This window comes from Halobellus inordinatus, from assembly GCF_024498335.1.
Classification (GTDB): Archaea; Halobacteriota; Halobacteria; order Halobacteriales; family Haloferacaceae; genus Haloquadratum; species Haloquadratum inordinatus.
In genome coordinates this window covers 1787571-1902913 of the sequence record NZ_CP101825.1, presented here as the reverse complement: position 1 = coordinate 1902913, position 115343 = coordinate 1787571, and the positions used below count along the sequence as shown (strand labels likewise).

At 64.8% G+C, this 115343-nt stretch carries 103 protein-coding genes and 1 pseudogene (2 of these 104 cut by a window edge); 52 read left to right on the top strand and 52 right to left on the bottom strand.

Annotated features, from left to right (window positions below):
- Positions 1–133, bottom strand: partial view of a tyrosine-type recombinase/integrase gene (locus NO362_RS09735; RefSeq protein WP_256545076.1) — the 5' portion only. 1214 nt of this gene lie to the left of the window's left edge; 133 of the gene's 1347 nt are visible here — the first part of the coding sequence; the start codon lies at positions 131–133; the stop codon falls past the left edge of the window.
- Between the two features lie 56 nt (positions 134–189).
- On the opposite strand from NO362_RS09735, the pseudogene NO362_RS14700 reads away from it, so the two are divergent.
- A pseudogene (locus tag NO362_RS14700) lies at positions 190–279 on the top strand (ribbon-helix-helix protein); the annotation flags it as partial.
- Between the two features lie 68 nt (positions 280–347).
- Entirely contained in the window at positions 348–620 is a 273-nt protein-coding gene (locus NO362_RS09730) for a BolA family protein (RefSeq protein WP_256545074.1), read from the top strand.
- A 45-nt stretch (positions 621–665) separates the two neighbouring features.
- Here NO362_RS09730 and NO362_RS09725 read toward each other — a convergent pair whose 3' ends face one another.
- Positions 666–2303 (bottom strand): potassium channel family protein, encoded by a 1638-nt coding sequence (locus NO362_RS09725; RefSeq protein ID WP_256545073.1) that lies wholly within the window; start codon positions 2301–2303, stop codon positions 666–668.
- Between the two features lie 215 nt (positions 2304–2518).
- Between NO362_RS09725 and NO362_RS09720 the strand changes: the two genes are divergently transcribed.
- The 6 genes from NO362_RS09720 (at position 2519) to NO362_RS09695 (ending at position 9845) form a co-directional block, all read left to right on the top strand.
- The gene (locus tag NO362_RS09720; protein ID WP_256290421.1) at positions 2519–3928 is read left to right on the top strand and encodes a class II fumarate hydratase; all 1410 of its coding nucleotides are present in this window, start codon (positions 2519–2521) and stop codon (positions 3926–3928) included.
- 92 nt (positions 3929–4020) lie between these two features.
- Positions 4021–4794 (top strand): hypothetical protein, encoded by a 774-nt coding sequence (locus tag NO362_RS09715; protein WP_256545072.1) that lies wholly within the window; start codon positions 4021–4023, stop codon positions 4792–4794.
- Positions 4791–5501 (top strand): class I SAM-dependent methyltransferase, encoded by a 711-nt coding sequence (locus tag NO362_RS09710; RefSeq protein ID WP_256545071.1) that lies wholly within the window; start codon positions 4791–4793, stop codon positions 5499–5501. The genes NO362_RS09715 and NO362_RS09710 overlap by 4 nt, the downstream gene beginning before the upstream one ends.
- Before the next feature lie 115 nt (positions 5502–5616).
- Positions 5617–5781 carry an HVO_2901 family zinc finger protein gene (locus NO362_RS09705; RefSeq protein ID WP_256545070.1) on the top strand — a complete coding sequence of 55 codons (165 nt, stop codon included), beginning with the start codon at positions 5617–5619 and terminating at the stop codon, positions 5779–5781.
- 133 nt (positions 5782–5914) lie between these two features.
- A complete protein-coding gene (gene gatE / locus NO362_RS09700; RefSeq protein ID WP_256545069.1) occupies positions 5915–7783 on the top strand; it encodes a Glu-tRNA(Gln) amidotransferase subunit GatE in 1869 nt (622 codons plus the stop codon).
- 154 nt (positions 7784–7937) lie between these two features.
- Positions 7938–9845: a methyl-accepting chemotaxis protein gene (locus NO362_RS09695; protein WP_256545068.1), complete on the top strand. Its 1908-nt coding sequence runs from the start codon at positions 7938–7940 to the stop codon at positions 9843–9845.
- Between the two features lie 39 nt (positions 9846–9884).
- On the opposite strand, the gene NO362_RS09690 is transcribed toward NO362_RS09695, so the two are convergent.
- From NO362_RS09690 to NO362_RS09680, 3 genes are read right to left on the bottom strand one after another with little or no spacing between them, the layout of a single operon-like run.
- Positions 9885–10877: a M48 family metallopeptidase gene (locus NO362_RS09690; RefSeq protein WP_256545067.1), complete on the bottom strand. Its 993-nt coding sequence runs from the start codon at positions 10875–10877 to the stop codon at positions 9885–9887.
- Positions 10878–10909: 32 nt separating this feature from the next.
- Positions 10910–11773, bottom strand: a complete 864-nt coding sequence (locus tag NO362_RS09685) for an RNA methyltransferase (protein ID WP_256545066.1) — start codon at positions 11771–11773, stop codon at positions 10910–10912.
- Positions 11774–12355, bottom strand: coding sequence for a DUF8114 family protein (locus NO362_RS09680; RefSeq protein WP_256290411.1), 582 nt, complete (start codon positions 12353–12355; stop codon positions 11774–11776). It abuts the gene before it with no gap.
- A gap of 115 nt (positions 12356–12470) precedes the next feature.
- On the opposite strand from NO362_RS09680, the gene NO362_RS09675 reads away from it, so the two are divergent.
- The 6 genes from NO362_RS09675 (at position 12471) to NO362_RS09650 (ending at position 19136) form a co-directional block, all read left to right on the top strand.
- Entirely contained in the window at positions 12471–12974 is a 504-nt protein-coding gene (locus tag NO362_RS09675; protein ID WP_256545065.1) for a hypothetical protein, read from the top strand.
- A gap of 97 nt (positions 12975–13071) precedes the next feature.
- Positions 13072–15180 (top strand): ribosome rescue protein RqcH, encoded by a 2109-nt coding sequence (gene rqcH, locus NO362_RS09670; RefSeq protein WP_256545064.1) that lies wholly within the window; start codon positions 13072–13074, stop codon positions 15178–15180.
- Between the two features lie 218 nt (positions 15181–15398).
- Positions 15399–16112, top strand: coding sequence for a DUF4013 domain-containing protein (locus NO362_RS09665; protein ID WP_256290406.1), 714 nt, complete (start codon positions 15399–15401; stop codon positions 16110–16112).
- Positions 16113–16380: 268 nt separating this feature from the next.
- On the top strand, positions 16381–17163 hold the full coding sequence (locus tag NO362_RS09660) for a high-potential iron-sulfur protein (RefSeq protein ID WP_256545063.1): 783 nt from the start codon (positions 16381–16383) through the stop codon (positions 17161–17163).
- 166 nt (positions 17164–17329) lie between these two features.
- Positions 17330–18034, top strand: a complete 705-nt coding sequence (locus tag NO362_RS09655; RefSeq protein ID WP_256545062.1) for a DUF4013 domain-containing protein — start codon at positions 17330–17332, stop codon at positions 18032–18034.
- Between the two features lie 34 nt (positions 18035–18068).
- Positions 18069–19136, top strand: a complete 1068-nt coding sequence (locus NO362_RS09650; RefSeq protein WP_256290400.1) for an mRNA surveillance protein pelota — start codon at positions 18069–18071, stop codon at positions 19134–19136.
- Between the two features lie 24 nt (positions 19137–19160).
- On the opposite strand, the gene NO362_RS09645 is transcribed toward NO362_RS09650, so the two are convergent.
- Both NO362_RS09645 and NO362_RS09640 read right to left on the bottom strand, forming a co-directional pair.
- On the bottom strand, positions 19161–20159 hold the full coding sequence (locus NO362_RS09645; protein WP_256545061.1) for an ornithine cyclodeaminase family protein: 999 nt from the start codon (positions 20157–20159) through the stop codon (positions 19161–19163).
- A 200-nt stretch (positions 20160–20359) separates the two neighbouring features.
- A complete protein-coding gene (locus NO362_RS09640; protein ID WP_256290398.1) occupies positions 20360–20596 on the bottom strand; it encodes a DUF8015 family protein in 237 nt (78 codons plus the stop codon).
- A gap of 263 nt (positions 20597–20859) precedes the next feature.
- On the opposite strand from NO362_RS09640, the gene NO362_RS09635 reads away from it, so the two are divergent.
- Positions 20860–22191 (top strand): MFS transporter, encoded by a 1332-nt coding sequence (locus NO362_RS09635; protein WP_369335086.1) that lies wholly within the window; start codon positions 20860–20862, stop codon positions 22189–22191.
- A 71-nt stretch (positions 22192–22262) separates the two neighbouring features.
- Here NO362_RS09635 and NO362_RS09630 read toward each other — a convergent pair whose 3' ends face one another.
- Positions 22263–22685 (bottom strand): DUF3054 domain-containing protein, encoded by a 423-nt coding sequence (locus NO362_RS09630; RefSeq protein WP_256545060.1) that lies wholly within the window; start codon positions 22683–22685, stop codon positions 22263–22265.
- Positions 22686–22769: 84 nt separating this feature from the next.
- Positions 22770–23363, bottom strand: a complete 594-nt coding sequence (locus NO362_RS09625) for a class I SAM-dependent methyltransferase (RefSeq protein WP_256290396.1) — start codon at positions 23361–23363, stop codon at positions 22770–22772.
- 77 nt (positions 23364–23440) lie between these two features.
- Between NO362_RS09625 and NO362_RS09620 the strand changes: the two genes are divergently transcribed.
- From NO362_RS09620 to NO362_RS09605, 4 genes are all read left to right on the top strand, one after another.
- On the top strand, positions 23441–24022 hold the full coding sequence (locus NO362_RS09620) for an N-acetyltransferase (RefSeq protein ID WP_256545059.1): 582 nt from the start codon (positions 23441–23443) through the stop codon (positions 24020–24022).
- A gap of 63 nt (positions 24023–24085) precedes the next feature.
- A complete protein-coding gene (gene fen, locus NO362_RS09615; protein WP_256545058.1) occupies positions 24086–25066 on the top strand; it encodes a flap endonuclease-1 in 981 nt (326 codons plus the stop codon).
- A 162-nt stretch (positions 25067–25228) separates the two neighbouring features.
- Positions 25229–25813 carry a hypothetical protein gene (locus tag NO362_RS09610; RefSeq protein WP_256545057.1) on the top strand — a complete coding sequence of 195 codons (585 nt, stop codon included), beginning with the start codon at positions 25229–25231 and terminating at the stop codon, positions 25811–25813.
- Between the two features lie 114 nt (positions 25814–25927).
- A complete protein-coding gene (locus NO362_RS09605) occupies positions 25928–27268 on the top strand; it encodes an AI-2E family transporter (RefSeq protein WP_256545056.1) in 1341 nt (446 codons plus the stop codon).
- 163 nt (positions 27269–27431) lie between these two features.
- Here the strand turns inward: NO362_RS09605 and NO362_RS09600 are convergent, their stop codons facing one another.
- Positions 27432–27728 (bottom strand): PadR family transcriptional regulator, encoded by a 297-nt coding sequence (locus NO362_RS09600; RefSeq protein ID WP_121570282.1) that lies wholly within the window; start codon positions 27726–27728, stop codon positions 27432–27434.
- A gap of 694 nt (positions 27729–28422) precedes the next feature.
- On the opposite strand from NO362_RS09600, the gene NO362_RS09595 reads away from it, so the two are divergent.
- A complete protein-coding gene (locus NO362_RS09595; RefSeq protein ID WP_256545055.1) occupies positions 28423–29136 on the top strand; it encodes a DUF7117 family protein in 714 nt (237 codons plus the stop codon).
- A gap of 97 nt (positions 29137–29233) precedes the next feature.
- On the top strand, positions 29234–29470 hold the full coding sequence (locus tag NO362_RS09590; protein ID WP_121570280.1) for a DUF7385 family protein: 237 nt from the start codon (positions 29234–29236) through the stop codon (positions 29468–29470).
- Between the two features lie 192 nt (positions 29471–29662).
- Here NO362_RS09590 and NO362_RS09585 read toward each other — a convergent pair whose 3' ends face one another.
- Entirely contained in the window at positions 29663–31183 is a 1521-nt protein-coding gene (locus NO362_RS09585) for an RtcB family protein (RefSeq protein ID WP_121570279.1), read from the bottom strand.
- An 85-nt stretch (positions 31184–31268) separates the two neighbouring features.
- Positions 31269–31715 carry a DUF5799 family protein gene (locus NO362_RS09580; protein ID WP_256545054.1) on the bottom strand — a complete coding sequence of 149 codons (447 nt, stop codon included), beginning with the start codon at positions 31713–31715 and terminating at the stop codon, positions 31269–31271.
- A gap of 137 nt (positions 31716–31852) precedes the next feature.
- Here NO362_RS09580 and NO362_RS09575 point away from each other — a divergent pair, with 137 nt between their 5' ends.
- Complete coding sequence (locus NO362_RS09575) at positions 31853–33136, top strand: HAD hydrolase family protein (protein WP_256545053.1); 1284 nt, start codon at positions 31853–31855, stop codon at positions 33134–33136.
- Positions 33136–33519, top strand: coding sequence for a DUF5658 family protein (locus NO362_RS09570; RefSeq protein ID WP_256545052.1), 384 nt, complete (start codon positions 33136–33138; stop codon positions 33517–33519). Before NO362_RS09575 ends, NO362_RS09570 begins: the two co-directional genes overlap by 1 nt.
- A 46-nt stretch (positions 33520–33565) precedes the next feature.
- Here the strand turns inward: NO362_RS09570 and NO362_RS09565 are convergent, their stop codons facing one another.
- From NO362_RS09565 to NO362_RS09530, 8 genes are all read right to left on the bottom strand, one after another.
- Complete coding sequence (locus NO362_RS09565; RefSeq protein WP_256545051.1) at positions 33566–34762, bottom strand: hypothetical protein; 1197 nt, start codon at positions 34760–34762, stop codon at positions 33566–33568.
- The gene (locus tag NO362_RS09560) at positions 34763–35887 is read right to left on the bottom strand and encodes a hypothetical protein (protein WP_256545050.1); all 1125 of its coding nucleotides are present in this window, start codon (positions 35885–35887) and stop codon (positions 34763–34765) included.
- Entirely contained in the window at positions 35884–36939 is a 1056-nt protein-coding gene (locus NO362_RS09555; protein ID WP_256545049.1) for a twin-arginine translocation signal domain-containing protein, read from the bottom strand. Before NO362_RS09555 ends, NO362_RS09560 begins: the two co-directional genes overlap by 4 nt.
- Positions 36932–37864, bottom strand: coding sequence for a signal peptidase I (locus NO362_RS09550; protein WP_256545048.1), 933 nt, complete (start codon positions 37862–37864; stop codon positions 36932–36934). The genes NO362_RS09555 and NO362_RS09550 overlap by 8 nt, the downstream gene beginning before the upstream one ends.
- A gap of 328 nt (positions 37865–38192) precedes the next feature.
- Positions 38193–38951 (bottom strand): hypothetical protein, encoded by a 759-nt coding sequence (locus NO362_RS09545; protein WP_256545047.1) that lies wholly within the window; start codon positions 38949–38951, stop codon positions 38193–38195.
- A 21-nt stretch (positions 38952–38972) separates the two neighbouring features.
- Positions 38973–40580 carry a SipW-dependent-type signal peptide-containing protein gene (locus NO362_RS09540; RefSeq protein ID WP_439331150.1) on the bottom strand — a complete coding sequence of 536 codons (1608 nt, stop codon included), beginning with the start codon at positions 40578–40580 and terminating at the stop codon, positions 38973–38975.
- 128 nt (positions 40581–40708) lie between these two features.
- The gene (locus NO362_RS09535) at positions 40709–42142 is read right to left on the bottom strand and encodes a SipW-dependent-type signal peptide-containing protein (protein WP_256545045.1); all 1434 of its coding nucleotides are present in this window, start codon (positions 42140–42142) and stop codon (positions 40709–40711) included.
- 135 nt (positions 42143–42277) lie between these two features.
- Positions 42278–43621, bottom strand: a complete 1344-nt coding sequence (locus NO362_RS09530) for a choice-of-anchor W domain-containing protein (protein ID WP_256545044.1) — start codon at positions 43619–43621, stop codon at positions 42278–42280.
- Positions 43622–44071: 450 nt separating this feature from the next.
- Here NO362_RS09530 and NO362_RS09525 point away from each other — a divergent pair, with 450 nt between their 5' ends.
- Complete coding sequence (locus NO362_RS09525; protein WP_121570269.1) at positions 44072–44608, top strand: DUF7344 domain-containing protein; 537 nt, start codon at positions 44072–44074, stop codon at positions 44606–44608.
- 124 nt (positions 44609–44732) lie between these two features.
- Here NO362_RS09525 and NO362_RS09520 read toward each other — a convergent pair whose 3' ends face one another.
- The 9 genes from NO362_RS09520 to NO362_RS09480 all read right to left on the bottom strand — a co-directional run bounded on the left by NO362_RS09520 (position 44733) and on the right by NO362_RS09480 (position 56173).
- Positions 44733–45557 (bottom strand): DUF8054 domain-containing protein, encoded by an 825-nt coding sequence (locus NO362_RS09520; RefSeq protein ID WP_500683703.1) that lies wholly within the window; start codon positions 45555–45557, stop codon positions 44733–44735.
- A 63-nt stretch (positions 45558–45620) separates the two neighbouring features.
- A complete protein-coding gene (locus tag NO362_RS09515) occupies positions 45621–46823 on the bottom strand; it encodes a hypothetical protein (protein ID WP_256545042.1) in 1203 nt (400 codons plus the stop codon).
- Entirely contained in the window at positions 46823–48103 is a 1281-nt protein-coding gene (locus NO362_RS09510) for a hypothetical protein (RefSeq protein ID WP_256545041.1), read from the bottom strand. Before NO362_RS09510 ends, NO362_RS09515 begins: the two co-directional genes overlap by 1 nt.
- A gap of 31 nt (positions 48104–48134) precedes the next feature.
- The gene (locus NO362_RS09505) at positions 48135–49217 is read right to left on the bottom strand and encodes a twin-arginine translocation signal domain-containing protein (RefSeq protein WP_256545040.1); all 1083 of its coding nucleotides are present in this window, start codon (positions 49215–49217) and stop codon (positions 48135–48137) included.
- 112 nt (positions 49218–49329) lie between these two features.
- On the bottom strand, positions 49330–50544 hold the full coding sequence (locus NO362_RS09500) for a signal peptidase I (RefSeq protein ID WP_256545039.1): 1215 nt from the start codon (positions 50542–50544) through the stop codon (positions 49330–49332).
- A gap of 235 nt (positions 50545–50779) precedes the next feature.
- Entirely contained in the window at positions 50780–51535 is a 756-nt protein-coding gene (locus NO362_RS09495) for a hypothetical protein (RefSeq protein ID WP_256545038.1), read from the bottom strand.
- 105 nt (positions 51536–51640) lie between these two features.
- Entirely contained in the window at positions 51641–53221 is a 1581-nt protein-coding gene (locus tag NO362_RS09490; RefSeq protein ID WP_256545037.1) for a vWA domain-containing protein, read from the bottom strand.
- 118 nt (positions 53222–53339) lie between these two features.
- On the bottom strand, positions 53340–54794 hold the full coding sequence (locus tag NO362_RS09485; RefSeq protein WP_256545036.1) for a vWA domain-containing protein: 1455 nt from the start codon (positions 54792–54794) through the stop codon (positions 53340–53342).
- Positions 54795–54925: 131 nt separating this feature from the next.
- A complete protein-coding gene (locus NO362_RS09480; protein ID WP_256545035.1) occupies positions 54926–56173 on the bottom strand; it encodes a SipW-dependent-type signal peptide-containing protein in 1248 nt (415 codons plus the stop codon).
- A 487-nt stretch (positions 56174–56660) separates the two neighbouring features.
- Here NO362_RS09480 and NO362_RS09475 point away from each other — a divergent pair, with 487 nt between their 5' ends.
- Entirely contained in the window at positions 56661–57221 is a 561-nt protein-coding gene (locus tag NO362_RS09475) for a DUF7344 domain-containing protein (protein WP_439331149.1), read from the top strand.
- A 222-nt stretch (positions 57222–57443) separates the two neighbouring features.
- On the opposite strand, the gene NO362_RS09470 is transcribed toward NO362_RS09475, so the two are convergent.
- On the bottom strand, positions 57444–58268 hold the full coding sequence (locus NO362_RS09470) for a DUF8054 domain-containing protein (RefSeq protein WP_256545033.1): 825 nt from the start codon (positions 58266–58268) through the stop codon (positions 57444–57446).
- A gap of 158 nt (positions 58269–58426) precedes the next feature.
- On the opposite strand from NO362_RS09470, the gene NO362_RS09465 reads away from it, so the two are divergent.
- Both NO362_RS09465 and NO362_RS09460 read left to right on the top strand, forming a co-directional pair.
- Positions 58427–58996: a DUF7344 domain-containing protein gene (locus NO362_RS09465; RefSeq protein WP_256545032.1), complete on the top strand. Its 570-nt coding sequence runs from the start codon at positions 58427–58429 to the stop codon at positions 58994–58996.
- A 137-nt stretch (positions 58997–59133) separates the two neighbouring features.
- Positions 59134–60372: a mandelate racemase/muconate lactonizing enzyme family protein gene (locus NO362_RS09460; protein ID WP_256290366.1), complete on the top strand. Its 1239-nt coding sequence runs from the start codon at positions 59134–59136 to the stop codon at positions 60370–60372.
- Positions 60373–60444: 72 nt separating this feature from the next.
- Here the strand turns inward: NO362_RS09460 and NO362_RS09455 are convergent, their stop codons facing one another.
- Positions 60445–61101: a rubrerythrin family protein gene (locus NO362_RS09455; RefSeq protein ID WP_256545031.1), complete on the bottom strand. Its 657-nt coding sequence runs from the start codon at positions 61099–61101 to the stop codon at positions 60445–60447.
- Between the two features lie 146 nt (positions 61102–61247).
- Between NO362_RS09455 and NO362_RS09450 the strand changes: the two genes are divergently transcribed.
- The gene (locus NO362_RS09450; RefSeq protein WP_256545030.1) at positions 61248–63137 is read left to right on the top strand and encodes a globin-coupled sensor protein; all 1890 of its coding nucleotides are present in this window, start codon (positions 61248–61250) and stop codon (positions 63135–63137) included.
- Between the two features lie 36 nt (positions 63138–63173).
- Here the strand turns inward: NO362_RS09450 and NO362_RS09445 are convergent, their stop codons facing one another.
- From NO362_RS09445 to NO362_RS09435, 3 genes are all read right to left on the bottom strand, one after another.
- Complete coding sequence (locus NO362_RS09445; protein WP_256290362.1) at positions 63174–63500, bottom strand: 2Fe-2S iron-sulfur cluster-binding protein; 327 nt, start codon at positions 63498–63500, stop codon at positions 63174–63176.
- A gap of 77 nt (positions 63501–63577) precedes the next feature.
- On the bottom strand, positions 63578–64048 hold the full coding sequence (locus NO362_RS09440) for a universal stress protein (protein ID WP_256545029.1): 471 nt from the start codon (positions 64046–64048) through the stop codon (positions 63578–63580).
- A gap of 91 nt (positions 64049–64139) precedes the next feature.
- Entirely contained in the window at positions 64140–64517 is a 378-nt protein-coding gene (locus NO362_RS09435; RefSeq protein ID WP_256545028.1) for a DUF7964 domain-containing protein, read from the bottom strand.
- A 136-nt stretch (positions 64518–64653) separates the two neighbouring features.
- On the opposite strand from NO362_RS09435, the gene NO362_RS09430 reads away from it, so the two are divergent.
- Together NO362_RS09430 and NO362_RS09425 are read left to right on the top strand one after the other, a co-directional pair.
- Complete coding sequence (locus NO362_RS09430; RefSeq protein WP_256545027.1) at positions 64654–66378, top strand: flippase activity-associated protein Agl23; 1725 nt, start codon at positions 64654–64656, stop codon at positions 66376–66378.
- Positions 66379–66437: 59 nt separating this feature from the next.
- Positions 66438–69116 carry a PAS domain S-box protein gene (locus NO362_RS09425; RefSeq protein ID WP_256545026.1) on the top strand — a complete coding sequence of 893 codons (2679 nt, stop codon included), beginning with the start codon at positions 66438–66440 and terminating at the stop codon, positions 69114–69116.
- A 33-nt stretch (positions 69117–69149) separates the two neighbouring features.
- Here NO362_RS09425 and NO362_RS09420 read toward each other — a convergent pair whose 3' ends face one another.
- On the bottom strand, positions 69150–70103 hold the full coding sequence (locus NO362_RS09420) for a transcription initiation factor IIB (RefSeq protein ID WP_121570251.1): 954 nt from the start codon (positions 70101–70103) through the stop codon (positions 69150–69152).
- Positions 70104–70203: 100 nt separating this feature from the next.
- On the opposite strand from NO362_RS09420, the gene NO362_RS09415 reads away from it, so the two are divergent.
- Together NO362_RS09415 and NO362_RS09410 are read left to right on the top strand one after the other, a co-directional pair.
- Positions 70204–71190: a lamin tail domain-containing protein gene (locus NO362_RS09415; protein ID WP_439331148.1), complete on the top strand. Its 987-nt coding sequence runs from the start codon at positions 70204–70206 to the stop codon at positions 71188–71190.
- A gap of 163 nt (positions 71191–71353) precedes the next feature.
- Positions 71354–71989: an METTL5 family protein gene (locus NO362_RS09410; RefSeq protein ID WP_256545024.1), complete on the top strand. Its 636-nt coding sequence runs from the start codon at positions 71354–71356 to the stop codon at positions 71987–71989.
- Between the two features lie 10 nt (positions 71990–71999).
- Here NO362_RS09410 and NO362_RS09405 read toward each other — a convergent pair whose 3' ends face one another.
- The 3 genes from NO362_RS09405 to NO362_RS09395 form a co-directional block, all read right to left on the bottom strand.
- Complete coding sequence (locus NO362_RS09405; RefSeq protein ID WP_256545023.1) at positions 72000–73652, bottom strand: rhomboid family intramembrane serine protease; 1653 nt, start codon at positions 73650–73652, stop codon at positions 72000–72002.
- A 183-nt stretch (positions 73653–73835) separates the two neighbouring features.
- Positions 73836–74114: a UPF0058 family protein gene (locus tag NO362_RS09400; RefSeq protein WP_121570247.1), complete on the bottom strand. Its 279-nt coding sequence runs from the start codon at positions 74112–74114 to the stop codon at positions 73836–73838.
- Between the two features lie 210 nt (positions 74115–74324).
- Entirely contained in the window at positions 74325–74534 is a 210-nt protein-coding gene (locus NO362_RS09395) for a ribbon-helix-helix domain-containing protein (RefSeq protein ID WP_121570246.1), read from the bottom strand.
- Between the two features lie 201 nt (positions 74535–74735).
- On the opposite strand from NO362_RS09395, the gene NO362_RS09390 reads away from it, so the two are divergent.
- From NO362_RS09390 to NO362_RS09365, 6 genes are all read left to right on the top strand, one after another.
- Positions 74736–75329 (top strand): sulfite oxidase-like oxidoreductase, encoded by a 594-nt coding sequence (locus NO362_RS09390; protein ID WP_256545022.1) that lies wholly within the window; start codon positions 74736–74738, stop codon positions 75327–75329.
- 84 nt (positions 75330–75413) lie between these two features.
- The gene (locus NO362_RS09385) at positions 75414–76787 is read left to right on the top strand and encodes an isochorismate synthase (RefSeq protein WP_256545021.1); all 1374 of its coding nucleotides are present in this window, start codon (positions 75414–75416) and stop codon (positions 76785–76787) included.
- 22 nt (positions 76788–76809) lie between these two features.
- Positions 76810–78594, top strand: coding sequence for a 2-succinyl-5-enolpyruvyl-6-hydroxy-3-cyclohexene-1-carboxylic-acid synthase (gene menD / locus NO362_RS09380; RefSeq protein WP_256545020.1), 1785 nt, complete (start codon positions 76810–76812; stop codon positions 78592–78594).
- 98 nt (positions 78595–78692) lie between these two features.
- A complete protein-coding gene (locus tag NO362_RS09375; protein WP_256545019.1) occupies positions 78693–79610 on the top strand; it encodes a 1,4-dihydroxy-2-naphthoyl-CoA synthase in 918 nt (305 codons plus the stop codon).
- Between the two features lie 437 nt (positions 79611–80047).
- Positions 80048–80998 (top strand): 1,4-dihydroxy-2-naphthoate polyprenyltransferase, encoded by a 951-nt coding sequence (locus NO362_RS09370; RefSeq protein WP_256545018.1) that lies wholly within the window; start codon positions 80048–80050, stop codon positions 80996–80998.
- Complete coding sequence (locus NO362_RS09365; protein ID WP_256545017.1) at positions 80998–82041, top strand: mandelate racemase/muconate lactonizing enzyme family protein; 1044 nt, start codon at positions 80998–81000, stop codon at positions 82039–82041. Before NO362_RS09370 ends, NO362_RS09365 begins: the two co-directional genes overlap by 1 nt.
- Positions 82042–82316: 275 nt before the next feature.
- On the opposite strand, the gene NO362_RS09360 is transcribed toward NO362_RS09365, so the two are convergent.
- The 4 genes from NO362_RS09360 to NO362_RS09345 all read right to left on the bottom strand — a co-directional run bounded on the left by NO362_RS09360 (position 82317) and on the right by NO362_RS09345 (position 86388).
- Entirely contained in the window at positions 82317–83159 is an 843-nt protein-coding gene (locus tag NO362_RS09360; protein WP_256545016.1) for an alpha-amylase family protein, read from the bottom strand.
- Positions 83160–83562: 403 nt separating this feature from the next.
- Entirely contained in the window at positions 83563–84033 is a 471-nt protein-coding gene (gene pyrI / locus NO362_RS09355; RefSeq protein ID WP_121570237.1) for an aspartate carbamoyltransferase regulatory subunit, read from the bottom strand.
- A complete protein-coding gene (gene pyrB / locus NO362_RS09350; RefSeq protein ID WP_256545015.1) occupies positions 84030–84959 on the bottom strand; it encodes an aspartate carbamoyltransferase in 930 nt (309 codons plus the stop codon). The genes pyrI and pyrB overlap by 4 nt, the downstream gene beginning before the upstream one ends.
- 178 nt (positions 84960–85137) lie before the next feature.
- Positions 85138–86388 (bottom strand): Glu/Leu/Phe/Val family dehydrogenase, encoded by a 1251-nt coding sequence (locus tag NO362_RS09345; RefSeq protein ID WP_256545014.1) that lies wholly within the window; start codon positions 86386–86388, stop codon positions 85138–85140.
- Positions 86389–86749: 361 nt separating this feature from the next.
- Between NO362_RS09345 and NO362_RS09340 the strand changes: the two genes are divergently transcribed.
- Together NO362_RS09340 and NO362_RS09335 are read left to right on the top strand one after the other, a co-directional pair.
- Positions 86750–87517, top strand: coding sequence for an IclR family transcriptional regulator (locus tag NO362_RS09340; RefSeq protein WP_256290343.1), 768 nt, complete (start codon positions 86750–86752; stop codon positions 87515–87517).
- A 98-nt stretch (positions 87518–87615) separates the two neighbouring features.
- Positions 87616–88593, top strand: coding sequence for an amidohydrolase family protein (locus tag NO362_RS09335; protein WP_256545013.1), 978 nt, complete (start codon positions 87616–87618; stop codon positions 88591–88593).
- Between the two features lie 198 nt (positions 88594–88791).
- Here the strand turns inward: NO362_RS09335 and NO362_RS09330 are convergent, their stop codons facing one another.
- Entirely contained in the window at positions 88792–89577 is a 786-nt protein-coding gene (locus tag NO362_RS09330; protein WP_256290340.1) for a 2-keto-4-pentenoate hydratase, read from the bottom strand.
- Between the two features lie 242 nt (positions 89578–89819).
- Between NO362_RS09330 and NO362_RS09325 the strand changes: the two genes are divergently transcribed.
- Complete coding sequence (locus tag NO362_RS09325) at positions 89820–91304, top strand: aldehyde dehydrogenase family protein (RefSeq protein ID WP_256545012.1); 1485 nt, start codon at positions 89820–89822, stop codon at positions 91302–91304.
- Between the two features lie 178 nt (positions 91305–91482).
- Here the strand turns inward: NO362_RS09325 and NO362_RS09320 are convergent, their stop codons facing one another.
- Positions 91483–92271, bottom strand: a complete 789-nt coding sequence (locus tag NO362_RS09320) for an HpcH/HpaI aldolase family protein (protein WP_256545011.1) — start codon at positions 92269–92271, stop codon at positions 91483–91485.
- 189 nt (positions 92272–92460) lie between these two features.
- On the opposite strand from NO362_RS09320, the gene NO362_RS09315 reads away from it, so the two are divergent.
- Entirely contained in the window at positions 92461–93402 is a 942-nt protein-coding gene (locus NO362_RS09315; RefSeq protein ID WP_256290337.1) for an acetaldehyde dehydrogenase (acetylating), read from the top strand.
- Positions 93395–94438 (top strand): 4-hydroxy-2-oxovalerate aldolase, encoded by a 1044-nt coding sequence (gene dmpG / locus NO362_RS09310; protein ID WP_256545010.1) that lies wholly within the window; start codon positions 93395–93397, stop codon positions 94436–94438. Before NO362_RS09315 ends, dmpG begins: the two co-directional genes overlap by 8 nt.
- A gap of 130 nt (positions 94439–94568) precedes the next feature.
- Here the strand turns inward: dmpG and NO362_RS09305 are convergent, their stop codons facing one another.
- Positions 94569–94955: a VOC family protein gene (locus NO362_RS09305; RefSeq protein WP_256545009.1), complete on the bottom strand. Its 387-nt coding sequence runs from the start codon at positions 94953–94955 to the stop codon at positions 94569–94571.
- 108 nt (positions 94956–95063) lie between these two features.
- On the opposite strand from NO362_RS09305, the gene NO362_RS09300 reads away from it, so the two are divergent.
- Entirely contained in the window at positions 95064–95846 is a 783-nt protein-coding gene (locus tag NO362_RS09300) for a 2-keto-4-pentenoate hydratase (RefSeq protein ID WP_256290333.1), read from the top strand.
- Positions 95847–95875: 29 nt separating this feature from the next.
- Here NO362_RS09300 and NO362_RS09295 read toward each other — a convergent pair whose 3' ends face one another.
- A complete protein-coding gene (locus NO362_RS09295) occupies positions 95876–96817 on the bottom strand; it encodes a VOC family protein (RefSeq protein WP_256290332.1) in 942 nt (313 codons plus the stop codon).
- Between the two features lie 200 nt (positions 96818–97017).
- Here NO362_RS09295 and NO362_RS09290 point away from each other — a divergent pair, with 200 nt between their 5' ends.
- Positions 97018–98064: a VOC family protein gene (locus NO362_RS09290; RefSeq protein WP_256545008.1), complete on the top strand. Its 1047-nt coding sequence runs from the start codon at positions 97018–97020 to the stop codon at positions 98062–98064.
- A 151-nt stretch (positions 98065–98215) separates the two neighbouring features.
- Here the strand turns inward: NO362_RS09290 and NO362_RS09285 are convergent, their stop codons facing one another.
- The 4 genes from NO362_RS09285 to NO362_RS09270 form a co-directional block, all read right to left on the bottom strand.
- Positions 98216–99886 carry an aldehyde ferredoxin oxidoreductase family protein gene (locus NO362_RS09285; RefSeq protein WP_256545007.1) on the bottom strand — a complete coding sequence of 557 codons (1671 nt, stop codon included), beginning with the start codon at positions 99884–99886 and terminating at the stop codon, positions 98216–98218.
- Between the two features lie 96 nt (positions 99887–99982).
- On the bottom strand, positions 99983–101380 hold the full coding sequence (locus tag NO362_RS09280) for an SLC13 family permease (protein WP_256545006.1): 1398 nt from the start codon (positions 101378–101380) through the stop codon (positions 99983–99985).
- Positions 101381–102242: 862 nt separating this feature from the next.
- On the bottom strand, positions 102243–102860 hold the full coding sequence (gene rdfA, locus NO362_RS09275; RefSeq protein ID WP_256290678.1) for a rod-determining factor RdfA: 618 nt from the start codon (positions 102858–102860) through the stop codon (positions 102243–102245).
- Positions 102861–102918: 58 nt separating this feature from the next.
- Positions 102919–104865, bottom strand: a complete 1947-nt coding sequence (locus tag NO362_RS09270) for an archaea-specific SMC-related protein (protein ID WP_256545005.1) — start codon at positions 104863–104865, stop codon at positions 102919–102921.
- A gap of 791 nt (positions 104866–105656) precedes the next feature.
- On the opposite strand from NO362_RS09270, the gene NO362_RS09265 reads away from it, so the two are divergent.
- The 6 genes from NO362_RS09265 to NO362_RS09240 all read left to right on the top strand — a co-directional run bounded on the left by NO362_RS09265 (position 105657) and on the right by NO362_RS09240 (position 113106).
- A complete protein-coding gene (locus tag NO362_RS09265; protein WP_256290676.1) occupies positions 105657–106418 on the top strand; it encodes an IclR family transcriptional regulator in 762 nt (253 codons plus the stop codon).
- A gap of 223 nt (positions 106419–106641) precedes the next feature.
- The gene (locus NO362_RS09260) at positions 106642–108588 is read left to right on the top strand and encodes a 3-hydroxyacyl-CoA dehydrogenase/enoyl-CoA hydratase family protein (RefSeq protein ID WP_256545004.1); all 1947 of its coding nucleotides are present in this window, start codon (positions 106642–106644) and stop codon (positions 108586–108588) included.
- A gap of 1 nt (position 108589) precedes the next feature.
- Positions 108590–109783: a thiolase C-terminal domain-containing protein gene (locus NO362_RS09255; protein WP_256545003.1), complete on the top strand. Its 1194-nt coding sequence runs from the start codon at positions 108590–108592 to the stop codon at positions 109781–109783.
- The gene (locus NO362_RS09250) at positions 109780–110280 is read left to right on the top strand and encodes a Zn-ribbon domain-containing OB-fold protein (RefSeq protein ID WP_256290674.1); all 501 of its coding nucleotides are present in this window, start codon (positions 109780–109782) and stop codon (positions 110278–110280) included. Before NO362_RS09255 ends, NO362_RS09250 begins: the two co-directional genes overlap by 4 nt.
- Positions 110277–111902 carry a long-chain fatty acid--CoA ligase gene (locus NO362_RS09245; protein ID WP_256545002.1) on the top strand — a complete coding sequence of 542 codons (1626 nt, stop codon included), beginning with the start codon at positions 110277–110279 and terminating at the stop codon, positions 111900–111902. The genes NO362_RS09250 and NO362_RS09245 overlap by 4 nt, the downstream gene beginning before the upstream one ends.
- Before the next feature lie 52 nt (positions 111903–111954).
- Positions 111955–113106, top strand: a complete 1152-nt coding sequence (locus NO362_RS09240; RefSeq protein WP_256545001.1) for an acyl-CoA dehydrogenase family protein — start codon at positions 111955–111957, stop codon at positions 113104–113106.
- Between the two features lie 162 nt (positions 113107–113268).
- Here the strand turns inward: NO362_RS09240 and NO362_RS09235 are convergent, their stop codons facing one another.
- Positions 113269–114516: an FAD-dependent monooxygenase gene (locus NO362_RS09235; protein ID WP_256545000.1), complete on the bottom strand. Its 1248-nt coding sequence runs from the start codon at positions 114514–114516 to the stop codon at positions 113269–113271.
- A 147-nt stretch (positions 114517–114663) separates the two neighbouring features.
- The gene (locus NO362_RS09230) at positions 114664–114987 is read right to left on the bottom strand and encodes a hypothetical protein (protein WP_256544999.1); all 324 of its coding nucleotides are present in this window, start codon (positions 114985–114987) and stop codon (positions 114664–114666) included.
- Positions 114988–115128: 141 nt separating this feature from the next.
- On the opposite strand from NO362_RS09230, the gene NO362_RS09225 reads away from it, so the two are divergent.
- Positions 115129–115343 carry the 5' portion of a MaoC family dehydratase gene (locus NO362_RS09225; protein ID WP_256544998.1) on the top strand. 229 nt of this gene lie beyond the right edge of the window, so 215 of the gene's 444 nt are visible here — the first part of the coding sequence; the start codon lies at positions 115129–115131; its stop codon lies beyond the right edge, outside the window.

Genomic DNA, 115343 nt, shown 5'->3' with positions numbered 1-115343 from the left:
CCAGCATTTGATCTTCGTCGTATGCCTTTGCCATATGCAGGATGGCTTCGGCGTTGTCCGGATTCACAAAGTCCTCTTTCTCTTTTTTGATCCTCTCCAACTCGCGGGCGTAGTTCCTCGACTGTTTCCCCATACTACGAATCACGGAGTGCATCTACAAAAGTATTCTTCGTACTCACCGGAAACAACGACGAGTACCTCTCCGGAATGACGTTCGAGGAGATGACCGGGCAGAACCAGTACCCGCAGCGCGACGACGAACGCCGCTATCAGATGTAGCGTCCGCCGTCGGCAGGCGGCGCTGTCGAAGCGGAGAACTTTATCCCGACTCGCCGACGAAACCCGGTATGGACACCGACGAAGTCGAACGACGGATCGAAGCGGGGATCGAAGACGCGGACGCACAGGTCACGCTCCCGCGCGTCCCCGACGAGGACCACGAGGACGCGCACTTCGCCGCCGTCGTCGTCTCGCCCGCGTTCGAGGGGAAGTCGCTCGTCGAACAGCACCAGATGGTCTACGACGTGCTCGGCGAGGCGATGACGACCGAGATCCACGCACTGGAGATGAAGACCTACACGCCCGCCGAGTACGAGGAGTTCGCGGGCGACGCGGCCTGACCGCCAGGCGATCGCGAATCGGCTCTCACGTTTGTCTCGACAGCGTCAGCCGCTGAACTGCCGCTCGAACCGCGTGATGGCGTCGTCGGTGCCGGCGACGACGACCTCGTCGTCGGCCCGGAAGGTGAACTCGGCCGGCTCGAACTCGGTGATCGTCGCTTCGTCTCTGATGATCGCGACGACTGTACTTCCGGTTTCGGCTCTGACATCCGCCTCGACGAGCGTCTCACCGGCGAGGTCCGCTGCCGGCATCCGGACGACGCTGATCTGTTTGTCGTACGCGAGCACCTCCTCGTCCTCGAACGCGGTCGACGCCAGCATCCGACCGCTGACGGTGGCGAGCGATTGAACGTAGTCTGCGCCCGCGCGGTACAGTTTCTGCACGTCTTCTTCCTCGTTGGCTCTGACGACGATCTGGAGGTCGGGATTCAGTTCGCGGGCGATGAGCGTCGTGAAAATCGCGGTCGTGTCGTCGGCGACAGTGAGGACCAGTGCCGACGCGTCTTCGATGCCCGCTTCTCGCAACACGTCCGGGTCGCGCGCGTCACCGATCACGTCGACGTTCTTCGCGGCCTCGATGTCGAGGACAGTCAGCCGAGAGCTGGTTCGTGCCAGTGCCTCGTAGGCCGCTTTCCCGGAGTCTCCGTAGCCGGCGAGGACGATGTCCTGTGAGGAGAACCGCCGGACGGCCGAGGTCGTCGCCTCGCGAAGTTCCTCCACCTGCGAGTACTCCCCGGCCACCAGCAATCGCGTGCCGTCCTCCAGCACGTCTCCGGGCTCGATCGGCGTCTCGAACTGGCCGTCGAACCAGACGCCGATGACGTTCACGCCGAAGCGTTCGCGCAGTCTCGCTTCGGCGAACGTCTGGTCCGCGAGGTCGCTGTCGGCTGCGACCGTCACCTCGATTACCTCGAAGTCCTCGTCGATGGCGACGCCGGCGTCGAGGTTCGTCCTGACGGTCGTCGGCACCTCCTCGGCCAGGCTCTCGCCGAGCAACTGCCGCGGCGAGAGGACGCTCTCGGCGCCGGCGACGCGGTGGTACTGCGCGAGATCCGTGTCCTGGACGAGCGTGATGATTCGTACTTCGGGAGCCGCGTCGCGCGCCGCAAGCGCGATGCTCGCGTTGGTGTCGTCGGCGACGTCGGCGACGACGGCGACCGCCGACTGTACCTGCGCGTTTTCGAGCGTCTGGGTGGATTCTGGGTCGCCGTGGATGACCTGATAGTCGTCTTCGTGTAACTCCCGCGCCGTGTCGGCGTCGGCTTCCACGAGGACGTACTCACGGTCGCGGGCGTCCAGTTCCGTGATGAACGTGTCAGTGTGAGGCGTGTGGCCGCAGATGACGACGTGGTCTCGAAGATCCGCGATCGACTCGGGCGCAGAAGGGGTGAGCACGTCGCGGAGCCACGGCACGGCGAGCACGTCGACTGCAGTGAGGATGAGACCGATGCCGGTGAGTTGCATCACGATCGCTAAGGCGTTCATCCGGAACGTCTGCCAGGGGGCGTCCTCGCCGTAGCCGGTCGTCGTGAAGGTCTGGATGACGACTTCGAGCGACCGATACAGCGGCTGTGGCCGGTTCTCCCAGTGGGCCATCCCGGCGTTGTACACGGCGGTGAAGACGAGCGTCGTCAGGACGACCAGCGCGAGGTAGTAGACCCCCCGACGGGTACGGAACGCCATATCTGCGCGTACAGGGCACCGATAGTTATACTGTCGGACGCGAGCCGGGACGGCGACGCGTCGAGAACGCCGGGCGCGCCGGGAGCGGCGGGTGCTTCGAGAGCGTCTGGTACGTCGGGTGCGCCGGGAGCGGCGGGGATGCCGTTACGCCCCTGTCAGGACACAGGAGAATCGAACCGACGGGTTTTACGCGCCGGCCGGTCGTCGCTCCGAGTATGTCCGACGACGAGTATCGCATCGAGCGGGACAGCCTCGGAGAGATGCAAGTGCCGGCGGACGCCTACTGGGGCGCACAGACCCAGCGGGCGGTCGAGAACTTCCCGATCTCGGGGATCGGGTTCGGCCGGCGCTTCGTCCGGGCGCTCGGCGTCGTCAAGAAGGCCGCCGCGCAGGCGAACCGCGACCTCGGCCTCCTCGAAGCGGAGACTGCCGACGCCATCGTCGAGGCGGCCGACGAGGTCATCGCCGGCGAGCACGACGAACAGTTCCCCGTCGACGTCTTCCAGACGGGGTCGGGAACGTCCTCGAATATGAACGCCAACGAGGTCATCGCCAACCGCGCCGCGGAACTCCGCGGTGAGTCCATCGGCGACCGCGTGGTCCACCCGAACGACCACGTCAACTACGGGCAGTCCTCGAACGACGTAATTCCGACGGCGATGCACGTCGCCGCGCTCGAAGCGGTCCAGAAGGACTTGGTGCCGGCGCTAGAGACGCTCGCGGAGGCACTCGAAGCGAAAGAAGCGGAGTTCGACGGCGTCGTCAAGACCGGCCGCACGCACCTCCAGGACGCGACGCCGATCCGACTCGGCCAGGAGTTCGCCGGCTACCGGACGCAGGTCGAGAAGGGAATCACGCGCGCGGAGAACGTCAGCGACCATCTCGGTGAACTCGCGCTCGGCGGCACCGCCGTCGGGACTGGCCTCAACACCCATCCGGAGTTCCCCGAGCGCGCCGCGGAGTACATCTCCGAGGAGACCGGCCTCGAGTTCCGCCCGGCCGACAGCCACTTCGAGGCGCAGGCCGCCCACGACGCGATGAACGAGGCCCACGGCGCGCTGCGGACGGTCGCAGGCTCGCTCAACAAGATCGCGAACGACCTCCGACTGCTGGCGTCGGGTCCGCGCAACGGCCTCGGCGAGGTCGAACAGCCGGAGAATCAGCCCGGCAGTTCGATTATGCCCGGCAAGATCAACCCCGTCGTCGCCGAAGCGGTGAATCAGGTCCACAAACAGGTCGTCGGCAACGACGCCGCCGTCTCGGCCGGGGCCGCCGAGGGTCAGATCGATCTGAACCTCTACAAGCCGGTCATCGCCCACAACTTCCTGCAGTCGAGCGAACTCCTCTCGAACGCCTCGGAGGTCTTCGCCGAGCGCTTCGTCGCCAAACTGGAAGCCAACGAGGAGGTCTGTGAGGAGCAGGTCGAGCGCTCGATGGCGCTGGCGACGGCGCTGAATCCGACGATCGGCTACGACAAGGCCAGCGAGGTCGCAAAGACCGCGCTGAAAGAGGACAAGACCGTCCGCGAAGTCGTGATCGAGAAGGGCTACCTCACGGAAGACGAGGCCGACGAGGTGCTCGACCCCGAGACGATGACGCATCGCGGGATTCTCGGCGACGACTGAGCCATCGCCCGGGATCGGCGATTTCGATTCACGCGCCGTTTTCCGCCCCGACTACGTCCAGAATTTTTACGCTCGCCGTCGTATCGGGCGCTATGGCGGGCCCATCTCCCCAGGAATTGCGTCGCGTCGTCGAGCAGTTCCCGACGCCGCCCGACTCTGAGCAGTTCGACCGCGCCGACGACCTCCTCGACGGCGTCTACAGCGCGATGGCGCGGTCGTGGTACCCCGAGTTGGAGCGCCGCGTCGACGCCTACGCAGACGGCGACGTCCTCCGGGAGACGGTGCTCGAACACGTCGAGTCGGTGCCGTCGTTCCGGCTGTCCGACGGAGCGACGCCGCTGTGTGACCGTCGGGACGCGCTCCGGCGGGCGGCCGACGCCCTCGACGAGATCGCGGCGGTGTCGGCGTGGTACGCGGATCTGCGGGCGGTGCTTTCGGACCGACCCGAGGAGTTGACGCGCATCGAACGCCTCCTCCACGACTTCGGGTACGCCCTGGCGCACGGGCTGTTTCTGGGCGCGTCGTCGCCCGAACAGGTAGTGCGGCGGCTCCGCGTGGCCTACCGCTCGGTCGGCGTCCGAATCGACGAAACCGGCTCCGACGCCGGGTGCGAGCGGACGACGTTCACCTGCCCGTATCGAAACGTCGCGGCCGGTCGCTACGGCGCGCGGTGGGTGTGTCACGAGAAACTGGACCGCGTCGACGACGGCTACGTGACGTACCTGCGAGAGCGCGGGATCGACTACCAGCGGCCGCGAGGCTGTCCCGACTCCGAGCAGTGCTACTCGACGGTCGCGAGAAACGGTCCGCGGCAGTGGTGGCCGCGTACGTCGCCCGCGGCGGTAAGGGAAAACGCCGACCCGTGACCCGACGGGACCGCCCCCGCGACGGCGCCGGATTCGATCTGGAGAGCGTTCGGCGCATCCAGCGCAGCTATGGGACCTGGGCACCGCTCTACGACTGGTTCGCGCGAGCGACGTCCTCGATCGGCGGCGTCCGCGCCGGGTGCGTGGCGGCGCTCGATCTCGACCCCGGAGACACAGTCGTCGAGTTCGGCTGTGGTCCCGGTGTCAACCTCCCCGCGCTGCGTGAGGCCGTCGGCCCCACTGGGCACGTCGTCGGCGTCGACATCACGGGGCCGATGCTCGACCGAGCCCGGTCGCGCGTGGCCCGACACGGTTGGGAGAACGTCTCGCTCGTGCGGGGCGACGCCACTACGCCGCCGATCAGCGCGGTCGACGGCGTCCTCGCGACGTTCGTGACGTCGCTGTTCGATGATCCCTACGCGGTCGTGAGTCGGTGGTGCGGCCTCGCCGACAGCGTCGTCGTGGCGAACTTCGTCCCCCGGGGGAGCCGACCCGCGAACGCGGCACTCGATCTGTTCGTTCGGCTCAACGGCCGACTGTTCGACGTCGAGAGCGCGGACGCGCTTTCCCTCCTCGACGAGCGGACGGCCGACTCGCGACGCGCGCTCGTCGACTGTATGGACGAGGTCGCATCCGAGGAGTACGTTTTCGGGACCATCGCGGTGAACGCCGGCCGCAGAAGCCCCGAACACAGCGCCCGAGAGTAGCCTGTCGCGAACGCGACACCGACGCGGTACCGCACCAGTTCGTATCGCGGCATACCGTTTCTCGTCCCCGCGAAAAGATCGATACGTTGATACCAGAACCCGTCGATTTTCAGGTATGCAGGGTCTCCAGTACAGTCGCGACAGCGGTCGGGATCTCCTCGAATGCCGACACTGCGGCGCGACGTTCCCGGAGGGAAAGGCGACGACCGACGGCTGGCACTACGCCTGCCCCGAGTGCGATGAAGGACGCGGCATCGGCGACGGACTGCGCCGGCTGTAGTCGACGCCGACCGGTCGCCCGTTGCGGTGTGGGTGCGCTACCAACAAACGCGCCACCCGTGAACGCGAGCCCCGCCGTCCCCGCCGGCGCGGACTGAATCATTTTTTACGCCGGGGGTTCGCACTCATTCGTAATGACCGCGTACGACTACGACGATCTCGGCCTCGTCGCGGGCCTGGAGATCCACCAGCAACTCGATACCGCGACGAAGCTGTTCTGTGGGTGCCCGACCGAGGAGCGCGACCCGGACGCGGCGACGCGCTCGTTCACGCGCTACCTGCACCCGACGAAGAGCGAACTCGGCGAACTCGACGAGGCGGCGCTCGAAGAGAGCCGCGTCGAACGGGAGTTCGAGTACCTCGCCTACGACACGACCTGTCTCGTCGAGGAAGACGAGGAGCCGCCGCACCGACTCGACGACGAAGCACGGGACGTGGTGCTGCAGATCGCCGAACTCCTCGATATGGAACCGGTCGATCAGGCCCACGTGATGCGAAAGCTCGTCATCGACGGCTCGAACACCTCGGGCTTCCAGCGGACGTCGCTCATCGCTCAGGACGGCGCGATCGAGACGAGCGACGGCCCCGTCGGCGTCGAAGACCTGATGCTCGAAGAGGAGTCCGCCCAGCGCGTCGAAGAGCGCGGCGACGACGTCACGTTCTCGCTTGATCGCCTCGGCGTTCCGCTCGTCGAGATCGGGACGCGCCCCGACATCGACTCCCCGGAGCAGGCCCAAGAGGCCGCCGAGACGATCGGGATGCTCCTCCGCTCGACCGGCGCGGTCAAGCGGGGTCTCGGGACGATCCGCCAGGACGTGAACGTCTCGATCGCGGAGGGTGCCCGCGTCGAAATCAAAGGCGTGCAGGCGCTCGACCAGATCGACGAGATCGTCCGCCAGGAGGTCGGCCGCCAGGTCGAACTGCTGGACATCCGCGAGCAACTGCGCGAGCGCGACGCGTCCGTCGGCGACGTAACCGACGTCTCTGACGTGTTCGCCGACACCGACTCGGGCGTGATCGGCGGGGCGCTCTCGGACGGCGGCTCCGTGATGGCCGTCCCACTGTACGGCTTCGACGGACTCGTCGGGAGCGAGATCCAGCCCGACCGCCGGCTCGGAACCGAACTCTCCGATCACGCCAAGCGGCACGGCGCGGGTGGCATCTTCCACACCGACGAACTGCCCGCCTACGGCGTGACCGAAGACGAAGTCGACGCGCTGCGGGCGGCGGTCGACGCCGGCGACCACGACGCGGTCGCTATCGTCGCGGCCGACACCCAAACCGCCGAACTCGCCATCGAAGCGGCCGCCGAGCGCGCGGAAACGGCCATCGAGGGCGTGCCCGAGGAGACGCGCGGCGCCAACGACGACGGGACGACGCGCTACCTCCGGCCGCTCCCCGGCGCGGCGCGGATGTACCCCGAGACGGACGTGCCGCCGGTCGAACTCGACCCCTCGGAGGTCGAGACGCCGGAACTCCTCACCGAGAAGGTCGAGCGCTACCAGTCCGAGTTCGACCTCGACGCGGGACTCGCCGAGCAGGTCGCCTACGGCCGGCGGATGCCGCTGTTCGAGCAGGCGGTCGAGGAGGGCATCGACGCGACGTTCGCGGCCGGACTCTTGGAGTCGACGCTGACCGAACTCCGCCGCGACGACGTCGCCGTCGCGGAGCTGACCGACGAGCACCTCCTCGCCGTGATGCACCTCGTCGAGGACGGCGACCTCGCGAAAGAGGGCGTCCAGGACGTCCTCGCGACGCTGGCCGAGAACCCCTCGCTCTCGGCCGAGGAAGCCGTCGAGGAAGTCGGCCTCTCCGGCGTCTCCGAGGACGAAGTCCGCGAGGCCGTCTCGGAGGTCGTCGACCGCAACGCAGACCAGGTGGAAGCCGAGGGAATGGGCGCGTTCTCGGCGTTGATGGGCGAAGCGATGGGCGCGCTCCGCGGGAAAGCCGACGGCGAGATCGTCAGCGACGTGCTGCGCGAGGAGATCCAAAAGCGGGCCTGAACGCCGACGCGACCGAATACATCTGCGTGCCGTTTTCACCGACTGCTCGGTGCGCAATCAGTTGCAAACGCTACTATATCCGTGCTACCAATCCCCAATACCAGATGTGATATCTGGTGGCAACTCTTTTCACCGTGGTGATATCTGACGGAATATGGCGGATACCACGAACGAATGGGAAAATACTGCGGGGAGCGGGGACGGACACGAGGGGATTTTCGAAAAACTCACCAAGTACACCCCGAGCGGTCATTCGATCCCGGAAGACACCTGGCGCGGTCGGCACAGAAATATCGTCCTGCTGTTACTTGCGCACATCCCGTTTCTGTTCGCGCTTGGGATGTACGAGGGGACCGAATCGATCAGTGGGGCGACGTTCCCGGCGTACTCGCTGCCAGAAATCTTTCTGCGGCTGGGCGTCCTGTTCGGGTTCGCCCTACTCGCGAGTTGGCCTCGGCTCGGCCGCCGCATCCGGACGTCGCTGGCGACGATCGGGCTGGCGACGGGATCTGCCGTCCTCGTGTACTTCTCCGGCGGCCTGATCGAGGCGCACTTTCACTTCTTCGTCGTGATGGGCGTCGTCGCCGTCTACGAGGACTGGCTGCCGTTCCTCGTCGGTATCGTCTACGTTGCGATCCAACACGGCTACTTCGGGATGACGGCACCGGAGGCCGTCTACAATCACACCGCGGCGATCGCAAATCCGTTCGTGTGGGCGTTCATCCACGCGGCGTTCGTGCTGGCGCTCGCGGCCGCGCTGATGACGAACTGGTACTCGATCGAACGCTCCCGCGAGCAGGCCAGACAGCGGTTAGCCGAGACGGAAGCGGCCGAGGAAGCCAAAGCCGAGGTCGAAGCGAAACAGCGGGAGGTCGAACGCCTGAACGAACATCTCGAAGCCAAGGCAGATGCCTACAGCGCGACGATGGCCCGCGCCGCTGACGGCGACCTCGGCGCTCGACTCGACGCCGAAAGCGAGAGCGAGGCGATGGTTCAGATCGCCGAGGGCTACAACGAGATGATGGACGAGATGGAGACGGCGGTCCAAGACATCCAGGCGTTCGCACAGGAGGTGACAGCCGCGAGCGAGGAAGCCTACGTCGGCGCCGAGGAAGTCAAACAGGCGAGCGCGGACGTGAGCGAGTCGGTTCAGACGATTTCGGCGGGGACCGACGAACAGCGTGAGATGCTCGAAGAGGTGTACGCGGAGATGACCGACCTCTCGGCGACCGTCCAGGAAGTGGCGTCGTCTGCCGAAGGGGTCGCAGAAACCTCACACGAGACGGCGACCATCGCCGACGCCGGCGAGGAGACCGCACGACAGGCGATCGACGACGCGCAGGGCGCCCAGTCGTCGATCGACTCGACTGTCGAGCACGTCGAACGCCTCGAACGCCAGATGGCCGAGATCGGCGAGATCGTCGAACTCATCAGCGACATCGCAGAACAGACGAATATGCTGGCGCTGAACGCGAACATCGAAGCCGCGCGCTTCAGCGGCGGGAGTGGCTCCGGCAGCGGGGACGGCTTTGCGGTCGTCGCCGACGAGGTCAAGCAGTTGGCCGAGGAGACCCAGGAGTCGGCGAACGACATCGAGCAACTCATCGAGGAGACGCAAGCGCAGACCGAGCGCACGGTCACGGAGGCTCGCGCGGCCGACCAGCAGATGCAGGAGGGCGTCGAGGCCGTCCAAGACGTGCTCGACGCGTTCAGTCAGGTGGCGACGAACACCGAGGAGACCGACAGCGGCATCCAGGAGATCAGCGAGGCCACCGACGACCAGGCCGTCAGCGCCGAGGAGGCGGTCGCGATGGTCGAGGAGGTCTCCGAGATCAGTCAGACCACCGCCGAGGAGTCCGCAGACGTCTCCGCCGCCGCCGAGGAACAGGCCTCCTCGATCACCCAGGTCAGCGCCAACGTCGAGTCGCTCACCGAGCAGGCCGAGCAACTCCAGGCGCTGCTGGCGAAGTTCGAGGTCTCCGCAGCGCCGTCACCGGTCGAGACCCCGAGCCCGACGTCGCGATCGGGGTCGGACGTCGCGCTGGGCGACGGCGGCCGCTGATTCGGCCCACAGTCGCCGTTTTCTGATTCCCCGCCGCTCTCATTCGACCGGGACTCGTACTGCCGATTCCGCCGCGCGTTCCCGGAGCCGCGCGATGCGGTCCTCGATCCGTGGATGCGTCGAGAAGTACTCGCGCAGTCGACGTTCCTCCTCGGAAGGTACCTCGCCGTGCGTCCACAGCGGCGAAACCGAGCCGAAATCGGGCCTCGTGGATCGATCGAGTTTCTGGAGTGCGCTCGCGAGCGCGAGCGGTCGACCCGTCACCTCTGCGGCGCGCTCGTCGGCCGCGAACTCCCGTCGGCGCGCGTGCGCTCTGAGGAACAGCGTCGCCGTCACACCGAGAAGTGCGATCCCCATCTCGATCCGTGCTCTGAGTCGCCCCGGAACCGTCTCGGCCCACGACCGAGGCTCGCCGCGGAGCCACGCGATGCCGAGCGCGGCCCCCGTCACGAGGAACACGAGCGGTGAGAGGAGCAACTCCAGCGTGATGACCACGAACTGAGTGAGGCTGAGCGCCGTGGTCTGGACGAGACTGTCGTGCCGTTCGAGGTGCGCGAGTTCGTGGGCCAAAAGCGCCTCGAACTCCGCGGCGTCGAGCAGGCGAAACAGCGAGGCGTCGACGACGAGCGTGCCACGGCCGGGCGTCGGGAGCGCGAGCGCGTTTGGCATCCCGAGACGCGCGACCAACAGCCGGGGTTGCTCGACAGCCATCTCGTCTGCGACCGCCGCGAGCAGATCGTAGACGACCGGCGCACGCGAGGCCGGCAGTTCCCACGCGTCGACGGTAGCGAGGACCTGCCGCGTTCCCAGACGCAGGCTCAGAAACGCGACGACGAGCGTCCCGACGACGACGCCGAGGACGAGTACGACCGGACTGGGACGGAACTGCCAGATCGCCGTGAGAACGACGATGCTCCCCAGCGCCAAGAGTCCGTAAAACGACAGCACTGCGACCCCGACGGCCGTTCGCTGGAGGCGACTCGGTCGGGGTGAATCTCCCTGGTGCTGACTTCCAGGCGGGGGTGCTGACATCTGTTTCGTTACCGTTCCGTTAGGCCGCTCGTTCAGTCGGTGTGGACGCTGTCCGCCGCTGTCCGGTCCTCGCGCTCAGAGTCGGCAGCGTCGGCGTCGACGAGGTCGGTTTGGCCGTTGTCGGGGTCGTCTGCGGCGTCACCGTCCGTGTGATCGCCGAAGGTACGGTCGCCGAGCAGGTCGTTCGCTCGCCGGAAGATGCCGGTGAGCGTGGTGATCTCCCGCTCGGTCGGGTGCGCGCGGCCGAGCAGCCGTCGCATCATCACCCGCGTCTTCTCGCGTTTGTGCTCGCGGCTCTCGATGGAGCGGTGGAACTCCTCGAAGAAGTCGTAAAAGCGGTCGATGTCGGATTCACCGGCGCGTTCGCGCTCGACATCCGGCAGTTGCGTCTCCTCGACGGTCAGCGACCGGAGTTCGTACATGAGGATCGTGGCCGCCTGCCCGAGGTTCAACACGGGGTAGTCGCCGCTGGCGGGGATCGAACAGACTTCGTCCAGTCGGGTCAACTCGTCGTTGTCGAGGCCGGTCCCCTCGCGCCCGAAGACGAGCGCGGTCTGTGTGTCGACCGTTTCCAGGCTCTCGCGGACCTCGACGGGCGTTTTGAACGGGAACCGCTCGTGCTTTCGGCTGTCCTCGTTCGTGATCGCCGTGGTCCCGATCGTGTGGTAGTTCTCGACGATCTCCTCGAAGGTGACCTCGTCGGCGTTCGGAAGGACGTCCTCGCGAGCGTGCCCGGCGAAGCCGTACGCCTCGCCGTCCTCGCTGAGTTCTGGCGGATCGACGAGCTTCAGGTCCGTGAGCCCGAAATTCTTCATCGCGCGGGCGATCGTGCCAACGTTCCCGGGCGTCTTCGGTTCGACGACGACGACGACGGGGTCGTGACTGCGTCCCGTCATCTACTTCGTCGGGTACTCCCGACCCAGATCGACGTCGTCGAGCGGTTCGTCGTCCGCATCGTCGTCGACAGTCGTAATCTCGCCCGTCCGCAGGTCGATACGCTTGCGCTCGCCCTCGTACTCTTCGTTCAGGCGGCGGTTGAGCTCCGCCGGGTCCGGCGGCGTCGGCAGTTCGTCGGGGTCTGTGTCGACGTGTTCGAGGCCGCCGTAGCCCTCGGGAGCGCGGTTGCCGGCGACGAACCACTCGTGGAACTCGTCGCGGAACGTCTCCGTGCCGGCGGCGTCTTTCCCGCCCGCCTCGCGGAACCAGTAGAGGAAGTCGGCCTCGTGCTCCGAACAGAGGAGCACTTCCTCCATCGGCTCGCCGTAGACGATCTCGGCCTGGTTGCAGCGCTTTTTGTTCTCCTCGCCGTGGACGAGATAGCAGGCGTCGCAGGGTTTGCCCTGCAGGTACGTCAGACGGATGAGTCGCTTTCGCGTGTCCTCCGGTACGTCGTCGAGCGACCGGAACTCGCCGTCGTCGGTAAACACCTCCTCCTCGTCGAAACGCCAGCCGCGGAGGCCGATGCTGACTTTGGCCATCGACGAACGGTAGCGTGCGATCGGATAAAAAGAGCGTGCCTCGGGGGTCGGCCGTGACGTTCCAGCAGAAGACTCCGGGGGAAGTATCAAGACGCATCGTCGGAAACGCCCTTCTATGCCTGCGGACGAGCCCTCGTCGTCATCACCTTCGTCGTCGCCTTCACGGTCCGGCACCGAGCAGTCCTCGTATCCCGACACGTCGCCGCTGTCGCCGCGGATGGAGGCGCTGCTCCTCGGCCGCGACCCCGACACGGCGGTTCGCCTGTCGGCCGTCGCGGGCACGCTCTTCGCCGTCACGTTCGTCCTGCACCTCCCGCCGCGGCTCGTCGGCTGGCTCTCGTTCCCGTTCGGACTCTTTCTGCCGCTTCTCGTCGGCACAGCATTCCTCGCGGCCGCGGTCGGTGCGTATCGCAACGACGGCTTCTTCGTCGCGCTCTCGCTCGCCGGCGGCCCGAGTTTCGGCTTTTATTTCCCCCTCGGGCTCTTCGAGTTGACGTATCCCAGTGCAACGGCCCTCGAAGGACTGACGATCGGCGCGACGGTCACCGTCGCCGCCGGCACAGCCGGATTCCTCGTCGGCGCGGGCGGGCGGCGAGCGATCCGCCGAATCCGCGACTGACGACGGAACTCGGTCGCCGATTCTCCGATGCGCGAATCGCTTCACCGTCGGCGCTCGGAGCGTGCGCCTTTTCCTTCCCCCGCGAGAACGCAGGGGTATGGACCCGAAGCGGGAGCTCACGAGCGTCGACCTGGCCGCCCTCGTCACCGAACTGAACCGGTACGAGGGAGCGAAGGTCGACAAGGCCTACCTCTACGGCGACGACCTGCTCCGCTTCCGGATGCGCGATTTCGACCGCGGCCGGGTGGAACTCATCCTCGAAGTCGGCGACGTCAAGCGGGCACACGTCGCAGACCCCGAACGCGTCCCCGACGCACCCGGACGACCGCCGAACTTCGCGATGATGCTGCGGAACCGACTGTCGGGCGCCGACTTCGCGGGCGTCGAGCAGTTCGAGTTCGACCGCATCCTCGTCTTCGAGTTCGAGCGCGGCGACGAGAACACGCGCATCGTCGTCGAACTGTTCGGCCAGGGCAACGTCGCCGTGCTCGACGAGACGGGCGAAGTCGTCCAGAGCCTCGAGACGGTCAGGCTCAAATCACGCACGGTCGCCCCCGGCTCGCAGTACGAGTTCCCCTCCTCGCGTCTCAATCCGCTCACGGTCAGTTACGACGCGCTCGCCCGGCGGATGGAGGACTCCGATACCGACGTGGTGCGGACGCTCGCGACGCAGTTGAACCTCGGCGGCCTCTACGCCGAGGAACTCTGTACCCGCGCGGGCGTCGAAAAGACGATCCCGATCGAGGAGGCCGGTGACGACGAGTACCGCGCGCTCCACGACGCGATCGAGGACCTCCGGACGCGACTCCGCTCGGGCGACTTCGACCCCCGCGTCTACACGGATGACGACGGCGCGGTCGTCGACGCGACGCCGTTCCCGCTCGAGGAACACGAGCGCAAGGGCCTCGACAGCGAGGCGTACGACACCTTCAACGACGCGCTCGACGAGTACTTCTACCGGCTCGAACTGGAGGGCGACGAGCCGGAGGAGACGGGTCGCGAGCGCCCGGACTTCGAGGCGGAGATCGAGAAGAAAAAGCGGATCATCGACCAGCAGGAGGGCGCGATCGAGGGGTTCGAAGAGCAGGCCGACGCCGAGCGCCGTCGCGCCGAGTTGCTGTATGCGAACTACGACCTCGTCGACGAGGTGCTCTCGACCGTCCGTGAGGCTCGCGAGAACAGCGTCCCCTGGGACGAGATCCGCGAGACGCTCGCGGCGGGGGCCGAGCAGGGAATCCCCGCGGCCGAAGCGGTCGTCGACGTCGATGGCGCCGAGGGAACGGTCACGATCGAACTCGACGACACCGAGGTAGAGGTCAACGTAGACACCGGCGTCGAGAAGAACGCCGACCGGCTCTACACCGAAGCCAAGCGCGTCGAAGAGAAGAAAGAGGGCGCACTCGCCGCGATCGAGAACACCCGCGAGGAACTCGAAGCCGTGCAACAACGGCGCGAGGAGTGGGAAGCCGACGACCAGGACGAAGACGAAGCCGAGGAGGAAACCGAACCCGAAGACCGCGACTGGCTCGAGATGGAGTCGATCCCGATCCGCACCTCCGAGCAGTGGTACGAGCGCTTCCGGTGGTTCCACACCTCCGACGGCTTTCTCGTCATCGGCGGCCGCAACGCCGACCAGAACGAGGAAATCGTCACGAAGTATCTGAACAAACACGACCTGTTCTTCCATACGCAGGCCCACGGTGGCCCGGTGACGGTCGTGAAGGCGACCGGGCCCTCGGAGCCATCCGAGGCGGTCGAGTTCCCGGAATCGACGAAACAGGAGGCCGCCCAGTTCGCGGTCTCGTACTCGTCGATCTGGAAGGAGGGCCGCTACGCCGGTGAGGCGTATGTGGTCACGCCCGATCAGGTCTCGAAGACGCCCGAGTCCGGCGAGTACATCGAGAAGGGCTCGTTCGTCATCCGCGGCGACCGGACGTACTTCAGAGACGTCGCTGCCGAGGTCGCGATCGGCATCCAGTGTGAGGGCGTCACCCAGGTCCTCGGCGGCCCGCCGTCGGCGATCGAAGAGCAGGTCGAGACGTCGATTCGCGTCCAGCCCGGTCGCTACGCCCAGAACGACGCCGCGAAGATGCTCTACCGGGAGTTCCGCGAACGCTTCACCGACCAGAAGTTCCTCCGAAAGGTCGCGACCCCGGACAAGATCCAGGAGTTCCTGCCGCCCGGCGGGAGCGAACTCGTCGAGTAGCGCGATTTTCGTACGGCAGGCAGTCCCGATTTTGACTGAGACTGCTGTTATCACCAATCTCGGGGGTAAGCCGCGCGTACTGTCCGTACGTGGTCTATATTTATCTTTGATGACATCGTACTGTACGCTTGGAGCAAATCGGCTGTTCTGCGTCACAGCCGCGACGGGACGCCCGTCGACGGTCACGGCGCAGCATACAGCCACGCTCGGTGATCATTATGATACAAGACTCACTGCAGTACCTCAGAAACGACGAGAATTGGGTTACGACTGTCCTCATCGGGGGGATACTCAGTCTGCTGGGCGTCCTGATCGTCCCGACGCTTCTGGTCCTCGGATATCTGGTACGGGTCGTCCGCGGGACGATGCACGGCGAGGAACAGCCGCCAGTGTTCGACGAGTGGGGTGACCTGTTCACTGACGGGCTCAAGGCGTTCGTCGTCGTCTTCGTCTACGGGCTGATCCCCGGGATCATCGCAGCGGTCGTCGTCGGCGGCGGGATCTTCTCGTTCGTCGTGGGCGGCGGATCCGACTCTGCGGGCCTCGTCGGCCTCGGAATGGCAGGGATTCTCCTGGGAAGCCTACTCGCGCTCGTGTTGAGCCTGCTGGCGGCGTACGTCGTCCCGGCGGCGATCTCGAACCTCGCGCAGACCGATCAACTCGGGTCCGCGTTCTCGATCAGTGAACTCCGTCCCGTGCTGACCTCGGGAACGTACGCGACCGCGTGGGTGTACGGCTTCGCGCTCATCATCGCGGCCAGCCTCGTCGCTGGCGCGCTGAACGTGATTCCGCTACTCGGGCTTCTCGCGGGCGGATTCCTCGGGTTCTACGCCGCGGTCTCTGCGTACTACCTCATCGGCCAGGCGTGGGGCGAGATCCGCGACGTCGAGATGCGCGAGAGCGACTCCCTCGACGAGCAAGCGGCCGTCTGAGAGCCGGAACTTCGACACCCAACGTCGGCTCTCACACCGCGTTCTGACTTTCGCTACGGATCTGCTCTTGAAACCCGCAGCCGGCGGTCGTTTTCGGGAGTGCTGCAGTATCTTGGGTGCGAACTTCTTCCGCCCCGTCGGACCGGCTCAGGCTCCCCCGACTAGTTGTGATTGTCCAATCTATCACGATAAATTAGTTTATTTTAATATACTCTCTGAGATACCAACCCTCGTTGCTTTACCACTTGAATGATTAATAATACACATTATGAGAGGGCGTCAATCAGAGTCACGGCGACGGTTTTTACAGCTGGCAGGAAGCTCAGCGATTGTTGGTGCCGCCGGCTGTGCGGGCACGCCCGAACAAGAGTCATCTCCAACCGAACCGGCAGATGACGAGGACGGGGACCGGGAGACTGATACGGACGAAGAGCTCCCCGAGGGCGTCTCGGCGGACGAGTTCGAGCACGGCCCGGTGCCTCAGGAGTATCGGACGGCGGACTCGATCGGCGGTGAAACGCGCACTCCGGACGAACTCCAGATCAAGGCCGACGTCCAGTTCTCGGAGTACGACGAGGCGCTAGAGAACGCGGCCCACCAACCCGGACGGTGCTGCGCGAATTGCAGTGAGTATATCGCTGACAGGAACGGCGACGGGTTCGGTGCCTGTGCCGCGGTCGAGGGCTATATCGGTGGCGCTGATTGGTGTACCATCTGGGAGGAGCTACCGGAACCCGAGGTTCCCGAAGGGATGAGCGAGGACGAACTCGCGACGGCCGAGGTCCCTACCGAATACCGGACGGCGATCTCCCAGGCCGGAGAAGAGCGCGACCCAGACGAACTCCTCGCCCAGGCGAACGTGAGCTTTGGCGAGTCCGTCGAGAAAATCGCCGACGGCGTAGCCCAGCCTGGGATGTCCTGTGGTAACTGTGCGGAGTTCATTCCTGACAAGAACGGCGACGGATGGGGCGCGTGCGCAGCGGTTGAAGGGTACATCGCTGTCGAGGACTGGTGTGCGGCCTGGGAAGCTGTCAGCGAAGAACTGGAATAGAGCCATCCAGAGTGGAGAACTCCACTCGGCCTATCGGGTCCTGACAGAAAGCACTGAATCGGTCGGGGCTCACGGCGCTAGCGTGGGGGTCTGGTCACGCTCTGAAAGTCTCGACGAGGCCGACGATTCCCTAAACTTACCTTTCTCCACTGATTCCTCCCAGCCGATGCTGTCGGATGCCCTCCACTATCCGCTCGATAGCGACGACTGGCTTCGCACGATACTCATCGGGGGACTGTTGAGCGTCCTCTCGGTGCTCGTTCTCCCGATTCCGCTCCTTCAGGGGTACTACGTTCGCGTGTTGCGCGGCACGACCCGCGGAGACGCCACCCCGCCGGCCTTCGACGAGTGGGGCGACCTGTTCGTCGACGGCCTGAAACTGATCGGCGTCAACATCGCCGTCTCGCTCGTCGTCGTCGTGGCGATGTTCGTCGTCGGGATCGTCACGGGATTCGGCTCCGCGATCGGGTCCGGCGCCGGCCCCGTGGTCGGAACCGGATCGAACGGCGGTCTCGGTGGACTCGGCGGACTCGGCGGGCTCTTGACCGTCGTCGCGTTCTTCGCCTTCGTCGCGTTCGCGCTGCTACTCGGCTACGTCGCGCCGGCGATGTTCGCGAACTTCGCCCGCGAGGACTCGATGGCGGCCGCCTTCGACGTCTCGACGGTGCTCGCGGCGGCGACGACCTCCGAATACCTGATCGCGTGGGTGCTCGCCGTCGTCGTCGGGCTCGTGCTCGGGACTATCGCGAGCCTGTTGGGTATCGTCGTCGTCGGGATTTTCGCCCTCTTCTACGTGCAGGTCGTGACGTACTACCTATTCGGGCGCGGGTTCGCCGACGGACTGGCGGACGCCCAGCGCGGGTCGCTATAGCAGGATCTTTCTCCCCGCGTCCGAAATCGGGGATATGCGAATTTCGAGCCGCGGCCGCGGCGAGGAGGGGCGCGAGCGGATGACGCTCGTCCCCGAGAACGTCGACGACCTGTGGCACCTCTCGCACGTCCTCGAATCCGGCGATCTCGTCTCCGGCGACACCACGCGCCGTATTCAGCGGGACGACGAGAACCTCCGGGACACGGGCGGCCAGCGCGAGCATCTGTTCGTGACGATCGAAGTCGACGACGTCGAGTTCGCGCGCTTCGCGAACCGTCTTCGAGTCGGCGGCGAGATCGTCGACTGCTCGCGCGAGGACCAGCTCGGGCACCACCACACGCTCAACGTCGAGGAACACGACGAGATCACGATCGAGAAGCACTTCAAGCCGGACCAGGTCGAACGGATCGAGGAGGCCGAAGAGGCCGCCGAGAACGCCGACGTCGCCATCGCGACCGTCGAGGAAGGCGAAGCACACATTCACACGGTCGCACAGTACGGCACCGAAGAGCGCTTCTCGTTCACCGCGCCGACCGGCAAGGGCGAGTACGCCCGCCCGCGCTCGGAGCTGTTCGCCGAGCTGGGGAAGGCGCTCTCGCGGATGGACGTCGACGCGATCATCCTCGCCGGTCCGGGCTTCACGAAGCAGGACGCACGGGATTACATCGAGGAGAACCACCCCGACGTCGCCGACCTGCTCACCGTCGTCGACACGGCGGGCGTCGGCGACCGCGGCGTCCACGAGGTGCTGAAACGCGGCGCCGTCGACGAAGTCCAGACGCAGACCCGGATCTCGAAGGAGGCCGAACTCCTCGACGATCTGATGGAGGGCATCGCGACCGGCGAGAAAGTCGCCTACGGGATCGACGAGGTCGCCGAGGCCGCAGAGTTCGGCGCCGTCGAAGAACTGCTCGTCGTCGACGACCGCCTCCGACAGGAACGGCAGGGCGACGGCGACTGGGACGTCGACGTCAACGACGTCATCCAGTCGGTCGAACGGCAGGGCGGCGAGGTCACCGTCTTCTCCGGCGAGTTCGACCCCGGACAGCAACTCCGGAATCTGGGCGGCATCGCGGCGCTGCTGCGCTATCGGTTGCAGTAACGGGTCTGTCGCTTCGCCTCCGACTTATTCGCCAGTGAGCGCCTGGCTGCCGGGCGCGAAGTCGATCGTCTCTCCCAGGCCGGCCTCCGTCGCCTTCTCGTAGAGCAGGTACGCGCCGGCGACCGTCTCGATACCGGTTCCGCCGCTGTCGAAGACGGTGATCTCCTCGTCGGACTCCCGACCGGGGGCGTTGCCGGCGACGACGTCGCCCAGCTCGGCGTGGACGTGGTCCTCGTCGACGACGCCTTCCTCGAGTGCGTGGAGGAACGAGCCGGCGTCCTGGAACGCGCGGTCGCGGAGGTCGGGCACGTACTTCGCGCGCTCGATGGTCGCGGCGTCGAGTTCGCGCTTCTCGGGGTTGTACTGACCCATCGCAGTGACGTGGGTCCCCTCTTCGAGCGCGTCGCCGTCGAAGACCGGTTCGCTGGCGTTCGTCGCAGTCACCACGATGTCGGCGCCCTCGACGGCCGCGGCGGCCGAGGCGACGGCGGCGACGCTGCCGTCGAGTCGGCGGTCCATCTCGCCGGCGAAGGCTTCGCGGTGCTCTTTCGTCGGCGAGTAGACCCAGACGGTCTCCAGATCGCGGACCGTCGCCAGCGCACGGAGTTGGCCGCGCGCCTGTGCGCCGCTGCCGATGATTGCCGCGGATCTGGCGTCCTCGCGTGCCAGTTCGTCGGCCGCAACGGCGCCTGTCGCACCGGTCTTGAAGGGATTCATACTCGCGCCGTCGAGCAGCGCGAGCGGTTCGCCGGACTCCGAATCGAAGATCGGCGTCGTGAACCACGCGTCCTCGGCTCCGAAGCCGGCGGTGTACATATAGCCGCCCATCGCGCCGGTGTCCGGGAGGATCGCCGCATACGTCGTGAGAAAGCCCGGTGGATCGGCGTTGCCGAGTTTCGTTCGCGGTTCGGCAGGGGCCCCCTCGCCGCGCTGTCGGTACGCGTCGCGGACGGCGTCGACGAACTCCGCGGGCGTTGCGAGGCCATCGACGTCCGAACTCTCCAGAAACAGCGTCTCAGTCATACGACCGCGTTCGACGGCCAGTGGTAAGAACGTGCGGGAAACTGTGAGACGCGGGATTCAGAAACGAATACGCGGAACGTATCGTACAAGAAACAGCGATGCGACAGGGAACTGGGAGGGAGTATCGCAAGTCCTCGTAGATTTCTCGCCAGACGGCACGGCGAGTATATCCAGACAGTTACGAGAATCCCTATGAACGTTCAGTCGGCGTTCTGTAGCCGAACGTTCTTTCGAGTGTCGGTCCCGTCGAAACTGGATCGGGCACCGGTGGAAACCGGCGCGCGGACGAAGAGTGCGTGTCCGATGATTCCTGCCGCGACGGCGGCCGCGATGGGCACTGCTTGGGTGAGAGAGAGGCTGGTCTGCACAAGGCCGCCGGTCAGGCCGAACAGTGCGAGTGGAATGAGTCCGAGAACGTAGTCGTAGTACCCTGTCATAATACAATATATACTACGGGAGTAGGGAATATAATTGTTTCCCATCTCTAACTGATATATTTGCCGTCGCTGTCTGGATGGTTTTTCATAAGTTATGAGACCAGATCCCGGCTCAGAAACACTCAGACCCAAAATAATGGGGTCGCCGAATTGTACGATTTGTACGCTTTTGCTTGTATCTTAGTGTGACACAGCAACACACTAACCGATGCAGCGTGTCCCACACCGGAGCGTTGAACTAACCGGTCCCCGGAACGTACGACGTGAACTCGAACGATCGGTCGATCGTCGCGTTGGTGATGCTCGCCCACGGGATGGTCCACACCTACGAGCTTTCGATCCCGATCTTCGTCTCGATCTGGCTCACGGAGTTCGACGTGCTCTCGCTCGGCGTCGCCGAGTTCGAGGTGACGGCGGCCACGCTGGGACTGGTCGTGACCGCGGGATACGGTCTCTTCGGCGTGGGCGCGCTTCCGGGGGGCGTGCTCGTCGATCGAATCGGCTCGCGGCGACTCATCACGCTCTGTCTGTTCGGGATGGCTGGCTCGTTCGTCCTCCTCGGCGTCGCGCCGAACCTCCTCGTGGTCACGCTCGCGCTGCTCCTGTGGGGCGCGGCCGCGAGCGTCTACCACCCGGCGGGCCTGACGCTCCTCTCGAAAGGCGTCGAAGAACGCGGTACGGGCTTCGCCTACCACGGAATCGCCGGGAACGTCGGCACCGGCTTGGGACCATTGCTGACGGCGATTCTCCTCCTGTTCGTGGACTGGACGATCGTCGCCGTCGTTCTCGCCGTGCCGGCGCTCGTCGCCGGCGCGTACGCGATCCGCGCACGGTTCGACGAGACTGCGGCCGTCGCATCTGATACCACGGCCCCCGACGGTGGAGGGGGATCCGACGGCGACAGCAGAACCGAAGGCGGCGTCGCCTCGTTCACGGAGTTCGCCTCCGAGACGCGGCGGCTCTTCGCAGGGGCGTTCGCGCTCGTCTTCGTCGTCGTGATGGCGTCGGGACTCTACTACCGCGGCGTCCTCACCTTCCTCCCGAACCTTCTCGAATCCTTCCCGGCGTTCGCACCAATTCCTCTGACGTCGCTACTCCCGCCGTTCCTCACCGACGCCCTTGGCATTCCCCCCGGATCGGGACGCTCACTCAATCCTGAGCGGTACTTCTACTCTGGACTGCTGATCGTCGGCGTCTTCGGCCAGTATCTCGGCGGCAAACTCACCGATCGGATGCCGGTCGAATACGGATTGGCGGGCGGTTTCGGCTTGCTAGCCGTCCTCGCGGTCGTGTTTCTTCCCGCCGCGAACGCGGGGCTCGCACCACTCTTGGCCGTCGGTGCGATCCTCGGCTGTGCGCTCTTTCTCGTCCAGCCGTTCTACCAGGCGACCGTTGCGGAGTACTCGCCGGCCGGCACGCGCGGCCTCTCGTACGGCTTCACGTACCTCGGCGTGTTCGGCGTCGGCGCGCTCGGCGGTACTGTCGCCGGCGCGATTCTGACCTATGCGACCCCGACAGCGCTGTTTGCGACGCTCGCAGGATTCGCTGCCGTCGGCTCGGGAATCGGCGTCGTGCTCGCCCGGCGCGGCCGATAACAGCGACGTGGCGACGTTCGGCGAGGTTCAGCGACGTGGCGACGACGTTCGACGAAAAGAACTTCCGGCAATTACCGGAGTAGGGCGAAGAACAGCCAGCGACCCGCGATCAGTGCGACGCCGCCGACGAGGAGCACGACGACGCCGAACGAGACCTGGAAGCCGCCCGAAAACAGCGGCGAGGCGCGGAGCACGAAGCCGATGACCGCTGCCGGAATCCACGCCCGGATCGCGAGCGGGATCGCTGCTTTCGCCGACTCGGCTGCGCCGGCGGAGTACGCGCCGATGAGCGGGCTTGCGACCGCCCAGCCGACGAGGAACGGGACGAGCGTCAACAGCCACGCGATGGGGGCCGTCGAGAGATACTCGACGCCGTTGTGGTTGATCACGCCGATCGTGAGGACGGCCGAGAGCGCCAACACGTCGACGACTGCGAGGGGAAAGGCCTCGGCGTCGATGCGTCGTGCGAGGAACGACTCCTCGGATGATGCCATACTCGTCGATTTGGACGCTCCCTAATGGCTCTCTCGGATTCCATCTCGTGGCAGATCCAGTCGAATCCCGACTGTCGTCCCGAATTACTCCCGGGGGACGCGGCCGACGACGACGTATCCGAACCCCTCGCGGACGATCCGCGCCTCGAATCCCGCTTCCGACAGCGCCTCGCAGAGTTCCTCGGGCGTCCAGAACGTCGGATCGAAGCCGACGAGTTCCTCGGCGGCGACGAGCGCACGGCCGCGGACCCCTCGCGGATGGAACTCCTGGACGACGAGCACGCCGCCGGGACGGATGACGCGCGCTGCTTCGGCGAGCCCTGCCATCGGGTCCGGGAGATGATGTAGCGCGTCCACGACGACCGCGGCGTCGACCGCGTCGTCGGCGATCGGTAGGTCGCCGGCGTCGCCGCGGACGGCCTCGTGACCTGCGGCCCGAGCGCGCGCGAGCATCCCGGCGGAGACGTCGACGACGACCGGATCGATTCCCACGCTAGCGAGCCCCCGCGAGGCCCGGCCGGTCCCGCCCGCCAGGTCGATCACGCGGTCGATCGGCCGGTCGGCGAAGGCGAAGGCGTCGCGCAACCGACCCACCCGCGCCGGCGGCATCGCGACGTCGTAGAGTCGAGCGACACGGTCGAAAAATCGGACGTCGCCGGGGCCGAAACGAGAGGACATAGACTCGCTACGGCAGCGGCGGGAAAGGAACTGTCGGACCGCCGCACTCTTTTCTGTGCCCTCCGTCTCCCTCCACGATGGAGTACGTCGTGCTGGGCTGGCCGTCTGACGGGCCGACGCTCAGGCTCGATTACAGACGGTTCGCCTACGCCGGGAAGTTCGTGATGTCGAACACGGGCAAGGCGGTCGTCCGGGATGGAAGCAGTGACAGCGAGGAGTTCGACACCGACGTACTGGCCGCGCTCGCGTTCAACGCCGACCGGACCGAGTCGGACACGCTCTGGTACCGCTACGTCACCGTCCGCTCGGACGCGAAGGGCGAGGGCCTCGGCCCCCGACTCGCGGTCTTCGTCGCCCCACGCGCTGCCAAACGGGGGTACGAGCGACTGCGGATCGCCGTCAACAACCCATTCGCTTACGAGGCGATGTACAAAGCCGGGTTCGAGTGGACCGGCCGGGAAACGGGCCTCGCCGAACTCGTTCTCGAACGGCCGGCCGACGCGTCCGAAGACGTGCTCGCGACGGCGGATTCGGGGACGTACCAGGACGGACTCGACCGATACCGCGAGCGCGACCTCGGAGAGCCGGAGGCGTCGTTTCTGGCCGATCACGTCGGCGCCGACCCACCCGCCGTCGTCACCGCGCCTCGCCAGCCCTGATCGCGTTCCGGAAGCCGGCTCGGACCCGGACGATTAAACTGCCGTGCGGTCGAATTCCGGGCAATGGGTAACGCAGATCTGCGGAGTCTGGCGGTGCTTTCGGAGGTCGACTTCGAGGAGGTTACCGGGAGCGTCGTCGCCGTCGACGCGCACAACTGGCTGTATCGGTATCTGACGACGACGGTCAAATTCACGCGCGAGGAGGCGTACACCACAGACGCGGGCGAGGAGGTGGCGAACCTGATCGGCCTCGTGCAGGGATTGCCGAAGTTCTTCGAACACGACCTCGTGCCGGTGTTCGTCTTCGACGGCGGCGTGACGGAACTGAAAGACGACGAAGTCGCCGAGCGACGCGCCGCTCGCGAGAAAGCCGAGGAACAGAAGGCAGCGGCCGAAGAGCGCGGCGACGACGTCGCCGCCGCCCGCCTCGAAGCGCGGACCCAGCGCCTCACGGACGTCATCCACGAGACGACGCGTGAACTCCTCGAACTCTTGGACGTTCCGGTCGTCGAAGCACCCGCGGAGGGGGAGGCTCAGGCGTCGCATATGGCACTTCGCGGCGACGCCGACTACGTCGGCAGCGAGGACTACGACACGCTGCTGTTCGGCGCGCCGTACACACTCCGACAACTCACCTCGAAGGGAAATCCGGAACTGATGGACCTCGAAGCGACGCTTTCCAAACACGAGATCACCCGCGAACAACTCGTCGACGTGGCGATCCTCTGTGGCACGGACTTCAACGAGGGCCTCTCCGGCGTCGGGCCGAAGACGGCGCTGTCGGACATCCGCGAGCACGGCGACCTCTGGGCGGTGCTCGACGCCCGCGAGGCGTACATCGAGAACGCCGACCGCGTCAGAGACCTCTTTCTCGACCCGCCCGTCACGGACGATTACGCGTTCGATACCGACCTCTCGCCCGATATCGAGGCTGCACGCGCGTACGTCACCGAGGAGTGGGAGGTCGCCGCCGACGAGGTCGCACGCGGCTTCGAGCGCATCGAGTCCTCGCTCGTCCAGACCGGCCTCGACGAGTGGACCTGATCGGCGAGCGTGTCGGGAGCGTGAACCGGACGGCAGTGAATCGGGCGCGTAAACCGGGAGACAGCGGATCTGTGACGGCCCGTCCCCACCGCTAGCCGGTAACTCAAACGAGCGTTCCACCTATCCCAACTGGTATGATACCGTCAATCATCTGTAGTGACAATGCGTCGCCGCCGCCTCCTCTCGCTCGCCTCCACCCTCGCGTTCGGCTGTCTGTCGGGGTGTCTCTCTCCGACGGGATCCGACCCCGACACGAGGTCGCAGACGCCCGAATCGCTGCCTCCGAGTGGCTACGGAACCATCTCGGAGTTCGACGCTGGCGACCCGTTTGAGACCCGTCGCGTCGGTGATCCCTCCGAGGACCACCACCACCGCGTCGTGGTCTGGAACGACGACTCCGAGCGCCGGTCGATCGGCATCCGCCTCCGGGACGTCGACGCCGACGCGTCCGTTCTCGACGCCGCGCCCACGTTCCCGGCCTACGGCTCGCTGCTCGTCGAGGTGTATCGCCCGACCGACTACGTCCTCGACGTGGCGCCGCCGACGGATACCGACCGCACGCTCGGCATTCGCCGAGACTTCGTCGACTGCAACGACTCGGCGACGCACGTCGCCGTCCGTCCCGACAGCAGCATCCGCGCACGCGTCGTCTCGACGGCGCTCGCCTGCAACGTCGGATCGACAGCGGCAGGCGCAGCCGAGGCGACGCCCGCTTCGACCGCGAATACGACCGGAGACCGAGCGTGATTCTCGTCTGCTCGCGCCGCGTCCTGTCGCGTCCGCACGTCTTCGGGCACTCGATCGCACGACGCCGTCGATTTGCGCGGTAGCTTTTTGTCCCGTCGCGGTCCCTCGTTCGGTATGTCCGTTCTCGAGATGGGTCGTTCGCGACTCTCGTGGTGGGTGGTGGGACTCGCCCTCGGAGCGGCGCTCGCGTACATCGTCTACTCCTTTATCGGGACGTTCGTCTTCGGCCTCTTCCTCTATTACGCCACTCGGCCGATCTACCGGCGGATCAAAAAGCGGATCCGACCGCCCAGCCTCGCGGCCGCGATCGCGCTCTTCGTGTTGGCGTTGCCCGCGCTCGCGCTCATCACGTACACGGGAGCAGTCGCCGTCAGCGAACTGGTTCGACTCACGAACCAGGGCGTCTTCGACCTCTCGCGGTATCCGATCTCGGCCGATCAGCTCGAACGGTTGACGGACTTCGAGCGGCTCCTCACCTTCGATCCAGCGTCGCTGACGTTCGCGCAGGTCCAGCAGGTCGTCTCCTCAGTCGGCTCTGCGAGCAACGTTCTCGCGTTCGTCGGCGTCGGCCTCGTGCATCTGTTCGCGATGATCGCACTGGCGTTCTACCTGCTCAGAGACGACGCGAAGCTCTCGCGCTGGCTCAACTCGCGGATCGCCGACGACCGCGGTGTGATGGAGGCGTTCCTCGGCGGCGCCGACCGCGACTTCACGAACATCTTCTTCGGAAACATCCTCAACGCCGTCCTCACGGGGACGATCGGCGTCATCGCGTACTCGATCCTGAATCTCGTGGCTCCGTCGGGCGTCGCAATTCCCGCAGCGGCCCTCATCGGTCTGCTCGCTGGCGTCGCGAGTCTCGTCCCCGTCGTCGGGATGAAACTCGTCTACGTCCCCGTCGCGATCTATCTCGGCGTTACGTCGTATCTCTTCGATCCGGCGACGCTGTGGTTCACGGCCGTCTTCGTCGCCGTCTCGTTCGTCATCGTCGATACGATCCCGGATCTCGTGCTTCGTCCGTACGTCTCCGGCCGCAATCTCCACGTCGGTGCGGTGATGATCGCCTACACGCTCGGCCCGTTGCTGTTCGGCTGGTACGGCATCTTCCTGGGGCCGATCGTGCTCGTGCTCATCGTGAACTTCGCCCGTCACGTGCTGCCGGTGCTGATCGCCCGGGAGCCGCTCGTTCCGTACACGGTCGATCCGGGTGTGGTGACGCCGCGGGGATCGACACAGGTACCAGCGGCGAATCCCGACGTCGTCGCCGACGGGCCGAAAGCAGAATCCGACGACTCAACCGACGAGCCGGCAGATGACTCCCCGGAGACGGACGGTGGCACGGAGACGGCAGGCGGCTCCTCACGCGGCGACCGGGACGGCGGCGACGCTACTGGCGAGTTCGAGTTCGGAGCGGAACTGGCAGAATCACGAGACGAAGAACCGACCACAGAGTGAGGTACCATCCTGGGCGCGAGGTGGCTCACTGCCCGGATCGACGATTACGGGCCGACGACGCAGCAGCCACCTCGCGGCGTTTCATACTGTCGGACAGAACGATGTGGAGCGTAACGACACCCCGTGGGTGCGAACGTGATTCACGGACTGCCGTCCGACAGTATCAGTCGTCGATGCCTTCGAAGGAGACGTTGATGTACGTGCTCTCCCAGTCTTTGCGTGCCGCGATCTCGCGGCGGCCGCGGCGGGTGAGCGTGTAGTAGTTCGTACGGCGATCACGCTGCCCTTTGTCGACGAGTCCTTTCTCGACGAGCGTGTCGAGGTTCGGATAGAGCCGGCCGTGATGGATCTCCTTCTCGTAGTACTCTTCGAGTTCTTCTTTGATCGCGAGCCCGTGGGGTTCGTCGAGTCCGGCGATCACGTACAGCAGGTCGCGCTGAAATCCTGTCAGGTCGTACATCGGTGGATTCTACTTGTATATTAGTGTTCTCCAAAATAAACATATCGACCCACTGTGCGCTTGGGAGTGCCGATCACGGGCCGAAAACTCGATACGTATCGATGAGCTTTCCTAAACATATCGTTACGCTTACCACTACCTGATCAGGGTCCTAATATGTCTGATTAATTATTATCACACGCCCGGTAGCGGACTCCATTCGCGGCCCGATCGCGTCCGACCACCGTTACAGATATCTTACGATTCCATCCACCACGGATTTCGCTCGTCGTCGACGCCCGACCACAGGAGGCGACACTGCTCGCTGCGTGATCAACCTCTATACAGGCGAGTGACAGAGGCGTCTCTCTTCGATACTGGTCGGAAAAGGAAGCAAGCCGCGTGAAAAGCACGCGGATGCTTGCCGCCCTGAATTGGTCCCCGCTGACGCTTCGGCCCTCCAGACGAAGCGTCACCCGATTGTAACCGACTGCTGCACATAAATATGTCGGCTACGACGAGGATTCGTTCCCCCTCGCGCTCGTCGAGAGCCGACGTATCCCGGCCGCTCACAGCTGACATCGCCGTTTTACCGATTGTGTTTCGGCGTCGCATCCCGCGCCTGTCCTGCGGTTTTGCTTCGTGAATCTGTCACAGCGCGGAGTCGGCATCGCCATCGCGACGCGCTTTTCTCGCTCGCCGGAGAAAGGCCGGTATGCGAATCCGTGGCCGCCGCCGCTGCAAAGACTGCGGGCGGGAGTGGTCGTACTTCGATACGGGCCAGGTGAACTGCCCGGACTGTGGGAGTATGCGGAGCGTCGGGACCGGTGACCGAGAGCGACACACTGACAGCGCGGTCGAGTTGGACCTCTCCGCGCCCCGCGCCGAACTCGACGACGCGACCGATATCGACGATATCGCCTCGGAGTTGAAAACGACTCTCCGTGATTACGTCCGTCAGCGCGGCTTCGTCCGCGCCGGCGAGCTCCAGTCGGTCGACGACACGGTCCTCGCCGCCGCGGAACTGCTCCACGCGGTCGACGTCTTCGGACGGACCCGGGACCCGGACGACGAGATGCAGTGGTACGTCCTCGAACTCCTCCGTGGCGCCGACGACGGCCAGCGCCCCGATCCGTCGTCGGTTCCGGCGTCGATGACCGACGCGCGCGGCCTCGCGTACGCCGAGGTACTCGACGCCTTCTGTTCGGACCTCGGGACGTGGCTCGACGACAATCCGGACCCGGCCGCACGACAGGTCCGAGAGACGCTCGCGACGCACGTCAAGCGCGTCGACGCGGTCTACGGCGACGTCCCAGCCGAGGAGTCCGAACTCCTCGTTCGAGCGGCGCGCGACCTCGTCTCGTATCTCGTCGACGACGACGAGATGGCGCTGACGACGGCTCAGGACCGCCTCTCTCGACTCGGCTGAAGAGGGGCTCACGCAACACCGCCCGCACGACCTCGACCGCACGACTTCGACCGCGCGACGGCAACGACTTTATCGCCCGCAGGCACTTCTCCCGCTGATGGCTGATCGCTTCGACCAGCACGCCGTCCGGCATCGAATGAAACTCCTCCGGGAGGACGGCGACGTGACGCTGTACGAAAATCGGGACGGCGTGGAGTGCCCGGCCTGCGGGGAGCCCTTCACGCGACTGCTGCTGACCGAACGCCGAACGCACTCGTTCGGCCTCGACGGCTCCGAACGGCTGTGCGTCGCCCGCGAAGACGACCGGCTCGTCGTCTGCACACACAGCGAGTAGTGCCGCGACACCGACCACTCCCGGCTCGCGCGAGGCTTTTTATACGATACCGGGGCCAGCACCCGCGTGGTCTGAACGCAGACCGTGACGGTCACGGCGGGTGTGTGGCGCGCCGTCGCGGGGTCGTAGTCGTCGGAGGGGCCACCTGCTCGCCCTCTCGCCACACAGAGCGCCTGCTGGTCCCGTGGGAAATCAGCCCTTGATGTTACAGACCGGGAACGTCCGTGCGACCTTGTCGCCGATGCCGAGTTCGTCTGAGACGCGAACAACCTCGTCGACGTCCTTGTAGACGCCCGGGGCTTCCTCGGCGACAGTCGCTCCCGACTGCGCTTTCACGTAGATCTTCTGCTGGTCGCGCAGCTCCTCTTGGACGGTCTCGCCCCAGAATTCGCTTTTCGCCTGCGTTCGGCTCATCGTCCGCCCAGCGCCGTGTGCGGTCGACCCGAACGAGAGCTCCATCGAGTGCTCGCCGCCGCGGAGGACGTACGATCCTGAACCCATACTCCCGGGGATGATGATCGGCTGGCCGACGTCACGGTACGCCGACGGGATCTCGGGCCGCCCGGCCGGGAACGCGCGAGTCGCGCCTTTCCGGTGGACGTAGAGCTCACGCTCGGCCCGGTCGACCGCGTCCTCGGGGTTGGTCGGGTGGCCGTCGGCGTCGACGGCGACCTCGTGGACCTCCTTCTTGCCGATGTTGTGGGCGACGTCGTAGAGGAGTTCCATCTCCATCTCCTCCCAGTCGCGGTCGAAAATGCGCTCGAAGACACGTCGCGTCCGGTGCATTATCAGTTGTCGGTTCACCCACGCGAAGTTGATGGCCGCACACATCGCGCCGTAGTACTCCTCGGCGAGGTCGGAGCCTGCGGGCGCCGCTGCCAGCTCTTTGTCCGGGAGCTCTGCGAGCAGGTCGCCGTGTTCCTGTTCGATCTTCCGGAGGTAGTCCGAACAGATCTGGTGACCGAGTCCCCGAGAGCCACAGTGGATGAGGACGACCACCTGGTCCTCCTCGAGGCCGAACTCCGCGGCGACGTCCGATCGATAGACGTCGGTCACGCGTTGGACTTCGAGGAAGTGATTTCCTGAGCCGAGGCTCCCGATCTGGTTTTTGCCGCGGTCTTTCGCCTTCTGTGAGACGGCGCTCGGATCGGCGTCGGGGCGCATCCCCTCGTCTTCGCAGTGGGTGAGATCGTCTTCGACGGCGTAGCCGTGTTCGAGCGCCCAGTCGACGCCACGGTCGAGAATCTGCTCCATCGTCTCTATATCAGATTCGACGACGCCGCCGCCACCGAGTCCAGAGGGGATGTTCGAAAAGAGGGCGTTGACGAGTTCCTCCTCGTGCCCGCGGAGGTCGTCGTACGTCAGGTTCGTGCGCATCATCCTGACGCCGCAGTTGATGTCGTAGCCGATCGACCCCGGTGAGATACAACCGGTTTCGACGTCGGTCGCGCCGACGCCGCCGACGGGGAAACCGTAGCCCTGGTGCCCATCGGGCATACAGACGGCCCGTTCGGCGATACCCGGCAAGTGCGTCGCGTTGCGGAGTTGCTGGAGCGTCTTGTCGTCGCTGATCTGTTCGAGCAACGCTTCACTCGCGAGCACCCGCGCCGGAACGCGCATCTCGCCTTCCCGCGGAATCTCCCATACGTGTTCGCGGACGCGTTCGAGACGAATCCCGTCGAACTCGCGAACGTCGTCGCTATCGTCGGTCATACTCCAACCAACGATAGCCTGTGAGGAAAGCGTTCTCCTCGATGCCCGCTTCGACTACCGACGACCGCACCGACCGCTTGACCGCCTACTCCAGGTACGCGTTTCGCACCTGCTCCCACTTGTTCTTCGACTCCAAGTGCGTCTGGAGCGCGTCCGCGTAGGCCTGCGTCAGCCGCTCGGCGGCATCGACTCGTTCTTGGTCGGTCCCGCTACTGCCGTTGCCGAGACCGAGCGCGCCCTTGAGAGAGTCCATCAGGCCGCCGCTGCTGGACCTCTCCTCACCCGGGGCGCCACCCATTTGCGCCATCTGGGAACGGACGTTCTCCAGTTCGGGCATAATCTGCGGAAGCTTCTCGGTGTCGGCGACGATCCGTGCCCGGTCGGGATCGTCGGCGTGCTCGATGTCGAACTCGGTCGCCGTCATAATGAGGCCCCACTCCTGGCTCGTAAACCGCGAACTCTCGACCCGATCGTTGAACTCCCTGTCGACAGTCATCCGATCGCCGACGATGCTGTCGGTCCAGTCTGCCATACCCCGGTGTACGGCGGTCGCTGATTTGAGCGTTTCCCTCACCGGAACGACTGGTTGTGGACCCGCCTCGAACTCGATTTGGCTCCGGTTACCGCCTCGGCAGGTGTGCTTTTACCATCGGAGGACGGGGACTACGTATGGACCGGTACGATCTCCTCTATCGACTCTACCAGGAGTACGAGACGGATACGCTCCGCGATCTCCAGAATTTCGTCGATCTCTTTCCACCCGTCGACTCCCGCGTCGCCCTCGAATACTGGCAGGATGCGAGCGACGACCTGGAGGCGCGCAAACGCGAGATTTCCGAGTCGTTCGCCGCCGGTGAGACGCTCGCCGACATCGCGGCGCGAGCCACGCGCGAACAGACGTTCACGGCGCTGGACCTCTACTCGAAGTACGGTCGCCCGGTCAACGCGCTCGTACTCGATGTCGACGAGACGCTCCGTTCGGCCGGCCGCACGGACAACGAGATCCCCCGCGAGACGCTGCATCTCCTCACCGAACTCCACGAGACGGGACTCCCGATAATCATCTGCACGGGACAGACGCTCGAGAACGTCAAGGGATTTATGATTCAGGGGCTCGGAACCGAGTTGGTTCACTCGGGGTCGTTCAGCATCGTCTACGAGGCGGGCACCGGCGTGTTCACGCCCGGTCACGGCTCGGACACGAAGCGACTCCTCTACGAGACGCTCGAAGAAGAGGTGCGTGAGGTCTTCTCGCTCGTGCGCTCGCGCGTGTTGACGGCCGCCCCGGAAGAACTCCGCCGCTCGGTCCACCTCCAGGGCAACGAGTTCAACGTGACGCTGAAGCCGAACTTCGACGTCGGCAGCGACGCCGCCGAAGCCGTCATCGACGAAGGCCTCGTCTATCTTGTCGACCTGCTCGGACGGGCAGTCGTCGAGGCCGTCGAGGGCATCAGCGACGTCGGCATCGAGTCGCGGACGGGCGACAGCGAGAGGCCGGGGCGCTCTGCGGACTGGGCACGGGCATACTACGCCGCCTCCGACCCCGAGATCGCCGACGTCCTCGACAGCGAGGACGCGACGCCGACACGCGAGGTCGACGACATCCCCGCGGACGTGCAGGCTCGCTTCGATCGGATCGACGTCGCCTACTACCACGCCGACGCTGCCGAGATCGGCTCGCTCGACCTCGACAAACCGACCGGCGTTCGCGGTGCGCTGGACGTCCTCGGCATCGACGACCCGTTCGTGTTGATGATGGGAGATAGCAAGTCCGACCTGCGGGTGATGGAGTGGGCCGCAGACGCCGACGCCGGGATCGCAGCGGCACCGAAACACGCCTCCAAGTCGGTGCTCGATCACGTCCGCTCGACGGACGAACTGGTCTACGACCCCGGCGACGCGGGCTCCGTGCTGCGAATCGTCTCGGTACTGAACCGCCTGGACGAGTGGTGATGGCGTCCGACGCGATGAAGCGCTTACGCGGTGCGCGAAAGTACCTCGCACCCGACGGCGGCCTGGCCGAGTCGTCCAACTTCGTTCGCCTGTGGGTGCTCGCGCTCGCGACCTACGGTGTCGGCGACGTCGTCACCACGATCGCGATCATCGAACACAGCCCGGATCTTCGCGAGGCCAACGCGTTGGTCAGGCTCAGCGTCGACGCGTTCGGCATCTACGGACTCGCGCTGTTGAAGTACGCCGTGTTCGGCATCACGCTCGCCATCTCGCTGGTCGCGGCGGCCGACGACGACGAGTTCTTCGCGTACCTCCCACCGGTGGTTCTCTCGTTCGTCGGCACGTTCACGATGGTCTACAACGTCCGACTGTTGATCGGGTGAGTGGAGCACTCGCCGCAGACAGCGGCGACGCCCACCGCGACTCCCTCTATGCAATCGCTGCAAGGAGCGTCGTCGACGGCTCGAAGGTACAGTGGACCGAAAGCGTCGTGCGGTCTGATTGGATCTCGTTGCCGACCGCGGCGTCGACTCGCCACTCGACCACGACGCTGACGGTCTCGTTCGGGTCGAGTTCCAGTGACCGGGTCGTCTCCACAGCGTCGGCCAGCGACACGTACCCGTCGGTACTGCCCACGAGGTACGAACGGCCGCCGCTTTCGCGGGTGATCGCGATCCGGACCGCAAGGTGATCCGAAAGCTCGCCCTGCGTCGCTGTGTCGTCGACGGTGGCTTCGGGCTCTGTCAGCCCGTTCTCGTCGTCGACCGCTCCGCCGACGGCGAACGTCGCGGTCACGGATTCGTCCCTCGGATTCGATAGCTGAGCCGTGCTCGTGCCGCGACTGCCCGGGAGCACGTCCTGCGCTCCGAACAGCGCCGTGGTTCGGTTCGCCTCGGCGCCGTTTTCGGTCTCAGATCCGCCGGCCCCACCACCGGCGCTCCTGGTCGAATCGCTCCGGGTTTCCGACTGGTCGTTCGACGACGAGGCGCCGTCACCCGAGGCCGTGACTGTGTTCTCGTTCGGTCCCCCAACCGTCCGTCCGGCGGGTCGGTCGACGACGAACGCGTACCCGTCGGTGTCGGTCACGGTCGCAACTCTCTGACCGTCGGCGTAGAGGTGCGCCGTCACGGCGACGGCGCCGTCACGGCGTGCTGTCGATCCGGGGGTCGCCACGTCGAATCCGTCCGACTGCGTGTGATCGAGGTACGTTGTATTCGGTCCTCCGACGACCGTCGCGAGGTCGATGGCGTCCGTCCCCGACTGGATCGATTCGACTGACGCGCGGTCGACGACGACCCACGTTCCGTTCGGGAGTCGACTTCGCACGACGAAGCCGACCCGACTCACGTCGCGTTCGAGATCGAGCCTCCCGCCGAGCGCTCCGGCGACGACGCCCGCGTCACCTGCTTCGTTGCGCACGTTGGACGGATCTGTCGCTGTCACGGTGATCCCGGCGACCTCGGACGCGGAGTCACCGCCGAGCGGAGCGGGAGACGGCTGAGTGGTGGCGTCGAATATGTCGGTGGATACGAAGCCAGCTCCCACGCCGCCGAGAACGGTCGCGAGCACGACGACGGCGAGGAGCTTCGTCCAGGAGATTCCGACGGGCACATCGATGGCGCTCATCTATGCGTCCTGCGACGACGGTGTCGCGGTCGTCTCCCCGTCTTCTGTCGCCGTGGGCGTACTCGCGGATTCGGTACTTTCAGTGACCGTTCCCGCGGATTCGGTGCTTCCAGTTTCGGTTGTCTCGGGCTTGGGCGTCCCTGTTTCGGCTGTTTCAGTTTTTTCGGGGTCGGAAGCCGCAGATTCGGTCGTCTCCGCCTCGGCCTCGCCGTCGGTGGTGGTCTCGTCGTCGCCGGAATCGCTCTCTGTTCTGTTGCTGTCAGCGCCGTTACTGGGTGCGGTCCCGTTCTGCGTCGCGTCGTCGTCCGGCGTGGTATCGTTCTGTGACGCGCCGTCGGGGTCAGACGACGGTTGCGCCGGCGTCAAGGCGTTCTCGGTCTTTCCGTCCGTTTGGTTTCCGGTGCTCGCGTCGTCGCCGGCAGTTTCGTTCGTCGGGGTGCTCCCATTGGCCGGCACGCTCTCGTTTCCGTCGCTCTGCTCCGGTGCGTCGCTGACTTGGGTACCGCTGACACTCCCGTTTCTCTCGGTGTCGTTGCCGGCCACCGTCCGGTTGCCGCCGACACTCTCGTTTTCGGTCTGGTTCACGTCCGCGTCGCTGTCGAGCGCCGTCGCGGCGTCCCCTGCGTTCGATTCCGCCGGTGACGCTCGCGACTCGTTCGACACGAACAGCCCGAACGGACTGAAGCCGGTCGTGGTCGCGGTCAGTTCGTACCAGCCGTGTCTCTGTTCGCCGACGGCAGTTTCTAAGAAGACCCATCCGCTCGAATCTTTGTGGCCTATGACGACGTCGTCGACGTCTTCTCCAGTCCGATCGAGCCACGACTCCGAGACCCACACCGAGAGCTTCGCACAGCCGTCGCCTTCGACATCGAATTTCGCCGCGGCTCGGAGGTCACGTTGGTTCGCCGTGGCATTGTCGACCGTGCAGGTGTCGAGCGGTTCGACGTCGAATCCGGAGACGCTGCCGGTGTCGGTGTTGGCGTTCGAGGCCGTGAGCCCGACCGCTATCGACTCGCTGTCAGACAGCAGTGCGACGGTCGCACTGCCGGATATGGACGCGACGACGACCAGCGCGAGCACGAGTGCGAAGACCCGCCGGGCGTCGATCGAGAGATTACTGCTCATTCGCCGCCTCCCGTGGGCTCGTCGGTTCCGGTCGCCCACTCGGCGTCCTCGAAATTGTACTTTACCCAGTACGTGCCGGGGCACGGATTGTTGGTCGCACGCGGCGGATCACCGCTCTCGGGGAACTCGCTGCCGTCCTGCTCGTAAGTCGCTACCAGAGTGAGGTCGGAGTTCTCGCCGCCGCTGTTGATGCTGAACGGCGTCGGTTCCCCGTCGTACGCGAAGACGTCCAGTTTCGTCCCGTACTTGAGCAGGACGTGATCGACGTGCGACGGGATCGTCGCCACTTCGAGCGTCGCCGCCCGGTCGGTGTCGCCACAGGTCGTCCGGGTGCATTCGACGTCGCTCTGTGTGACTGACTTCTCGCTACAGAACGCGGCGAAACTGATCCCCTTGCCACACGCGACGTCCCCGTCGCCACCGTGGTTGCTGCCGTCGGTGCCGTCGTCGCAGCCGTCACACTCTGGGAGCCCGAGATCGTAGGCCTGCGGATCGTCGAGGTATCGCCCTTGCACGGCCCGGAACTCGAACCCGAATTCGACCCCGACGTCGCCGTCGACGACCTCGGTCAACTCCCACGTGAACGAGACGGTCCAGGTCTCGCCGCCGTCTGGAAGCGCCTCCGTCGAGAGGGCGCCGCCCGAGTCGTACGCGGTGCGGAACTCCCGGAGGGATCCCTCGAACAGCGCCGTCGAACTGCCGGCGTGGTTCGTCAACTCGACCGTCACGTCGATCTTCTCCTCGATCGGTGCACACGTCGGGCAGGGAGCGACGAGCCAGACGTACGCTGGATTGTCGTCGACGGCAAGTTCGAACGATGCGGTCTCGGGTTGGTAGAGCCCGAGCGATGCGGTGTACGAGCCGTTCTGCCAACTCGTCGGGGACAGCACGTCGACGTCGAGATCGAACGACCCGGTGGTGAATTGCGCCTTGGTTGTCTCGGTGTCTGTGAGCACCGCGGCGACGCCGCTGCCGGATCCGGCCGCCGCGCCGGCCGCGGCGAGGCCGTACAGGAGTTTCCGTCGTGACAGTCCGCCCGTCTCGTCAGTCACTGTCCGTTCCCCCGTCAGTTTCTACGGTGGTGGTCTCGCCGACGGCCGCAGCCGCGGATTCGCCGTCGGGATTGTCTGGAGGGCCGCCGTCGCTGTCAGCAGGGGTAGAGTCATCTTCGGCGGTGCTCGCGTACAGGCCGACGACGAACAGGAAGCCGATTCCCGTCGCAACGGCTCCTGTGATCGCCCAGGCCTCGGTGATCTTGTAAGCCGCGTACGCGGTATAGGGGAAGTACAGCGCGAACACGACCGCGAGGAGCTGGAGGCTCGATCGGGTCAGCGTGATCGCCGAGCCCTCGCCGTCGACTTCGGCGGCACCTTGGCTACCGACGCTCCCGGCGGCTCCGCTATTTCCGTCGTTCGCGGTCGCGTGGCCGCCCGCAGTTTCCGGTCCGCTGTCGTCGTCTGTATCCACGTCGTCGTCGACCGAGCGCAGGAGCGCCCACAGCTCGGAGCCGACGAAAAGCGCCAGTGGCACGACGACGGCCGCGACGAATCCGAGCGGCGTGTTGACGGCGTTGACGACGTACCCGATCAGCGGGATGACGAACAGCACCTCGCCGATCACCCGGTCGTGCGGTACGGTTCCGCTGTCGGGATCTTCGTTGGCGTCGCCTTTCGTCACGTAGGCTTCGCCGCTCTCGCGCTCGACCACGTCGACGACGCGGTGGGTCGTCGGCGTCTCGCTGTCGGTTTGGAAGGTGATGATGTCGCGTTCGGTGATCTCGTCGGGTGACGCCTCGCGGACGATCACGGCGTCGCCAGGGCTCATCGCGGGCTCCATACTGCCGGAGAGGACGACGAATCCGTGATCCGCGCCGACGACCTGGGGGACTCCGTACACCACGAACGGCGCGACGACGCCGATCAGGAGGACCACGCCGACGACGTGCGTGGCGGTCTGGAGTCGTTCGTCTTCAGTCACACCCATCGTAACTCACCTCGCGTAGCTCCCAGGAGACTGTCCGGTGTCGGTGTTTCGTCGCGATGCAGGTGCTTGTCGTGGTCTCGTGACCATCTGCCAGCGAGAGAGGCGCCAGCGAGTGGTCTCCTCCCCTCCATTCGCGCGATGTTCCCCGTGCACACGACAGGAATGCGGAGTGTCGGGCTTAGCTATCGACCGATTAGCGGCGTTCGGCGACCGCGTAACCCGGTGTCTAACAACGGTACCGGCTCTCGGGCCGTTCGGGCAGGTAGTCGCCGACGCCTGTAACGAGCCGTTAAACGCTCTACTGCTGGCCGCCCCCGTCTTCTCAGTCATTCCCACACGCCTCCACAGTGACGCCGACGACGAACTGGGCCGAGTCGCCCTGAATCACGTTCCCCGCGCGCTCCGGAATCGACCACCGGAAGGTGACGTAGACTGCATCGCCGACAGACAGACACGACTCGCCGCTCCGACTGAGCGGATAGCCGTCGTCGAAGACAGGATCGGCGTCGACTTCCGCGAGCGTGCCCGAAGCGATCATCTCGTCGCCGTCGGTCACGAACGGGATATTCTCGTTTGCGCCGTTCCCGGTGCCAAGGCCCATATCGCGCCAGAGTTCGATCGTCGCGAAGTCCTGGAGTTCGCCCGTCTCTGCAGTTTCGTCACCGGCGGCACGCTCGGGTTCGTTGCGCCCGTTCTCGGCGGTGTCTGTGAGCGCAAAGTGGAGGGAGACCGCAGCCGATTGAGCGGCGTTTGCGCCTGGCGTGTCGTCGGCGAGGCTGGCCCGGAGCGTGACGGCTCCCGTATCACCTGGGAGAACCGCTTCGTCGACGACGAGGCCGACGTCGCCGGTGTGTCCGGTCGAGCCCGTCGACAGGTCAGTGTCCTCCGTGACGACGCCGTTGACGGTCTCGCGCCAGTCGAGCGCGACCGTCGGGAGCGACTCGCCGGTCTGGATCTGCGTCGACTGATTCGGCTCGACGGGGTCGAGACCGGCGGCGCTCCGCGCGGGCGCTGCCCCGAACGCGAGCAGCGCAGTGCCGGAGACTGCACCGAGTACCTGGCGGCGTGTTGGATTTTCCATCGTCGGTTCGGTACCTGATCGCTACTCCGCGTTCGACTGGTCGTTGTGACGGCACTGCTCGGTGTAGAAGCCGAGGTCGAAGCCGACGGAATCGGACTGGATCTCGTTGCCGACGTCGGTCGGGAGCCACCACGCGAGGCCGATGTAGTGGTCCGTCGACGGCTCGAAGCAGCAGTCCTCGCCGTTCGGCTCGTCGCCGTTGCCGTCTCCGGTCGAGGCGGCGAGACAGAAGTCGACGTGGCTGATGTCCTGACCTGTGGGGGTCTGTAGTTGAGTATCTAGGTCGCTCTCGGCGCCGATCGCCCCGTCGTCCTCGGTGAAGTCGTCGTCGCGGTCCTCGTTGCCGTAGCTGTAGACGTTTGCCCCTTCATTGCCGCCTTTGACGATGACCTTCGCGACGCAGTAGCCCTCGTCGCTGTCGATCTCCCAACTGGTGACGGTCTGGTCCCCCTCGACGAGGTCGGTCGTCACCGTAATCGTGCCATAGGGCGTGTCGTATTCTTTCGCACTGCTCTCTGGGAGCGGTCCCTCGGGCGCCTCGTCCGTCTTGAGACCCTGGATCAGGCCGAAATCAGAACACTTCGGGTTGAATCCGATCGTGATCTCGGTCGGGCCGTCAGTCAGCGGCGTGTCGACAGTGACGGTATCCTCAGTCACGTGCACGCTGTCGTAGTCCTTCTCTTTTGGACAGTCTTCCGCCGGCGGTTCGACGACCGGTCCGCCGGTGTCGTCGGGGCAGAGCTGAACGCCGTTTCCGCTTTCGAGGAACAACAAGAGTTCGCCGAGCGAGAGCGTCGGCGTCAGGTAGCCCGCGTCGTCACCGCCGTCGCCGACCTCGGCGACGTTGTCGCCGTCGTCGTACCACAGGCGGGTCTGGATCGCGTCGAGGAGTTCGCCGTCCGAGCCCGGATTCCCGACGGTCCCGTCCTCTCCGGCGGACTCGCCTTCGGGCTCTGTCACGCCGCCTTCAGCGTTCGATCGGAGCGCCCCGCGGAGCCAGACGTACCCCGGATTCCCGCAGAGGTGATAACTCAGCGTGAGCTCGCCGAAGTCGCCGGGTTTGACGTCGTCGAGACTGACGAGCGGCTTCGGTTCCTCTTTCTCGGCGTCCCAGGTGTCGTCGTTGTCCGTCCGGAGCGCACCCTCGGCCTTCGGATCGAGGTCTTCGTCCATATCGGCGCCGTCTTCGCAGATGTAGCCGACGTCTTCTTCCGTGGTGGTTCCGGGTTCAGACGCGAACGCCTCCTGGATCCGATCGCCGTCCGGATCCGGATACGCTTCGATCGACGTCGCGTTCATATAGTCATCGAGGTGGTCCTCATCGACCCAGACCATCGGGTTCTCGGGCTCCGGCAACGCGACGTATCCCGACGAGTCTGCGGGCTCGGTTCGGGTGACGTCGAGGCCGCTCGTCGGGTCGTCGAATCCGTACGCCTGCGGGAACGAGTAGTGCTCCTCCCAGTCGACTTTGAGGTCGAGTTCACCCGCCGTGAGCGTGTTGTTCTCGAATGATTCCGTGTCGTTGAAGTACGCACTCGTGCCGAGTCCGGCGCCAGCTGAGGCTGCGCCGATGGCTCCGAGTGCGCCCAGCACTTTCCGTCGTGAGAGGTCGAATTCTGAGTCTTCCATTGTCATCATCAAGCTGCCGTCGGACAGTCTGTCCCCTTGGGGGAACCCCACCAGCGGAATCGAACCGGCTGCGGCCCCGCGTGGCCGACGACCTGCGTGGGAAAGATCTGGCTCACTTATCCCAGGAATCACTCCTCGTCTTCGTTTCCACAGGTGCAGTCCACGCCGCCGCAGACGAGCAGTCCGACTGGGTTGTCGCCGCCATTTTCGAGGGGCGCGTTCACGACTTCCGCGATGAGCGTGTGCTCGCCAGTCGTGATCTGTTCCTCAACGCTCTCTGTCGCCCAGTAGGTCTCCGTATCTTGGGGACCGCCGATCTCACCAATCTTGTTCTCGTCGGCGACAGAATCGAGGTAGAGCGTCGCCTGATTATCAGTGGCGGCATCGAGTAACAGCGTACACGGACCTTCGCCTGCCGGCGTTTCTTGGAGCTCGACCTCGAATGAGGTCTCGAAGGTGTACGTGCCTTCTGGATCCACGTCACCGTTCGCGTCGGTGTTCCCACCGTCAGGCGGTGCAATCCATTCACAGTCGTTCGCTGGGTCGACCCACCGATTGTGGGGTGTCTGCACTCCTGCGGGACCTGTCTGTGGTCCGGACGTAACTTCCCAATCTGCGACACCTGTGCTCAGGTCGAGATTGCGCGGGTCACAACCGTCGTTGTGCCGACACTGCTCGGTGTAGAAGCCGAGATCGAACTCCAGCGTATCGCCTTGGATGACGTTGCCGACGTCGTCGGGGACCCACCATCGGAAGCCGATGCAGTACTGTTCGTCCCCATCGAAACAGTTCCGCGAAACCCCATTTTCGGCGATATTCCAGCCGTTGATCCCGCCGTTGCTCAGCGGAATCTGCCCGCCCGTGTACTGGAGTTCCTCGCGAGCCTCTGCAAGTGTGACATCCTCTGTGTGAACACCGTCGCCGACCCCGAGGATGACGGCCTCGTCGTCGTCAATTTCGTTGTCACAGTCGGTGTCGTACCAGATCTCGACGTACAGATTCTCGGCGAGTTCGCCCTCGTCGGGCTCTGGCTCTGGCTCCGGCGTCTCTCCCGGCCCTTGCGTAATATTCTCCAGTCGCATCCAGAGATATCCGGGGTTGTCGCAAAGGTGGAGTGAGAACGTAACCTCCCCCTCGTCTCCCGGTTTGACGTCATCCAGCTCGATGAGGTGTTCTTGGCCTTCAATCGCCCCCGGTTCAAGGCGGTTGGGTGAATTGAAGACGCTCGGAATGTCGAGTTCCGAGCCGCTCTGCAACTGCTCACATTCGAGAGTCAATGGCGAGCCAATCTCGTACTCATTGCCATCCGACGTCGACTGCCAGCCGTCGCCGTCGTGATCGGGGTACGCGTTGATCGGCACCATTCCATCTGGCCCCGAGTAAGTCTGCTGCCAGTCGACTTTGAGGTCGAGTTCGCCCGCCGTGAGCTGATTGTTCTCGAACGATTCGGTGTCGTTGAAGTACGCACTCGTGCCCAGCCCAGCACCGGCTGACGCCGTGCCGATCGCACCGAGTGCTCCAAGCACTTTCCGTCGCGAGAGGTCGAATTCGTGTTCTGTCATTGGTTGTCTCCTTTGTGTGGCCGCCCTCGTGGCGTCCCAATCCCCACGTGGGGGAAACCCACCGGCGGAGTCGAACCGCGCGCGGCCTCGTAGCCGGCGACCCGCGTGGATCGGCTTAGTCAGCGAGCGATGCGACTACTCGAAGACAACGTCGAACGAGACGTCCTCATCGCCACCGGGGTAATCACCTTGCAGCGTGACGGTCGCCTCACCGCTGACCTCGAACGACGTCGATCCGTCGAACGCTGTGTTGACGAGGAGGTGTTTGATCTCCCGGCCGCTGCCGTCGTTCGTCGCGGTGATACTGGTCGGACCGCTCAGTGGGGCGGGAGACCCATCGATCGTGAGGCTGTCGATGCTCGCATCGACGGTTGCCTCGTCGGCTTTCCCCTGAATACCCATCCGGCCGTCGGGCTGTGAATCGTCCAACGTGTCGGAGATGGTGCTGTCATCGAACGTGAAGGAGAGTTCGTCGCTGGACGCATCGTAGGCGACGGACCAGTCGACCGTCTGGCCACTCGTCCACACGTAGTTACCCTGGACGAATTTCCCGGAGATCCCTGGCTCGTCACCGACGGCGAGTTCCCAGGCGCCGGAGGAACCGTTGTTACCGTAGCGTGCGCGTGCGCCACCGCTGATCGTCTCGTCTTCGTTAAACGCCCGAGCAACTTTTACGAAGTCGTCACCGGTTTCGGTCGAGATGGCGCAGGGGTTGTTCGTACCGTCGTTGTGACGGGCCTGCTGAGCGTGGAACTCAAGGTCGAACTTCAGCAGGTCCGACTGGATCTCGTTGCCGACGTCGGTCGGCACTTCCCAGTCGAGACACAGACAGTAATTCTCGTCTTCGCTGTCGGAGCCGACGAAGTGGGCCTGCTCTCCGGGTGCCGGGAAGCTACCGTCGCCGGGAACTGTAGCGTCGCCGTCCAGCGGCACGCCGTACTGGATGGTGGTGAGGAACTCAGCGAGCGTCCCTGTCCAAGCCGTAGCGACGTTCGTGACGTCCTCGGGAGTGAAATCCTGTCCGAAGTCGTCCGCAACTTCGCAGTAACTCAGGGTGACGTCGATGTTCTCTTCGAGTTCGCCTTCGCCGTTGTCGTCCTCCGGTTCCGGTTCGGTGTAGCCGTTCTCGCTCGAATCAGTGAGCGCACCACACAGCCACAGGTACGCGGGGTTCGTCTCGATGCGGGGGCAGAACGCGATGAGACCGTTATCGCCCGGTTTCACGTCCGAGAGCTCGGCAGTCACGGCCTCACCGTCTGCGCTCCCTGTCACGTCCCCGGAGCTGGCACTCCCCTGATTCCAATAGGAGTAGTAGTCGACGATGAGGTCGAGGGTGCCCGCCGTGACGATGTTGTTCTCGAACGACTCCGTATCGTTGAAGTACGCGCTCGTGCCGACTCCCGCGCCGCCCGCTGCGACGCCGATGGTTCCGAGCGCGGCCAGTGCCTTTCGCCGTGAGATCTCGAATCGCTCTGTCATAGTGCTCTCTCCCCCTGCGGGGGAAACCCACCGGCGGAGTCGAACCGCCGCCGCAGCCGCCGTCGAGACGCCGACTGCGGACCCAGTGTGGGTGAGTCCACACTCCACCCCACAGGAGACACCCCATTAGCTAATCGCGAGTTTGTGCAGCTAACACCCCGATTGTAGGATTATCGCCGTATTTTTGGGACAAAGAGCGGCTGAAACGGTGGTAGCAACCACTCGCCACGACGAAGACTCGGAACTGAGTGTAGCACCCACCTACTCACGACAGCCGCGAAAAATAGCGCATTATCGACGCGGAGTGGGGTCGCAATAGTGATTCAACTCTCTGCGGTGTCGTTGAACCCGTGAAAACCCCGATTAACGACTCGTTGAGGGTTCTTGCACGACGTTAATCGGGTTGATTACTATATGCTTACCTCGTTGATACGCGGGTAGACCTGTCATATGAGTATCCGATCGACGCAGACGGGCCAGGGGCTTTCGGAGACCGACATCCACGATCTACTTCGGAACGATCGGCGGCGACACACGATCAAGTGCTTGCAGGAACACGGGCGCGAGGTGATGCTTCGTGATCTCGCCGAAGACATCGCCGAACTGGAGACTGAGGAGTCGCCGCCGCCGCGGAACATCCGCGACAGCGTCTACATCTCGCTGCACCAGAATCACCTCCCGAAGCTCGACGACGCCGGTGTCGTCGACTACGACCAGGACCGAAAGACGATTCGGCTCAAAGACAGCGCCCGCGCAGTCGACGTGTATATGGAGGTCGTGACGAAGTACGGCGTCACGTGGGCGACATACTATCGGGCGCTCGGCACGGTTTCGCTCTTTCTCGTCGTCCTGTCGCTCACCGAGGTACCACTCGTCTCCGCGGTCGATCCGCTCATTTTCGCCAGCGTGTTTCTCGCGATCATCGCCGGTTCGACGCTCTATCAACTGTGGTCGCGTCGCTGGCTGTATCTGAATCAGCTCTCGTGAGCGCTCCTTGCGGATCGACGATCACGAGAGGATACGAGACGGTCAGATAGTCGCCTCCTCAAAATCAAAGTGCGCCGGAGAAGCGTCCCGTTCTCGTGTCGGTGCCGGGTCCGAGCCCGTCAGTTCAGAGAGCGTTCGGTGACAGTTGCGCCTCGAACAGGCGCGTCCCGCAGTCGTCACACGTCGCGGCGACGACCTCGAAGGAGCGACAACACGACTCGACCGTCTCCTCGTCCAGGGTGACTGCGCCATCGCAGTCGGGACACTGATCGAGCCACAGTCGGAGCGCGCCGAGCACTTCCAGTCGGGTTTCGTAGTCGAGTTCTTCCCACGCTGCCGACCGCGCGTGGAGCACGGCGTCGGCTGCGACATCCGCGCAGTAGGCGGATTCGGACTCCCACCGCCCGATCGTCACCGAATCGGCGACCGCGACGAACGCGTTCGGCTGCCGCTTCGTCTCTATCTCCTCCCGGTCGACGCCGAGGCTCTCGAACAGCAACTGGTCGCCGAGTGCGCTATCGTCAGCCGGTCGGCGTTCTATCTGCGTGTCCCACGACCTCCGGAACTCCGGCGTCAGGCACAGATCTTCGCCCCCCTGGCACCGTTCGAGGACGTCGAGATCGACCAGAAACCGCTCGATGTCGGCCGGGTCCTGTTCCCCTGCGCCGAGCGGAACCGGAGCCTCGTGGGCGTCGAACAGTCCCAGCACCGAATCTGGGAGATAGCGCTTGGTCAGCGTCGGCGTTCCGGGGATCAGATACCCGCGGAAGTAGATCGCTGCGACCCCGACGACGAGCAGCGCGATCCCGAGCGAGAGGCGGACCGAGGCGAGTCCGATCGCCAGAATACCCGTGATTGCTACATTGACCACTGTGCACGGGAGACACCGGTTCGCCCCGGTGTACTCCGGCTGCCGCCACCTGAACTGAGTCTCTCCGATCGCTTTCATCGGTCGTCTGGTGACCTCCTGTCACCATAGCTAATCGTCGCTTAACCGACGCAGTGCGTCTGTTCAAGACGGCTCCGACGTGAAGCGGTAGTGGATCGAAGCCGTCGTGCTGTCTGATTGAATCTCGTTCCCGACAGTGGCGTCGATCCGCCACTCGACGACCAGCGAGACGCGCTCGTTCGGCTCGATCGCCAGCGACTCTGTCGCGCCGGCAGCCGTCGCCAGTGGGACGAATGCGTCTGCACTGCCGACGACGTACTGTCGATCACCGGACTCTCGAACGAGGACGATCCTGACGTCCAACTTCGACGAGAGTTCGCCATCTTCGGGCGTCTCGTCGACCACCGATTCGGGCTCTGTCACGCCGTTTTCGGCGTCGATCGCGGCCCCGACAGTGACCTCTAGCGTAGTCATCTCCGCCGACGTCGGCTCAAGGACCGCCGCCGACTTGCCGGCACTCCCCGGGACCACGTCCCCGGCCCCGAAGAACGCCGTCGTCGGAGTGGTGCCGTCTGTCGTCTCGCCCGCGTCGCTTGCGCCGGCTGCACTACCCGACCCGGAACCGCCGTCCGATCTCGCCCCGATCTGAGTTATCGTGCGCCTGGTCGTGTCGGTCGGATCACTGACTCCGGTGGTACCGCTGTTTTCCTCCGTCGCCGACTCGTGCACCGGCGCGAACGACACCGTCGCCGGTGCTGGCCGATCGACGGTGAGTTCGTAGCCGTCGACGTCCGTGACTGTCGCAATTACTTCGTCGCCGACGAACAGTCGCGCCGTGACCGCGATCGCGCCGCGGCGGACCGCGACGGTCCCAGGTTCTTGGACGTCGAAGCCCGCAGACTGAGCGGCATCCAGGTAGATCGTGTCTGGCCCGCCGACGCCCGGTTCCAGGTTCAACTGACCGGCCGGAACCCCCGTCGCGGTCCCGGACGCTGCGACCGCCCACGTTCCGTTCGGCAGTCGCGTCTGGACGACGAACTCCACTCGGTCGACTCCCTCGGCGAGCGTGAGCGTCCCGCCGAGCGTCCCGCTGACGACGCCTACATCACCGGTGTCGTTCCGGATGTCGGTGGGGTCGGACGCCGTGACCTCGATCGTTGCGAGGGATACCGCAGCGTCACCGGCCTCGGCCGGGGCGGGGCCTCGCGAAAGCGTGAAGCCGTCCGAGAGAACACCGACGCCCGCTCCTGTGAGTGCCATCGCGATCACCACGACCGCCAGGAGGTGTTTCCGCGAGAGCGTCGCCGGGACGCCCGATGGGGTCATCACTCCGCGCCCGTGCCCGAGTCAGTCCCGCTCGCTGCGTCGCCCGTGTCAGAGCTGTTAGACGCCGACTCGCTGTCTTCGTTCTCGGCCTTCTCACCGTCTCCGCTGCTGCTCTCGCCGGTAGCCGTATCGGACGTACTCTCTGGTTCGTCGCCGGGTTCACTCTCCCCCGGGTTCTCGGACGAGGAACCGTCGACTGGCGCCTCGGTGGACTCGTCGGCGCCCGGATCGCCGTCGCTCGATTGCTCGACGCTGGCGTCACCCTCTGTCTCGTCGTTTCCATCGCCACTCGCCGCGGCGTCACCGTCGCCGCTCTCTGTCTCGTCGCCATCGGCGTCGTCGCCGCTCGCTCCGTCAGTGTCGGCCGTGTCGTCACCAGATCCGTCCGCGTCGGTTTCGGTGTCGTTCGGCTCCGACGGCGATTCGTCGGCCGAGTCGCTCGCCGCGGGTGTGCCGTCGCCTGACGGCTCGGACCCTTCGACGGTCTCACCCGACTCCGAAGTCGACGCGTCCGTGGTCGCGTTCGCTTCCGCCTCTGGCGCTGCGCCCGGCTCGCCGGACTCGTCGTTCGCGCCGTTCCCGGACCGCGTTGCGTTTCCGACGATCCCGCCTCCGGCCGTCGCGTTCCCGGTGGTCTCGTCTTTGACCGGGTCTGCGGCCACTTCACCGACGGTTTCGTTGGCTGGGCCGCTCCCCGTCACATTGTCCGAGACGTTCAGGTCACCGCGGTCACCGGGCACGCCGGGAACGGCGGCTTCGTCCGGTCCGCTCGCTCCGTTGGCTGCCGCGCCTGCGGCGGTGTCCACGAACGTTTCGTTGGGCACGAACAGGCCGAAGGGGCTGAATCCGTCCGTGACTGCGGCCAGTTCGTACCAGCCGGCCTGCTCGCGCACGACCGTCGTCTCGAAGTACGCCCATCCGCTCGCGTTCTCGTGACCGATGACGACGTCGCCGACGTCCGTGCCGACGCGGTCGAGCCAGGACTCCGAGACCCAAACCGAGATCTGGGCGCATCCGTCGCCCTCGACGTCGAACCGCTCTGTGAGTTGCAGCGTCGCGGCGTCGTGCTCGACCGTTTCGACCGGACAGGTCGCGATCGACTCGACGTGGAACTGGGAGACGCCGCCGTGATCGTCGACGGTCAAGCCGACGTCGATCGACTCGCGGTCCGACAGCAGTGCCGTCGTCGCACTGCCTGATACGGAGGCGACGACGACGAGCGCCAAGGCGACTGCGAGCAGCCGTCTGCCTCCGTCGCGCCGCCAGCTATCGAACGTCATCGCGCCACCGCCAGTGTCGTCTGATTTCTCATTACTCGTCACCGCCGCTCGAATCGCTCTGTCCGTGATCGATTTGGTCGTCGCCGTTCGAGGCTCCGAACTCGTGTTTAAGCGAGTACGTGCCCGGGCACGGGTCGCTGTTGCTCCGCGGCGGCGTCCCGCTCCCGGGGTACTCGTTGCCGTCCTGCTCGTAGGTCGCCACCATCACGAGATCGGACTGGCCACCGCCGGTGGTGATGCGGAACGGCATCGCCTCGCCGTCGTAGGCGAAGACGTCCAAGTTCGTCCCGTGTTTGAGCAGGACGCGGTCGACGTGCGCCGGCAGGGCGGTGAGTTCGAGCGTCGCGTATCGATCGGTATCACCGCACAGATGGCGCGCGAAGGCGACGTCCGCGGGGTCGATCGGCTCGTCGCTACAGAACGCGACGTAGCTGATGTCCTTCCCGCAGTCGCCGGTCTCGTCGCACGGTGCACACGCCGGGAGGCCGAGATCGTACGCGCGCGGGTCGCCGAGGTGCCGCTGCTGGACGGCCCGGAACTCGAATCCGAACGCTACGTCCGTGTCTGCGACCGGCTCGGTCAGCGTCCAGGTGAACGAGACGGTCCACGTCTCGCCGTCGCTTGCGAGCGCCTGCGTCGAGAGCAACGCCCCCGATCCGTACGCCGCGCGGAACGCACCGAGCGTTCCGTCGAAGAGCGTCACCGTGCCCGCTCCTGAAACCTTCAGGTCGAGCCGCACGTCGAGTTTCGATTCGATCGGCTCACACGACGGGCAGGGGGCGACGAGCCAGACGTACGCCGGGTTGCTGTCGACCGACAGCTCGAAGACGGCCGTTTCCGACTCGTTGATCCCGAGCGAGCCGGTGTAAGCGCCGTGCTGCCAACTCGACGGCGAGCGCACGTCGACGTCGAGGTCGAGCGTGCCGACCGTGAACTGTGAGCCGACGCGTTCCGTGTCGGTGAGCATCGCGGCGACGCCGCTGCCCGAGCCGGCCGCCGCGCCGGTCGCAGCGACCGCGTACAGGAGCTGTCGCCGCGACAACCCGAAGCCGATCCGGCCCTGCCCCCGATCACTTTCACCCCGCTGTTCGTCGGTTCCACGCTCTCGTGTCACATCTATCGTCTCCGCTGTGTTCGAAGGTCGTTCCGGGAGGGATTGCCCCTCCGCGCCGCTGGACGCAGCTGTTTCGGTGGACAGCTCGCTCCCGTTCTGTTCTGTCTCGAAGTCACGCATCGTCGTCTCGCCCCCTGACTTCGCTGCCGCCGTCGGCAGCGGTCGATCGGTCGGGATAGACGGCGTCGGCGCCGTCTTCACCGGCCGGCGGCATCGGAACTTCACTCGGCACGTCGCTGTCGTCCTCCTCAGTGGAGCTCTCCACGCTGCCATCCGCGTCGCTGTCGGCCTCCTCAGTGTAACTCTCTATGCTGCCGTCCGCGTCGCTGTCGGCCTCCCCGTTTGCGTTCTCGTCGCCGCGGGTACCGACGTACAGGCCGACGACGAACAGGAGCCCGATCGCGGTCGCGATCGCGACCGCGATCGTCCACGCTGCGATCGTGGTGTAGGCGACGTACGCGCTGTACGGGAGGTAGAACGCGAACACCAGGCCCAGGAGTTGGAGGCTCGACCGCGTCAGGGTGAACGACGCAGTCGCCGACGTCGACCCCGATTCGGCTGGCGTCGATTCGGTGGACACTGGCTCGGCCGACTCCGGCGTGTCGTCTCTCTCCTCGGCTTCTGCTCCCTGCGGCGACGTACCGCCGCTCGCCGCCGCGTCTGTCTCGCTGTCTACTGATTCGCTGCCTGCCGATTCGCTGTCTGCCGATTCGCTGTCTACTGATTCGCTGTCTGCCGATTCGCTGCCTGCCGATCCGCTGCCTGCCGATCCGCTGCCTGCCGATCCGCTGTCGGTCGACTCGCTGTCGACCAGCACGCCGTCGACCGATCTGACGAGCGTCCAGACCTCCGAGATGACGAAGGCGACCAACGGCCCGACGACGACCACGGCGAAGCCGACGGGGGTGTTGACGAATCGGACGACGTAGCCGAGCAGCGGGAGCGTCACCAGCACCTCGCCGAGCACCTGCTCGTGAGAGACGGTTCCGCTGTCTGGGTCCTCGTTGGCGTCGCCTTTCGTCACGTAGGCGACGCTCCCGTCCCGTTCGATGACGTCGATGACGCGGTGGGTCGTCGGCGTCTCGCTGTCGGTCCGGAAGGTGATGACGTCCCGTTCTGTGATCTCACCCGGCGCGGCCTCACGGACGACGATCGCGTCGCCGGGGCTCATCGCGGGTTCCATACTGCCGGAGAGGACGACGAAACTGTAGTCTGCGCCGGCCACCTGCGGCACGCCGTAGACGACGAACGGAGCGACGAGACCGACGAGCAAGAGCACGCCGAGTACGTTCGCGACCGTTCGTATCGTGCTGCGCTCATTCGTCATCGTCGCGGCCCTCCAGTCTCGCCAGCAGGTGAATCATCACTGGAGGAGAGATGGACGCTAGCGGGCATAGCTATCGCCGCGTTAGGGGGGGTCCCCGTTTCGGCATCGTCGTCTTGACCGCCCGGAACGGTCGTCGATCCGATGGCGCGGGAGTGCATTTCCGGACGTAACGAGGCGTTAAACGCGCTGAAACGCGATCGAATGGCGTTGGTGTGCGATACAGCTCGGACGACGGTCATTCGCGACACCTCCGAGCGGCGAACCCGACGGTGAACCGCGCACTGTCGCTCTGGATGACGTTGCCTGCGTCGGTCGGAATCGCCCAGCGGAACGAGACGTAGACCGCCTCACCGACCGTGAGACACGATTCACCGTCTCGGGTGAGTCCGTACCCGCCATCGGCGAACGCAGGGTCGTCAGCGACCGCCGCGAGCGTGCCCGAAGCGATCACGTCGTCGCCGTCGGTCAGAAACGGGATGTCCTCGTTGCTGCCGTTCCCGGTCCCGATGCCCATATCGTTCCAGATCTCGATCTCGGCGGCGTCCTGTAGTTCGCCGACTGTGGGCGTCGTGTCGTTCGCCTCTCGTTCGGGCTCTGTGAGGCCGTTCTCAGCGGTTTCTGTCAACGAGAAGAGGAGGGTTAGCTCGGCAGATCCGACCGTCTCGCCCTCTCCGCCGTCGACGAGCGTCGCCCGGAGCGTGACAGCCCCAGTATCGCCCGGCAGGACCGCTTCGTCGACGACGAGGCCGACGTTGCCCGTACTCTCGGTTGGGACGGCTGCCAGACCCGTGTCCTCCGTGACGACGCCGTTGACAGTCTCGCGCCAGTCGAGCGCGACCGCCGGTAACGAGTCGCCGGCCTGGATCTGCGCCGATTGATTTAGTTCGACCGGCGCGAGTCCGCTAGCCGCTCGCACCGGCCCCGCGCCGACCGCAACGAGGCTCGAGCCAGCGACCGCCGCGAGTATCTGTCGTCGTGTGGGTGTCTTCATTTTGAATCCGTTTCGAGGAATTACGCGCCAGACAGCGAGCGGGTCGACTGCCGCATCCGTGCGGCAGCGATCCGGCGTCCCAGCCGTACGGCCCGTCTCGTGGGCCTATGCCGTCTGCTCGACGCCGTCGTTGTGGCGGCACTGCTCGGTGTAGAACGACAGGTCGAACGCGACCGAGTCGCCCTGGAGTTCGTTCCCGGCTTCGAGGGGCAGAGACCACGCAAATCCGATGCAGTGGCCGACCTCGGGCTCGAAGCACTCGATCGTCTCGGGCGTCGTGCGGTCCCCGTCGAGGTGGATGCCGTCGCCGTCGAGCGCACCCAGCGCCTCCGCGAGCGTCCCCTCGAAGAAGACGATTTCGCTGGTGAACAGGTCCGCCAGCGTCTGGAACGTCGACACGAGGTTCGTCGGGTCCGGGACGTCCCGGAAGTATGCGGGGTCGTCGCCGGCGCTACCCGCCGCGCCGGCCATCTCGGAGAGGATGGCGTCGTTCGCGTCGGCACCGACACCGATGGTGTAGACGTTCGTCTCGGGTGCGGGCGAGGACGCGCGAGCGTCGTCTGCGGCACTCGTCGGGGAGGCGTACGGCGTGCCGTCACCACCCTGGAAGGAGTTTCCGTCCGAGAGAACGACGTTGATCGGCGTCGTGTCGACTCTGCCGTTGTTTGCGATCTCTGCTTGCGCTTCGAGGACGCCCTCGCCGATGTAGGTCCCGGTGCTGATGCCGGCGCCGCCCGAGGGGTCCGTCGTGCTCGCACCGACGATGTCGGCGAGGACCTGACGGAGCCCGTTGAGCGCGCCGCCGGGCGCGATGAGACCCGCGAGATCTGACGTCAGCGGCGACCCGAGTTCGATGTGGGGATCGCCGCCGGAGGAGCCGTTGAAGTAGACGACGCCGACACGCGCGTCCGCGTCGGTGTCGATGAGTTCCTGCACGAGAGCCGCCGCACCGACCTCGACGAGGTCGATCTTGGTCGTCTCGTCGTAGCCGAGAATCGGGTCGTCGTTGACGACGCCGCCGTACTGGCTGTACAGCATCGACCCGGAGACGTCGATCGTGAGCATAATGTCCGCACTGTTGAGGCGGTTGTCGCAGTTCTGATCGTACCACATCCGCACGTCGACGTTCTCCGCGAGGTTCGCCTCGTTCGCGTCGCCGCCTTCGGCGACCCGTTCGGGCTCGGTGTTCACGCCGCCGCTCTCGACGATGTCGGCAGCACGCATCCAGATGTACCCCGGGTTATCACAGAGGTGCAGGCTGAACGTGACCTCGCCTTTGTCGCCGGGCTTCACGTCGTCGAGTTCGATCAGGTGCTCTTGGCCGTTGTAGCTCGCCGCGTAGTTCTGATCGAAGTTCGAACAGGTGAGGTAATCGACGAGATTCCGGCTCTCGTCGCCGTAGGCGTACGTTTCGCCGCCGATCTCGATCGACTGCTCGCCGTCGCCGTCGTGGTCTGGGTGCGCGTTGACGTACTCCCAGGACTCCGTCGGCCCGTAGTAGGACTGCTGCCAGTCGATCTTGAGATCAAGCGTCCCGGCAGTCAGTGTGTTGTTCTCGAACGATTCGGTGTCGTTGAAGTACGCGGTGGTGCCGAGGCCGGCGCCCGCCGAAGCGATGCCGACCGCACCGAGGGCTCCGAGCACTTTGCGTCGCGAGAGTGCGTACGTCTGATCGTTGTCTGTCATAGGTGAGTTCCCCTGCGGGGGACACCCCGTCGCGGAGTCGAACCGCGTCGCGGCCGTGGCCGCTCGCAACCGAGGTTGCGAAGCACCGGCACGAGGTTGAACGTCGCCAGCACCCGTGCTACGGCGACGTGGTGTTCGTCTCGTTCATCCCGCCAGCGACCCCGGGGCTGTCGCCCATCTCGTTGTGGCGCGACTGGACGGCGTTGAAGCCGACGTCGAAGGAGACGCTGTCCGTCTGGACGTCGTTGCCGACCTCGATGGGGAGTTCCCACTCGAATCCGACGCACTGGGTGGTCTGGCCGGGGTACGGCTGTCGACCCTCGGCGGAGCGGTCGCCGTCGAGCTCGACGCCCTCTTCCAGGAGCGCCATCACGTCCGCGAGTGATCCTTCGGCAATCAGCAGTTCGCCCGCGAGGACGACCTGCGCGATCTCCGCGTAGACGGTGTCGAGATCGGCGGGGTTGGGCGCGATGAACGCGTCGTCGGGCGAGGTCGCGATGTCTTCGAGGAGGCCGGTGGCCGCGTTGCCGAGCGCGATCGTGAAGATGCGGATGCCCGCGTCCTTGGCGTCGTCGGCCTCACTGAGTGCAGCCGATGCGTTGGACTGACCATCGCTCAGCAGGATCATCACTTTCGACGCGCCAGCGGTGGCGTTCGTGCCGTTGAGCAGTTCGTCAGCTCCCTCGGCGATACCTGCGGCGATCGAGGTCCCGCCGCCCGCGGAGTAACTGTTGATGGCGTTCTTGACCGCCTGGTAGTTCGTCGTCAGTTCCTGGTCGGTCGTCGCAGTGGTCGAAAACGAGATGGCGGCGGCCTCGTCCGGGCTGGAGAGGTTGTCGACGAACCCGTTCGCGGCGGTCTTCAGAGCCGAGAGCGGCGAGCCGCCCATCGACCCGGAGACGTCGCTGACGAGCGCGACCTCCAGTTCCTGCTGTTCACCGGTGCCGGTCGGCTCGTAGACGTTGTCGCAGTCTTCGTCGTACCAGACTCGCACCTGCATTCGGTCGGCGAGTTCGCCGATCTCGTCCGCGTTGAGGTCGTCGACGCCCATCTCGGGCTCGGTCATACCCATCTCTGCGTTCGAGCGAAGGCCACCGACCATCTCCAGCCAGCCGGGGTTGTCACAGATGTGAATGCTGATCGTCACCTCGCCGTAGTCGCCCGGCTTGACGTCTTCGAGGGTGAACACTGGGATGCCGTCGCCGTTGACGAGGAACTCGTCGGCCTCCGGCGAACAGAACTGGAACTCCTCGCCCGTCACGAGGTCTTCCCACGCCTGCATATCCGCCGGGGAGGGAGCCTGATCGAGGAGGTAGACGCCGTCGCCGAGGTCCTCGGCGTCCGGGTAGCCCATCGCTTTGATCGCGTCGAGCCGACCGGGGCCGCCCCTGTACGTCGATTTGTAGTCGAGCTTGAGGTCGAGGCTCCCCGCCGTCAGCTGATTATTTTCGAACGTTTCGTCGTCCGTGAACAGCGCGCTCGTGCCGAGGCCGGCGCCGGCCGAGGCCACGCCGACCGCACCGAGTGCACCGAGGACTTTCCGCCGCGAGAGGTCGAATTCGTGTTCTGTCATTGGTCTGTGTTCGTCGTCCGGCCGCGGACGCTCCCCGTTCGGGGAAGACCCACCGACGGAGTCGAACCGTCACGACCCGCCGTCGGGTCGGTCCACCGGGGTGGGGGAAGCTCGGTGCAGGAATCGCCGGCTCAGATGACGTAGAGCGGGCCCTGCCACGGCTTGTCGTCGCCGGGCGTCGCGACCGCCTGCGTGGTGCTCGCGTTGCCGTCGACGATGTTCGCGATGACGCCGACGGAGCCGAATCCGGCCGTGTCCATCCGGATCACGTCGCCGTCGAGCATCGGGCTGAAGTCTCCGATCGATGCCCCAGCGTTGTTGTTCGCGAGGACGAACGTGCCGTCGGCCTCGAGTTTCACTTCGACCTGGTAGTTCCCGCCTGCATCGCCGAGGAAGACGCCGACGTTGTCGCTGCCGGCGGTGTCAGCGGGGAAGGACTCCGCGAGGCCGGAGAGGTCGACTTCGACGACGTTCTCGTTCGCGCGGAGGGTGAAGGAGCCGGGGTAGCCGGCCTGTGCGTCAGCGGGCTGGGTGACGACCGTGCTCGACGCGTCGACGTCGACGAAGGGGCTCATCGGCGAGCCGTTGTGCCGCGACTGCTCGGCGACGAAGGTGAAGTCGAAGTCGAGGGCGTCGGTCTGGATTTCGTTGCCGACCTCGATCGGGAGCTCCCACTCGATGCAGAGACACGGGCCGGTCTGCGTCTCGACGTCGGGCGAGCCGGGGTACGGCTGCGGGCCTGCTTCGCCGCGCTCGACGTCCATCAGGAAGCCGAAGAGGAGTTCATCGCTGAGGTCCGCGAGGGTGTAGTCCTCGGGATTGTTCAGCGCCACCGGGTCGACGCACTCGAAGCCGACGAGGTCTCCGTCCTCTTCGATGGGGGTGATGCCTTCCGCGTACGAGATCGTGACCTGGATGGACTCGCTCAGTTCGCCGAACCCCGCGCCGTTGTTTGGTGAGCTGATCGAGCCGCCGCCACTCGCGTCGGCGTCCATCTCGGGTTCCGTCTGGCCGTTCTCGTAGTCGACGACGCCGCCCGAACCCAGCCAGAGCCAGGCGGGATTGTCGACGATCTTCGGGCAGAACGCCAGCGCACCGCTGTCGCCTGGCTTGACGTCGGAGAGTTCGTACGCGTACGTGGCGCCTCTTTCGCCGTCCACCTGTCCGCTGCTGACACTGCTTCCGTAGCTGCCCTGGTTCGACGACGTCCAGTAGTCGACGAACAGGTCGAGGGAACCAGCCACGAGGTTGTTATTCTCGAACGACTCCTCGTCCGTGAACAGCGCGCTCGTACCGAGTCCTGCGCCCGCAGACGCGACGCCGATCGTTCCAAGAGCCGCCAGTGCCTTCCGTCGTGAGATTTCGAACCGTTCTGTCATAGTTTGTGTTCCCCCGTTGGGGGATGCCCACCGGCGGAGTCGAACCGCCGTCGCGAGGACCGATCGTCGCTGGTCCGCCGCGGCGCCCTGAGTGGGTGTTTCCACACTCTACCCCCACCCCTCATACCCCCATAGCTAATTGCGAGTTTTCCTGGCTAACGGCACTCACGGGCGCTTAACGCCACGTTTCGGAGGCTCGTGGACTGCAGAAACAACGGAATCGACTTCGGCGATCGACGGATCCGAGGCGAGCGGGGAATGGCCACATTGAACGGCAATTCAGAGTGGAAAGACGATCCTGCTGCCGCCGAGTGATACTGTCGGACAGAACTCTGTGAAGCGTATCGGCACCCCGTGGATGCCAACATCGTTCACGAACTGCTGTCCGAAAGTATGAGATACCAAGAGGATCGATCCGCGGTTAACGATACGTTCAGCGTTTCTGCTCTGTTTTCTTGAAGATGATTACTATATACTTGTGTGAGCAATGAATAATTACCCGAGGGCAGGTATGAGTTATAGATCACAATCTACGAGACAAAGAATCTCAGAAACGGATATTCACGACTTACTTCGCAACGATAGACGTCGGTACGCGATCAAGTACCTCCAGGATCGCGGGCGCGAAGTGATGCTTCGGGACCTCGCCGAGGAGATCGCCGAAATCGAGACGGGGGAATCACCGGCGCCGCGGAACATCCGCGATAGTGTCTACATCTCGCTGCACCAGAGTCATCTGCCTCGACTGGATTCGGCCGGCGTCGTCGACTACGATCGTAATCGAAAGACGATCAGACTCCGCAAGGAGGCACGCACGGTCGACGTGTATATGGAGGTCGTGACGAAGTACGGCGTCACCTGGGCGACGTACTACCGGACGCTAGGAACGCTCGCGCTGTTTCTCATCGTGCTCTCGCTCACCGGCGTGCCGTTGTTCGCTGCGGTCGACCCGCTCGTCTTCGCGAGCGCGTTCCTCGCGATCATCGCAGGCTCGGCGCTCTATCAGATCTGGTCACATCGGTGGTTCTACCTCTCCCGATTGTCCTGATACTGTCGGACAGAACGATGTGAAGCGTATCGGCACCCCGTGGGTGCCAACATCATTCACGAACTGCTGTCCGACAGTATGAACGCTCGCTCACTGCCCGCGCTATTGTCCCACTGCCCGAACCGCCGACCGAACGGTCTCTCCGTCGGTAGCCAGAACCGATTCGACAGAGAAATACGATCGATCGCTGCTTTGACCGAGTCGCGTTACTGTCTCGTAACGTCACTCTACCCGGATTTCACCCGGCGGGAGCCGCGCCTCGAACACCCGCGTCCCACACTCGTTACACGTCGCAGCGACGACCTCGAAGGACCGACAACACGACTCGACCGTCTCCCCGTCGAGCGAAATCACTCCACCGCAGGCGGGGCAGCGATCGAGCCACAGTCGAAGCGCGCCGAGCACCTCCAAACGTGCCTCGTCGGTGAACCTCCGCCAAGCCGCAGTGCGGTCACGAAGCACTGCGTCCGCGGCGCAGTCAGCGAGGAACGCGGCTTCTGACTCCCACTTGCCGACCGTCACCGAATCGGCCATCGCGACGAACGCGTGCGATCGCCGCGCTGTCGAAACGGGCTGGTCGCCGGCGGTGCCCTCGAAGAGCAATTCGACCGCGTCATCCGGGTTTGCCCGGTCGATCTGCTCGAACCACGCATCTCGAAACCTCGGCGAGAGACACAGGTCCCCGCCACCTCGGCACGGTTCGAGAGCGCCGATGTCGAGCAGAAACCGCTCGATATCGACGACCGCGGACGGTCCCGCGCCGAACGTGACCTCCGGTGTGTCGTGCCCGTCGAACAGTTGGAGCACCGAATCGGGGGGGTACCGCTTGGTCAGCGTCGGCGTCCCCGGCACGAGGTACCCGCGGAAATAGATCGCCGCGAGTCCGACCACGCCGACCGCGACGCCGACCGGAACGCTGACGAAACTGATGCCGACAGCCAGAACTCCGGTTAGTGCGACGTTGACGGCAGTACACGCGAGACATCTGTTCGGTCCGGTGTACTCCGGTCGCCGCCACTGTATCCTCCGCTCGCCGGCGATCCTCATCACGCGAATGCTTCGTAGAGTGGCGGCATAGCTAATCACTACATAAGTGACGGACCCGGTATTCTCGTGTTACCTGACGTGATGCTTCCGTAACACGAAGGGAGATACTTATGCTGTCGAAAGATAATGTCCGTTACGTGAAACCTTCTGGCGTTAGTGTGCGGCCCGCGACACTCGACCCAGAACCCGACGGGTCGGTAGAGTCCCTCTCCGAGGAGGAACTCTTCGAGGTGCTCGCGAATCACCGGCGGCGGTACGTGTTGCGGGTTCTTTCGGGGTCGGACGCCCACGACATCGGGTCGCTGGCGGAGACAGTCGCCGCCTGGGAGAAGGGAACGACCGTCGAGCGAGTCGCTCGCGAGGATCGAAAGTCGGTTTATACGGCACTCCAACAGCTTCACCTGCCGAAACTTCACAACGCCGGGCTCGTCGTCTACGACAAAGACCGCGGAACGGTTCGGCCGACAGCCGCCAAAGAGGAGGTCAATATTTATCTAGACGTCGTGCGGGGCAACGACCTCCCCTGGCACGAGTACTATCTGGCGCTGTCAGCCGTCAGCGCCGTCCTCCTGCTCGTCGCGTGGCTCGATTTCTTCCCGTTCGGGCTGCTCCCCGACGCCGGTTGGGCGGGACTCGTCGTACTCAGTTTCTTCGTCTCCGCCGTGTTTCATTACCGGTCGCACGAGCAGGCGCGGATCGGCGTTCGCAACCGTCCGCCGCCGGAGTGAGAGGGATTATCGTAAGTCTCCATAGATGTCTCGCCGGACGGTACGGCGAGAATCTCCGAACGGTTACGATAATCCCTATGAGATCGACTGCCGGCCGACGACCAAAGACTTTCACTGTACCGAGTAAATCGACTGCTATGGGAACGGATTACTCCGAGCTGCACGACCCGAACGCGGAGTACACGATGCGAGAGCTCTCCGCGGAGACGATGGGCGTGACGGCGAAACGCGGTGGCGGCCGCGACGTCGAGATCACCGACGTGCAGACGACGATGGTCGACGGGAACTTCCCGTGGACGCTCGTGCGCGTCTACACCGACGCCGGCATCGTCGGGACCGGCGAAGCCTACTGGGGGGCCGGCGTGCCGGAACTCATCCAGCGGATGAAGCCGATGATCGTCGGCGAGAACCCCCTCGACATCGACCGATTGTACGAACACCTGATCCAGAAGATGTCCGGCGAGGGCTCCGTCGAGGGCGTCACCGTCACGGCCATCTCGGGCATCGAAGTCGCCCTGCACGACCTCGCGGGGAAGATTCTCGAACTCCCGGCGTACCAACTGCTCGGCGGCAAGTACCGCGACGAGATGCGTGTCTACTGTGACTGCCACACCGAAGACGAGGCCGATCCGGAGGCCTGCGCCGACGAGGCCGAGCGCGTCGTCGAGGAACTCGGCTACGACGCGCTGAAGTTCGACCTCGACGTGCCCTCGGGTCTGGAGAAAGACCGCGCGAACCGGCATCTCCGCCCCGGAGAGATCCGACACAAAGCCGAGATCGTCGAGCAGGTCACAGAGCGCGTGAAGGACCGCGCCGACGTCGCCTTCGATTGCCACTGGACGTTCTCGGGTGGGTCCGCAAAGCGCCTCGCGGCCGCGATCGAAGACTTCGACGTCTGGTGGCTCGAAGACCCCGTCCCGCCGGAGAACCTCGACGTCCAAGAGGAGGTCACGAAGTCGACGACGACGCCAATCACCGTCGGTGAGAACCGCTACCGCGTGACGGAGGTGCGCCGGCTGATCGAAAATCAGGCGGTCGACATCGTCGCCCCCGATCTGCCGAAAGTCGGCGGGATGCGCGAGACGCGGAAGATCGCCGACGTCGCGAACCAGTATTACGTTCCCGTCGCGATGCACAACGTCGCCTCACCCGTCGCCACGATGGCGGCTGCCCACGTCGGCGCGGCGATTCCGAACGCGCTGGCCGTCGAGTATCACTCCTACGAACTCGGCTGGTGGGACGAACTCGTCGAGGAGACGGTTATCGAGAACGGCTCGATCGAGGTCCCCGAAACGCCCGGTCTCGGCGTGACGCTCGATATGGACGCCGTCGCGGAGCGAATGGTCGACGGCGAGGAACTATTCGACGAGGCGTAGGGGCGGCCGGTTCGCACTGCCCGCTCTCACCGGAATGTCGGCCGGCCGACTCCGACCACAGGACGACCGCTCTCACCCGCTGTTCGACACTGCCGGGTCGGTACCTAGCCCTCGAAGCGCGTCGGCCGTGTCGTCGCCGGCCAACCGGATCGTGTACGTCGCGACGAGCCTGGCGGTCTCCCACGCCGAATCGCTCGCACACCGCGTTTCGAGCAGTGAGATGCCGTCGTCGAGGACGGCTGCCGTCTCCGCGCGGAGGTCTCGAAAGAGACCCGCGCGCCGATCGTCGCCGCGGGCGGTGAAGAAGGATACGAGCCGCTCGTGAGTCCGGAGCGTGACCAGTGGACGGCCGACCATCCCGCCGGCGATGCGCTCGACAGTCGCGTCACGGGCGCGGAGATACGCGTGCATCGGCCCTGGGGGCTCGCTCTCGGGGCTCCAGCCGTCCAGTTCGCTCGCGACCCGGCTGCGGTGTTCCGTCTCCTGTTCGACGACCGACTCGAAAGCAGCGCGGGCGTCGTCGTCTCCCTCGTCTTCGGTCCACTGTCGGAACGTCTCCCGCGCCGCGTGTTCGCTCGCTGCGGCGGCAACGAGCAGCGCCTCGGGAATCGGATCGCCCCCGGCGGCCGCATAGAGAAACTGTTCGGACCCGAGCAGCGCCAGCGACGAAGCTTCCGCCGATTCGACTTTCTCACGGAGCCAGTCTCCGTCGCGTGCTTCGCGGCTCATATCGAAGCCGTGCGGCCGCAGCACCTAACGGTTTCTGCCGCCGCTGCGACAGTGCGTCGCACTCGCCGCACCGTCGTCGGCGGAGGAGTATCAGACCTGATACCGGGGAGCGAACAATCTTATGTCGAGATATCGGTCCCCTACATATGAACGACCGAGGCGTCGTAGTAACCGACGACACGAGGGGCCTCGTCGACGGCGACGAGCTAATCGACGCATTGGGAATCGACGAATCAGAACGGGAGTGGCGCAAGTCCTTCGTTCGCCTCACGGAGGCGGACAAAGAGCGGATGCGTGCGCTCGAACCGACGTTCGACGAAGTAGCCGATGAGATCGTCGACGATTTTTACGACCACCTGACGAGCGATCCTCGGGCCACCGAGGTCCTCGGTCGGTCGAGCAAGGGCGTCGATCAACTGAAAAAGACCCAATCACAGTATCTGCGCTCGCTCGCCAGCGGCGAGTACGGCCAAGACTACTTCGCCCAGCGCGCCCGAATCGGCAAGATCCACAATATGTTGGATATGGGGCCGAAGTTCTATCTCGGCGCGTACAGCATCTACTACGACGGTCTGATGTCGGCTATCGGGGATGCGGTCAAAGAGGAGTTCGGTGGCTCCGCTCAGAGCGACACGGCTCAATCTGCTTCCACGACGCAGTCCGGTGGGGACGACCCCGACGACGCAAACGACGGTCTGTTCTCACGGATTGTCGGCGGCGCGAACGAACGCGACGACGAGGACGGAGCGGGCGGTGCCGACGCTGTTGCCGACGCCGACACGAACGGCGACGTCGACGCCGCAGTCGACGCCGTGGTCGACCGGGCCAGTTCTCTCCTCAAAGTGCTCGCGATCGACCAGCAGATCGCGATGGACACCTACATTCACGCCTACAGCGAGGAGGCGCGCCGCGAGGCGGAACACCGCGAGGAGTTGGCCCGCGAGGTCAAACAGGACCTCAAAGACCCGATCGAAGACGTCTCCTCGGCCTCGTCGGTCGTCGCCGAACGCTCTGCGACGATCCGCGACATCGCAAACGACCAGGCGGACGATATGGAGGAGGTCGCCGCGGAGGTCTCACAGATGAGTGCGACCGTCGAGGAGATCGCTGCGACCGCCGAGGACGTCGAAAACACGAGCGACGAGGCGGTCTCGCGCGCGCGATCCGGCGAGACCGCCGCGGACGAGGCGATCGACGTGATGGAGGAAGTCGCAGACGCCGCGAACCAGGCCTCGGCCGATCTCGAACGACTCCAGGCGCAGATCGACGAGGTCGACGAAGTCATCGAAGCGATCGACGAGATCGCAGAGCAGACGAATCTGCTCGCGCTGAACGCCTCGATCGAGGCGGCGCGGGCGGGCGAGGCCGGCGACGGATTCGCCGTCGTCGCCGACGAGGTGAAACAACTCGCCGAGGAGTCCCGACAGCGCGCAAGCGACGTCGAGGAGACTGTCGGTCGCGTCCAGACCGACGCCGCCGAGACGATCGAGAGCCTCTCGGAGACGACCGACAAACTCCACGAGGGTATCGACCGCGGTGAGGACGCGATGGACAGCCTCGACGAGATCGTCGACGCAGTCGAGCGAACGACCGAAGGAATCGCCGAGGTCGCGACCGCGACCGACGAGCAGGCGGTCAGCGCCGAGGAGGTGACGGCGATGGTCGAGACGACGCGCGAGCGCTCCGAGGAGATCGCAGACCGCGTCGACGACGTCGCGGAAGCCAGCCGCGAACAGACCCAGCGGATGGACACGATTCAGGACGCCGCAGATCGCCTCGTTACGGCCGATAGCGACACCGAGTCGACGGACTCCGGAGGGGGTGGGATGCCCTCAGACCTCGATTTCGACGCCGAACCGCCGGCTGGAATCGACACGTCGGACGCGGATGGCCCACCGCGTGACGTGCTCTCGAACGGGAGTTCGATGGAGAACGGCGAGGACTCTGAATCCGACGAGTCGTTCGCGTTCGTGGGAACCGATGGCGGCGTCTCTGTTAGCGGGCCCGGAGACGAGACGGACCGATCCGACAAATAGCGCTCTCTCGCTCTTCTACCCGCCAGGGAACCGACCTCAGTCGTCGTCCGCTGCAGCAGCGGCGTCGGCTGCGTCCTGCTCGATGCTCGGTGGGTAGACGCCGCGCTTCAGCTTCAGGTCGCTCTGCGGGCGGGCCATACACGTCAGCGCGTAGTCTTCGCGCTCCTCGTCGGTGAGCCCACGTGCGGCGGGTTGGGTGACCTCGCCCTCGACGATCTCCGCCGAACAGGCGAGACACATCCCGACGCGACAGGAGTACTCCTGAGCGATGCCCGCTTCGAGACAGGCCTTGAGGATCGTCTGCTTGTCCGACACGTCGACGGTCTCGCCGGTGCCGACGAACTCGACGGTGTACTCGGTCATACCTCGCCGTTCGGTGGACCGTTTCAAAACTCTTTGCGAAGCGGTCGCGTCCCGGTCGTGTCGGCGTGTCGACCGGATTATGCCTCGTCGACTGCGGGGCCGCCGTCGGCTTCTGCCTCTTTGTCCCCCGAGCGGACCGTCATCACCGGCGCGTCGGCGGTGCGGACGACCTTCTCGGCAACGCTCCCGAGGAGGAAGCGACCGACGCCGGTTCGGCCGTGCGTCCCCATCACGACGAGGTCGATTCCCTCCTCGGCCACGTAGTCGACGATGACGCGGTGTGCGATACCCGTCTCGACAGTCGTGACGACGTCCACGCCGGCCTCTTCGCCGCGCTCTTCGACCTCCTCGACCGCGCTGTTGCCTTCCTCTTGAAGGGCCTCGATGACGATATCCGAGCCCATCTCCAGCGAGGAGTACGCACCCGTGTCGACGACGTACAGTGCGTGTACCGTCGCGTCGTACTGTTTCGCGAGTTCGATGGCGTGTTCGACTGCGCCCTCGGTCGCGGCGCTTCCGTCAGTCGGAACGAGAATCTTGTCGTACATCGTCTCACCCGGCCCTACGTCGCGAAGGTTTTAGAAGGTACGCTCGATTGTCATTCGGTTTCGCCGGCCGTCGCTCCGTCCTCGTCGACAGCTACTCGTCCTCGGCTCCGGTAGCCTCGTCGGCCCCGGCCGACTGGTCGACCTGCGGCTCGTACGTTCCCGGTGCGTTCTCGGCGGTCATCGCCTCAGGGTCGTCGCCGCGGAATCGAAGGATGGCCGCCTCGCAGGCCTGCAAGCCGTCGACGCGCTCGACGCCTTCACCGAGGCTGACGGTCTCGACGACGGTCCACGACTCCGCGTCGGCGTCGAAGGCGAGGCCTTTCACCCACTCTCCGGTGGCGACGAGCACGCCGGAGGCGCGGCCCTCGTCCTCGATCGGGACGGCCAGTTCGAGCGCCTCGGCGTCGTTCAGTTGGAGCAGTTCCTGAGGTTCTAGCGGCCGCGGCGGCAGCGCGTCGACGACGGTCATACCCGCGCTGGGTCGGGACGCCGTTTGTGCGTTGCGGATCGAGTCGGTGACCGCGGTCGTTGACGATGGGCACACGGTCGGTGTCGGCGGCCTCTGGATCACAAAGTTTCTACCCTCCGGGCCGCGAGGGACCGCTATGTCTCGCGAGGGCGACGCCGCGCCCGGAGGTTCCGAGCGAACGCCGGTGTCGGCGTCGCTCGCCGGCCTCTCGTTCCGACGTGACCGCGTTCTCGGCGTCGTCGTCGCCCTCGCGTTCGCTGGTCTCCTCGTCCGACTCGTCGGTCTCGGCGCGCGCCCGTTTCACTGGGACGAGGCGCGCGTCGGCTACTGGACGCTCCGCTATCTCGACACCGGCGCCTACCAGTACCGTCCGATCGCCGGCGGCCCGCTGCTCCCGCTCGTCGGTCGCACGCTGTTCGCCCTCGTCGGCGTCTCAGAGTGGGTCGCCCGACTCCCTATCGCCGTCCTCGGGGCGGCGCTCCCGCTCGTCGCAGTGCTCTTTCGCGACCGTCTCGACGACGCCGAAACGGTCCTGTTCGCCGCTCTCCTCGCGTTTCAGCCACTCGTCCTCTACTACTCGCGTTTCCTCCGCGGCGACGTGCCGCTTGCGCTGTTCGGCTTCGCGTTCGTCGGCTTCGCCCTGCGGGCGTGGGATCGCGACAGCCGACGCGACGCGTACGCTGCTGCGGTCGCGCTGTCGCTCGCGGCGTCCGCTTCGGGGTTCGTCGCCGGCTATCTCTGCTGTTGGCTCGCAGCGTGGGTCCTCGTCGTCGAGCAGCACAGCGTCGCCGCCGACGGCGGAGCGAGCGCCCGGGCGGCGGCGGCAGCGCTCCGAGCGCGACTCGCTGGGACGACGACGGCGGCCGCCCGCGCCGCGCTGCTTTTCGTCGGCACGACGGTCTTTCTGTTCGCGCCCCGCGCAGGTCCCGGCGTCGACGTCGGAATCTACGATCCGACGGAGTTCCACCTCGCGATCTACGAGGGGACGGTCGGCGCGCTCTGGCGCTTCGTCGGCGTCCGGGTCGTCAACCGCTATCCCGACGGCACGCACTCGCTGCTCCCGTACCTCGGCGACGCGGCCGGGACCCTGACTGCGGTCGCGCTCCCGGTCGTCGCGGTCGGCGTCGGAACCACGCTCTGGGTGCGCTACGCGTCGGCCCGCCGGCCGCTGATCGAGGGCGTCGGCTACTGGGGGCTTCTGGCGGTCGTCCTGTTCCCGACGATCGCGGAGGTCTCCGCCCCGTGGACGCTCGTGCACGTCGTCGTCCCGCTGTCGCTCCCCGCAGCGGTCGGCTTCGCCGCGTTCCTCCGCCGCGGGGCCGCTGCCGCATCCGGCCCCGACGTCGATACCGGAACCGTCGTCGCGGTCGCCCTCGTCGTCCTCGCGGTCGTCGCGCAGGTGGGTGCCGTCACCGCCGGAAGCGTCTACGGGCCCTCCGACCGCGACAACCGACTCGCGCAGTTCGCCCAGCCGAGCGACGACCTCGCACCGATCGAAGCGGCGGCACGCGCTGCTGCCGACGGCGACTCGTCGACGGCCGAGGTTCTCTACGTCGGTGCGGCGTACCACGTCCCGCCTGACCGGACGACCCGGTTCCCGCCGGTGGGCGACGCCTGGGGGAACCGACTGCCGCTGCCGTGGTACGTCGAAGCGGCGGGCGCGGACGCGACGAGTACGGCGAACGCCTCGACGTTCGATTCGGCGTACGCGAACGCGTCGGCGCCGCCGGTCGTGATCGCTGCGCCCACACACCACACCGAGCTCGCGGAGCGACTCGGCTCTGACTACGAGGCGACGACGTACCGCCTTGGTCTGTGGAACCGCGAGGTCGTCGTGTTCACGGCCCCAGAGAAACGATGACCCATCCGTCGGAATCAAACTGCCCCATTTATACCAACAGTAGCCAAAGTCCACTTGGTATGACTGGCGGGATACGGGTGTTGCACGTCGACGACGACCCCCACTTCTTAGACCTCACGTCGACGGTGCTCGCTCGGCAGGACGACCGCCTAGAAGTTGTCACTGAATCTGCCGCGGCCGGCGGTCTCGAACGGCTCACGGACGGCTCGGCGTCGTTCGACTGCGTCGTCTCGGACTATCAGATGCCCGGAATGAACGGGCTCGAACTGCTGGAGGCGGTCCGCGAGCAGGATCCCGACCTCCCGTTCATCCTCTTCACCGGCGAGGGGAGCGAGTCGCTCGCGAGCGACGCCATCACACGCGGCGCGACGGACTACCTCCGGAAGGGAACACAAAGCGAGCAGTACGAACTCCTCGCCAACCGGATCACGAACGCCGTCGAACGGTACCGTAACGCCCAGCGTGCGGCCGAACTCGAACGCATCCGTCGCGTGCGCAGCGAGACCAATCGGGCCGTCGTACACGCTGACACCCGAACGGAGATCGAACGCCAAACGTGCCGGCTCATCAGCGAGGCCGATCCCTATCGCTTCGCGTGGATCGGCAGGCACGACGCGGACGCGAACGCCGTCGAACCCGTCGCCGCCGCGGGCGTCGATCAGGGCTATCTAGATGCCATCGAGATCACGACCGACAGCGGTCAAGAAGAGCCCGGTCCCACCGCGAACGCCGTCCTGACGCGGGAATTCTCGGTCGTACAGAACATCCCGGAAGACGCGAGGTACGAACCGTGGCGCGCCCACGCGCTCGACCGCGGCTATCGGTCCAGCGCGGCCATTCCGCTGGTGTACGACGACGGACTCTACGGCGTTCTCAACGTCTATGCGGACCGAACGAACGCCTTCGACGCGCAGGAACGCGACCTCCTCACGGAACTGGGCGAGGACGTCGCACACGCACTCCACCGCGTCGATGCCGACGCCCACCGCGAGCGCTACGAGCGATTACTCGATGCGTCCTCGGCCGGCATCTTCCGAGCGCCCCCCGATCCGAACGGCCAGATCGTCGAGGCGAATTCGACGCTCGCGACGTTACTCGGCGCTGACACTCCCGAAGGAGTCGCGGGGCACGCCGTCGAGGACTTCGTTCGGGAGGCAGCAGACCTGGCCGAACTACGTCGTCGACTCGACCGCGACGGAGTCGTGCAGAACTACGACGTGCCGATTCGGACGCTGATGGGCGAACACCGCTGGGGATCCCTCACCCTTCTGAAGACCGAAGAATCCGACGGCACGTACGTCGATGGAATCGTCCGAGACGTCACAGAACGCAAAGACCGCGACCGCTCGCTTCGGCTCTTTCGGGAGGCCATCGAAGCGTCGGGGCACTCGGTGTACTTCACGAAGCGAGACGGCACGATCGTCTACGTGAACCCGGCGTTCGAACAGACTACGGGATACGACGCCGACCAAGTACTCGGACAGAACCCGCGGATCCTGAAGTCCAACGAGCACGATCGGGAGTTCTACGAGGAGTTGTGGGGGACGATTCTGGACGGCGACGTCTGGCGAAGCGAGATCGTCAACAAGACGAAATCCGGCGATCGATACGTCGTCGATCAGACGATCGCCCCGGTCGAAAGCGAGGGCGGCGATATCGAGCGCTTCGTCGCGGTCAACGCCGATATCTCCGAACAGAAGGAGCGCCAACAGGAACTCGAACGGAGCAGAGAACGGCTCCGGGCGCTCTTTGAGGAGTCGCCGGACGCGATCACCGTCCACGATGCCGAGGGGAACGTCGTCGACGTCAACCGACAGAACGTCGAGAACCTCGGCTACTCACGGGAGGCGCTGCTCTCGATGAATGTCGCCGAAATCGAGGCGGACCACTCCGGCGACGAACTCCGGACCGTCTGGGACGACGCCGCCATCGGAGAGCGGATAAAGCTTCAGGGTCGGCACCGGCGACGCGACGGCACGACCTTCCCCGTCGAGGTCTGGATCACGAAGATCAGATTTCACGGCAACGAGCGGTTCATCGCGTTCAGCCGCGACGTCTCCGAGCGTCACGAGTACGAACAGGAACTCGAACGGCAGATCGACCGCCTCGAACAGTTCGCCACGGTCGTCAGCCACGACCTGCGCAATCCGCTGAACGTGGCCGAAGGGCGGATCGATCTGGTCCAGTCCGAACGTGCGGGTGACCGCCCGAGCGCGGGGGCCGGAGCGGAGCATCTGGACGTCGCCGCGGAGGCGCTCAAACGGATGGAGGAACTGATCGAAGACCTGCTCGTGCTGGCGCGCGAAGGGGGTCGCGCGAACGCTACCGACGCCGTCGCACTCGGCAACCTGATGGACGAGTGCTGGCGAACCGTCTCAACGGCGGAGGCGTCGCTCGTGATCGACACGGACCGCACGATAATCGCGGATCCGGCGCGGCTCCGGCAACTGTTCGAGAACCTCCTCCGCAACGCCATCGAACACGCGGGCGAAGACGTGACGATCACGATCGGCGACGTCGACGGCGGCTTCTACGTCGCCGACGACGGCCCCGGAATCCCCGCCGAGGAGCGCGAGGACGTGTTCGCGACCGGCTACTCGACGGCGGACGACGGGACCGGGCTCGGGCTCAATATCGTCGATCAGATCGCCGAAGCACACGGCTGGACCGTCACCGTCACCGATAGCGAAACCGGCGGGGCGCGATTCGAGATCACGGGCGTCGAAATCCAGGAGTGAGAGCGGTTCGGGCCTGCGAGGAGAGGAGACCGTTCAGCGGAAGCCCATCGCTTCGATCTGCTCTTGGTAGCGATTCCGGATGGTGACTTCCGTCACCTGCGCGACGTCGGCGACCTCGCGCTGGGTCTTCTTCTCGTTGCAGAGCAGTGACGCTGCATAGATCGCCGCGGCCGCGAACCCTGTCGGCGACTTCCCCGAGAGGAGGCCCTGTTCCGCGGAGACGTCGATGATCTCGGTCGCCTTCGATTGGACTTCCTCGCTCAGCCCGAGCGACGAGGCGAAGCGGGGGACGAACTGCTTTGGGTCGACCGGCTTCAGTTCGAGGCCGAGTTCCTGGGAGATGTAGCGATACGTCCGACCGATCTCCTTCTGGGGAACGCGCGAGACCTCCGCGACTTCGTCGAGCGAGCGCGGAATGCCTTCCTGCCGGCAGGCGGCGTAGAGCGCGGAGGTGGCGACGCCTTCGATTGACCGGCCGCGGATGAGGTCCTCGTTGAGCGCGCGACGATAGATGACCGACGCGACCTCCCGTACCGATCGTGGGACGCCCAGCGCCGACGCCATCCGGTCGATCTCCGAGAGCGCGAACTGGAGGTTGCGCTCGCCTGCGTCCTTCGTCCGGATGCGCTCTTGCCACTTGCGCAATCGGTGCATCTGCGAGCGCTTCTCCGAGGAGAGCGAGCGCCCGTAGGCGTCTTTGTCCTTCCAGTCGATCGTCGTCGTCAGCCCCCGGTCGTGCATCGTCTCCGTGATCGGCGCGCCCACGCGGGACTTCGACTGCCGCTCGGAGTGGTTGAACGCCCGCCACTCGGGCCCGCGGTCGATCTGTTGTTCGTCCAAAACTAAGCCGCAGTCGTCACACACCAACTCCCCCTGATCGGCGTCCGTGACGATGTCCGACGACTCGCACTCCGGGCAGACGAGTCGCTCGTCGTCTGTCTGTTCGGTCTCCTGCTCTCGCTGGCGCTGACGACGCGAACGTTCCATTATAAGGTTTGTGGTGAAGGGCCTATTTAAGCCTTTGTGACAGAATCTCTAGACTACTCTGCGAACGCGACCCCCAAGCGGTATATGCCCCGGCCACTCGATGGCAGGTATGCGCGCTGTAACCCTCGTCGTCCTGCTTCTCGTGGTCGCCTCCGGCTGTCTCGGCGGGACGCCGGGAGCGGGTACCGGCCCGGCGGAATCGGCGGCCACTGCGACGCCGACGACTGGCAGCACGGCCACCGCGGCGCCGGTCGAGGGCGACGACGTCACGGTCACGGAGGTCGTCGACGGCGACACGATAAAAGTCGCGTATCCGAACGGGACGCGCGAGACTGTCCGGTTGCTGGGCGTCGACACGCCCGAGGTGTACGGCGAGAACACCCCTGACGAGTTCGAGGGTATCCCCGAGACGACCGCCGGGGCGGCGTGTCTCGGCCGGGCCGGCGAGGACGCCTCGGCGTACGCGAAAGACCGACTCGCGGGCGAATCCGTGACGCTCGTCTTCGACGAGCAGTCGGATCGACGGGGCTACTACGGGCGGTTGCTCGCGTACGTCTACGTCGACGGCGAGTCGTTCAACTACGCCCTGCTCAGAGAGGGTCACGCTCGCGTGTACGACAGTACCTTTACCGAACGTGAACGATACGAGGACATGGAAGTGACGGCGCGCGAGTCCCGTCGTGGGCTGTGGTCCTGTATCGAGGGTGACGTGACGGCGACCGCGAGCGAAACTACCGCGCTCGCCGACGGTGGTGAAGGGCCGCTCGCGATCGACACGATTCACGCCGACGCGGAGGGCAACGACAACGAGAATCTGAACGACGAGTACGTCGTCTTCCGTAACGCTGGCGAGGAACGTCTCGACCTCTCGGGGTGGACCGTCACCGACGACGCAGACCACACCTACACCGTCCCCGAGGGCACCACGCTCGATCCCGGCGCGACGCTGACGCTCCGGACCGGCTCCGGAACGGACAGCGATTCGACGCTCTACTGGGGCGCCAGCGGTGCGATCTGGAACAACGCTGGGGACGTGGTCACCGTCCGCGATGCGAGCGGATCGACCGTCGTTCGGCGCTCGTACTGACGCGCGACGGCAACGCCGCGTGCTCCCCGCCAGCCGAATAACTCACCGTTTTCGAGAAGCCTTTTTGTATTATCGGAGGGTATTTCATCGCAATGAGACCGAACTTCGCGCCGCACTGTCTCGCGAGCGGGAGCCTCCGCAGCGCCTCACGGAGGTGGATCTGATGGCGACGAAGTCGGCACTGGAGACGCAACTGGCGGTCGTCGCGGGCTTCGAGGACCCGCGTGCGGACCTCGAACAGTATCCGACGCCCCCGGAGTTAGCCGCCCACGTCGTCCACGTCGCCGACCTGAACGGCGACATCGAGGACCGACTCGTCGTCGACCTCGGGACCGGAACGGGAATGTTAGCGCTCGGTGCCGCGCTCCGCGGCCCGTCCCGGGTGGTCGGCGTCGACGTCGACCGGACAGCGTTGACGACGGCCACGGCGAACCGACGACGCGTCGGGACGAAGACCTCGATCGACTGGGTGCTCGCCGACGCGACGCGCGCACCGCTTTGTCCCGCAGAACCGACGACCGTGTTGATGAATCCGCCCTTCGGCGCCCAGCGCGGCAACGAACACGCCGATCGGGCGTTCCTCGAAACCGCCGCTCGGCTCGCCGACGTGTCGTATTCGGTCCACAACGGCGGTTCACAGGAGTTCATCGAAGCGTTCGCCGCCGACCACGGCGGCGCGGTGACGCACGCCTTCCGCGCGACGCTCTCGCTCGATCGGCAGTTCGAGTTCCACGACGCGGACTCCGAAGACATTGACGCCGAGGTGTACCGGATCGAGTGGTCCGACGGCGACGAGTAAGGCGCCCCCGCTACTCGTAGGTCTCTTTCGAGAGGAGTTGCAGTCTCGTCTCGTCGTAGGAAACGAACACGCGCGAGCGGTTCCGTGTGAACGTCAGGCCGTCGACGGTCACCGACTCGTTCTTCGCGGGGAGACCCGCACTGAGTGAGTCGTTCCCCTCGGTGACCCGAAGATAGTACTGGCTCTCGTTGGGGACGACCGTCACGTTCCGCCCGGCGAGTACCGGCCCGGCAGTGACCGGATCGGACGTGTACACGACGCGCGCGGAGTCGGTGTTGCCGAGCGCGACGCGGTAGGCTGTCCGGTTGCCGAGGACGTTCCAGCCGTCGCGCTGTGCGTAGACGGTCTCGCGCCAGCCGACGCCGCCGAGACGGACGGCGACCTGGCCGTCGAACGCCAACCGGCCTTTCGGGACCGCCGTGCTCCAGATACCGCGCTGCTCGCTGCGGACGATGACGCCCGAGGTGTTGACGGCCGTCGTCTCGCCGAACGCCTCGATGTCGACCGCCGCAACGAGACCGTTCTCGACGTTCTCCGCGTAGGTCACCTCGTAGTCGCGGACGGTCAGCTCGTCGCCCGGGAGGTCGCCCGAGGTTGCCGTGTACAGATTCGCGGGCACGGCCGGCCCGGCGATGGCGGCCGTCGAGAGCAGGAGGACGCCGACGGCGACCTGCCAGTTCCGGACGACGCCGCTGTCGCCGGCGAGTTCCCAGCGAAAGAGCTCGTCGTCGCGGGCGACGACGGCGGAGGCGACGACCAGCGCCAGCAGTGCGACCAAGACGACTCCCGCGGCCCGGTAGAGGACGTACGTCTCACCGCCACGGAACCAGTAGACGGCCCACAGCGACTGTTCGGTGGCGAAGAGGAGCGTTCCGAGCCAGAGTCGCCGGGCGCTGGGACGATCGGCCCGACGTCGGGCACGGACGACGACGAGACCTACGAGGACGCCGAGCAGGAGCCCGAGTGCGTGGCCCTGAATGGCGATGTCGGCCCACCACGGCGAGATGTAGGCCGGGCGCGCGCTCCGGGTGAGGATCGGCGTCTGGAGCGCGTTGTACACCAGTCGGAGGGCTCCGCCGCCGGCGAGCGCGATCACGGTTCCGAGCGGATAGTTGACGAGCGCGGCCCCCGCGAACGCGAACACGACGCCGGAGAAGCCGATTATCGGGCCGATCGCGAAGAACGAGGTGAGCAGTCCGACCGCGAGGACGACAGCGGGAAAGATCACGAACGCGCGGACGTAGGGGTTCGTGCGCCACGACGAGAACGACTGTGAGCCTCGCTCGCGGGTGAAGTGCCCCCACGCGTACTCCGCGAGCGGAGCGAGCGTGAGCGTCCCGACGAGGTTCCCGATGAGGTGGCCCGGACCGTTGTGTGAGAACGCCGCCGAGAGCATCCCGAGCGGGTACAGGTACGACCACGCCCGGAACGGGAGCGTCACCGGCGCGTTCCAGCGGGCCCACCCGCCCTGCAAAAAGAGGTAGACCGTGAGCACGAAGCCGGCCGAGACGAGCGTTCCCCAGGGGAGACCCAGGACGAAACGCTGTCGCAACTGTGCACCGAAGGCGGAGGGTTGATCGAAGAGGAACGCCGCGGTGAGAGAGAACACGAGAGCGGCTACGACCGCGACGCGCAGGAGGAGATCGACCGGGAGAGCGTCCATCGTACATCCGGAGTAGACGAGCGGTTAAGAAACTACGGCGTTTCGGATCGACGCGATGGGACGACTGCGGCGACTCCGACGGCGACTACCGGGAGTCGAGCGCCGACTGCAACCGATGAAAGCCGAGTGACGCTGCAGGTCGCGCGGTGAGTCGCGTCAGCCCGTGATCGGCCGCTGTCCGACTCAGAGCTTCCCTTCTGCGTCCTTGGCGAGTTCTTCCATCCGCTTGCCGACCCGTCCGGCGTTCGAGAACTCGTCTTCGCTCATCGCCGTCGCGAGCGCGTTGCCGAGGACGAAGACAGCGTGTTTGTGCTCGCTCTTGGACTTGTGGACGTGTGAGGGGTCGACGTCGAGTTCCTCGTAGGGGTCGAAGATGCTTCCGTCGACGTCCTCGCGTGCGGCGAAGTTGTCTTTGATGATGACCATCTGCTCGTGCAGTTCCAAGAGCTCGTCCTTGTGCATAGACGTGGATACGTGAGAGGCCGTTTTAAGGATTATTGGTGGGAACTGACACGGTCGGACGCCGACCGAAGCCGTCGCTTCTCGTTCGGAGACGGGAGGGCGACCCGGCGACCTGCCGCAGCGTGTGCACCCGAGACACGTCCGACCGCGCGCTGCCGTGCGACCGAGTTGTGAGGAAGACGTGCAGACGCTCCTATCGCGTGAGGCGTGTTAGAAGACGTACTCGTCTTCGTGACCCATCATCCCGTCGTCTTCGAAGCGGTCTTCTTCGTCCATCGGGCCGCTCGTTTTGAACGCGCGAATACCCGTCGAGAGGAGCTCTGCGATGGCTTCCTCGCGGTTTACGAACTCGCCCTGATCGACGAGCTGCGCGATCTGCATCTCGAGGTGCTCGGGGACGTTGATGTTCACCTTGGGCATTTGAACGTGAGGGGGTTTGAAGGCGGGTTATTTAAACCCTGCGGCGAATATTCAGGGTATGGGAAAACATCGTTTACCAGATTCAAATATATATTTTTGTCTCGAAGATAATTATTGATGTCGGAGCCACACACTGATTCGATGACGACAACTCTCGTCGAAAGCCGGCACCGTTAGGTCGCCTCGGGCATCAGTTGCGGTATGGTCGAGGACGTCACGGACCTCTATCGGGAGTTCGGCGACCGGCGACTCCCGCCCGGACAGCACGAGACGGACGGCTTTCCAGTTCTCTCGAAGAGCGGTACCCCGTCGTGGACGCCCGAAACGTGGTCCTTCGACGTGTGGGGCGCCGTCGACGAGGATCTCTCCCTCTCGTATGCGGAGTTTCGAGAGCTGCCGTCGACGACGCAACGACAGGACTTCCACTGTGTCACCGGCTGGAGCACCTTCGACTGTGAGTTCACCGGCGTCACGTTCCCGGCGATCGCGGACCTGGCTGGCGTTCGTGACGACGCCGTCCACGTGCTGTTTCACGCGATCGACGGCTACACGACGGATCTGGCGCTCTCGGAGTGCCTCCGCGACGAGGTCCTCTTCGTCTACGAACACGACGGCGACCGGCTGGCCGAGGACCACGGCGGTCCGTTGCGAGTCGTGACGCCACACAAATACGCCTACAAGGGCGCGAAGTGGGTCGAGGGCGTGGAGTTCCTGACCGAGCCCGAACGTGGCTACTGGGAACGGCGCGGCTACTCAGACACCGCAAATCCGTGGAACGAGGAGCGGTACGGCTAGATAAGTAGTACGCGAACGGGCGGCCGATTCTTCGATTTTGGTGGTATAGTCAAATAAAAGAGCGTGGCGTCCTGAAAGCCGGTAATGGAATCGTTGCGGACCGACGCGGCGGGGCATCACCTCGTCAGCCGATCGGTCCCTATCGCAGCGCCGTCGTTTCGGGCCGTGCTCCGCGAAGCCGACGCGCCGCGAACCGTCTGGAGTGCCCCCAAGGAGGCGACGGTGGTCGGGAGCGGTGCGGCGGCGACCCTGACGGCCGACGGATCGAACCGATTCGACGCGATCCGGGAAGCCGCCGAGACGCTGTTCGCCTCCGGCGACGTACACGCCGGAACGGAAGCCGCGCGACCGCGTCTGTTCGGTGGGTTCGCCTTCCACGGCGACAGTACGTCCGGCCCGCCGTGGGAGGACTTCCCCGGGGCGAGGTTCGTGTTCCCGCGCGTGCAGGTCACGTGGACGGACGGCGATGATCCCGACGCCGACGCGTGGCTGACGGTCAACGCCGTCGGCGACGACGTCGACTCGGCGGCGGTCGAAGCCCGACTCGCCGATGCACGCGAGCGGATCGAGTCGCTCCCGGACGCCGAACCGCTCGTCGACCCGCCCGGCGTCAGCGGTCGACGGCGGACCACGGCCCGCGTCGACTGGACGGCGGGCGTCGAGGCCGCGGTCGACCGAATCAACTCGGGCGACCTCAAGAAGGTCGTCCTCGCACAGGCGCTCGACGTCGACCTCGAAGACGACCTGTCGCTGCCCGACGTGTTGTCCCGCCTCGGACAGAAGTACCCCGACTGCTATCGCTTCCTGATCGAACCCGAAACCGCAGACGGGCGGACGCAGCCGTCGTTCTTCGGGGCGACGCCCGAACGGCTCGTCTCCGTCCGCGGTCGGACGGTCGAAACCGACGCGCTCGCGGGGACGACGGGACGCGGTGAGACGCCCGCCGAAGACGAGTGGCTGGCGCAGGAGCTCGCACGCGACGAGAAGAACGCCCACGAGCACGATCTGGTCGCCGAAACAGTCGAAGAACAACTCTCGCCGTTCGCGGCGTCCGTCAGCCCGGGCCCCCGGCGGATCAAGCGCCTCGCCACCGTCCAGCACCTCTGGACGCCGATCACGGCGACGCTCGACCGCGACGAGCACGTCCTCTCACTCGTCGAGGCGCTGCATCCGACGCCCGCTGTCGGCGGCCTCCCGCCCGAGGCGGCTCTCGAAACCATCCGCGAGACGGAACCGTTCGACCGCGGGTGGTACGCCGCTCCGGTCGGCTGGATCGACGCCGCCGGCTACGGCACCTTCGCCGTCGCGCTCCGCTCGGCCGTGGCTCACGGCGACGTCGCGACCCTGTTCGCCGGCGTCGGCATCGTCGCCGACTCCGACCCGGACCGCGAGTGGGACGAAGTGCAGTTGAAGTACCGCCCAATTCTCGACGAACTAGAGACCGACGACACGCAATGACGCTCTGTCGACCTGTATCTCGATGACCGATCCGAATCGACCTTCGACGACCGACCCGAATCGAAACACGCTCTGGGCACGCGCGCTCGTCGACGAACTCGCTGCCGCCGGCATCGACGCGGTCTGTATCTCGCCCGGCAGCCGATCGACGCCGCTGACGGTCGCGTTCGACCGCCACGAGGACATCCACGTGTTCTCGCACCTCGACGAGCGGTCGTCGGCGTACTTCGCGCTCGGTCGCGCACGACGGACCGGCGACGTGACGCCGCTGGTCTGCACGTCGGGGACGGCGGCCGCGAACTACCACCCGGCGGTGATCGAAGCCTCTCAGTCCCGCGTCCCGATGCTGCTGCTGACGGCGGACCGTCCCCCCGAAATCCGCGATTCCGGCGCGAATCAAACGATCGACCAGGAGAAGCTCTACGGCGACGCCGTCCGCTGGTACCGCGACGTCGCCGAACCGGAAGCGACGCCGCGAAAACTCCGCTCGCTCCGGACGACGGCGGCGCGCGCGATCACGAAAGCGACGGGCACTCCGGCAGGGCCAGTCCACCTGAACTTCCCGTTCCGCAAGCCGCTGGAGCCGACGCCGGTCGAAGGCGACGTGCCGACTGATCTCCCCGAGAGCGCCACGGCGGGGCGGGACGGCGCCTTCGTCGACACGACAGCCGGCGCACCTGAACTCGACGACGACGCGTTACGTACACTCGCCGAGAAGTTCTCTGAACCGCGCGGCCTGCTCGTCGTCGGGCCCTCGGACTCGCCCGGTGTCGACCCAGAAGCCGTCGCGGCGTTCGCTCACGCCAGCGGCTTCCCGGTGCTCGCGGACCCGCTTTCGGGCGTCCGCTACGGCGGTCTCGTCCGCACGACACCTGTCGTCGGCGGGTACGACGCCTTCCTCGGCGAGCGCGTCCGCGAGGCGTGGCCCGATCCCGACGTCGTCGTCCACGTGGGTGCGTCGCCCACGTCGAAACCGCTACGCAAGTATCTCGCGGCTGTCGACGCCGATCAGTACGTCGTCGACCCTGCCGCTGGCTGGCGTGAGGCGGAGTTCACCGCGACCGACCTCGTCGTCGCCGACCCCTCGCGGTTGCTCGGTCGGCTCTCTCGGCTCCTCGCCGGCCCCGGAAGTCGCACGTGGCAGGAGCGCTGGACCGAAGCGGAGGCGGCACACGAAACGGTGCTCGACGAGCGCGACGGATTTTGCGAAGGGCGCGTGCTCGAAGACGTCGTCGACCTCGCGCCCGATCCCTCGACGATTTTCGTCTCGAACTCGATGCCGGTTCGCGATCTCGACCGCTTCGGAACGCCCACGACGAAGACGTACACCGCGCTCGGCAACCGGGGCGCCTCGGGCATCGACGGCATCGTCTCGACGGCGCTCGGGGCTGGATCGGCGACGACCGACGATCTGACGCTCGTCACCGGCGATCTGGCGTACTACCACGATATGAACGGCCTCTTGGCGCTCGGGCGGTCCGACGTCGAGGCGACGATCGTCCTCGTCAACAACGACGGCGGCGGCATCTTCCATATGCTCCCGATCGAGGCGTACGATCCGCCGTTCACCTCGCAGTTCGTGACACCGCACGGGCTCGATTTCGAACCGACCGAAGACCTGTACGACCTCTCGTTCGCGCGCGTCGAGGGCGACGACCGCGACGCCTTCCGCGACGCGTACGCCGAGGCGACGACCAGCGAGGGTTCCCACGTCGTCGAAGTCGCGACCGACGCGGAAGCGAGTCACCGCGTCCGCGATGAGCTCCGCGAGCGGACGGTCGAGCGAGTGCTCGAAGACACGACGTAACTATCGGACTCGTCCCAGCGCACGCGGACTGAACGACCACGCGAACGCGACTGCGACGCGAAACGAATCTTTTTGCAGATTCCCGCCGGTCTCCCGGTATGGTCTCGGAACTCTTCGACGCGACGCGCTGGGAGCAGGTCGACGGCGCTGACGCGTTCGACGACATCACCTATCACCGCGCGAGCGACGTCCCCGTCGTCCGCATCGCCTTCAATCGTCCGGAAAAACGCAACGCGTTCCGCCCGGGCACGGTCGACGAACTCTACGCCGCGTTAGATCACGCCCGCAAGCAGGCCGACGTCGGGTGCGTCCTCCTGACCGGTAACGGGCCGTCGCCAAAGGACGGCGGGTGGGCGTTCTGCGCCGGCGGTGATCAGTCCGTCCGCGGCGAGTCGGGCTACGAGTACCGCGACGACGACGAGGCCGACGAGGGCGACGACCCGCTCGTCAAGGAGGCGAAAGCGGGCCGACTCCACATCCTCGAAGTTCAGCGTCTCATCCGATTTATGCCCAAGCCCGTCGTCGCCGTCGTGCCCGGGTGGGCCGTCGGCGGCGGCCACTCGCTGCACGTCGTCTGCGATCTGACGCTCGCCTCCGAAGAGCACGCGAAGTTCCTCCAGACCGACCCCGACGTCGCGTCCTTCGACGGCGGGTTCGGCTCGGCGTATCTCGCGAAGCAGGTCGGCCAGAAGAAGGCCCGAGAGGTGTTCTTCCGCGGGAAAACGTACTCTGCGGAGGAGGCGGTCGAGATGGGAATGGCGAACGAAGCGATCCCGCACGAGGACCTCGAGGACGTCGCCCTCGAGTGGGCCGCAGAGATGACCAATAAATCGCCGACTGCGATACGAATGCTCAAATACGCGTTCAATATGACCGACGACGGCCTCGTCGGCCAGCAGGTGTTCGCCGGCGAAGCGACACGGCTCGCCTATATGACCGAGGAGGCGCAGGAGGGCCGCGACGCCTTCTTGGAGAAGCGCGATCCGGACTTCAGTCAGTATCCCTGGCACTACTAATCCACCTTTTTCCACGGTGGGTTTCCTCGCGGCGCTTCGCGCCGCTGCGGGAACCCACCGCGCAAAAACCTGGAGGGAAAAAGCCGCTCGCTCGGCCTACGGCCTCGCTCGCGGTACATTTAGTCGAGAACGCATCAGGACCCAGCCGACAACAACACTAACTCTCGCTATTCGACGCAGCTATACGAGGTTTCCACGTGTTCGCCCGTCATCGACCGACATCGTACGATCGGCTGTGTCGGCAGATGCAAACGCTACTGAAGGAAGTGCCACCGCGGTGCGCGCGGCGTTCACCGCGAGGCGAGCGAAGCGAGCCGAGCGGCTTTTTCCCTCCAGGTTTTTTGGCCGGGGTCGAGCGCTGCCGCAGGCAGCGCGAGGCCCCGGTGAAAAAAGGTGGATGGGAAGTTTCACAGCACCTCCGTCCCGACAGTTCGACAATGAGCACGCAGGACATCACGCGACGGGAGGCGTGGGTAATCGCCGCCCGTCCGCAGACGCTTCCGGCGGCGGCCTCGCCGGTCGTCGTCGGTGTCGGCCTGGCGCTCCACGACGGCGTCTTCGCCGTCCTGCCCGCACTCGCGGCGCTCGTGGGGGCCGGCTTGATCCAGATCGGGACCAACTTCGCCAACGACTACTACGACGCGATCCAGGGCGCAGACACCGAAGAGCGCGAGGGGTTCACCCGCGTCACGGCTGGCGGCCTCATCGATCCCGCGAGCGTCAAGCGGGCGATGTACCTCACGTTCGCCGCGTCGATCTTGCTCGGCACGTACCTCGTCTACGTCGGCGGCGTACCGATCGTCGTGATCGGCCTACTCTCTGTCGCCTCGGGAATCGCCTACACCGGCGGCCCGTACCCGCTCGGCTACCACGGGCTCGGCGACCTCTTCGTCTTCATCTTCTTCGGCCTCGTCGCCGTCGCCGGGACGTACTACGTGCAGGCTGCAGCTGTACTTGCAGGGCCACTACCGGTCGGTATCCCGTCGGAGACGCTCCCCGTCGCTGTCGTCGTCGCGGCGCTCCCGGTCGCGGCGCTCTCGACGAACATTCTCGTGGTCAACAACGTCCGCGACAAAGAGGAGGACGCCACGACGGGTAAACGGACGCTCGCCGTCCGGTTCGGGTACGGCTTCGCTCGCGCGGAGTGGATCGCGATGCTCGTGCTCGCGTACGCGGCTCCGCTGTGGTTCCTTCGACAACCGGGATTCACGCTCGGCGTCGCGCTCCCGTATCTCACGATTCCGTTAGCGCTCGACATCACGCGGACGATGCTCACCGAGACGGCTGGTGAGGTACTGAATCCCACGCTCGAACGAACGGGTCGACTGCTCGCCGGATACGCCGTCCTGTTCGCTGTTGGGCTCTCGCTCACCGGGCTGCCGCTGTGATGCGTTACGAGCCGTTCTCACTCCGACTGGCGTCACCACTCGACACCGCGGCCGGCCGGATCGAGCGCCGCGATGGATTTCTCGTCCGCGTCGAACGTGACGGCGTCGACGGAGTAGGCGAGGCGACGCCGCTCGCGGGCTGGACCGAATCGTACGAGGCGTGTGACGACGCGCTCGCCGAGGTAGCATCTGGAACGTACGAAGCGGAGACGGCGATAGCGGTCACCGAACTGTCTGCGGAAGCGCGACCCGCCGCACGGCACGGCCTCGAACTCGCGACAGTCGACGCGGAGGCTCGCGCCGCCGGTGAGTCGCTCGCGACGTACCTCGCTTCCGATTCGCCCGCAACGTCCGTTCCGGTCAACGCCACCGTTGGTGACGGAACAGTGGCGAAGACAGCGGCGGCGACCCGGGAAGCCGTCGATGATGGCTACCCCGCGGTGAAAGTGAAGGTAGGCGCGAGACCTCCCGAGGAAGACGAGGCGCGACTTCGCGCGGCTCGGGACGTTGCCGGCGAACACGTCGAACTCCGCGCGGACGCGAACGGTGCGTGGACTGCGTCGACCGCGCGACGGATGCTCGACATCGCGGCCGATCTCGGCTTCGCGTACGTCGAACAACCGTTGCCGGCAAACGACATCTCGGGGCACGCCGAACTGCGCGGTCGGGGCGTCGACGTCGCACTCGACGAGTCGCTAGCAGCGGTCGGCCCTGACGAGATCCTCGACGCCGGCGCGGCAGACGTACTCGTCTGCAAGCCGATGGCGCTCGGGGGGCCGCGCCGCACGCTGGAGGTCGCCCGCCGAGCCGCGAGGCGGGGTGTCGACACCGTCGTCACGACCACCATCGACGCGGTCGTCGCGCGCGTCGGCGCGCTACACGTCGCCGCTGCCCTTCCAGACGTCCCCGCCTGCGGCCTCGCAACCGGGTCGCTGCTCGCAGACGACGTCGGCCCCGACCCGGCGCCGGTCGAGGACGGCGCGATGTCGGTTCCGGCAGGTCCGGGCCTCGCCGGAGAGACGTTCGAGACGCTCCGGGAATGACCGAGACGCTCCGGGGATGACCGAGACCCTCGTGGACGGCAGCCATCCGCCCGTGAGTATAAACGGCACCGGGCCGTACACCGGATATGGCAGAAGCGACATCGGGGCAGCGTCGACTCCTGGCCGGCCTGTTCGCGTTCGCAGCACTCATCTTCGTCGGCGGTATCGTCGTCGTCGCGTTCCTCGCCGGAGCCGTTTGAAACGGCGTGCAGGGCGGGGTGGCCGAGACACCGAGTCGGTAGCGCGGAGTGGTCGGGAAAACTGACCGAAAGGGATCAGCCGTCGTCCGGGCGGTGCGTGACGCCCGATCTGCTATCGGCGTCCTTCCGCCGGATCGCGGCCGCGGCGTTCGACGCGTCGTAGCCGAAGTGGACGTTTTCCGCGTATTCCTCCGCGACCTCCGTCGCGTGGACGAGATCGTCGAGGTCGAGGTCGACCGCGTACAGTTCGATCGAGAACGGCGTTTCGAGCGGGTCGAGAAGACTCTCGAACCCCTTTGCGATCGTCTCCAGCCAGTACGTCGTCGCGTAGTGCATATCGTAGAGCGGCACGACGAACTCGTCGACGTAGTCGGCCAGGGTTTCGACGTCGATGCCGGCGCGCCGGTAGAGGTGGCCGGGATACGGATCAGGATACAGCGTGAGATAGGTCCGGCCGGGAATCCGCTCGGCGGCCGCAGCGACGAAGTCTGTGATCTCGGCGGCGCGCCACGCCTGTCGGTCCTCGTACTCGCTCTCTGCGAAGCGGCTCTCACAGCGGTCACAGCGGCAGTAGCCTTCGCGCGGGAACCCGACGTCGTCGAGTCTGACGTCGCCGTTCTCGGCGGCGCAATCCTCGACGATTTCGAGGAGTCCGGCGCGGTACTCCTCGTTCGTGGGACAGACGTGAGACCAGTCGAAGTACGGCTGCTCGCGGGTCGCGCGGTTCCCCTCGGCGTCGACCGCGGCGAGGTCCGGATTCGAGTTTACGGCCGCGTTGTCGCCGAAACACGAGATCATATTCACCGCATTCGAGAGCGGCTCTGCGGCCCGGCCGGTCACGTCTTTGACCTCGTAGAAGCCGGCGTCGAACTCGCTCCAGTCGACCTCCTCGGCGTTCCGCGTAACGATACCGTACATAGTCGGCGTTTCGCGCCGAGCGGTATCAGTCGTTCGTTCCGTTGGACCGCTCACGGGCGGCCGTCACATTGGCTAGGGGTCAGCCAGCCGACCCTCCAAGCGATAGCCGATGCGATCTCTCGCTGTAGGTAGCTATCGCTGACGCGTCATCGTCCGTCGAAAAGGCAGGATTCGAGTTATTCCTCGTCGATGTCGACTTCGACGGGTTCCTCGCCGCCGGAGACGACGAAGTAGACGAGTGCGATGAGCGCCAGTACCAGGATGAATTTCGCTTTTCCGGACATACTCAGAGATACATCGTCTCGGTACAAAGTCATTTCCCCTCGACGACAGGCGAAGCGTGATTTCTCCCGGACGCGAGAGGGCGGAACCGGCCACTCAGTACGTCTGAGCGGGAGTCGAGTCAGGACACGTTCAGGTGCGTGGCGACCTCGTCTTCGCGGACGATCTCGCCGCAGTAACCGCAGCGGAGGCCATCTTCGAGGACGATAAAGCGCGTCTGGACCGGTTCGTCGGCGTTCGTGATGCAGTTCCGGTTCGGGCACGCGAGCACGTCATCGACCGACTCCGGCCGCTCGATGCGCTTTTTCTCGACGACTTCGTAGTCGCGGATGATGTTGATCGTCGCCTCCGGGGAGATGACCGAGAGGACGTCGACCTCAGATTGACTCAGCTCTCGGTCTTCGACCTTCACGATGTCTTTCTTCGCGAGCTTGTCCGAGGGGACGTTCATCCCGACGGAGACGCCCTCGCCGCCGGAGCCGTCGATGCCGAGGAGCGCGAGGACGTTCAGCGCCTGTCCAGCCGCGAGGTGGTCGATGACGGTTCCGTTTCGGATCTTCGAGACGCGGAGTTCTCGGTCGGCGTCGCTCATTGGTCGTCCTCCGAGGTAGCGTTCTCAAGCAGCATATCGAGCAGCGCCATACGGACCGGGACGCCGTTGTGAGCCTGCTCGAAGTACTTCGCGTGGCTGGTCTCGTCGACTTCGGGCGCGATCTCGTCGACGCGCGGGAGCGGGTGCATCACGGTCAGCGACTCTTTCGCCCGTTCGAGGTCGTCGGTGTCGATCTGGTACTCACCGGCGACTTTCAGGTACTCGTTCTCGTCGGGGAAGCGCTCGCGCTGGATGCGGGTGACGTAGAGGACGTCGAGATCCGGGAGAACCTTCTCGAGCGAGGTGTGCTCGCGGACCTGTGCGCCCTCCTCGTGGAGGTCGTAACGGACGCTCCGCGGGAGACTGAGGCTCTCGGGGCTGATGAAGTGCTGGCGGACGTCGAAGTTCGTCAGCGCGGCCGCGAGCGAATGGACCGTTCGCCCGTACTTCAGATCGCCCATAATGCCGATCGTGACGTCGTCGAGACCGGCGTTCTCCCGCATCGTGTAGAGGTCGAGCAGGGTCTGTGTGGGGTGCTGTCCAGCCCCGTCGCCCGCGTTGACGAGCGGGACGTCGACGAACTCGGTGGCCATCTTCGCCGACCCTTCGAGCGGGTGTCTGAGCACGAGCGCGTCGGCGTAGCCCTCGACGACGCGCATCGTGTCGGCCAGCGTTTCGCCCTTCTTGACCGAGGAGGACTCGACCGACCCCATATCGATCGTTCGGCCGCCCAGTCGTTTCATCGCGGTGTCGAAGCTCATCCGCGTACGGGTGCTCGGCTCGAAGAAACAGAGGCCGAGGACCGATCCGGCGTGCCGCCCCTGCCAGGCGTCCATATCGCCGTCGATCTCCGCCGCGCGGTCGAGCACCGCCTCGATGTCTTCCCGCGACAGTTGTGTCGCGGAGATGAGGTGGTCCTGACGCATTGTATACTCCCGCGCCCGGCACGAACTTGAATCGCTCGGGTTGCTGGCGGTGTGCCGCGCGGGAGCACAGTACCGAGTGAATCGGCGTCGGAACGAACACGCGAGGCTGGACGCCCGAGTGATCGGATCCGACACAGACGAAAGAAGCGGAGTACCCGATCGGCGTGTGAACGCCCGTCTACGGCCAGTTGCCGCTGTTGGTGTAGGCGTCGACGATCCGCTGGATGGCGACGACGTAGGCCGCGACGCGGAAGTTCGGCAGGTCGTGCGTCTCGTAGGCGTCGACGAGGTCGTCGAAGGCGCTCGTGATCACCGCTTCGAGTTCGTCGTTGACGCGCTCTTCGGTCCACGAGAAGCGCTGGCGGTTCTGGACCCACTCGAAGTACGAGACGGTGACGCCGCCCGCGTTCGCGAGGATGTCCGGGACGACGAGGACGTCGCGATCGGCGAGAATGTCGTCGGCGTCGGGCGTCAGGGGGCCGTTCGCGGCTTCGACGATGATGTCGGCGTCGACGTCTTCGGCCAGGTCGGCGTCGATTGCGTTTTCGAGCGCCGCCGGGACGAGCAGGTCGACGTCGAGCGTCAGCAGATCGTCGTTCGTCATCTCCTCGACATCGCCGTAGCCCGTCACGGAGCCGGTCTCGTTCTTGTGCTCTTTGACGGCGACGGCGTCCAGTCCGTTGGGGTCGTAGATAGCGCCTGAGGAGTCGGAGACGGCGACGATGGTTGCGCCGAGGTCCTCGATGAGTCTGGCAGCGATCGAGCCCGCGTTCCCGTAGCCCTGTACCGCGACGGTCGCGTCGCCGATGTCGCCACCCCGGTATTCGAAGGCGTCGCGAGCCGTGAGCATCGTCGAGCGACCCGTCGCCTCGACGCGGCCCTCACTGCCGCCAGAGGAGATCGCCTTTCCGGTGATGACGCCGGGAGCGGTCGTGTTTTCGAGGGTCTCGTAGGTGTCTTTGATCCAGTTCATCTCGCGCTGGCCCGTGTTCACGTCGGGTGCGGGGATGTCGCGGTCGGGACCGACGAGCGGACGGAGCTCTTTGGCGAACGAGCGGGTGAGCCGTTCCAGTTCCGATTCCGAGTGCTCGTCGGGGTCGACGATGATGCCGCCCTTGCCGCCGCCGTACGGGATGCCGACGATGGCGCACTTGTACGCCATCCATCCGGAGAGCGCCTTGACTTCGTCGCGCGAGACGTTCGGGTGATAGCGGATCCCGCCCTTGTAGGGACCGCGGTCGCCGTTGAACTGCGAGCGGTAGGCCTTGAAGCGCCGAATCTCGCCGTCGTCCATCTCCACCGACAGGTTGGTTTCGAGCACGCGCTCGGGGTGCTTCAGGCGTTCGACGACGTCGTCGCCGACATCGAGATATGCCGCCGCGTCGTCTACTTGCTCTTGAAGGCTTTCGAACGGATTCGCTTCAGACATATTGATTCAGTCTGTCGGGGGGAGTTTAAACGCTGCTGTACAAAGCCGTGACTTGTGCCTCATAAATCGATAGAATATTTCGATTGGTTAAATTCAGGTGTCTATTAGTGTATAAAAACACTTCTAAAAGTGAACTACTATATAGTTTTATTTAAAAGTCAAGTATTGAAATATTTTGTCTGGCTAAGAGTGGTTCCAACACTTATGATTCGAAAATAGCGTATCAGAATTGGATACCTACCTCATTCAAAACTCTATATCAATACAAATAAACTTATATAATGTTGTAATATACCTCAACACAGGATACAGTTAGTTTTCACACCGAAAATGTATGTACTTCCTTATCTATCGGGTACATATGACCAAGAAGGCGAACCACCCCGTACGAACCAGCGAGAAGACGTTGGAGTTGATCGAGACGCTCGATACCGACGACGGCTTTCGGCTCAGCGAACTCGAAGATCGCCTCGAGATGAGCAAGAGCGGCATTCACAACCACCTCAGTACGCTCAGAGAGCACGGATACGTGGAAAAGAACGGCGACGAGTACGCGCTCAGCCTGAAGTTTCTCTCCCTGGGTGGCCACGTTCGCAGTCGCTCACCGCTGTATCAGTACGGGCGCTCGAAGATCGACCAACTCGCGACCGACACCGGAATGTTGGCGAACCTGGCGACCGAGGAGAACGGCCGCGCGGTGTATCTCTATCAGTCCCGCGGGAGTTACGCTGTCAACCTCGATACGCACGTCGGATACCGACTTCGCTTGCACAACATCGGCATCGGGAAGGCCATCCTCGCGTCACTCCCTCGCGAGCGCGTCGAGGCGATCGTCGACGAGTGGGGGCTGCCGGAGGCGACCGAGAACACCATCACCGACCGCGAGACACTCTTCACGGAGCTCGATCGGATCCGGGAACGTGGATACGCGACGGACAACGAGGAGCGCACGGAGGGGCTCACGTGTATCGGTGCGCCGGTCAAACTCGGCGGTGACGTTCTCGGCGCGATCAGCATCTCCGCGCCCACGAAGCGGCTCGGGAACGCCGGCTTCGACGACGACATCACCGCGGAGGTCGAGAGCACCGCCCACGAACTCGCCTTGGACATCAAGTACGCCCGGCAGTAAATCGCCGCCACCGAGTCGAGTCGGCCAGCGGTTCACGCCCGGTACACCGCGCTCGTTAGTGAGAACAATTATCACTCCCCTCGGGAGTAGTAGCCACTATGCCAGAAATCGTCGACGGCTATACGCACATCCTGACCGAACACTTCTTCGAGAAACTGACCGACGAGTTCGGCTTTCAGGGCCTCTCCGGTCGGCCGGAGTTCCTCTGGGACGTCGAACAGCGAAAGCAGGATATGGCCGACTACGGCGTCGACAAGCAGATCATCACGCTCGCGCTCCCGACGATGTTCCAGGGGATGGATCACGATCTCGCACTGGAGATCACGCGCCTCGCCAACGACGAGATCCGTCGGCTCGCCGACGAGCACCCCGACTCGTTCATCCCGGTCGCGACGCTCCCGATGGTGAGCGAGGCGTTCCTCGCGGAGTTCGACCGCTGCGTCGGCGACCTGGATATGGCCGGCGTCCAGATCTTCTCGAACGTCGACGGTCGCCCGCTCGACGACGAGCAGTTCTGGCCGCTCTTCGAGGAGGCCGAGGCAACCGACACCCCGCTGTGGATCCATCCGCAACTCTGGGAGTGGTACGACTGGGCCTCCGAGTATATGGAACACCGTCTATTTGGCTGGCCGTTCGACACGACGCTCGCACTGTCGCGGCTGGTGTTCGGCGGCGTGATGGAAGCATACCCCGACCTGAAGGTCGTCTCGCACCACGGCGGGGGAATGGTCCCCTTCTACGGGCGGCGCATCGAGATGTTCTACCAGCAGCGACAGGCGTATCCCGAGAACTACCCCGGTTTCCACGAGAACGCCGCGTCGCTCTCGCAGCCGGCCGAGGAGTACTTCAAGAAGTTCTACGCCGACACGGCCGTCTCGGGGTCCACGCCGGCGCTTGAGTGCGCCGACTCGTTCTTCAACGACGGGAACGTCGTCTTCGGCACCGACTACCCGTTCAGCCCCGAGCGGGGCCGTCGTACCGTCAACGTGACGATCGACGCGGTCGAACGGATGGACGTCGACTCCGACACGCGCGCAGACATCTTCGCAAACAACCTCTACGACTTGATCGAGTAGTCGGGGGCGCGTTTTCGTATTCAGAATTCTCTCGGTGACGAACACTCCCAAAAACGTCGTTTAATTCCGTTCAAACAGGCGTACGTGTGTTATTTCCAAATCAGATATGGCTGTAAATAGTCCTGTAGCGGCAGTTACCGCGTTTCGCCCTCTCATCCCACACCGTTTTCAAAAAGAAAAACAGAGGGTGTGGATTCGCTACTCGGCGCGGACTTCGATCGAGCCCAGGTTCGAGAACTCGACGTTGTAGACGTCGCCGGGTTCGATGTCGATGGCTGCGGTGATGCCGCCGCTCATCACGAGTTCGCCCTCGCGGAGTCCGTCGTCGACGTCCGCCAGACGGTCGGCGAGCCACGCCACCGGTCGCGCGGGATTACCCATAATGTCCGCACCGAGCCCCGTCGCTTCGACCTCACCGTTCACCGAGACGGCGACGCCCTCCATCTTCAGATCGAGGTCAGTGACGTCGCGGTACTGCTCGCCGACGATGACCTTGCCGGCGGATGTGAGGTCGGCGATCACGTCCTGTGCCGAGGGGATCGACCAACCCTGGAAGCGGCTTTCGAGGATCTCGACGACTGGGACGACGGCCCGCGTCGACGTGAGGACGTCCATCGTCGAGACCGGTGCGGTGAGGTCTTCGTCGAGGATGAAACCGATCTCGGCCTCGATGCGGGGCGAGATCATCTCTGCGGTCGGCACGGGCTCGTTATCCAGTACCGTTTCGTGGGCGACGTACCCGAAGATCGGCTCCGGGATCCCGAGCTGTTCCTGTTTCGCCTCGCTGACGAGTCCGAGTTTGTGGCCGACGATGTCCTCGCGGCCGCCTTCGCTGAGTCGGTCGAACACCTCGAACTGGATGCGGTAGGCGTCTTCGGTCGAAAATTCGGTCTCGTCCGATAGCGGCGCGATCGGCTCTTTCTCGTCGTAGGCCTCGTACAGTGTCGTCGCGAAGCGGTCGATCTCGTCCTGGCTGAGTGGCATACGTTCCTACGTTCGCTGGTGCATTCATTATACTTTCGACACTCACAGCGACGTTCACCCCGCGAGTCGGCCCAGTCCCGTTTTCGGATCGAAACCAGTCCACGGGTGCACGGCGATCCTGCTTCGCCTGCACACTGGAGTTGAGTAATTGAATACGATTACATTTCTGCCTTTGATCCACAATGAGCAACCAATTCCGGGGTCGGTATTATTTTACTCGTGGGACGTGTTCGTAGACGTGTATGTCCGAGAGTGAGGTATCCCAGGAGATCTCGATCGACGCCTTCTGGAACGCCCTCTACATCGACGGTGAGTGGGAAACGCCCGACGACAGAGACCGAATCGACGTGACGAACCCCGCGACCGGCGAGTCCGTCACGGAGGTCCCGGCGGCCTCAGTCGACGACGTCGATCGCGCCTTCGAGGCCGCTACGCGGGCCCAGGCGGAGTGGGAGGAGACGACCCCCGACGAACGCGCCGCCGTCGTCCGCCGCGCGGCGACCCTCATCGAGGAGTACGAGGACGAAATTCGAGAGATTCTCGCCGTCGAGAGCGGCGGAACGAAGCCGCGCCAGGACATCGAAGTCGGCGGGACCATCACTTTCGTTCACGACGCGGCATCCTTCGCGTTTCGCTCCTCCGGCGGGCACAATCAGTCGAAGATCCCCGGCAAAGAGAACATCATCCAGCGCGAGCCAGTCGGCGTCGTCGGCGTGATCTCGCCGTGGAACGTCCCGCTGAAGCTCTCGATCCGCGCGGTCGCGCCCGCCATCGCGCTCGGAAACAGCGTCGTGCTCAAGCCCGCACAGGAAACGTCGATCTCCGGAGGGTTGCTGCTCGCGCGCCTCTTCGAGATGGCCGGCCTCCCCGAGGGCGTCCTGAACGTCGTCACCGGGACCGGCCCCGAGGCCGGCGACCGCGTCGCCTCGCACCCCGACTGTGAGGTCATCGCTTTCACCGGATCGACCCCAGTCGGGCAGATGGTCGGCCAGAACGCGGTCGATCACTTCGCGTTCCCCGCTTTAGAACTCGGCGGCAACAACCCCCACGTCGTGCTCGAAGACGCCGACCTCGACGCGGCTGTCGATGCGGGCGTCTTCGGCTCGTTCTGGAATCAGGGACAGGTCTGCATCTCGATCAACCGCCACCTCGTCCACGAGTCGATCTACGAGGAGTACGCCGAACGACTCGCCGAGCGCGCCGCCGAACTGAAGATCGGCGACCCGCTCGACGACGACGTCGTGATCGGCCCGATCATCAACGCGGACCAGCGCGAGGAGATGCTCGACTACATCGACCGCACCGTCGAGCAGGGGGCGACTCTCGAAACCGGCGGTGCTGGCGAGGGCCTGTTCGTCGAGCCGACCGTCCTCACGGACGTCACCAACGAGATGGCCGCCGCGTGCAACGAGCACTTTGGACCCGTCGCGCCGATCATCCCCTTCAGCGACGACGACGAAGCGGTCGAACTCGCAAACGACACCGAGTACGGCCTCGCAGCGTCGGTTCACTCAGCCGATCGTGGCCGCGCTCGCGACGTCGCCGACCGGATCGAGGCCGGGATGGTCCACGTCAACGACCAGACTGTCAACGTCGAACCACACGTCCCCTTCGGCGGGGTGAAAGACTCGGGGATGGGCCGCTACAACGGCAAGTGGATCATCGACGAGTTCACCCAGACCAAGTGGACGTCCGTCCAGCGCGAACCACGCGAGTACCCCTTCTAATAGGGATTATCGTAACTGTTCGGAGATTCTCGCCGTACCGTCCGGCGAGACATCTATGGAGACTTACGATAACCCCTATAAAAGGGACTGACGCCAGGACTGTCCTTCTCTCTCGCGTCGTTCTACTCTGACCTAACCTGATCTGGCCTGACCTGATCTGACACCGACAGCATCGCTGCTATTCGTGCCGCCCGCGGTACGTCGAGAGGTAATCCCGGGCGGTCTCACCGAGCATCGCCAGATCCGGCCCCATCGCCAGGAAGTCGACGCCCCAGTCGTCGCGGACGCCGACTTCCGCACGGCTCGTCGCGAGCGTGCCAACTGGCGTGTTCGCCTCGTCCGCCGCGTCGACGATCCGCTCGACCGCGTCCTGCATCGCGTCGGCGTCGTAGTCGCCGAACACGTCCAGCGAGGCCGAGAGGTCGACCGGGCCGATGAACAGCGCATCGACGCCGTCGACGGCGGCGATCTCCGCGACGTTCTCGACGCCCCGCTCGGACTCCACCTGCACGATCGTCAGCACCTCCTCGCTCGCCGATTCGACGTACTCCTGCAGGTTCGCGCCGTAGCCGGCCGCACGGTAGCCCGCGACGCCGCGGCGCCCGTGCGGTCGATAGGTGCAGGCGTCGACGGCGCGTTCGGCCTCCGCGGCCGTCTCGACGGACGGCACCATCACGCCCACCGGACCGAGGTCGAGGACGCGCTTCACCTCGGTCGGATCGTTCGAGGCGACGCGAACGATCGGGACCGTGTCCGTGCCCGCGGCAGCGACAGCCCGGACCACCGTCGCTAGCGCTTCCAGCGTCATCTCGGTGTGTTCGCCGTCCAGTACGGCGAAGTCGTAGCCGACGCCGGCGAGGAGTTCGGCGCTGGCGGGATGGCCGATCGAGATCCAACAGCCGGCGACCGGTTCGCACGCGCGGAGTCGCGACGTGAAGTCGTCTCCGAGACTGAGGTCGTCTCCCATACCGTCGGGTACCGCTGCAAATCGCTTGAACTTTCGGGTACGCATCATATTCGGCGGTCGCATTCGAATCTCGTGATTGACATTACGGAGTCCGTATCCGCGTTTCGCGCGGGATTTCCCACCGTCCTATCCGATCTGCTCGCGTACCGTAGGCGAAGTTATTTGTACGATAAATTCCTACCGAACGATATGTCGTTAGATGCGGCGATAGTCGGTCCGGGTAACATCGGAACCGACCTGATGTACAAGATTCTCGACCGGAGTGAGAATATCGACCTCCAGCGGATGGTAGGTATCTTCCCGGTCGAGGAGTCCGAAGGACTCCAGGCCGCCGTCGAACAAGGGATCGACGTCGGCACCGAAGGCATCGACAGCATCGAAGAACACGCAGACGAGTTCGACATCGTCTTCGAGGCCACGAGCGCGGGCATTCACGAACAGCACGCGCCGGTCTATGAGGATCTCGGTCTGTTCGCGATCGACCTCACACCGGCCGCGATCGGTCCCTACACCGTTCCCGTCGTCAACCTCGACGACGTGATCGGCGAGACGCAGAACATCAATATGGTCACCTGCGGCGGCCAGGCGACGATCCCGCTCGTCCACGCCGTCAACCGCGTCTCGAACGTCGAGTACGCCGAGATGATCTCGCACATCGCCTCGAAGAGCGCCGGCCCGGGCACGAGAGGTAACATCGACAAGTTCACCCAGACGACCGCGGCGGGACTCGAAGAGGTCGGCGGGGCCGACGACGGGAAGGCGATCATCACCCTGAACCCGGCGGAGCCGCCGATTATGATGCGGAACACCGTCTACACGATGGTCGACGAGAACACGGACGTCGACGAGGTCCGCGACTCTGTCTCCCGTATCGAAGCGGACGTCCAGACGTACGTCCCCGGCTACGAGGTCACGCTCGAACCGACAGTCAAAGACCAAGACGACGTCGCCTTCGACCTCGGCGACTCGATCATCCTCACCACGATGATCGAAGTCGAGGGCGAGGGCCAACATCTCCCGCCGTACGCGGGCAACCTCGACATTATGACAAGCGCAGCACTCGGTGCCGCCGAACGGATCGCACAGCAGCCAGTCGACGCCAGCCCCATCGGGGGTGTCAGCGATGACTGATTCGGTCCGGCTGGTCGATATGACGCTCCGCGACGGGATGCACGCCGTCGACCACCAGTTCACGCCCGAGGAGATGGCAGACGTCGCGGGCGCCCTGAACGCGGCCGAGATGGACGTCGTCGAGGTCTCTCACGGCGACGGAATGGGCGGCTCCTCGATCAACTACGGCTTCTCGGCGGCTAGCACCGAGGAGTACCTCGACGCCGTGACGCCGGAACTCACTGACACCGAGCTGTCGGTCCTGATGCTGCCCGGCATCGGTACGATCGAGGAGATCGATATGGCGATCGATCACGGGGCGGACATCTGCCGGATCGCGACCCACGTCACCGAGGCCGACGTCTCCGAGGAGCACTTCGAGTACGTCAAAGACCAGGGCCTCGAAGCGAACGGCCTCCTGATGCTCTCGCATATGGCAGAGCCCGAAACGGTTCTCGAACAGGCCCAACTGATGGAGAGCTACGGCGCCGACGCCGTCTACGTGATGGATTCCGCCGGCGCGTTGCTGCCGAGCGACGTCCGCGACCGCGTCAGTCTGCTCGCCGACGAACTCTCGATCGACGTGGGCTTTCACGCTCACAACAACCTCGGGCTCGGGATCGGCAACTCGCTCGCGGCGCTCGATTCCGGCGCGGTGACGATCGACGGTTGTCTACGTGGGCTCGGTGCGGGCTCGGGCAACGCCCAGATGGAGGTGCTCGTCGGTACACTGGAGAAAGCCGGCTACGACGTCAACCCGGACTTCTTCGGCACGATGGACGCCGCCGAGGACGTCCTCGTCCCGATGATCTCCGACGACGAGATGCCCGAACTCGACAACGACTCGCTGCTTTTGGGCTACGCCGGCGTCTACTCCTCGTTCCTCCGGCACACCCGTCGCGCGGGCGAAAAGTACGACATCGACCCCCGCGAGATCCTGATCGAACTCGGCGAGATGGAGGTCGTCGGCGGTCAGGAGGACCTGATCACCGACGTCGCCTCGCGACTCGCCAGCGAGAAAGACGCCGAGACCGCCGAAGCGGCCTCGGACGACTGACGGCAAATCGACCGCGGTTTCGTTTTTCTGTCTCTCCGGTTCTCGGAACTTATAGGGATTATCGTAAGCCTGCATAGATTTCTCGCCGGACGGTACGGCGAGAGTCTCTGAACAGTTACGATAATCCCTATTAGAGATCTTCTCGCGGCTCGACCAGTTCGATCACGTGCCCGTCCGGGTCCGTGATGAAGGCGACGCGCGCGCTCGCGCCCGTGGAGTCGAGCGGGCCGCGGAGCAGTTCTGTCTCGGTCTCCTCTTGCAGGCGCTCGACCTCCGCGTCGGTGTCGTCGACTTCGAGCGCGAGGTGGTCGAAGCGGGCGCGGCTCTGCTCGCCGAGGTCGTGACCGGGCTTGTGCTTGAACTGGATCTCGGCGTCGCTCTCGCCGCGGACGTAGACGTTTCGGGCGTCGTCGCCGCCGACGAACTCGTTGGTCTTCTCTAGGCCGAGCGCGCCGACGTAGAAGTCGAGCGTCTCGTCGATGTCCGATACCCAAATCGCGCTGTGAATCACGTCCATACTCCAAGGCGGGGCAGGCGTCGACATAAATCACGGGGGTCAGCGTTCGCGGCCCGCGTTCGGATGCCGGACACCAACCTATTTGATGCCCGACTCAGTAGCGAGCATATGGCAGTTCCAGCAGAAACCCGCGAGGAGTTGGCCGAATCGCTCTACACGGCGCTTCGGACGCAGTCGCCGATCGATCGCCTCACTGCGGACCACGAACTGACGAAGTCGGACGCCTACGACATCCAGACGCGACTCGTCGAGCGCCGTCTCGACGACGGGGCAGAGATCGTCGGCCACAAGATCGGCCTGACGAGCGACGGTATTCAGGAACAACTCGGCGTCGAGGAGCCCGACTTCGGCCGCCTCCTCGATACGATGTTCGTCGCGGGGCGAGAGATCCCCGGCGACGAACTCCTCCAGCCGCGGGTCGAACCCGAGATCGGGTTCGTTATGGAGGAGTCGCTCTCGCCGCCGGTGACGTATCTGGACGTGCTCGACGCGACCAGTTCGGTGCTGCCTGTCGTCGAGGTCATCGACAGCCGCGTCCGCGACTGGGACATCCGGATCCAGGACACGATCGCAGACAACGCCTCCTCAGCGCTGTACGTCACGGGCGAGCAGACGACGGTTCCCGATCAGGATCTCTCGCTCGAAGGCGTCAAGCTCTACAAGAACGGTACGCTCGAATCGTCCGGCGTGGGTGCGGCCGTGCTCGATCACCCCGCCCGCTCGGTCGCGTGGCTCGCGAACACCCTCGCAGACTTAGACGAGCAGATCGAAGCCGGTCATCTCGTCTTGAGCGGGTCGCTGACACCGGCCGTCGATCTCGCGCCGGGCGACGTGATCTCCGTCGAGTTCTCCTCGATCGGTACGGTCAACGCCCGACTCAGCGACGAATAAAAGACGGCGAGGTTCGCGGGCGCGCGACGCTATTCGGTGTACGGGATGCCGCCGAGGCTGTACTGCGTGCCGAACCACTGGTGGTCGGATTCCGATCCGATTTCCTCCTGCCAGACGACGGTCTCCCAGTCGGGCTCGAAGTTGAGATAGCCCGGCCCGGCGAACAGTTCGAGACGGATGCCACTGGCGGGGTCCTTGACGTAGAGGTAGTTCGCGTTCGTGATGGCGTGCTTGCCGGGGCCGCCGTCGATCTCGATGTTGTTCTCCGAGAGGATGTCGGCGGCGTCCCACAGATCCTGCAGGTGATCGAGGTGGTAGGCGATGTGGTGGAACTCGTGTTTCTCCTCTTCGAGTCGGTGGACCGCGATGTCGTGCGGCAGCGGCGTCGTAGCGTGCCACCAACCCCAGGTCGTGCCGTCCTCGGATTTGAAGACCTCGTTCAGTCCCATCCCGAACTCTTCTTCGAAGAGCTGTGAGGTCTTCTCGGGCTGTCCGTCCTGCACGTGGGTGTGGTCGATCCGCTGGGGGTACACGCGGTTCGCGTACTCGGGGCTGTAGCGCCGCATCGGGATCTTCGAGCGCTGTTCTCCGTCGATATCGGGTTTGTCCATCTCGTAGTAGATCTCGAAGCGGTGCCCCGCCGGGAGCTCGAACATAATCGAGTCGCCGATGCCCGCCTCGTGACCGTCTTCGGTCCACGTGACGTCCATCCCGAGTTCTTCCAGTCGCTCTGCGTACTCCTCGACGGATTCGGGGTTCTGCGCGCGGAACGCGATATGATCGACGGCGCCTTTCTCGCCCTCGGTGAGGCTCATCGTGTGGTGCTCGTAATCCCGGAGCGCACAGAGATATGCGGTGTCGTCCTCCCGTTCGACGACCTTCATACCCATCAGGTCGCGGAAGAACCACAACGATTCCTCGAGATCGGGCGTCTCGAACGCTATGTGTCCAAGTTTGGCAAGTTCTGCCATACTGTGTATCAGTTTTGCAGTTCTGTTATATACATTTTTCTAAGACTGCGGCGAGTGCGTCGGTTCGGTGCGGCTGTCGACGACTGAGCCCACGGTTTGGAACGCGCCGGGAGGCCGTCGAACCTTTGTGCGAGTCCGCTGTTTGTGATTTACTGAGAATCACCGAATTATTTATTATGTATGATGCGCTCTCCGCGTGTATGGGTATTGCGACCCTTGCACACGCAGAGCTGTACTGCCCAGACCTCGAAGCGTCGCTCGAACACTTCCGCGACACGATGGGAATGTACGTCCGCCACGAGGAGGACGACGCCTACTACCTCGCCGCCTACGGCGACTGGCAGGACTACACGCTCATCCTTCGCGAGGGCGACGAGTGGGGCTGCAACCACGTCGCCTGGATGCTCGAAGACGAAGACGACTTCGAGGTACTACAACAGCGCATCGAAGACTCCGGCTACGACACCGAGTGGGCCGACGAGGACAAAGAACCCGGCCAGGGCCGCGCGCTCAAGTTCGACTACCCCGGCGAGACCCCCGAGTACTTCGAACTCGTCTACGACGTCGACCGCGCCTTCGACACGGTCAAAGAAGAAAACCGCGCCCGACTCAAAAACCAACCCGCGCGCAAACCCGAACGCGGTGCCGGACTCCGACGCATCGACCACGTGAACTTCAACGTCACCAACGTCCCCGAGTGCGTCGAGTGGTTCGAGGACGTCCTGGACTTCAACCTCCGCGAGGAGGGCGTCGACCCCGAGGGCAACCAGGTCGGCGCGTGGCTCAGCGTCTCCCCGCTCGTCCACGAAATCGCGTTCGTGAACGCACCCCCGGACGCGAACGTCAACGACAAGATCGACCACGTGGCCTACTATATGGACGGCGGCCAGTCGGGCGAACTCGAACGCGCGGCGGACCTGCTTCGTGAGCGCGGCATCGAGATGGTCGGCGGCCCCGCCCGCCACGGCGTGAGTCAAGCGCACTTCAACTACTACGTCGAACCCTCTGGCAACAAGATCGAGATCTTTGCAGGCGGGTACCTCATCTTCGACCCTGACTGGGAGACGATCACCTGGACGCCCGAAGACGGCTCGGACACGTTCGTCTGGTGGGGCGGCAAAGCCGGCTCACACGCCCGCCGCCAGTACGACTTCGTCCCCACCGACGAAGACGACTGGAGTGATCAGGAAAGCCACCACCTCCGCGAGCGCTACCAGTCGATGGAGCCCGAAGCAGCCGACGACTGAACGAGGACTCCCGAATCCAGCGTCTGTCCATTTTCGTCGTCACAGAGCGATGTCCCTGCGAGCATCCGGGACGTGTCTATTTGGTAGAGACGCCTTCAGACAGCGCCGTTGATGCTCATAAAACAAGAGAAGAAAGACGCGGGAGACGAGCTCAGTCCGCTTGCGCGTACTCGGAGACGAGGTCGCCGGGGACGACGCCGTCGTCCGTCCAGCCGCGGTGGTCGTAGTACTCCTGGATCGAGGACTCCAGATCGGGCAGGTCGTAGGGGAGCGTGTCGTCGTCGGCGTCGCGGCCGCGCTGATTGCTGAAGTGCCGTTCGAGGTTCACGACCCGATCGCCGACCGCGAGCAGGTCCTCGTAGTCCACGTCGAAGAGCGCCTCGAAGATCTCCTCTTCGATGACGCGACCGAGACCGAACTGACAGAGGACGGCGCTGTCGCGGACGGCGTTGCGGTTCTCGTTGTCGATGATGAACTCCGCTTTGCCGGCGGTGCCCTCCGCGGGGATGACGTCGTTGTACTCGGCGATCATCGTCGTCGAGTACATATGGTCGGCGCCGCGGTTCGAGACGGCGTAGGAGAGCCCCTGACCGTGGACGACGCGGCCGTCGTGGGCGGCGAAGTCCATTCCCTTCACGGTCCAGTTGTCGACGCCGAGGTCCTCGTAGATGCGGTCGATGCCCTCTGCGAGTGTGTCGCCGACGCCCTCGCGGTAGGCGATCTTCTCGACGAGTTCGTGAATCAGTTCGACGTTGCCGAACTCGTCCTCGCTGGCGAGGTACGCGGCGATGGTGTTGCCGCAGGAGATGGTGTCCATCCCGAGGTCGTCGCACATATCGTTGGACTTCATCACGTCGACGATGTCGTCGACGCCGGAGTTGCTGCCGAAGGCCATAATCGTCTCGAACTCCGGCCCTTCGGTCTCCAGCCCACTCGCCTCGTCGCGGGTCGGGAGCTTACACGCGAACGCGCACACCGAACAGGCCGCCTTCTTGTACTTCTTCTCCTCGACGCGGTCGCCGTTGATCTTCTCGGCGTTCTCGAAGGAGAGCTCCGAGAAGTATCGCGTCGGCAGCGAGAAGTTGTCGTTGAGGATCTGGACGAGATGAGTCGTCCCCTGCCGGCGGAAGATGTCGTCGCTGGTCGCGGCCTGGCGGTGAACGTCCATCTGGACGTCCTCGTTGGGCATCTCGATCTCGGGCGCGGAGTCGCCCTCGAACGTGAGACACTTGACGTTCTTCGAGCCCAGGATCGCGCCGAGTCCGCCGCGACCGAAGGCGCGCTCGTCGTAGGTCATCGCCGAGGCGAACCGGACCTCGTTTTCGCCCGCCGGACCGATCGTCACGAGGTTCTCGCTCTCGAGGCCGTAGCGCTCGTTCATCGCCTCCGTGACCTCGGGAACGGTCGCGCCTTCCAGTTCGGGGACGGCCTCGAACTCGACGCCGTCGTCGCGGACGTGCACGGCGAGGAGTTCGTCGCTCGCGCCCGCGACCTCGACGACCGAGTGACCGGTGCCGACGAAGTTCCGCGAGAGGTAGCCGCCGGCGTTCGAGGAGAGGATCCCGTCGGTGAGCGGCGAAAGGCCGGTCAGATTCATCCGCCCCGTGAAGCTCATCGAGGACTGCTGGAGCGGCCCGGAGGCGAGGTAGACCCGGTTCTCCGGGCCGAGGGGATCCGCGTCGTAGGGGATCCGGTCGTGCGCCAACTTGGTCGAGACGCCGCGACCGCCGATGAACTCCGAGAGTTCCTCGTCGATGTTCGTCGTCTCCGCTGTGCGGTCGCCGACGTCGACCGTCAGCAGCGATCCGTGTGCGTGTAGCATCGTACGCAAATACGCAAGCGAATACAAAAACCCGTCGCCCACGGATCGCGAGCGGTGTTCACGCGCACGCTGCCGTCACGTGCTTGCGTCCGTCACTCACCCGGCCATCGCCAGGATTCCGAGTTGGATCGGCACCAAGAGGAGAATCGTCGCGAGCGTGACCGCGGAGACGACGCGGATCAGTTCTCGCGCCTCGACGATTTCGTACGCTAAGATGACGACGAGGACAGCCGACTGATAGGGGAAGAACGGCATCTGGAGCGCAACCGCTTCCGTCAACGTGATCGGTACGACTGGGAGGCCCGCATCGGCGGCGAACGCGACGACGACGGGCGTCACGACGCTCGCAGCGGCCAAGCCGCTGATGACGAACATCAGCCCCACCGTAAACAAAAAGACGATCGCGAGCACCGCAAAAAGCGGTGCCTCAGTCGGGACGATGGTCAGGAGGCGTTCGGCGAGTGCGGACGCGACGTTCGTCCGAGTCAGCCCCTCGCCGATCGCCAGCACGGCGGCGATGAAGAACAGGATCGAGAAGTCGATATCGCCGACGGTGTCCTCGAAGTCCGCGATGCCGACTCCCGGGAGAAACGCGAGCACCGCTACGAACATCGCGCCGTACACCGGGTGCAGTCCGTGGAACACGTCAGTCACCCAGAGGGCGACGCCCGCCAGGAGGAACGCGAGCATCCGGCGTTCGGCACCCGTCATCGACCGCAACGTCGACGTCTGTTCCTCGATCGTCCAGTCGGCCTGCGGCCGATAGAGCGCGTAGACGACGCCGAGGATCACGAGCAGTCGACCGACGCCCATCACGGGAAAGAGCAGGACGAACCACTCGGTCCAGGCGATCGACGTCCCCGTGATAGACTCGAAGATCCCGAGCACGACGATGTTCGGCGAGCCACCGGTGAGCACCGCGACGGTCCCGAGATACGTGATCAGAATCGGCCCGAAGAACAGCCCGAGCTTCGCGTCCCGGGCGTCGAACCGGTCGCCGACTTCGAGTGCGACCGGCGCGAGGACGAGCACGCGGACGATCCCGACCGGGATCACGAGGACGAGCGCGAGTCCGGCGAGCGACAGGCCGGCCAGCAAGCGACGGTACGTCCGGACCGGATGCGCAGCGGAGTCCTCGACCGTGACGCGGTGGACGATCCAGCGGCCCGTCCACTCGGCGAGTCCGCTCCGCCGGGTCGCCTCGCCCATCACGAGACCGAACGCGATGAGCCACGTCGCAGGCGAGCGGAACCCCGAGAGAGCGAGGTCGAGCGAGAACGCGAGGCCGACGAGTCCGAGACAGAGTACGCCGGTGTAGGCGGGCGAAATGAGGTTTCCGATCCACAGCGCGATGCAGAACGCGGTAATGGCGAGCATCGTCGCCCCTGCGGGATCGAACGGCGCTCCGAGCCGCACGCCCGCCGCCGCGACGAGCCCGATCGGGACCGACAGGGCCGCGCGGTCACGAACGATAGCGGTAGCGACGTTCGTCATCGCCGCGCTGTGCCCCCCGCCGCTGGCTCCCGTTTCAACACGGATGAGTTATCGACGATCGGTTGTATATATGTTCGGACTTCGACGTGGTCGACGGCTCCGAATTCGGTGCACGTGACGGGGGCGAACTATTCAAAAACTCTCATTATACACATATTTGTCTTCCGACTGTGTCCCCTGTACACGACTAACGCAGAGAGGGCCGTAGGCCACACCAGATTTCATACGGTCCTCACGAACGACGCCGACCGAACTGACGACCGTACAGCCGTCGTCGATGTCAGACTCGACGTCGGGTAGTGCCGGAGGACGGCGCCGGGAGAACGAGTCTCTGTTCGATCACTGTCTGATTGAAGCATTTACGACGAAAGTAGAGGATTTTCAATGTCAAAACAACTGGCTCAGAGATGGATTTTGGATATTAATTAGATAAATCCGGATTTGGGCACATTTTCTCAAAATGTTAGGGCGCAAGTAGTGGTAGATATTGGTGAATAATTCGCTCATACGCTAACACATTGAATATTCTACTGGAAAATCGATGACGTACCGTCACTGAAAGCACTCGTAACTGCGCCTCGAATAACAGATGTACTGTTGTTTGCATACTCCGATTGGCGTTCAGTCAGCGTCGTGTTCCGAGATTCGTTTTCACATACAGAACTTTCGTATCATACGCACGTCGTCACGAACGTAATTGCACGATAGCGTGATCGGCTGAATAATCACTTTCGAACGCGACGATAGCCGTCCAGGGGGACGCGGAGTCCGACATACGTTCTGCGTTGGGTCGCCGCCGAACTCGAATTTTAGCGCAACCAACCGGAACTCTCTGAGTGCAGGGAGTGAACGACAGTCAGCGTCAGTCGCGCTGACACTCACAGCCGCGCTGTTCGAGGAACTCCGAGATAGAGTACTGTTCGCCGCAGTTCTGACAGAGCACCTGCACGTCCAAGAGCACCTCGAACTCGTCGACGTCGATCCGGCCGGTCTCGCGAAGCTTCTCGATGCGTTCTTCGGTAACCGAGAGCGTCCGCGTCATCAGTCGCTGGATGCTCTGGAGGTCCTTCTCCACTTTCTCCTCGTCGGAGAGTCGCCGGTACTCGGCGTCGCGGTACTCGGTGAGGTACGATCTGATCGCCTGGTAACTGACGAAGTCGGATTCGAGTGCGTCGACGTCGACGCCGTTCTGTTCGAGGCGATTGCGCGTGTCTGTTCTGACACCTGTACTGACGTCATCGTCGGTCAGATTCTCGTACGTCGAGGAGACATCGCTCTCGAGCGCGCTCATTCCGGCGTCGATGAGGGCTTGCTCCAGGAGTCGTTCGTTGAAGTAGTCCGCGAGGTCGCGCAGGCTCGTCCGCTCGACGCCGTCGCCCGTCCAGCGGGCTTCGAGCTCGTCTCCGAGGCCGTCGAGGCCGTATTCGGAGATCAGCCGCGCCACCTTGCTCGATGGTCGATTGTCGGTCGTGTTTGACATTGGGGTTCTTTCGCCGAAGGGTCTGAAAAATGTACTGGGCTGTCGGTCCCGATCGGGCTCAGATCGAAGTCACGCGCGTGAACCGGTCGTCGAGAGCCTGGGCGTCTTCCGGCAGCAGCGCGACGACGAGGAAGTCCGCGTAGTCCGCGAAGTACTCGACGAGCGCGGCGATCCGGTCGGAGTCGATCGCTTCCAGCGAGTCGAGCACCATGAACGGCACCGACTCGTGGAGGTCGTGGACGAGATACCCCGCGAGCGCGAAGATCAGTCCCGTTACCTCTCGTTCGCTCTCCGAGAGGTGGTCGATCGTGTCCTCGTAGGCCGCGCCGTTCTCGGTCGTCCGCACGATGTGCAACTCGAAGCGCGTCTGCCCGTTCGTCGAGCCCGCGTCCTCGATCCGCTCGATCCAGATACGCTCGATGTTCTCATATCCCAACAGGTCGAGGATCGACTCCATATGCTCGTTGAACGAGTCGACCGCTTCGGCCTCGATCTGGTCGATCTTCGTCCGCTGGTCGGTGAGTTCGTCGACGAGTTCCGTGCGCTGTTCCCGGAGGTCGTCCGCGCGCTCGACGTCGGCTTCGATCTCTTCGATCTCGCTCGTCACGTCGTCGAGGTCGGATTCGAGGCTGTCGATCTCGAACTCCAGCTGATTCGCCTCTTTGTGCAGCGTGAGGATCTCGTCGAAGTCCGCCGATTCGAGGCTCTCCACTTCGGACTCCAGAGACTCGACCTCGTCGGTCAGGCCTTCGCGGTTCGCTTTCAGCGCGTCGATCTGCTCGTCACGCCGGTCGAGTTCCGCCTCGATATCGTCGAGTTTGCGTTCGATTTCGGTGCGACGACGCTGCTTCTTGGTCGCCTCTCGCTGCTCCTGTTTCAGCTCTTCGAGCTGGCTTTTGACGTCGTTGAGCGCGTCGACCTTCTCGGTGCGGAGCGATTTCAGCCGGTCGATCGTCGATTCGATCTGCTCGCGCTCGACCGAGGAGCCACAGGTCCAGCAGACGACCGTCTCGGAGTCGGAGTCGACCAACTGGTCGGTGAGCGAGCCGCCGCTCTCCTCGGCGGCCGCGCCCCCGTCCTGCAGCAGTTCGTAGTCCTCGGCTTCGAGGCGCTCTTCGTTGTACTGTATCAGACTGCGGAGTTCGTTGATCTCCGTGTTCAGATCCTGCCGTTCCGTACGGAGCCGATCGATCTCGGATTCGAGGTCCCGGTGGTCGCCCATCGGCGTCTCCGGCAGATCGTCGAGATCCGACTCGAGGTCGCTGCGTTCGCGCTTCAGCGACGAGATGCTCTCCTCTTGGCGCTCGATCTTGCGGCGGATGGTTTCGAGTTCCGAGCGGGTCTGCCGCAGCTCTTGGAGTTTCTCTTCGAGTTCGGCCTGCTCTTTCCGTCCCTGCTCGACGTCCCGGCTGCTGTCGTCGATCTCGTCTTCGAGCTCGGCGAGTTCCTCGCGCTTGTCCTCGATCTTCTCACGGAGGGTGTTGCGCCGCTGTTCGAGTTGCGGGAGGTCGCGCTTTCGCGACTCGATGTTAGCCAACTCGTCGTTGATGTCGCCCTTCTCGGTTTCGAGTCGGCGGATCTCCGCGCGGATCGCGTCGACGTCGACAGGTCGCATAATGACGTCACGAAGCTGGTCGCCACGGGCGGCCGCCTGACGGGCGTCGTTGGTTTCGAGCAGGAATGCGAACAGGTCGGCGACTTCGGGATCGTCGAGGTAGCCGTCGCCCTCGAAGGTGACGTCGTCACCCACTCGCTTGAGCGTTCGCTCGTAAGTGTCGCCGTCGAGCGTCATCTCGACGCGACCCTCGTCCGCGTCGCCTTTCAGAGAGGCCCGCTGGCTCCCCATCGCGCACATAATCGATCGGAGGAAGGAGGTCCGGTTCGTCGCGTTCTTGCCGGTGAGAACCGTCACGCCGGGCGGAATATCGACCTCAGTCTGGTCGATCCCACCGATGTTCTCGACCGAGAAGTGAGCGGAGTCAGTCAGTTGCTCGGATGTAGCCATACCTGTCTTATTTTCTCTTGCGTATATATACTTTGTGTACTATTATCTGGCCCCGGACAGATGCCCTCGTCGGTCTCGTGTCCAATATCGCCGAACAGCGTTGGACGGGCCGGTGCCACACCCAGACCCAAACCGCCGGAATGCGCCGATCAGAGGCGCCGGACAAGAGTGGGACACGTCCTTCGCTCCGGACGTTCCGTCACGGAGAGAATAACAATTGTACTTCCGTTAGGACCCCGCGACAGTGGTGGGGTTAATTTGCTGGCCGACCCGTGGGACGAAACACGATTCCGAGTAATAATTCTCCGCACGTCCTGGCCACGAAAGGTCCACAGCCTTCGCCTCGGTGAACGGCTGACAGTTCGCCGAATCACGTCTACGTTCGGCACGTGAGAGGACCGCGTTCGTTGCCGGACGACCGCAAGCGTCTCATCACCTCTGGCCAGAACGTGTGTCTGAAATGTCCAGCGTGGCGTCTGAGAATGTCGGACGGGATCCTAACTCTATAGTAGCATTTGCAACTGATTGCGCATCTGACCGCACGACAGCGTACGATCGGATGCGTGAGGACTTGCAAATGCTACTATACTTTCTCACACTCAACGCGTCTGCTTTTTTACTATTAGCCGATCCGATTGTCGGGCCACACTGTCTGTTAGTCCTGTCTTAGTACGGAAAAGGAGCCTCTATACAACAGTTTCGCCGCGAGAGTGGCTCCTCTGATTCGACCGACGTACTGTCCGAAATAACCGGTGTCTTTAGGTCCGTCGAGTCTGATGCACAGCGTAAGAATGAGCGACGACACACCACCGCTGAAGACGGTCCAACGAGCGTTCGAGATAATGGAAGTACTCAAAGAGGAGAAACAGGTCGGGGTCGCCGACCTGGCACGACGACTCGATCTCCCGAAGAGCACCGTCCACGACTACCTGCGGACGCTGCGAACGATGGGATACGTGGTCAACGACGACGGTACCTACCGGCTCGGATTCCAACTGCTCGAACTGGGTGGCCAGGTGAAGTACCGGAATCGGCTATTTCACGTCGCTAAACCCGAACTCGAACGTCTGGTGGAAAAGACTGGAGAACAGGCCAGCGTCAACGTCGAAGAGCGGGGCGAATTCGTTATTCTCCACACGGAATTCGGATCGGACTCCCTCCAACTGGGGATCTATCCCGGATTCCGGACACCGATTCACACACACGCGGGCGGCAAAGCCATTCTGGCCCATCTCGGCGAGGAGTCCATCGAGCGCATCATCGAGACGCGCGGGCTACCAGCGCAGACCGCGAACTCGATCACCGATCCCGAAGAACTGACCGCCGAACTCGAAGCAGTCCGCGAGCGGGGATACAGTATCGACCGGGACGAGCAGGTGGTCGGGATGGGCGCGGTGGCGGCACCCGTCCGCGTCGAGGATCGCGTTCTCGGCTCAGTCGGGATCGTCTGTCCGAGCGATCGACTCCTCGACGACGAGCAACGAGACGAGTTCGTCAGAGAGGTCCAAAAGTCTGCGAACATCGTCTCAGTCAACTACCAATACGCGCCCTGAAAGCGTCCGAATATATCGTACGAAGACGAAACAGTACATCTCGCACAAGGTTGGTGTCACTCGCGAACACGCGTGACTGGAGGGCCGTCTTACGACTCCAGTCACCTACTACCGTACGAGATCGGCATATCCTTATCGGCGTACCGATTTCGCCGGCCACTGTTTCCACATTATACTGCAAACCTCCGATAAATTAATTATGGTAGCTCCGAACTATCACTCGATGGACGAAGCAATCGAGAATGTCGCGGTTCTCGGAGCCGGCAATATGGGCCACGGAATCACCGAAGTGGCCGCAATTGCGGGCTACGAGGTCGTGATGCGCGATATCGAAGAAGAACTCGTAGAGGACGGGTACGAGCAGATCGAGTGGAGTCTCGGCAAGCTCGCAGAGAAAAACCAGATCGAAGAGGACGTAGACACCGTCCTCGATCGGATTTCGACGACGGTCGATCTGGAGGCGGCGGTCGCCGATGCCGACCTCGTGATCGAGGCCGCGCCCGAGGATCTCGACATCAAGCGCGACGTCTTCGCGGACGTGGACGCCGCCACTGGTGCGGAGACGATTATGGCGACCAACACGTCGAGTCTCCGGGTCAGCGACATCGCGATGGCCACCGACCGACCCGAGTACGTCTGCGGGATGCACTTTTTCAATCCCCCGGTCAAGATGGACCTCGTCGAAGTCGTCTCCGGCGAACAGACGCGAGCGGACGTCGTCGACGCGGGCATCGAGTTCGTCGAGTCGCTCGAGAAGACGCCGATTCGGGTCCGCAAGGACGTCCCTCAGTTCGTCGTCAACAACGTGCTGACGCCGCTGATGGGCGAAGCCGGGTTTATGCTCGACGAGGGCGACGTCGACATCCAAGACGTCGACGCCGCGATGGTCTTCCAGCGCGGGTACCCGATGGGGCCGTTCGAGCTCAACGACTTCGGCGGCCTCGACATCTTCACCCACACCCGCGACCAGTGGGATATGCCCGTCCCGGATTCGATCCGGTCCCGGGTCGAAGACGACGACCTCGGCCGGAAGACCGGCAAGGGCTTCTACGACTACGAGGACAGTGAGGGCGTCAACTACGAACCCACAGACGGCGAGGGCGTCGACACGCTCCGCATCGAGGCCCGGATGATCAACGAAGCGGCGAAGCTGATCGGTGACGACGTCGCCGACCCCGAGGACATCGACATCGGAATGCGTCTCGGCGGCGGCCTCCCCGAAGGGACCTGCCGGACCGCGGACAAACTCGGGCTCGATCGAGTGGTGGAAAAACTCCGCGACCTCCACGAGCGGACCGGCGCGGAGCGCTACGAGCCGGCCGAGTATCTCGTCGAACTGGTCGAGAACGGCCACACCGGCGAGGACGCCGGGCGGGGCTTCTACGACTACAGCGACGGCGGCCCCTACCACTACGTGAGCCACGAACTGACCGACGAGGGCGTCCTCAACGTCGTCTTCGACCGCGAGGAACGACTCAACGCCTTCTCGACGGATATGTTCGGCGAGGTCAAGCGCCTGCTCGACACCGTCGACGACGAAGAAGTCAGCTGTGTCGTCTTCGAGGGCGCGGGCGACCGCGCGTTCAGTGCCGGCGCGGACATCACCGGCTTCACGACGGCCGAGCCGACGGAACTGGCCACCGTCGACGAGACCGTCGAAGCGATCTACGACTATCCGCGACCGACGATCGCGAAGATCGACGGCTTCTGTCTCGGTGCGGGGCTAGAGATCACGCTCGCGTGCGACCTCCGCTATGCGACCGAAGGCTCCACGCTCGGCAGCCCCGAGATCGACCTCGGACTGATCCCGGGTGGTGGCGGCACCCAGCGGCTCGTCCGCCTCATCGGCGAACCGCGGACGAAGGAGATGGTCTACCGCGGGATGCAGATCTCAGCCGAACGGGCCGAAGACTGGGGCATCCTCAACCGGGCTCTCGACGAGGACGAGTTCGAGGAGACGCTCGACGACGTCGTCTCCGACCTCGCGAACGGCCCGCAGACCGCGCTCGAAGTGGCAAAGCGCGTCATCACCGAGGGGCAGAACGCGAGCCTCAAGACTGGAATCGCGATGGAGAGTCAGGCCTTCGGACTGCTCGCGACCACCGACGATATGCTCGAAGGGGTCGCGGCGTTCAACCAGGATCGAGAGCCGGACTTCGGGGGTGACTGAGATGACGCGTAACGTCGGCATCGTCGGCGGCGGCCACGCGAAGTGGGGCGTCCGCGAGGCGAGCTACAAGGACCTCATTCAGGAGGCCGGCAAGGCGACGTTCGATGACGTCCCAGATGTGGGACCGAAAGACATCGAAGGACTGTTCGTCGGCTCCGTCCAGCCCGAGCGGTTCGCTTTCCAGACGCACGTCGCGCCGATGGTGGCGGAACTCCTCGGCGTCGACGTCGACAGTATGATCGCGCGGACCGAACTCGCGTGCGCGAGCGGGCAGGCCGCGCTGCGCTACGCCTGGCTGGCGATCGCGTCCGGGCAACTCGACACCGCGCTCGTGCTCGGCGTCGAGAAGATGAACCTCCCGCGAGAGCATATGGCCGAGACGCAGGCCAGTATGACGAACGTGATGGACCGGGAGTTCGACGGCGTCAACGGGCTGAACGCGCCGCCGTACTTCGCGATGATCGCCCAGCGGCATATGCACGAGTACGACACCACGCGCGAACAGATGGCGCGCGTCAGCGCGAAGAACAAGAGCCACGCCGCCCACAACGAGTTCGCGCACTACCAAAAGGAGATATCCGTCGACGACGTCGTCGACTCCTTCGAGTTGTCGCCGCCGCTGTGTCTGTACGACTGCAGCGGCGTCACCGACGGCGCGGCCGGGCTGATCCTAATGAGCGAAGAGAAAGCCCGAGAGGTGACAGACGAGGCCGCCTGGATCACGGGCAGCGGTCAGGCGTGTATGGCGAGCAACTCCATCAACAATCTCCCGTCGATGTCGGCGTGGCCGCAGGCGACGACCGCCGCAGAGCAGGCCTACGAACAGGCCGGGATCGACGACCCGCTCGCCGAACTCGACGTCGCGGAGGTCCACGATTGCTTCACGATCAGCGAGATCATCGAGTACGAAGACCTCGGCTGGGTCGAGAAGGGCGAAGGCGGACAGTTCATCGAGGACGGCCGCAGCGAACTCGACGGCGACATCGGCGTCAATCCGCGCGGCGGGCTGCTCGGCTGCGGGCACCCGCTGGGCGCGACCGGCGTCTCACAGGCGCTCGAAATCTTCAATCAATTCCGCGGAACCGTCGAGGACGAACGGCAGGTGCCGGACCCCGAGGCCGGACTCATCCACAACCTCAGCGGCAGCGCCTCGGTGCACAGCGTGATGACTCTCGCGCGAGGGCGACCACAATGAGCGACGAAAACCACAACGACCACGGGACGGACAGAGACGTCGTCGAGATTCCGGAGACGATCGAGCTACCGCGACTGCTCGACTTCTACGAGCTGCAGGACGAGGCGAACACGGAGATCCACGAGTTCTACGACAATCTCCGCGACGGCCAGTTGACGACGACGCAGTGTCGGGACTGCGGCGACCTGCAGTTCCCGCCCCGGATCGTCTGTCCGGAGTGCCAGAGCGACGATCTCGAATACGTGGACCTGCCACACGAGGGGACGCTGTTCGCGTTCTCGACGCTTCGCGCGGGCGCGCCGATCGGGATGGAAGACGACGTACCGTTCGTCGTCGGCGTCGTCGACATCGGCGACGTGCGCCTGTCGGCCCGCATCGACGACGCGGAGTACGACGACCTCGAAATCGGCGACCCCGTGCAGTTGAAGATCGTCGACATCGACGGCCCGACCGACCAGGAACGAGTGTTCTACCGATTCGAGCCCGCAGAGCAATGAAGGACTACGAGCTCACGATCACGAAGTTCCTGCAACGCGCGGTCGATCTCTTCGACCACAAAGAGATCGTCTCGAAGCTCTCAGACGGCTCGCTCCACCGGTACACCTACGCGGACGCCTACGAGCGCATCTGCCAGCTCGCGCACGCACTCGACGACTACGGTCTCGACCTCGGTGATCGCGTGTCGGTGATGGCGGTCAACCACTACCGCCACTACGAACTGTACTTCGGACCCTCCTGCAGCGGCCGGAGCATCCACACGACGAACCACCGGCTGCCGGAACACCACCTCGTCGAGATCATCAACGAGGCCGAGGACAAGATGCTGTTCGTCGACCCCGCGTTCCTCGACACGGTCGAGGCCATCGCCGACGACCTCGAAACCGTCGAGCAGTACGTCGTCATCGACGACGAGGTGCCCGAGACCTCGCTGGAATCGGTCGTCGACTACGAGTCGTTCATCGCGGGCTACGACACCGAGTACGACTGGCCCGAACTCGACGAAGAGCGCGAGTTCGCGCTGTGTTACACTTCGGGAACGACGGGCCTCCCGAAGGGCGTCCAGTACCGCCACCGGCGGATGTTCCTGCACACGCTGGTCCACGGCCACGTCGACGTCTTCGGCGTCGGCGAGAACGACACGGTGATGCCGGTCGTGCCGATGTTCCACGTCAACGGCTGGGGCTTCCCGTACTCGGCGACGTTCTACGGGTCGAAGCTGGTCTTACCGGGGCAACACACCGGCCCCCAGGACGTCGCCGACCTCATCGACGCCGAGGACGTGACGGCCGCGGCCGCGGTCCCGACGATCTGGATCGAGATGGACAGTTACCTCGAATCCGTCGCAGGCGAACCGCTCGACAGCTTAGACCGCGTGCTGACAGGCGGGAGCGCCCCGCCGGCGTCGCTGATGCAGAAGTACGAGGAAGTGTACGAGGCGCCCATCTACCAGGGCTACGGGATGACAGAGGCCTCGCCGCACCTAGCGAACACTTTCGAGACGACGGAGATGCAGGACCTCCCAGAGGAGAAGCGCTACGAACTCAAGCGGAAGGCTGGGATCCCCGCGCCGGGTGCGCGCATACGCCTGCGGACCCAGGACGGCGATCCCGTTCCGCACGACGGGGAGACGCCGGGCGAGATCCACGCGCGGTCGCCGTGGCTCACCGACGGCTACTTCGAGCGCCCCGACGCGAACGCGAACTCGTTCACCGACGACGGGTGGTTCAAGACGGGCGACGTCGGCACGATCGACGAGTACGGCTACCTCGACATCGTCGACCGCATCGACGACGCGATCAAGAGCGGCGGCGAGTGGATCTCCTCGGTCGAGCTAGAGAACTCGCTCATCGACGCCGACGGCGTCGCCGAGGCGGCCGTCGTCAGCGTGCCGCACGAGAAGTGGCAGGAACGGCCGGTCGCGTTCGTCGTGACCGAAGATCCAGCCGTCGACGAGGAGTCACTGCGGGAACACCTGCTCGACACGTTCCCGAAGTGGTGGCTCCCGGACGTCTTCCGGTTCGTCGACGAGATTCCCAAGACCACGACGCACAAGTTCGACAAGAAGGACCTCCGCGAGCAGTTCATTGAGACAGAGGGTGAACTCCCGCTCGACGAGTGATAGAAAGTACACGAAAATAGATTACGAATACTAAACACCACAACACAAAGATATGAAATCCGATATACTCACAGATGCCGTCGTCCCCGAGGACGCACACGACGTGAAATCGCAGGCTCGGTCGTTTGCAAACGAACACATCCGCCCCGTCGCAGCCGAGTACTTCGAGTCGGGATCGTACCCGGTCGACGTCGTCGAGGCCGGACGCGACGCCGAACTCGTTGCGCAGGAAATCGACCCCGCCTACGGGGGGCTCGGGCGCTCGCTCGCGGAAGTCGTCGCGACCGCCGAGGAGTTCTTCCGGGCGGACGCCGGGATCGGACTCGCGTTGATGGGCCAGAGCTTCGGGACCAACATCATCGAAGCGTTCGGCAGCGAAGAGAAGAAAGAGACCTACCTCAGACCTATCGCCGAGTACGAACAGCGGACCGGGATGGCGATCTCCGAACCCGACACCGGCAGCGACCTCGCCGGGATGGAAACCACTGCCCACCGCGACGGCGACGAGTGGGTCATCAACGGCGAGAAGTACTGGATCGGGAACGGAATCTCGGGCGACTGGATCACCGTCTACGTCCGCACCGAGGACACCGACGACCGACACGGTAACCACTCGCTCTTGATCGTCCCGACCGACGCCGAGGGGTACGAGGCCGAGCACATCCCCGAGAAGATAGGGATGCGCGCCTCCGAGCAGGCTCATATCACGTTCGACGGCTGCCGCGTGCCCGCGGAGAACCTCATCGGCGAACGCGGTGATGGGTTCCGGATGGTCGCGGAGTTCTTCAACCACGGGCGCGTTCGCGTCGCCGCCCAGGGGATCGGACTCGCCGCGGCCGCCATCGAAGAGGCGTGGGACTACGTTCACGACCGCGAGGAGTTCGGCCGCACCGTCTCGGACTTCCAGTCGGTCCAGCACGATCTCGCGGAGATGCGGATGGAGTTCGAGAGCGCCCGGGCGCTGCTTTGGCGAGCCGTCGAACACGTGATGGCAGGCGAAGACGCCGAGCGGTGGGCCGCGATGGCGAAAGCCAAGGCCACTGAGGTCGCCGCCGAGTGCGCCGAAACGGGGATGAAGCTCCACGGTGGACAGGGCCTCCTCGACGAGAACCGCATCGCTCGCGTCTATCGCGACGCGAGGATGCCGATGATCTACGAGGGCGTCGGCGCGATTCAGCGCGACCTCATCTACCGGAACTACTGAGGGGAGCCGTCGGCTCACTCGTCTCTTTTGGACACATAGTAGACAGACGACAGATCGCGACCCGAGTTACCGTCTACACGAGACGGACCTGCGGAGCTGCGCTCCTCGCTGCCGGGTCAGAAACGAACGGCGGATCCCGACCGCCGATGTGACGCGGGCGATTCAGTAGTTGCCGCGGCCGGTCGAGGCGATCGGCGGCGGGGTGTGCGGACCGTACGGCGCGTCGTCGAGGTACTCGCCGGCCGGCTCGAAGTAATCTGCGAGCGACGCCGCGGCCTCCTTGCGGAGCACGGTGACGGGCGTGTCGCCCTGGAGGTAATCGAGCGCCTGACCGGCGGCCTCGATGTTGTACTCGGCCGCGCGCTCTCGGCGGGCGGCGTAGAGTTCGACCTCGTCGCGAGCGACGGCGTCGTTCGAGCGCGTCGCGACGGCGACGGCCGAGGCGGCCTCGTCGGCGTCGGCGACGCAGGAGTTCATCCCGCGGGCGCCGAACGGCGCGAGCAGGTGTGCGGCCTCACCAGCGAGCAGGACGCGGCGGTTCTCGTCGATGAACGTGTCGGCCTGGACCTGTAGGAACTTGTACGTCGAGGTCCACTGGATGTTGTCCTTGTACTCCTCGCCCATAATCTTGCCGACGAACTCCCGCATCTGCTCGTCGCTGGAGATCTCCTCGGGGTCGTCGTCGCCGAGACACTGGATGTCGAGCCGCCAGCCGCCGGTGAACGGCACGAGCATCACGTTGCGGCCGTCGGCGTTCGGAGAGTCGTAGTGGAACAGGCGCTCGAACGGGATCGGCTCCTCTTCGATCGTGTTGTCGTCGAGCGTCTTGACGTCGACGATGATGAAGGAGTTCTCGGACTGCTCGCCCTCGAACTCGGCACCGATCTCCTTGCGGACCTGCGAGCCCCCACCGTCGGCACCGATCAGGTACGGCGTCTCCCACTCCTGGCCGTCTGCGGTCTCGACGTGCACGCCGTCGGGCGTCGATTCGACGCTCTCGACGCCGGCGTCCCAGTGGATGTCGATGCCGACTTCGTCGAGAGCTTCGTGCATATATTCCTCGGTGACGACCTGCGGCAGGCTCGTGAAGTGCGGGATCTCGCCGTCGCCGCCGGGGTTGTCGTAGGTGCGTCGGAAGACGGTCTTGCCGCGCCACATCGTGTGACGGGTCGGCCAGACGAGGCCTTCCTCGACGAGGTCCGTTCCAAGTCCGGGGTGGATCCGTTCGAGCGTCCGGAGCGTCGATCCGTGAACGTAGATCGCGCGGCTGCCGGCGCGGTCACGATCTTCGGAGTCCGCCTCGATGATCGCTGCGGGCACGCCGCGGGCGTGAAGCGCGAGGGCCGCAGTCATTCCGGTGGGTCCGGCACCGGCGATCAACACTGGCTGGTCGGCATCGTTTGAACTCATCGTGTCTATGCATCTGTTACCACACGTACCTCATAATCGTTGTGGTTGACTCGGGCGGAGACGGCCGAACACGGCCGTTTTTGTTGGATACAGCGAGCGCTGTCGGCGTGAAAATGGCGTCGCGATCCGCGCCGCCGGCCAGCGTGGTTAGTTCAGACCGAGCTTCTCGGCGACCCAGTGGTCGCGCACGGCGAACACCATCTCCTCCTCGTCGTCGAAGACGGTGGTCTCGGCGACGAACTCGTCCCACTCACCGTCGGGCACCAGTTCGAGGTCGTCCGCCGACGTCGCGTCGGAGGGACTCGCTGCGACCATCTCCTCGAAGGTGTCGAAGTCGGTGTTTTCCTGCATAAAGTCATCGTCGAACAGCTCTTCGATCGGGATCTCCTCGTCCTTCGAGACGATCTCTCGCGGGTCCGGTAGGTCCTCAGCCTCCTCAGCAGCCTCTTCGAGGTCGAACTGTTGCGCCATACCACACCGTTCGGACTACCCCACGTAAACCTTTGCGGTACGCTGCTGCACATCCGCCGCTGAACGCAGTTCGCGCTCGGCCCCGCCCTATCCCGTTCCGGGCGTCGAAGGGTTTTCGACGTGGGCGAGCGTGCGAAGAATATGCGGTACTACGAGGACGTCGAGGTCGGTTCGATGGCGACGTTCGGCGCCTACGACGTGACGGCAGCAGAGATCAAGGAGTTCGCCGAAAAGTACGACCCACAGCCGTTTCATACGGACGAGGAGGCCGCCGCGGACTCGGTCTTCGGGGAACTCGTCGCCTCGGGATGGCACACGATGGCGATGTGTATGCGACTGCTCACGGAAGACCCCGA

Coding starts and splice junctions, on each gene's coding strand:
- NO362_RS09730 (WP_256545074.1), top strand. CDS start 348: ATGGACACCGACGAAGTCGAACGACGGATCGAAGCGGGGATCGAAGAC.
- NO362_RS09725 (WP_256545073.1), bottom strand. CDS start 2,303: ATGGCGTTCCGTACCCGTCGGGGGGTCTACTACCTCGCGCTGGTCGTC.
- NO362_RS09720 (WP_256290421.1), top strand. CDS start 2,519: ATGTCCGACGACGAGTATCGCATCGAGCGGGACAGCCTCGGAGAGATG.
- NO362_RS09715 (WP_256545072.1), top strand. CDS start 4,021: ATGGCGGGCCCATCTCCCCAGGAATTGCGTCGCGTCGTCGAGCAGTTC.
- NO362_RS09705 (WP_256545070.1), top strand. CDS start 5,617: ATGCAGGGTCTCCAGTACAGTCGCGACAGCGGTCGGGATCTCCTCGAA.
- gatE (WP_256545069.1), top strand. CDS start 5,915: ATGACCGCGTACGACTACGACGATCTCGGCCTCGTCGCGGGCCTGGAG.
- NO362_RS09695 (WP_256545068.1), top strand. CDS start 7,938: ATGGCGGATACCACGAACGAATGGGAAAATACTGCGGGGAGCGGGGAC.
- NO362_RS09690 (WP_256545067.1), bottom strand. CDS start 10,877: ATGTCAGCACCCCCGCCTGGAAGTCAGCACCAGGGAGATTCACCCCGA.
- NO362_RS09685 (WP_256545066.1), bottom strand. CDS start 11,773: ATGACGGGACGCAGTCACGACCCCGTCGTCGTCGTCGTCGAACCGAAG.
- NO362_RS09680 (WP_256290411.1), bottom strand. CDS start 12,355: ATGGCCAAAGTCAGCATCGGCCTCCGCGGCTGGCGTTTCGACGAGGAG.
- NO362_RS09675 (WP_256545065.1), top strand. CDS start 12,471: ATGCCTGCGGACGAGCCCTCGTCGTCATCACCTTCGTCGTCGCCTTCA.
- rqcH (WP_256545064.1), top strand. CDS start 13,072: ATGGACCCGAAGCGGGAGCTCACGAGCGTCGACCTGGCCGCCCTCGTC.
- NO362_RS09665 (WP_256290406.1), top strand. CDS start 15,399: ATGATACAAGACTCACTGCAGTACCTCAGAAACGACGAGAATTGGGTT.
- NO362_RS09660 (WP_256545063.1), top strand. CDS start 16,381: ATGAGAGGGCGTCAATCAGAGTCACGGCGACGGTTTTTACAGCTGGCA.
- NO362_RS09655 (WP_256545062.1), top strand. CDS start 17,330: ATGCTGTCGGATGCCCTCCACTATCCGCTCGATAGCGACGACTGGCTT.
- NO362_RS09650 (WP_256290400.1), top strand. CDS start 18,069: ATGCGAATTTCGAGCCGCGGCCGCGGCGAGGAGGGGCGCGAGCGGATG.
- NO362_RS09645 (WP_256545061.1), bottom strand. CDS start 20,159: ATGACTGAGACGCTGTTTCTGGAGAGTTCGGACGTCGATGGCCTCGCA.
- NO362_RS09640 (WP_256290398.1), bottom strand. CDS start 20,596: ATGACAGGGTACTACGACTACGTTCTCGGACTCATTCCACTCGCACTG.
- NO362_RS09630 (WP_256545060.1), bottom strand. CDS start 22,685: ATGGCATCATCCGAGGAGTCGTTCCTCGCACGACGCATCGACGCCGAG.
- NO362_RS09625 (WP_256290396.1), bottom strand. CDS start 23,363: ATGTCCTCTCGTTTCGGCCCCGGCGACGTCCGATTTTTCGACCGTGTC.
- NO362_RS09620 (WP_256545059.1), top strand. CDS start 23,441: ATGGAGTACGTCGTGCTGGGCTGGCCGTCTGACGGGCCGACGCTCAGG.
- fen (WP_256545058.1), top strand. CDS start 24,086: ATGGGTAACGCAGATCTGCGGAGTCTGGCGGTGCTTTCGGAGGTCGAC.
- NO362_RS09610 (WP_256545057.1), top strand. CDS start 25,229: ATGCGTCGCCGCCGCCTCCTCTCGCTCGCCTCCACCCTCGCGTTCGGC.
- NO362_RS09605 (WP_256545056.1), top strand. CDS start 25,928: ATGTCCGTTCTCGAGATGGGTCGTTCGCGACTCTCGTGGTGGGTGGTG.
- NO362_RS09600 (WP_121570282.1), bottom strand. CDS start 27,728: ATGTACGACCTGACAGGATTTCAGCGCGACCTGCTGTACGTGATCGCC.
- NO362_RS09595 (WP_256545055.1), top strand. CDS start 28,423: ATGCGAATCCGTGGCCGCCGCCGCTGCAAAGACTGCGGGCGGGAGTGG.
- NO362_RS09590 (WP_121570280.1), top strand. CDS start 29,234: ATGGCTGATCGCTTCGACCAGCACGCCGTCCGGCATCGAATGAAACTC.
- NO362_RS09585 (WP_121570279.1), bottom strand. CDS start 31,183: ATGACCGACGATAGCGACGACGTTCGCGAGTTCGACGGGATTCGTCTC.
- NO362_RS09580 (WP_256545054.1), bottom strand. CDS start 31,715: ATGGCAGACTGGACCGACAGCATCGTCGGCGATCGGATGACTGTCGAC.
- NO362_RS09575 (WP_256545053.1), top strand. CDS start 31,853: ATGGACCGGTACGATCTCCTCTATCGACTCTACCAGGAGTACGAGACG.
- NO362_RS09570 (WP_256545052.1), top strand. CDS start 33,136: ATGGCGTCCGACGCGATGAAGCGCTTACGCGGTGCGCGAAAGTACCTC.
- NO362_RS09565 (WP_256545051.1), bottom strand. CDS start 34,762: ATGAGCGCCATCGATGTGCCCGTCGGAATCTCCTGGACGAAGCTCCTC.
- NO362_RS09560 (WP_256545050.1), bottom strand. CDS start 35,887: ATGAGCAGTAATCTCTCGATCGACGCCCGGCGGGTCTTCGCACTCGTG.
- NO362_RS09545 (WP_256545047.1), bottom strand. CDS start 38,951: ATGGAAAATCCAACACGCCGCCAGGTACTCGGTGCAGTCTCCGGCACT.
- NO362_RS09540 (WP_439331150.1), bottom strand. CDS start 40,580: ATGGAAGACTCAGAATTCGACCTCTCACGACGGAAAGTGCTGGGCGCA.
- NO362_RS09535 (WP_256545045.1), bottom strand. CDS start 42,142: ATGACAGAACACGAATTCGACCTCTCGCGACGGAAAGTGCTTGGAGCA.
- NO362_RS09530 (WP_256545044.1), bottom strand. CDS start 43,621: ATGACAGAGCGATTCGAGATCTCACGGCGAAAGGCACTGGCCGCGCTC.
- NO362_RS09525 (WP_121570269.1), top strand. CDS start 44,072: ATGAGTATCCGATCGACGCAGACGGGCCAGGGGCTTTCGGAGACCGAC.
- NO362_RS09520 (WP_500683703.1), bottom strand. CDS start 45,557: ATGAAAGCGATCGGAGAGACTCAGTTCAGGTGGCGGCAGCCGGAGTAC.
- NO362_RS09515 (WP_256545042.1), bottom strand. CDS start 46,823: ATGACCCCATCGGGCGTCCCGGCGACGCTCTCGCGGAAACACCTCCTG.
- NO362_RS09510 (WP_256545041.1), bottom strand. CDS start 48,103: ATGACGTTCGATAGCTGGCGGCGCGACGGAGGCAGACGGCTGCTCGCA.
- NO362_RS09500 (WP_256545039.1), bottom strand. CDS start 50,544: ATGACGAATGAGCGCAGCACGATACGAACGGTCGCGAACGTACTCGGC.
- NO362_RS09495 (WP_256545038.1), bottom strand. CDS start 51,535: ATGAAGACACCCACACGACGACAGATACTCGCGGCGGTCGCTGGCTCG.
- NO362_RS09490 (WP_256545037.1), bottom strand. CDS start 53,221: ATGACAGACAACGATCAGACGTACGCACTCTCGCGACGCAAAGTGCTC.
- NO362_RS09485 (WP_256545036.1), bottom strand. CDS start 54,794: ATGACAGAACACGAATTCGACCTCTCGCGGCGGAAAGTCCTCGGTGCA.
- NO362_RS09480 (WP_256545035.1), bottom strand. CDS start 56,173: ATGACAGAACGGTTCGAAATCTCACGACGGAAGGCACTGGCGGCTCTT.
- NO362_RS09475 (WP_439331149.1), top strand. CDS start 56,661: ATGAATAATTACCCGAGGGCAGGTATGAGTTATAGATCACAATCTACG.
- NO362_RS09470 (WP_256545033.1), bottom strand. CDS start 58,268: ATGAGGATCGCCGGCGAGCGGAGGATACAGTGGCGGCGACCGGAGTAC.
- NO362_RS09460 (WP_256290366.1), top strand. CDS start 59,134: ATGGGAACGGATTACTCCGAGCTGCACGACCCGAACGCGGAGTACACG.
- NO362_RS09455 (WP_256545031.1), bottom strand. CDS start 61,101: ATGAGCCGCGAAGCACGCGACGGAGACTGGCTCCGTGAGAAAGTCGAA.
- NO362_RS09450 (WP_256545030.1), top strand. CDS start 61,248: ATGAACGACCGAGGCGTCGTAGTAACCGACGACACGAGGGGCCTCGTC.
- NO362_RS09445 (WP_256290362.1), bottom strand. CDS start 63,500: ATGACCGAGTACACCGTCGAGTTCGTCGGCACCGGCGAGACCGTCGAC.
- NO362_RS09440 (WP_256545029.1), bottom strand. CDS start 64,048: ATGTACGACAAGATTCTCGTTCCGACTGACGGAAGCGCCGCGACCGAG.
- NO362_RS09435 (WP_256545028.1), bottom strand. CDS start 64,517: ATGACCGTCGTCGACGCGCTGCCGCCGCGGCCGCTAGAACCTCAGGAA.
- NO362_RS09430 (WP_256545027.1), top strand. CDS start 64,654: ATGTCTCGCGAGGGCGACGCCGCGCCCGGAGGTTCCGAGCGAACGCCG.
- NO362_RS09425 (WP_256545026.1), top strand. CDS start 66,438: ATGACTGGCGGGATACGGGTGTTGCACGTCGACGACGACCCCCACTTC.
- NO362_RS09420 (WP_121570251.1), bottom strand. CDS start 70,103: ATGGAACGTTCGCGTCGTCAGCGCCAGCGAGAGCAGGAGACCGAACAG.
- NO362_RS09415 (WP_439331148.1), top strand. CDS start 70,204: ATGGCAGGTATGCGCGCTGTAACCCTCGTCGTCCTGCTTCTCGTGGTC.
- NO362_RS09410 (WP_256545024.1), top strand. CDS start 71,354: ATGGCGACGAAGTCGGCACTGGAGACGCAACTGGCGGTCGTCGCGGGC.
- NO362_RS09405 (WP_256545023.1), bottom strand. CDS start 73,652: ATGGACGCTCTCCCGGTCGATCTCCTCCTGCGCGTCGCGGTCGTAGCC.
- NO362_RS09400 (WP_121570247.1), bottom strand. CDS start 74,114: ATGCACAAGGACGAGCTCTTGGAACTGCACGAGCAGATGGTCATCATC.
- NO362_RS09395 (WP_121570246.1), bottom strand. CDS start 74,534: ATGCCCAAGGTGAACATCAACGTCCCCGAGCACCTCGAGATGCAGATC.
- NO362_RS09390 (WP_256545022.1), top strand. CDS start 74,736: ATGGTCGAGGACGTCACGGACCTCTATCGGGAGTTCGGCGACCGGCGA.
- NO362_RS09385 (WP_256545021.1), top strand. CDS start 75,414: ATGGAATCGTTGCGGACCGACGCGGCGGGGCATCACCTCGTCAGCCGA.
- menD (WP_256545020.1), top strand. CDS start 76,810: ATGACCGATCCGAATCGACCTTCGACGACCGACCCGAATCGAAACACG.
- NO362_RS09375 (WP_256545019.1), top strand. CDS start 78,693: ATGGTCTCGGAACTCTTCGACGCGACGCGCTGGGAGCAGGTCGACGGC.
- NO362_RS09370 (WP_256545018.1), top strand. CDS start 80,048: ATGAGCACGCAGGACATCACGCGACGGGAGGCGTGGGTAATCGCCGCC.
- NO362_RS09365 (WP_256545017.1), top strand. CDS start 80,998: ATGCGTTACGAGCCGTTCTCACTCCGACTGGCGTCACCACTCGACACC.
- NO362_RS09360 (WP_256545016.1), bottom strand. CDS start 83,159: ATGTACGGTATCGTTACGCGGAACGCCGAGGAGGTCGACTGGAGCGAG.
- pyrI (WP_121570237.1), bottom strand. CDS start 84,033: ATGAGCGACGCCGACCGAGAACTCCGCGTCTCGAAGATCCGAAACGGA.
- pyrB (WP_256545015.1), bottom strand. CDS start 84,959: ATGCGTCAGGACCACCTCATCTCCGCGACACAACTGTCGCGGGAAGAC.
- NO362_RS09345 (WP_256545014.1), bottom strand. CDS start 86,388: ATGTCTGAAGCGAATCCGTTCGAAAGCCTTCAAGAGCAAGTAGACGAC.
- NO362_RS09340 (WP_256290343.1), top strand. CDS start 86,750: ATGACCAAGAAGGCGAACCACCCCGTACGAACCAGCGAGAAGACGTTG.
- NO362_RS09335 (WP_256545013.1), top strand. CDS start 87,616: ATGCCAGAAATCGTCGACGGCTATACGCACATCCTGACCGAACACTTC.
- NO362_RS09330 (WP_256290340.1), bottom strand. CDS start 89,577: ATGCCACTCAGCCAGGACGAGATCGACCGCTTCGCGACGACACTGTAC.
- NO362_RS09325 (WP_256545012.1), top strand. CDS start 89,820: ATGTCCGAGAGTGAGGTATCCCAGGAGATCTCGATCGACGCCTTCTGG.
- NO362_RS09320 (WP_256545011.1), bottom strand. CDS start 92,271: ATGGGAGACGACCTCAGTCTCGGAGACGACTTCACGTCGCGACTCCGC.
- NO362_RS09315 (WP_256290337.1), top strand. CDS start 92,461: ATGTCGTTAGATGCGGCGATAGTCGGTCCGGGTAACATCGGAACCGAC.
- dmpG (WP_256545010.1), top strand. CDS start 93,395: ATGACTGATTCGGTCCGGCTGGTCGATATGACGCTCCGCGACGGGATG.
- NO362_RS09305 (WP_256545009.1), bottom strand. CDS start 94,955: ATGGACGTGATTCACAGCGCGATTTGGGTATCGGACATCGACGAGACG.
- NO362_RS09300 (WP_256290333.1), top strand. CDS start 95,064: ATGGCAGTTCCAGCAGAAACCCGCGAGGAGTTGGCCGAATCGCTCTAC.
- NO362_RS09295 (WP_256290332.1), bottom strand. CDS start 96,817: ATGGCAGAACTTGCCAAACTTGGACACATAGCGTTCGAGACGCCCGAT.
- NO362_RS09290 (WP_256545008.1), top strand. CDS start 97,018: ATGGGTATTGCGACCCTTGCACACGCAGAGCTGTACTGCCCAGACCTC.
- NO362_RS09285 (WP_256545007.1), bottom strand. CDS start 99,886: ATGCTACACGCACACGGATCGCTGCTGACGGTCGACGTCGGCGACCGC.
- NO362_RS09280 (WP_256545006.1), bottom strand. CDS start 101,380: ATGACGAACGTCGCTACCGCTATCGTTCGTGACCGCGCGGCCCTGTCG.
- rdfA (WP_256290678.1), bottom strand. CDS start 102,860: ATGTCAAACACGACCGACAATCGACCATCGAGCAAGGTGGCGCGGCTG.
- NO362_RS09270 (WP_256545005.1), bottom strand. CDS start 104,865: ATGGCTACATCCGAGCAACTGACTGACTCCGCTCACTTCTCGGTCGAG.
- NO362_RS09265 (WP_256290676.1), top strand. CDS start 105,657: ATGAGCGACGACACACCACCGCTGAAGACGGTCCAACGAGCGTTCGAG.
- NO362_RS09260 (WP_256545004.1), top strand. CDS start 106,642: ATGGACGAAGCAATCGAGAATGTCGCGGTTCTCGGAGCCGGCAATATG.
- NO362_RS09255 (WP_256545003.1), top strand. CDS start 108,590: ATGACGCGTAACGTCGGCATCGTCGGCGGCGGCCACGCGAAGTGGGGC.
- NO362_RS09250 (WP_256290674.1), top strand. CDS start 109,780: ATGAGCGACGAAAACCACAACGACCACGGGACGGACAGAGACGTCGTC.
- NO362_RS09245 (WP_256545002.1), top strand. CDS start 110,277: ATGAAGGACTACGAGCTCACGATCACGAAGTTCCTGCAACGCGCGGTC.
- NO362_RS09240 (WP_256545001.1), top strand. CDS start 111,955: ATGAAATCCGATATACTCACAGATGCCGTCGTCCCCGAGGACGCACAC.
- NO362_RS09235 (WP_256545000.1), bottom strand. CDS start 114,516: ATGAGTTCAAACGATGCCGACCAGCCAGTGTTGATCGCCGGTGCCGGA.
- NO362_RS09230 (WP_256544999.1), bottom strand. CDS start 114,987: ATGGCGCAACAGTTCGACCTCGAAGAGGCTGCTGAGGAGGCTGAGGAC.